111 protein-coding genes and 1 riboswitch (2 of these 112 running past the window's edge) are annotated in these 112,122 nt (G+C 58.1%); of the genes, 62 read left to right on the top strand and 49 right to left on the bottom strand.

Annotated elements, in window-relative coordinates; all coding sequences use genetic code 11:
* The 5 genes from eno to ERE07_RS06245 form a co-directional block, all read left to right on the top strand.
* Window positions 1-1,090: the 3' portion of a phosphopyruvate hydratase gene (gene eno, locus ERE07_RS06265; protein WP_245153499.1), read on the top strand. It extends 209 nt beyond the left edge of the window; only the last 1,090 of its 1,299 coding nucleotides appear in the window; its start codon lies off the left edge, out of view; the stop codon is at window positions 1,088-1,090.
* 50 nt (window positions 1,091-1,140) lie between these two features.
* On the top strand, window positions 1,141-2,064 hold the full coding sequence (locus ERE07_RS06260; protein WP_130007958.1) for a fumarylacetoacetate hydrolase family protein: 924 nt from the start codon (window positions 1,141-1,143) through the stop codon (window positions 2,062-2,064).
* 12 nt (window positions 2,065-2,076) lie between these two features.
* Entirely contained in the window at window positions 2,077-2,391 is a 315-nt protein-coding gene (locus ERE07_RS06255; protein ID WP_130007957.1) for an NIPSNAP family protein, read from the top strand.
* A gap of 11 nt (window positions 2,392-2,402) precedes the next feature.
* Window positions 2,403-2,786, top strand: coding sequence for a nuclear transport factor 2 family protein (locus tag ERE07_RS06250; protein ID WP_167670753.1), 384 nt, complete (start codon window positions 2,403-2,405; stop codon window positions 2,784-2,786).
* Window positions 2,787-2,855: 69 nt separating this feature from the next.
* Entirely contained in the window at window positions 2,856-3,791 is a 936-nt protein-coding gene (locus ERE07_RS06245) for a LysR family transcriptional regulator (protein ID WP_130007955.1), read from the top strand.
* 510 nt (window positions 3,792-4,301) lie between these two features.
* Here the strand turns inward: ERE07_RS06245 and ERE07_RS06235 are convergent.
* Window positions 4,302-4,568, bottom strand: coding sequence for a hypothetical protein (locus ERE07_RS06235; protein ID WP_245153497.1), 267 nt, complete (start codon window positions 4,566-4,568; stop codon window positions 4,302-4,304).
* A 16-nt stretch (window positions 4,569-4,584) separates the two neighbouring features.
* A complete protein-coding gene (locus ERE07_RS06230) occupies window positions 4,585-5,079 on the bottom strand; it encodes a CinA family protein (RefSeq protein ID WP_130007953.1) in 495 nt (164 codons plus the stop codon).
* 342 nt (window positions 5,080-5,421) lie between these two features.
* On the opposite strand from ERE07_RS06230, the gene pdxR reads away from it, so the two are divergent.
* The 10 genes from pdxR (at window position 5,422) to ERE07_RS06180 (ending at window position 15,288) form a co-directional block, all read left to right on the top strand.
* On the top strand, window positions 5,422-6,882 hold the full coding sequence (gene pdxR, locus ERE07_RS06225; RefSeq protein ID WP_167670751.1) for a MocR-like pyridoxine biosynthesis transcription factor PdxR: 1,461 nt from the start codon (window positions 5,422-5,424) through the stop codon (window positions 6,880-6,882).
* A gap of 123 nt (window positions 6,883-7,005) precedes the next feature.
* Window positions 7,006-8,742 carry a multiheme c-type cytochrome gene (locus ERE07_RS06220; protein WP_130007951.1) on the top strand — a complete coding sequence of 579 codons (1,737 nt, stop codon included), beginning with the start codon at window positions 7,006-7,008 and terminating at the stop codon, window positions 8,740-8,742.
* 82 nt (window positions 8,743-8,824) lie between these two features.
* Window positions 8,825-9,850 (top strand): hydroxylamine oxidation protein HaoB, encoded by a 1,026-nt coding sequence (gene haoB / locus ERE07_RS06215; protein WP_130007950.1) that lies wholly within the window; start codon window positions 8,825-8,827, stop codon window positions 9,848-9,850.
* Between the two features lie 4 nt (window positions 9,851-9,854).
* Entirely contained in the window at window positions 9,855-10,598 is a 744-nt protein-coding gene (gene ccmC / locus ERE07_RS06210; protein ID WP_130007949.1) for a heme ABC transporter permease CcmC, read from the top strand.
* Window positions 10,595-10,795 (top strand): heme exporter protein CcmD, encoded by a 201-nt coding sequence (gene ccmD / locus ERE07_RS06205; protein ID WP_245153494.1) that lies wholly within the window; start codon window positions 10,595-10,597, stop codon window positions 10,793-10,795. Before ccmC ends, ccmD begins: the two co-directional genes overlap by 4 nt.
* Window positions 10,773-11,216, top strand: coding sequence for a cytochrome c maturation protein CcmE (gene ccmE, locus ERE07_RS06200; protein WP_130008297.1), 444 nt, complete (start codon window positions 10,773-10,775; stop codon window positions 11,214-11,216). Before ccmD ends, ccmE begins: the two co-directional genes overlap by 23 nt.
* Window positions 11,213-13,243, top strand: coding sequence for a heme lyase CcmF/NrfE family subunit (locus tag ERE07_RS06195; protein WP_130007948.1), 2,031 nt, complete (start codon window positions 11,213-11,215; stop codon window positions 13,241-13,243). The genes ccmE and ERE07_RS06195 overlap by 4 nt, the downstream gene beginning before the upstream one ends.
* On the top strand, window positions 13,240-13,767 hold the full coding sequence (locus tag ERE07_RS06190; protein WP_130007947.1) for a DsbE family thiol:disulfide interchange protein: 528 nt from the start codon (window positions 13,240-13,242) through the stop codon (window positions 13,765-13,767). The genes ERE07_RS06195 and ERE07_RS06190 overlap by 4 nt, the downstream gene beginning before the upstream one ends.
* Complete coding sequence (locus ERE07_RS06185) at window positions 13,760-14,206, top strand: cytochrome c-type biogenesis protein (protein WP_130007946.1); 447 nt, start codon at window positions 13,760-13,762, stop codon at window positions 14,204-14,206. Before ERE07_RS06190 ends, ERE07_RS06185 begins: the two co-directional genes overlap by 8 nt.
* Window positions 14,203-15,288: a tetratricopeptide repeat protein gene (locus ERE07_RS06180; protein WP_130007945.1), complete on the top strand. Its 1,086-nt coding sequence runs from the start codon at window positions 14,203-14,205 to the stop codon at window positions 15,286-15,288. The genes ERE07_RS06185 and ERE07_RS06180 overlap by 4 nt, the downstream gene beginning before the upstream one ends.
* Window positions 15,289-15,294: 6 nt before the next feature.
* On the opposite strand, the gene ccmB is transcribed toward ERE07_RS06180, so the two are convergent.
* Window positions 15,295-15,975 carry a heme exporter protein CcmB gene (gene ccmB, locus ERE07_RS06175; RefSeq protein ID WP_425330957.1) on the bottom strand — a complete coding sequence of 227 codons (681 nt, stop codon included), beginning with the start codon at window positions 15,973-15,975 and terminating at the stop codon, window positions 15,295-15,297.
* Window positions 15,972-16,685 carry a cytochrome c biogenesis heme-transporting ATPase CcmA gene (ccmA, locus tag ERE07_RS06170; protein WP_130007944.1) on the bottom strand — a complete coding sequence of 238 codons (714 nt, stop codon included), beginning with the start codon at window positions 16,683-16,685 and terminating at the stop codon, window positions 15,972-15,974. Before ccmA ends, ccmB begins: the two co-directional genes overlap by 4 nt.
* Window positions 16,686-17,042: 357 nt before the next feature.
* Between ccmA and ERE07_RS06165 the strand changes: the two genes are divergently transcribed.
* Window positions 17,043-17,537 (top strand): DUF421 domain-containing protein, encoded by a 495-nt coding sequence (locus ERE07_RS06165; protein WP_130007943.1) that lies wholly within the window; start codon window positions 17,043-17,045, stop codon window positions 17,535-17,537.
* Window positions 17,538-17,649: 112 nt separating this feature from the next.
* Here the strand turns inward: ERE07_RS06165 and ERE07_RS06160 are convergent, their stop codons facing one another.
* The 7 genes from ERE07_RS06160 to ERE07_RS06130 all read right to left on the bottom strand — a co-directional run bounded on the left by ERE07_RS06160 (window position 17,650) and on the right by ERE07_RS06130 (window position 28,331).
* Window positions 17,650-18,909 (bottom strand): MFS transporter, encoded by a 1,260-nt coding sequence (locus tag ERE07_RS06160; RefSeq protein WP_130007942.1) that lies wholly within the window; start codon window positions 18,907-18,909, stop codon window positions 17,650-17,652.
* The gene (locus ERE07_RS06155) at window positions 18,896-20,395 is read right to left on the bottom strand and encodes an MFS transporter (protein WP_130007941.1); all 1,500 of its coding nucleotides are present in this window, start codon (window positions 20,393-20,395) and stop codon (window positions 18,896-18,898) included. The genes ERE07_RS06160 and ERE07_RS06155 overlap by 14 nt, the downstream gene beginning before the upstream one ends.
* Window positions 20,396-20,485: 90 nt before the next feature.
* Window positions 20,486-22,483, bottom strand: a complete 1,998-nt coding sequence (locus ERE07_RS06150) for a DUF8189 domain-containing protein (RefSeq protein WP_130007940.1) — start codon at window positions 22,481-22,483, stop codon at window positions 20,486-20,488.
* Window positions 22,484-22,561: 78 nt separating this feature from the next.
* Complete coding sequence (locus ERE07_RS06145) at window positions 22,562-23,689, bottom strand: alpha-hydroxy acid oxidase (RefSeq protein ID WP_130007939.1); 1,128 nt, start codon at window positions 23,687-23,689, stop codon at window positions 22,562-22,564.
* Window positions 23,690-23,738: 49 nt separating this feature from the next.
* Window positions 23,739-24,419, bottom strand: coding sequence for a Fe2+-dependent dioxygenase (locus ERE07_RS06140; RefSeq protein ID WP_130007938.1), 681 nt, complete (start codon window positions 24,417-24,419; stop codon window positions 23,739-23,741).
* Between the two features lie 62 nt (window positions 24,420-24,481).
* Complete coding sequence (locus tag ERE07_RS06135; RefSeq protein ID WP_130007937.1) at window positions 24,482-26,746, bottom strand: TonB-dependent receptor; 2,265 nt, start codon at window positions 26,744-26,746, stop codon at window positions 24,482-24,484.
* Window positions 26,747-26,975: 229 nt separating this feature from the next.
* Window positions 26,976-28,331 (bottom strand): MFS transporter, encoded by a 1,356-nt coding sequence (locus ERE07_RS06130; protein ID WP_130007936.1) that lies wholly within the window; start codon window positions 28,329-28,331, stop codon window positions 26,976-26,978.
* A 206-nt stretch (window positions 28,332-28,537) separates the two neighbouring features.
* Here ERE07_RS06130 and cyoA point away from each other — a divergent pair, with 206 nt between their 5' ends.
* The 7 genes from cyoA to ERE07_RS06095 all read left to right on the top strand — a co-directional run bounded on the left by cyoA (window position 28,538) and on the right by ERE07_RS06095 (window position 35,544).
* Complete coding sequence (gene cyoA, locus ERE07_RS06125; RefSeq protein WP_130007935.1) at window positions 28,538-29,629, top strand: ubiquinol oxidase subunit II; 1,092 nt, start codon at window positions 28,538-28,540, stop codon at window positions 29,627-29,629.
* Window positions 29,630-29,715: 86 nt separating this feature from the next.
* Window positions 29,716-31,707 carry a cytochrome o ubiquinol oxidase subunit I gene (cyoB, locus tag ERE07_RS06120; RefSeq protein ID WP_130007934.1) on the top strand — a complete coding sequence of 664 codons (1,992 nt, stop codon included), beginning with the start codon at window positions 29,716-29,718 and terminating at the stop codon, window positions 31,705-31,707.
* Complete coding sequence (gene cyoC / locus ERE07_RS06115; RefSeq protein ID WP_130007933.1) at window positions 31,700-32,338, top strand: cytochrome o ubiquinol oxidase subunit III; 639 nt, start codon at window positions 31,700-31,702, stop codon at window positions 32,336-32,338. The genes cyoB and cyoC overlap by 8 nt, the downstream gene beginning before the upstream one ends.
* Window positions 32,338-32,727: a cytochrome o ubiquinol oxidase subunit IV gene (cyoD, locus tag ERE07_RS06110; RefSeq protein WP_130007932.1), complete on the top strand. Its 390-nt coding sequence runs from the start codon at window positions 32,338-32,340 to the stop codon at window positions 32,725-32,727. Before cyoC ends, cyoD begins: the two co-directional genes overlap by 1 nt.
* Before the next feature lie 25 nt (window positions 32,728-32,752).
* Entirely contained in the window at window positions 32,753-33,589 is an 837-nt protein-coding gene (locus ERE07_RS06105) for an SURF1 family protein (RefSeq protein ID WP_130007931.1), read from the top strand.
* Window positions 33,570-34,913 carry an ATP-binding protein gene (locus ERE07_RS06100; protein ID WP_130007930.1) on the top strand — a complete coding sequence of 448 codons (1,344 nt, stop codon included), beginning with the start codon at window positions 33,570-33,572 and terminating at the stop codon, window positions 34,911-34,913. Before ERE07_RS06105 ends, ERE07_RS06100 begins: the two co-directional genes overlap by 20 nt.
* A 43-nt stretch (window positions 34,914-34,956) precedes the next feature.
* Complete coding sequence (locus ERE07_RS06095; RefSeq protein ID WP_130008295.1) at window positions 34,957-35,544, top strand: response regulator transcription factor; 588 nt, start codon at window positions 34,957-34,959, stop codon at window positions 35,542-35,544.
* A gap of 43 nt (window positions 35,545-35,587) precedes the next feature.
* On the opposite strand, the gene ERE07_RS06090 is transcribed toward ERE07_RS06095, so the two are convergent.
* The 6 genes from ERE07_RS06090 to ERE07_RS06065 form a co-directional block, all read right to left on the bottom strand.
* Window positions 35,588-36,856 (bottom strand): D-amino acid dehydrogenase, encoded by a 1,269-nt coding sequence (locus ERE07_RS06090; protein ID WP_130007929.1) that lies wholly within the window; start codon window positions 36,854-36,856, stop codon window positions 35,588-35,590.
* Between the two features lie 157 nt (window positions 36,857-37,013).
* Window positions 37,014-37,949 carry a LysR family transcriptional regulator gene (locus tag ERE07_RS06085; RefSeq protein WP_130008294.1) on the bottom strand — a complete coding sequence of 312 codons (936 nt, stop codon included), beginning with the start codon at window positions 37,947-37,949 and terminating at the stop codon, window positions 37,014-37,016.
* A 150-nt stretch (window positions 37,950-38,099) separates the two neighbouring features.
* Window positions 38,100-39,170 carry a bifunctional DNA-binding transcriptional regulator/O6-methylguanine-DNA methyltransferase Ada gene (ada, locus tag ERE07_RS06080; RefSeq protein WP_130007928.1) on the bottom strand — a complete coding sequence of 357 codons (1,071 nt, stop codon included), beginning with the start codon at window positions 39,168-39,170 and terminating at the stop codon, window positions 38,100-38,102.
* Window positions 39,171-39,335: 165 nt separating this feature from the next.
* Window positions 39,336-39,983 carry a DNA oxidative demethylase AlkB gene (gene alkB, locus ERE07_RS06075; RefSeq protein WP_130007927.1) on the bottom strand — a complete coding sequence of 216 codons (648 nt, stop codon included), beginning with the start codon at window positions 39,981-39,983 and terminating at the stop codon, window positions 39,336-39,338.
* 64 nt (window positions 39,984-40,047) lie between these two features.
* Entirely contained in the window at window positions 40,048-40,665 is a 618-nt protein-coding gene (locus ERE07_RS06070) for a nitroreductase family protein (RefSeq protein WP_130007926.1), read from the bottom strand.
* A gap of 16 nt (window positions 40,666-40,681) precedes the next feature.
* On the bottom strand, window positions 40,682-41,551 hold the full coding sequence (locus tag ERE07_RS06065; RefSeq protein WP_130007925.1) for an EamA family transporter: 870 nt from the start codon (window positions 41,549-41,551) through the stop codon (window positions 40,682-40,684).
* A 180-nt stretch (window positions 41,552-41,731) separates the two neighbouring features.
* Here ERE07_RS06065 and ERE07_RS06060 point away from each other — a divergent pair, with 180 nt between their 5' ends.
* On the top strand, window positions 41,732-42,277 hold the full coding sequence (locus tag ERE07_RS06060; RefSeq protein ID WP_130007924.1) for a MarR family winged helix-turn-helix transcriptional regulator: 546 nt from the start codon (window positions 41,732-41,734) through the stop codon (window positions 42,275-42,277).
* On the opposite strand, the gene ERE07_RS06055 is transcribed toward ERE07_RS06060, so the two are convergent.
* Window positions 42,274-44,172 carry a potassium transporter Kup gene (locus tag ERE07_RS06055; protein ID WP_130007923.1) on the bottom strand — a complete coding sequence of 633 codons (1,899 nt, stop codon included), beginning with the start codon at window positions 44,170-44,172 and terminating at the stop codon, window positions 42,274-42,276. The two genes, ERE07_RS06060 and ERE07_RS06055, sit on opposite strands and share 4 nt — an antisense overlap.
* A gap of 222 nt (window positions 44,173-44,394) precedes the next feature.
* Here ERE07_RS06055 and ERE07_RS06050 point away from each other — a divergent pair, with 222 nt between their 5' ends.
* The 3 genes from ERE07_RS06050 (at window position 44,395) to ERE07_RS06040 (ending at window position 46,864) form a co-directional block, all read left to right on the top strand.
* The gene (locus ERE07_RS06050; RefSeq protein WP_130007922.1) at window positions 44,395-45,246 is read left to right on the top strand and encodes a M90 family metallopeptidase; all 852 of its coding nucleotides are present in this window, start codon (window positions 44,395-44,397) and stop codon (window positions 45,244-45,246) included.
* 86 nt (window positions 45,247-45,332) lie between these two features.
* Window positions 45,333-45,501, top strand: a riboswitch (FMN riboswitch).
* 98 nt (window positions 45,502-45,599) lie between these two features.
* Window positions 45,600-46,112: a 6,7-dimethyl-8-ribityllumazine synthase gene (locus ERE07_RS06045; RefSeq protein ID WP_130007921.1), complete on the top strand. Its 513-nt coding sequence runs from the start codon at window positions 45,600-45,602 to the stop codon at window positions 46,110-46,112.
* A 5-nt stretch (window positions 46,113-46,117) separates the two neighbouring features.
* A complete protein-coding gene (locus ERE07_RS06040; protein WP_130007920.1) occupies window positions 46,118-46,864 on the top strand; it encodes a riboflavin synthase subunit alpha in 747 nt (248 codons plus the stop codon).
* A gap of 18 nt (window positions 46,865-46,882) precedes the next feature.
* Here the strand turns inward: ERE07_RS06040 and ERE07_RS06035 are convergent, their stop codons facing one another.
* On the bottom strand, window positions 46,883-47,359 hold the full coding sequence (locus ERE07_RS06035; protein WP_130007919.1) for a YbaK/EbsC family protein: 477 nt from the start codon (window positions 47,357-47,359) through the stop codon (window positions 46,883-46,885).
* Window positions 47,360-47,375: 16 nt separating this feature from the next.
* Window positions 47,376-47,588 carry a hypothetical protein gene (locus tag ERE07_RS06030; protein WP_130007918.1) on the bottom strand — a complete coding sequence of 71 codons (213 nt, stop codon included), beginning with the start codon at window positions 47,586-47,588 and terminating at the stop codon, window positions 47,376-47,378.
* Window positions 47,589-47,650: 62 nt separating this feature from the next.
* Between ERE07_RS06030 and ERE07_RS06025 the strand changes: the two genes are divergently transcribed.
* Entirely contained in the window at window positions 47,651-49,120 is a 1,470-nt protein-coding gene (locus ERE07_RS06025) for a M20 family metallopeptidase (RefSeq protein WP_130007917.1), read from the top strand.
* Window positions 49,121-49,268: 148 nt separating this feature from the next.
* On the opposite strand, the gene ERE07_RS06020 is transcribed toward ERE07_RS06025, so the two are convergent.
* Together ERE07_RS06020 and ERE07_RS06015 are read right to left on the bottom strand one after the other, a co-directional pair.
* Window positions 49,269-49,694, bottom strand: coding sequence for an organic hydroperoxide resistance protein (locus ERE07_RS06020; protein ID WP_130007916.1), 426 nt, complete (start codon window positions 49,692-49,694; stop codon window positions 49,269-49,271).
* 188 nt (window positions 49,695-49,882) lie between these two features.
* Window positions 49,883-50,371 (bottom strand): MarR family winged helix-turn-helix transcriptional regulator, encoded by a 489-nt coding sequence (locus tag ERE07_RS06015; protein WP_130007915.1) that lies wholly within the window; start codon window positions 50,369-50,371, stop codon window positions 49,883-49,885.
* A 222-nt stretch (window positions 50,372-50,593) separates the two neighbouring features.
* Here ERE07_RS06015 and ERE07_RS06010 point away from each other — a divergent pair, with 222 nt between their 5' ends.
* Entirely contained in the window at window positions 50,594-51,967 is a 1,374-nt protein-coding gene (locus tag ERE07_RS06010) for an L-serine ammonia-lyase (RefSeq protein WP_130007914.1), read from the top strand.
* Between the two features lie 94 nt (window positions 51,968-52,061).
* Here the strand turns inward: ERE07_RS06010 and ERE07_RS06005 are convergent, their stop codons facing one another.
* Entirely contained in the window at window positions 52,062-52,931 is an 870-nt protein-coding gene (locus tag ERE07_RS06005; RefSeq protein ID WP_130007913.1) for a LysR substrate-binding domain-containing protein, read from the bottom strand.
* A 141-nt stretch (window positions 52,932-53,072) separates the two neighbouring features.
* Between ERE07_RS06005 and ERE07_RS06000 the strand changes: the two genes are divergently transcribed.
* Genes ERE07_RS06000 through ERE07_RS05970 form a run of 7 tightly spaced genes read left to right on the top strand, consistent with a single transcriptional unit; the run spans window position 53,073 to window position 59,501 of the window.
* Window positions 53,073-53,666: a cysteine dioxygenase family protein gene (locus tag ERE07_RS06000; protein ID WP_130007912.1), complete on the top strand. Its 594-nt coding sequence runs from the start codon at window positions 53,073-53,075 to the stop codon at window positions 53,664-53,666.
* Window positions 53,666-54,829, top strand: a complete 1,164-nt coding sequence (gene metC / locus ERE07_RS05995) for a cystathionine beta-lyase (protein ID WP_130007911.1) — start codon at window positions 53,666-53,668, stop codon at window positions 54,827-54,829. Before ERE07_RS06000 ends, metC (ERE07_RS05995) begins: the two co-directional genes overlap by 1 nt.
* A 30-nt stretch (window positions 54,830-54,859) precedes the next feature.
* On the top strand, window positions 54,860-56,464 hold the full coding sequence (locus tag ERE07_RS05990) for a rhodanese-like domain-containing protein (RefSeq protein ID WP_130007910.1): 1,605 nt from the start codon (window positions 54,860-54,862) through the stop codon (window positions 56,462-56,464).
* Between the two features lie 20 nt (window positions 56,465-56,484).
* Window positions 56,485-57,324 carry an ABC transporter substrate-binding protein gene (locus tag ERE07_RS05985; protein WP_245153486.1) on the top strand — a complete coding sequence of 280 codons (840 nt, stop codon included), beginning with the start codon at window positions 56,485-56,487 and terminating at the stop codon, window positions 57,322-57,324.
* Window positions 57,325-57,365: 41 nt separating this feature from the next.
* On the top strand, window positions 57,366-58,061 hold the full coding sequence (locus tag ERE07_RS05980; RefSeq protein ID WP_130007908.1) for an amino acid ABC transporter permease: 696 nt from the start codon (window positions 57,366-57,368) through the stop codon (window positions 58,059-58,061).
* 2 nt (window positions 58,062-58,063) lie between these two features.
* Window positions 58,064-58,759 (top strand): amino acid ABC transporter permease, encoded by a 696-nt coding sequence (locus tag ERE07_RS05975; protein ID WP_130007907.1) that lies wholly within the window; start codon window positions 58,064-58,066, stop codon window positions 58,757-58,759.
* 16 nt (window positions 58,760-58,775) lie between these two features.
* Window positions 58,776-59,501 carry an amino acid ABC transporter ATP-binding protein gene (locus ERE07_RS05970; protein WP_130007906.1) on the top strand — a complete coding sequence of 242 codons (726 nt, stop codon included), beginning with the start codon at window positions 58,776-58,778 and terminating at the stop codon, window positions 59,499-59,501.
* 240 nt (window positions 59,502-59,741) lie between these two features.
* On the opposite strand, the gene thiC is transcribed toward ERE07_RS05970, so the two are convergent.
* From thiC to nhaA, 3 genes are all read right to left on the bottom strand, one after another.
* Window positions 59,742-61,655, bottom strand: coding sequence for a phosphomethylpyrimidine synthase ThiC (gene thiC / locus ERE07_RS05965; protein ID WP_130007905.1), 1,914 nt, complete (start codon window positions 61,653-61,655; stop codon window positions 59,742-59,744).
* 279 nt (window positions 61,656-61,934) lie between these two features.
* On the bottom strand, window positions 61,935-63,320 hold the full coding sequence (gene dbpA / locus ERE07_RS05960; protein ID WP_130007904.1) for an ATP-dependent RNA helicase DbpA: 1,386 nt from the start codon (window positions 63,318-63,320) through the stop codon (window positions 61,935-61,937).
* Window positions 63,321-63,339: 19 nt separating this feature from the next.
* Window positions 63,340-64,713: a Na+/H+ antiporter NhaA gene (gene nhaA / locus ERE07_RS05955; protein WP_130007903.1), complete on the bottom strand. Its 1,374-nt coding sequence runs from the start codon at window positions 64,711-64,713 to the stop codon at window positions 63,340-63,342.
* Between the two features lie 136 nt (window positions 64,714-64,849).
* Here nhaA and metC (ERE07_RS05950) point away from each other — a divergent pair, with 136 nt between their 5' ends.
* Both metC (ERE07_RS05950) and speB read left to right on the top strand, forming a co-directional pair.
* A complete protein-coding gene (metC, locus tag ERE07_RS05950; protein WP_130007902.1) occupies window positions 64,850-66,022 on the top strand; it encodes a cystathionine beta-lyase in 1,173 nt (390 codons plus the stop codon).
* A 43-nt stretch (window positions 66,023-66,065) separates the two neighbouring features.
* Window positions 66,066-67,124: an agmatinase gene (speB, locus tag ERE07_RS05945; RefSeq protein WP_130007901.1), complete on the top strand. Its 1,059-nt coding sequence runs from the start codon at window positions 66,066-66,068 to the stop codon at window positions 67,122-67,124.
* Between the two features lie 75 nt (window positions 67,125-67,199).
* On the opposite strand, the gene ERE07_RS21620 is transcribed toward speB, so the two are convergent.
* Window positions 67,200-67,373 (bottom strand): hypothetical protein, encoded by a 174-nt coding sequence (locus tag ERE07_RS21620; protein ID WP_167670748.1) that lies wholly within the window; start codon window positions 67,371-67,373, stop codon window positions 67,200-67,202.
* A gap of 42 nt (window positions 67,374-67,415) precedes the next feature.
* Window positions 67,416-68,612, bottom strand: coding sequence for an MFS transporter (locus ERE07_RS05940; RefSeq protein ID WP_130007900.1), 1,197 nt, complete (start codon window positions 68,610-68,612; stop codon window positions 67,416-67,418).
* Between the two features lie 165 nt (window positions 68,613-68,777).
* On the opposite strand from ERE07_RS05940, the gene ERE07_RS05935 reads away from it, so the two are divergent.
* Both ERE07_RS05935 and ERE07_RS05930 read left to right on the top strand, forming a co-directional pair.
* Window positions 68,778-69,548: a sulfite exporter TauE/SafE family protein gene (locus ERE07_RS05935; protein ID WP_130007899.1), complete on the top strand. Its 771-nt coding sequence runs from the start codon at window positions 68,778-68,780 to the stop codon at window positions 69,546-69,548.
* Window positions 69,549-69,647: 99 nt separating this feature from the next.
* Entirely contained in the window at window positions 69,648-70,856 is a 1,209-nt protein-coding gene (locus ERE07_RS05930; RefSeq protein WP_130007898.1) for an MFS transporter, read from the top strand.
* Window positions 70,857-70,948: 92 nt separating this feature from the next.
* Here the strand turns inward: ERE07_RS05930 and ERE07_RS05925 are convergent, their stop codons facing one another.
* Window positions 70,949-71,230, bottom strand: a complete 282-nt coding sequence (locus tag ERE07_RS05925; RefSeq protein WP_130007897.1) for a peptidylprolyl isomerase — start codon at window positions 71,228-71,230, stop codon at window positions 70,949-70,951.
* Between the two features lie 98 nt (window positions 71,231-71,328).
* The gene (locus ERE07_RS05920; RefSeq protein ID WP_130007896.1) at window positions 71,329-71,769 is read right to left on the bottom strand and encodes a MarR family winged helix-turn-helix transcriptional regulator; all 441 of its coding nucleotides are present in this window, start codon (window positions 71,767-71,769) and stop codon (window positions 71,329-71,331) included.
* A 97-nt stretch (window positions 71,770-71,866) separates the two neighbouring features.
* Here ERE07_RS05920 and ERE07_RS05915 point away from each other — a divergent pair, with 97 nt between their 5' ends.
* Window positions 71,867-72,220 (top strand): DUF1428 domain-containing protein, encoded by a 354-nt coding sequence (locus ERE07_RS05915; RefSeq protein WP_130007895.1) that lies wholly within the window; start codon window positions 71,867-71,869, stop codon window positions 72,218-72,220.
* Window positions 72,221-72,224: 4 nt separating this feature from the next.
* Window positions 72,225-72,701 carry a VOC family protein gene (locus ERE07_RS05910; RefSeq protein WP_130007894.1) on the top strand — a complete coding sequence of 159 codons (477 nt, stop codon included), beginning with the start codon at window positions 72,225-72,227 and terminating at the stop codon, window positions 72,699-72,701.
* Between the two features lie 14 nt (window positions 72,702-72,715).
* Here the strand turns inward: ERE07_RS05910 and ERE07_RS05905 are convergent, their stop codons facing one another.
* Entirely contained in the window at window positions 72,716-75,112 is a 2,397-nt protein-coding gene (locus ERE07_RS05905) for a catalase (protein WP_130007893.1), read from the bottom strand.
* Between the two features lie 216 nt (window positions 75,113-75,328).
* Between ERE07_RS05905 and ERE07_RS05900 the strand changes: the two genes are divergently transcribed.
* Both ERE07_RS05900 and ERE07_RS05895 read left to right on the top strand, forming a co-directional pair.
* Window positions 75,329-75,937 (top strand): TetR/AcrR family transcriptional regulator, encoded by a 609-nt coding sequence (locus ERE07_RS05900; RefSeq protein ID WP_130007892.1) that lies wholly within the window; start codon window positions 75,329-75,331, stop codon window positions 75,935-75,937.
* A complete protein-coding gene (locus tag ERE07_RS05895) occupies window positions 75,934-77,076 on the top strand; it encodes a YbfB/YjiJ family MFS transporter (RefSeq protein WP_130007891.1) in 1,143 nt (380 codons plus the stop codon). Before ERE07_RS05900 ends, ERE07_RS05895 begins: the two co-directional genes overlap by 4 nt.
* Before the next feature lie 83 nt (window positions 77,077-77,159).
* Here the strand turns inward: ERE07_RS05895 and ERE07_RS05890 are convergent, their stop codons facing one another.
* Together ERE07_RS05890 and ERE07_RS21615 are read right to left on the bottom strand one after the other, a co-directional pair.
* The gene (locus ERE07_RS05890; RefSeq protein ID WP_130007890.1) at window positions 77,160-77,735 is read right to left on the bottom strand and encodes an NUDIX domain-containing protein; all 576 of its coding nucleotides are present in this window, start codon (window positions 77,733-77,735) and stop codon (window positions 77,160-77,162) included.
* A 202-nt stretch (window positions 77,736-77,937) separates the two neighbouring features.
* Window positions 77,938-78,114 (bottom strand): hypothetical protein, encoded by a 177-nt coding sequence (locus ERE07_RS21615; protein ID WP_167670746.1) that lies wholly within the window; start codon window positions 78,112-78,114, stop codon window positions 77,938-77,940.
* Between the two features lie 151 nt (window positions 78,115-78,265).
* Between ERE07_RS21615 and ERE07_RS05885 the strand changes: the two genes are divergently transcribed.
* On the top strand, window positions 78,266-78,868 hold the full coding sequence (locus ERE07_RS05885) for a hypothetical protein (RefSeq protein ID WP_130007889.1): 603 nt from the start codon (window positions 78,266-78,268) through the stop codon (window positions 78,866-78,868).
* Between the two features lie 7 nt (window positions 78,869-78,875).
* Here the strand turns inward: ERE07_RS05885 and ERE07_RS05880 are convergent, their stop codons facing one another.
* The gene (locus tag ERE07_RS05880; RefSeq protein ID WP_130007888.1) at window positions 78,876-79,298 is read right to left on the bottom strand and encodes a LysR substrate-binding domain-containing protein; all 423 of its coding nucleotides are present in this window, start codon (window positions 79,296-79,298) and stop codon (window positions 78,876-78,878) included.
* Window positions 79,299-79,313: 15 nt separating this feature from the next.
* Here ERE07_RS05880 and ERE07_RS05875 point away from each other — a divergent pair, with 15 nt between their 5' ends.
* A complete protein-coding gene (locus tag ERE07_RS05875) occupies window positions 79,314-79,925 on the top strand; it encodes an FMN-dependent NADH-azoreductase (RefSeq protein ID WP_130007887.1) in 612 nt (203 codons plus the stop codon).
* 66 nt (window positions 79,926-79,991) lie between these two features.
* Here the strand turns inward: ERE07_RS05875 and ERE07_RS05870 are convergent, their stop codons facing one another.
* Complete coding sequence (locus ERE07_RS05870) at window positions 79,992-80,933, bottom strand: LysR substrate-binding domain-containing protein (RefSeq protein ID WP_130007886.1); 942 nt, start codon at window positions 80,931-80,933, stop codon at window positions 79,992-79,994.
* A gap of 122 nt (window positions 80,934-81,055) precedes the next feature.
* Between ERE07_RS05870 and ERE07_RS05865 the strand changes: the two genes are divergently transcribed.
* The 10 genes from ERE07_RS05865 to ERE07_RS05820 all read left to right on the top strand — a co-directional run bounded on the left by ERE07_RS05865 (window position 81,056) and on the right by ERE07_RS05820 (window position 90,852).
* A complete protein-coding gene (locus tag ERE07_RS05865; protein ID WP_130007885.1) occupies window positions 81,056-82,102 on the top strand; it encodes an ABC transporter substrate-binding protein in 1,047 nt (348 codons plus the stop codon).
* A gap of 30 nt (window positions 82,103-82,132) precedes the next feature.
* Complete coding sequence (locus ERE07_RS05860) at window positions 82,133-83,209, top strand: ABC transporter ATP-binding protein (protein WP_130007884.1); 1,077 nt, start codon at window positions 82,133-82,135, stop codon at window positions 83,207-83,209.
* Between the two features lie 97 nt (window positions 83,210-83,306).
* Window positions 83,307-84,653, top strand: a complete 1,347-nt coding sequence (locus ERE07_RS05855) for an acyclic terpene utilization AtuA family protein (RefSeq protein ID WP_130007883.1) — start codon at window positions 83,307-83,309, stop codon at window positions 84,651-84,653.
* Window position 84,654: 1 nt separating this feature from the next.
* Window positions 84,655-84,984 carry a DUF4387 domain-containing protein gene (locus tag ERE07_RS05850; protein WP_130007882.1) on the top strand — a complete coding sequence of 110 codons (330 nt, stop codon included), beginning with the start codon at window positions 84,655-84,657 and terminating at the stop codon, window positions 84,982-84,984.
* A 3-nt stretch (window positions 84,985-84,987) separates the two neighbouring features.
* Window positions 84,988-85,845, top strand: coding sequence for an ABC transporter permease (locus ERE07_RS05845; RefSeq protein ID WP_130007881.1), 858 nt, complete (start codon window positions 84,988-84,990; stop codon window positions 85,843-85,845).
* Window positions 85,842-86,642 carry an ABC transporter permease gene (locus ERE07_RS05840; protein WP_130007880.1) on the top strand — a complete coding sequence of 267 codons (801 nt, stop codon included), beginning with the start codon at window positions 85,842-85,844 and terminating at the stop codon, window positions 86,640-86,642. The genes ERE07_RS05845 and ERE07_RS05840 overlap by 4 nt, the downstream gene beginning before the upstream one ends.
* Window positions 86,643-86,762: 120 nt before the next feature.
* Window positions 86,763-87,977 (top strand): CaiB/BaiF CoA transferase family protein, encoded by a 1,215-nt coding sequence (locus tag ERE07_RS05835; RefSeq protein WP_167670745.1) that lies wholly within the window; start codon window positions 86,763-86,765, stop codon window positions 87,975-87,977.
* On the top strand, window positions 87,974-89,152 hold the full coding sequence (locus ERE07_RS05830) for a thiolase family protein (protein WP_130007878.1): 1,179 nt from the start codon (window positions 87,974-87,976) through the stop codon (window positions 89,150-89,152). The genes ERE07_RS05835 and ERE07_RS05830 overlap by 4 nt, the downstream gene beginning before the upstream one ends.
* 35 nt (window positions 89,153-89,187) lie before the next feature.
* A complete protein-coding gene (locus ERE07_RS05825; protein WP_130007877.1) occupies window positions 89,188-89,568 on the top strand; it encodes a Zn-ribbon domain-containing OB-fold protein in 381 nt (126 codons plus the stop codon).
* A gap of 63 nt (window positions 89,569-89,631) precedes the next feature.
* Window positions 89,632-90,852, top strand: a complete 1,221-nt coding sequence (locus ERE07_RS05820) for an MFS transporter (protein ID WP_130007876.1) — start codon at window positions 89,632-89,634, stop codon at window positions 90,850-90,852.
* Here ERE07_RS05820 and ERE07_RS05815 read toward each other — a convergent pair.
* From ERE07_RS05815 to ERE07_RS05790, 6 genes are all read right to left on the bottom strand, one after another.
* Complete coding sequence (locus ERE07_RS05815; RefSeq protein ID WP_130007875.1) at window positions 90,849-91,760, bottom strand: DUF6999 family protein; 912 nt, start codon at window positions 91,758-91,760, stop codon at window positions 90,849-90,851. The two genes, ERE07_RS05820 and ERE07_RS05815, sit on opposite strands and share 4 nt — an antisense overlap.
* 3 nt (window positions 91,761-91,763) lie before the next feature.
* Entirely contained in the window at window positions 91,764-93,695 is a 1,932-nt protein-coding gene (locus tag ERE07_RS05810) for an iron-containing redox enzyme family protein (protein ID WP_130007874.1), read from the bottom strand.
* 15 nt (window positions 93,696-93,710) lie between these two features.
* Window positions 93,711-94,664 (bottom strand): fatty acid desaturase, encoded by a 954-nt coding sequence (locus ERE07_RS05805; protein WP_130007873.1) that lies wholly within the window; start codon window positions 94,662-94,664, stop codon window positions 93,711-93,713.
* Window positions 94,661-95,452, bottom strand: coding sequence for a sterol desaturase family protein (locus ERE07_RS05800; RefSeq protein ID WP_130007872.1), 792 nt, complete (start codon window positions 95,450-95,452; stop codon window positions 94,661-94,663). Before ERE07_RS05800 ends, ERE07_RS05805 begins: the two co-directional genes overlap by 4 nt.
* A gap of 144 nt (window positions 95,453-95,596) precedes the next feature.
* Complete coding sequence (locus ERE07_RS05795) at window positions 95,597-95,800, bottom strand: hypothetical protein (RefSeq protein WP_130007871.1); 204 nt, start codon at window positions 95,798-95,800, stop codon at window positions 95,597-95,599.
* A gap of 220 nt (window positions 95,801-96,020) precedes the next feature.
* Window positions 96,021-97,175 carry an acyl-CoA dehydrogenase family protein gene (locus ERE07_RS05790; protein WP_130007870.1) on the bottom strand — a complete coding sequence of 385 codons (1,155 nt, stop codon included), beginning with the start codon at window positions 97,173-97,175 and terminating at the stop codon, window positions 96,021-96,023.
* Between the two features lie 363 nt (window positions 97,176-97,538).
* Here ERE07_RS05790 and ERE07_RS05785 point away from each other — a divergent pair, with 363 nt between their 5' ends.
* Both ERE07_RS05785 and ERE07_RS05775 read left to right on the top strand, forming a co-directional pair.
* On the top strand, window positions 97,539-98,093 hold the full coding sequence (locus ERE07_RS05785; protein WP_130007869.1) for a DUF2478 domain-containing protein: 555 nt from the start codon (window positions 97,539-97,541) through the stop codon (window positions 98,091-98,093).
* 300 nt (window positions 98,094-98,393) lie between these two features.
* Window positions 98,394-98,771, top strand: a complete 378-nt coding sequence (locus ERE07_RS05775; RefSeq protein WP_130007868.1) for a COG4315 family predicted lipoprotein — start codon at window positions 98,394-98,396, stop codon at window positions 98,769-98,771.
* Window positions 98,772-98,813: 42 nt separating this feature from the next.
* Here ERE07_RS05775 and ERE07_RS05770 read toward each other — a convergent pair whose 3' ends face one another.
* From ERE07_RS05770 to ERE07_RS05755, 4 genes are read right to left on the bottom strand one after another with little or no spacing between them, the layout of a single operon-like run.
* Window positions 98,814-100,175, bottom strand: a complete 1,362-nt coding sequence (locus ERE07_RS05770) for an aspartate aminotransferase family protein (protein WP_130007867.1) — start codon at window positions 100,173-100,175, stop codon at window positions 98,814-98,816.
* A 35-nt stretch (window positions 100,176-100,210) separates the two neighbouring features.
* On the bottom strand, window positions 100,211-101,203 hold the full coding sequence (locus ERE07_RS05765) for a Bug family tripartite tricarboxylate transporter substrate binding protein (protein ID WP_130007866.1): 993 nt from the start codon (window positions 101,201-101,203) through the stop codon (window positions 100,211-100,213).
* Window positions 101,204-101,243: 40 nt separating this feature from the next.
* Window positions 101,244-102,839 (bottom strand): gamma-glutamyltransferase family protein, encoded by a 1,596-nt coding sequence (locus tag ERE07_RS05760; RefSeq protein WP_209021099.1) that lies wholly within the window; start codon window positions 102,837-102,839, stop codon window positions 101,244-101,246.
* A 36-nt stretch (window positions 102,840-102,875) separates the two neighbouring features.
* Complete coding sequence (locus ERE07_RS05755; protein ID WP_130007865.1) at window positions 102,876-103,844, bottom strand: Bug family tripartite tricarboxylate transporter substrate binding protein; 969 nt, start codon at window positions 103,842-103,844, stop codon at window positions 102,876-102,878.
* Window positions 103,845-104,001: 157 nt separating this feature from the next.
* On the opposite strand from ERE07_RS05755, the gene ERE07_RS05750 reads away from it, so the two are divergent.
* Window positions 104,002-104,847 carry an IclR family transcriptional regulator gene (locus tag ERE07_RS05750; protein ID WP_130007864.1) on the top strand — a complete coding sequence of 282 codons (846 nt, stop codon included), beginning with the start codon at window positions 104,002-104,004 and terminating at the stop codon, window positions 104,845-104,847.
* A 53-nt stretch (window positions 104,848-104,900) separates the two neighbouring features.
* Window positions 104,901-105,602, top strand: coding sequence for a class I SAM-dependent methyltransferase (locus ERE07_RS05745; protein WP_130007863.1), 702 nt, complete (start codon window positions 104,901-104,903; stop codon window positions 105,600-105,602).
* 56 nt (window positions 105,603-105,658) lie between these two features.
* Here ERE07_RS05745 and ERE07_RS05740 read toward each other — a convergent pair whose 3' ends face one another.
* Window positions 105,659-106,114 carry a YaiI/YqxD family protein gene (locus tag ERE07_RS05740; RefSeq protein WP_130007862.1) on the bottom strand — a complete coding sequence of 152 codons (456 nt, stop codon included), beginning with the start codon at window positions 106,112-106,114 and terminating at the stop codon, window positions 105,659-105,661.
* 5 nt (window positions 106,115-106,119) lie between these two features.
* Window positions 106,120-107,037, bottom strand: coding sequence for a pyridoxal-phosphate dependent enzyme (locus ERE07_RS05735; protein WP_130007861.1), 918 nt, complete (start codon window positions 107,035-107,037; stop codon window positions 106,120-106,122).
* Between the two features lie 144 nt (window positions 107,038-107,181).
* Between ERE07_RS05735 and ERE07_RS05730 the strand changes: the two genes are divergently transcribed.
* Both ERE07_RS05730 and ERE07_RS05725 read left to right on the top strand, forming a co-directional pair.
* A complete protein-coding gene (locus ERE07_RS05730) occupies window positions 107,182-108,651 on the top strand; it encodes a phytoene desaturase family protein (RefSeq protein WP_130007860.1) in 1,470 nt (489 codons plus the stop codon).
* 70 nt (window positions 108,652-108,721) lie between these two features.
* A complete protein-coding gene (locus ERE07_RS05725) occupies window positions 108,722-109,714 on the top strand; it encodes a D-2-hydroxyacid dehydrogenase family protein (RefSeq protein WP_130007859.1) in 993 nt (330 codons plus the stop codon).
* Here ERE07_RS05725 and ERE07_RS05720 read toward each other — a convergent pair.
* Together ERE07_RS05720 and gltS are read right to left on the bottom strand one after the other, a co-directional pair.
* Entirely contained in the window at window positions 109,692-111,242 is a 1,551-nt protein-coding gene (locus ERE07_RS05720; RefSeq protein ID WP_130007858.1) for a TAXI family TRAP transporter solute-binding subunit, read from the bottom strand. The genes ERE07_RS05725 and ERE07_RS05720 overlap by 23 nt on opposite strands.
* Before the next feature lie 2 nt (window positions 111,243-111,244).
* Window positions 111,245-112,122 carry the 3' portion of a sodium/glutamate symporter gene (gene gltS / locus ERE07_RS05715; protein WP_130007857.1) on the bottom strand. It continues 313 nt past the right edge of the window, so the window shows 878 of its 1,191 coding nt (coding positions 314-1,191); its start codon lies beyond the right edge, outside the window; the stop codon is at window positions 111,245-111,247.

Raw genomic sequence — 112,122 nt, 5'->3', positions numbered from 1 at the left:
AGGTCGCGGCGTATCCAAAGCCGTTGGCAATATTAACGGTGAGATTGCAGAGCTTCTCAAGGGGCGGTGCTCGACGTCGCAGAAAGAGCTGGATGATGCACTCCGAGCCCTTGACGGCTCGGAAAACCTTTCACGGCTCGGAGCGAACGCGATCATTGCTACGTCGCTCGCGATCTGTCGGGCAGCCTCAATACATGAGCGGTTGCCGCTGCATCGTTACATTGCGCAGTTGATCGGCACGACACGGATCTCGATGCCAATGCCCATGGCCAATATTCTCAGCGGAGGCGCGCATGCCCGCCGAAGCATGGACTTTCAGGATTTTCTGGCTGTTCCTGTTGGCGCCAAGAACTATGCTGACGCGCTAAACATGCTTACCAATGTGCGCGCGGCGGCAAGCGAACTGTTAGCCGAAGACGGTATCACAACCTTGCTGGCGGACGAGGGGGGGCTCAGTCCTGGCTATTCGTCCGCTGAACAGGCGTTTCAGCTAATGATGCGCGCATTTGAACGAGCAAAGCTGCGTCCAGGTCACGACATTGCCATCGCGGTTGACGTCGCTGCAAGCGAGTTCTACCACGAAGGGAAATATCAGTTGCTGGGAGAGCGGCGCACACTCGATGGCGAAGAGATGGTGGACTTCCTTGGAGACTTCATACGTCGATATCCGTTGATTTCGATTGAAGATGCATTTGATCAAGATGACTGGTCTTCGTGGGCAGCGTTCACGAAACGCTTTCCCAATGTGCAGATCGTCGGAGACGACTTGTTCGTAACCAACCCCGAGCGTATCTCGCATGGCATCAATGTGAGGGCGGCCAACGCCGCACTGATCAAGGTGAATCAGAACGGCACGCTATCCGGTACCTTCAAAGCGATGAAGCGTGCTCAAGTGGGCGGCTATGCGACCGTCGTGTCCGCGCGATCGGGGGAGACGGAGGATTCGTTTATCGCAGACTTGGCAGTGGGATCGAATGCAGGTCAGATCAAGATCGGCTCCGTTCGCAACTCCGAACGCTTAGGAAAATACAACCAGCTGACACGAATTTCGGAACACGACGACCTGCAACTGGCGTGTCCATTTCTTTAGCGTGTCGCCCTATGACTGGTCGCCTTCGCTACTACGGAACCTGATGACTTATGACTACTCCATACACACTTGCCACTTTCCGCTATCAGAACAGGCCTACTCCTGTGATCGAGGTTAATCGACACTACTGGCCAATCTCAGCTGTAGCGCCGGATTTGCTCCCTCCGGATTCCGCTCGTGGTCTGATGCATCTCTTTGACGACTGGGAGCAGTCCAGCAAGCATCTCACCAGCCTCGCTTCACGTCTTTCGTCTGGGAGCGTGGCCGGCGAGATTTCTGCGCCGCCATCCGCCGACGACATTCTTGCGCCGCTGCTATATCCGAACAAACTGATCATGATGGGTGCCAACTATCTGGATCATATGCAACAGGATGCAGGTGTTGAAGATTTCGAGAAGGCTTCAAAGATCCCCTGTCTGTTCATGAAGCCGCCGACCACAGCGATTGTGGGTAGCGGCGCTTCGGTACTCTATCCAGTGCAAACGAAACAGTTCGATTGGGAACTGGAACTTGCCGCTGTCATTGGCAAGCGAGCGACCCGACTCACTATCGAGAACGCAATGTCGTGCATTGCGGGCTACACGATCGGCATCGACTTATCTGCGCGCGACTGGCAGTTTCATGAAAAACACCTGGTCAAATTTGACCTGTTCGGCGGGAAAGCCTTTGACTCAAGCAACCCACTCGGTCCGTGCATTGTCCCTGCAGATCAAGTCAATGCTGAAGATCTGGAAATGACACTTAAGGTGAATGGAGAGGTGAAGCAACATGCGCGGACTAGTCTGATGATCTGGAACATTGCGGAGCAACTCGTTGCCATCACCGAGCACGTGACGCTCGAGCCCGGCGACATCATCATGACTGGTACACCAAGTGGTGTCGGCCTGGCGACGGGACAGTATCTGAAGCCTGGCGATCGATTGGACGCCGAAATCGAAGGGATTGGCCATCTGGCCATCCAGGTGCGGGACTAAAAGGAGATGACAATGATTGTTGAACTACGAACTTACACCATAAAGCCAGGCGGAGTGCCTGCCTATCTGGATGTCTACATGCGGGAAGCGATGGAGGTACAGAAGAAACATCTTCCGCATATGGTTGGATACTTTTCGACTGACATCGGTCCTCTTAACCAGATTGTGCATATGTGGGGTTATGCCGACCTGAACGAGCGTGCACGCTGTCGCGATGCGCTGTATGCGGACCCAGCTTGGCAAGTGGCTGTAAAGAAACTTCTTGAACTGATCGATGTCATGGAAACCAAGATTCTCGTGCCGACCATTTTCTCGCCAATTAAATGATGGAGTTGGATATGAGCTCACTACAACCGGCCAACCTGAAAGCCCTGGAGGATGAGCGGTGCCGGGCGATGATTAGAGCCGATATGGCTGTGCTTGATCGACTGTTCAGCGACAAGCTGGTTTGGACGCACTCGTCGGGTCACGTAGACAGTAAACAGGAACTGCTGGCCAGAATTGAAGGTGGTACTTCGCAGTACCTCTGTATTTGTCGCGAAGACGAGAAGTATGTCATCTCGGCCGATGCCGCAGTCGCGTCGGGGATTGTCAATCAACAGGTCCGTCTAGGCGGGATCGAACATTCGCTTCAGAGTCGATATACGAATGTCTGGATTCGTGAAGGGGCAGTTTGGCGTGTTGTGGCGTGGCAGTCGACCAAAGCATCTACCGACGCCTGAAGACTAACTGACCGTTCTCCTGAGAATTGCAGTACGCGGATCTTGGTTGCTATCACAACAGGAATAAGTATGGAGCCATCTCTCAATGATATCGCGCTCTTTGTCGAGGTTGCCAAGAGCCGGAACTTTACGCGCGCCGCCTCGGCGCTGGACATGCCCGCGTCTACGCTTTCGCGTCGAATCAGCCAGTTGGAACAGCATATCGGCATACGTCTGCTTCATCGGAGCACCCGCAAGGTTGAGCTTACCGAAGCGGGCGCCGTTTACTTTGAGCGCTGCCAGCACATTGTCACCGAAGCCCGCATCGCGCATGAACAACTGACCGAGACAGCCCAGCAACCCAAAGGAAAGTTGCGAATATCCATGCCTTCCAGCTTTGCCCTTACTTATATGCCGCAGGCTATCCAGGAATTTGGGCTGCGGTATCCCGAAATTCGGTGTGAGTACGACCTGGGCATCCAGGCCATCGATCTGCTGGCCGATCCTTTCGATGTTGTCATCCGTCTGGGCAAGCAGCCTGACTCAAGCGTGGTCTCGCGCCTGCTTACTTATGCGCGGCTTGGTTTGTATGCATCTACTGATTATTTGGACAGGCACGGGACGCCACTGTGTCCAGCGGACCTAGCCCAACACGAATGCCTGCGTTCCTCTGCTGATAAGGAGGGCTCTGTTTGGCATCTGAGAGCGGGGTCGCGTGAAGAGGTGGTGACGGTCTCCAGTCAAGTTGTCGTAAACAATGTGGCCATGCTGAGCCGTTTGGCAACACTGGGTGTCGGTATCGTAACGCTTTCAACTCACGCGCTAGCGCGCGCGGACGATGAGAAATGCCTGGTCCGCATTCTGCCCGATTGGGAATTCGAGTCCATTCCTCTGATCGCGATGTTCCCGTCGCGTCTGATGCCGACCAAAACCCGTGTCTTCCTTGATTTCTTGGTGGACAAGCTGGCACACGGCAAACCTCCAGGCTTATCTCGGCGTTCTGCATCGCTGGCACTTAGTGGTTAAGTGACCGAGCCAGGTACTCCTTGGAACCGTCTTCGTACCGGTTGTGGCATGCTCGCATAGCTCCTTTAGTATTTGGACGAACTTCTCCTCTGCATCCATCGGTGTATCGCGAACGCGACGTATCTCGGCCATTTTTGCGCCGACAGGCGTCGCCAGCGATGGAAGGATCCAGTTGATGGCTGCCAATGCTTGCACCAACTGATCGGTGGTCGCCTGCCTGATGGCGATGATAATGTTGTGACGCTCATAGCGCTGCGTGATGGGTAAATGTGATGCGTGTGGAAATGAATATGACAAAGCATTCCAACTAACTATATCGGAGAGAACTTATACATTTGACAGTTTTGAATGTGCTATCCGAATGGTTGCACCGCAATGTGCACATTGCGGTGTGCCAATAATTGGCCATGGACTGGAGAATAGCGGGCAGATGTTCTGTTGCGCTCATTGCGCGGCGCGAGCGGGGGTGACCGAACTGCGTGACCGTTCAGGGTAGCGAAAATCACCGTTTCAGGCTGGCCCATCTATGCCCGGCGACTGTTGAGGATCAAGTCCAGGCATGGGGTTGGGAATGCTATCAGGAGGGTAAGGTTTCGACGGATCGCGTTCACGTTGGGATTTCTCGTCATCGTTCTCCGTAGGTGTATCGGGTGCGCGTTTATCTGGCTGAGTACTCACCGATGTGCTGCGGGCGGTCATCAACTTCTTGGATGATCTATCGCCGATGTTGATAGATAACTTGCTTGAAGATTGGGGTGAGTATAGAAAATTTTGCATAAATATCTCCTTAACTTTATCTCGCACGAGGATTTTCCTTGTGCAAACGAATCAGTTGCTGCAGCGCAAAATCGGCACTGGCTTCGCGAATTTCATTTCTTGTGCCTTCAAATTTTTTGGTTTTTGAGAAGACCAATAAAGCTGCGCCGGACTTCTTGAATACCCAAGCAAAGCATTGTGTGCCTTCCGGAGGCCCATCAGGCATCGGCTCGGTCGTTCCTGTGTTGGCGATGGCGACATTTGCTCTGCTATGGGCAAGGGCTCCAATTGCCATTTCTGTGGAAACCTCTTCGCTTGTCAGGCCAAATGTCTTTATGGTGTCGGCATTTACGTCTAAACAGCTTAGCTTGGCTGAAGGTGAATAGGTGACAAATGCGCAATCGAGTATTTCTCCCGCCCCATGTGCATCTACTAGTCGCGCAGCAATAAGGCCGGCAGTGCAAGACTCGGCAGTAACCAGAAGAAGGTTATGTTCGCGCATATATCGGGCGATGGATTCAATCTTGTTCATATTTGCTACCGGCCTCGTCTTTCGACTCTGACGTATGCCGATAGCAAGGCATGTGCCTGCTGGCTGGAGGGGTTAGCGTTGATACCTATCGCACCATCATGTGGCGTCTCGCACGTATAGGCGGCTTTTTTTTTCAATCTGATATGGGGCGGGGCTGAGGCGGCCGTCCTCGTCGAATATTTACCCCGAAGCACGCGAACCGTGACCGCCACGCTGCGGCTCAAAATACCTCAAACTATTGACCGCCCTGAACCACTTAAGCGCCAAGCAAGGGGCTTGAGTATCCGCTCACATTCCCGCAATATAAAGTAAATAATGAAAATTACCGGAAGAGGGGGAATCATGCAACTACCGTTGTGTCTGGACATGAGCCGTCGCCGGAACTTGCAACGCCAATTGTTCGAGCAGATCCGGGAATTGATTATCGACGGCCGTCTGAAGCCAGGCGTGCAGTTGCCGGCCAGTCGTGTGCTGGCGCAGGATCTAGGCGTATCACGTAATACTGTGATCCAAGCTTATGGTGTCCTCGTGGCAGAGGGTTATCTCGAAATGCGGCCGCCAGTCGGCACATTTGTTGCGGCGATTGCGCTGCCGCATGCTGCGTCGCCACATCAGGAAGCGATGCCTCTGCCACCGCCGTCGCCACCTCGTCTGCTCCTTCACTATAAAGGAAAGCCGCATGTGGTGATGTCTCCATATCCTCAGCCCGTGGCGTTTGATTTTTGGGTGGGGCGACCTGATGCGCGCCTGTTTCCTATTTTGAATTGGGCACGCAGCATAAAGAAACGATTGCGCTATCTGCAAGATGGTAATAGCGGCTATGGGGACCCTGCCGGTCTGTGGGACTTGCGCAAGGCGATTGCTGATTATGTCGGTGTGGCGCGCGGCGTGCAGGCCGAGCCCTGTGATGTGCTGGTTGTGAACGGCATCCAGGAGGGGCTAAGCCTGATGGCCCAATTGTTTATCGGAGAAGGCACCGGTGTCGTGGTAGAGAACCCCTGTTATATGGGGGCGGCCAACGTTTTTGCCAGCCGTGGCGCGCGTCTGCTGCCGGTGTCGGTGGATACCCATGGCCTATGCGTGGACGAATTGCCCGAATCCGCGACGCTGGCCTATTTGACCCCGTCGCACCAATATCCGACGGGCGCCACGCTGTCCATGGCGCGCCGCGAACGACTGCTCGAATGGGCACAGTCCTGTAATACCTACATCCTTGAAGACGACTACGACAGTGACTTTTACTACGACCAAGCGCCGCTGCCGGCGCTCAAGAGTCAGGATGAAAGTGGTCATGTAATCTACATGGGGACCTTTTCCAAGAGTCTTGGCGCAGGGCTGCGGATCGGATATCTGGTTCTGCCCCGGCACTTGTTCGAGCATGTGCTGACCGCGAAATGCCTGTTGAACAATAGCACTGTCTGGTTGATTCAGGCGCTACTGGCCGATTTTCTGGCTACGGGCGCGTATCGGCAGCATTTGCATCAGATTCGCATGTTATATGCCGCTCGGCGCAGCCTTCTGGCCTGTACGCTCTTGCAAGAGATCGGCGGAGAGGTAACGGGCATACAAAGCGGTATGCATCTGGTATGGCATGTACCGCCTTCTTTGCCTGAAGCCAGCGAGCTGGAACAGCTGGCCCGTGCCCAGTCTGTGGGCGTATATAGCTTCCCCACAGGGAACGCGCAGGTGTTTGGCCGTTCGGCGGAACGCCGTTATGCCCGCGCATTAATGATGGGATACGCCGCCTTGCAGGAGTCTGAAATACAGGAGGGCGTGAGGCGTCTGTCGCGGCTGGTCGGTTGACATCCGCGCGCCGGCGGCGCCCATGGACCCATCAAATGGTGCACGCATGGACCTTGAGCTTATTGCGTCCCGTCCTAAACTAGGCAGGAATACGATAAGACCCTGACAAAGGGGGGGACAACCATGTTGAATCATTTGCTTGGCCGCATACTCGCTGTGGTGGTGGCGATGCTGCTGGCTGCGCCAGTCTCGGCGACAATTTGGGAGTCCGTGCCTGACGAGCAGCTCACGGCACTGGAGTTGAAACGGGATGCAAGCCCCAAGGAGCTGTACGATGCCCTATCGGCACGCTACCTGGCCGAACTCAACAAGGGCAAACTCGCCCAGTGGTGGGAGCCGATTCCCATGGATCAATACCTGGCGCCCACTTTGTTCTACACGCCGCCGAACATTGATATGGAGGTTAGCCGCAGCCAGTGCGTGGACTGTCACAAGGCGGTCACCCACGGCTGGGTAAAGTCCTGGGAAAAAAGCGTGCACGCCAATCTCGATGAAATTCGCAATCTGGATGAAAACGATGTGCGCGCATACAAAAAGGGCATCATTGCAGAGGTTGAAGGCAATCTGCGTTCGCTGAATCTGTTGGCAGAAGGCAAGCAGTTGGGCAATGTGGGCTGTATTGACTGCCACATGGGCGTAGGCATGGAAAAGGGCAATCACAAGGACGACCTGCGCTTGCCGGATCGTACGGCCTGTGGCTCCTGTCACCTGCGACAGTTTGCCGAAGCTGAGTCGGAGCGCGATACGTTGGTCTGGCCTCAGGATCAGTGGGCGCCTGGCCATCCTTCACATACCGTGGACTACATTGCGAACGTCGAAACCGCTACCTGGGCCGCGCTGCAGCAGCGTGAAGTGGCAGCGAGCTGCACCATGTGCCACACCAACCAGACCAAGTGTGACAACTGTCACACGCGTCACGAGTTTTCTCTGGTCGAGGCGCGCAAGCCGCAAGCCTGTGCCACCTGTCACAACGGCGTGGATCACAACGAGTACGAGAACTTCATGATGTCCAAACATGGCACGGTCTATCAGACGCTGGGCCATACTTGGGACTGGAATGCGCGTTTGGCCGATGCTTTCGAAGTGGGTGGACAGACCGCACCCACCTGTCAGACCTGTCACTTCGAATACAAGGGCGAATTCACTCATAACGTTGTCCGCAAAGTGCGCTGGGGTTTTCTGCCATTCCAAAGCATCGTCGACAATCTCGACGACCCATGGTTTGAGAGTCGCAAGCAAGCCTGGCAATCGACGTGCTCGCAATGTCACTCGCCACGTTTCGCCAAAACCTATCTGGACATGATGGACAGTGGCATCAAGGAAGGCACTGCGCTGGTCGAGTCCACCCGCAAGGTGGTTCAGAAGCTTTACGATGATCAGTTGCTTGTCGGGCAGAAGACCAATCGGCCAGCGTTGCCGGAACCCGAAGTAGACGAGCCCGGTGCCTTCTCCTCGCTGTTTTTCGCACAGGGTAACAGCGCCACGATCGTCGACCGGACTTTTGCAGAAATGTGGGAGCAGCACGTGGCGCAATACATGAAGGGTCTGGAGCACGTCAATCCGGGTGGCTGGACCTATTCGTCGGGCTGGTCCGATTTGATCAAGGACCAGATCATCATCAATGAGCACGATACACAGTTGCGTGCCCAGGCGGCGCTCGAAGAGCGTGTGAGCAAGCTTGAGGGACAGACAGCGGGCAAGAAGGCGGCCTTCCTGCCGTCGGCGCCAGGCAATATTCAGGTGGCTGGCATCACACTCGACACGCGCTACACCAGCGGCAGTCTGGCCATGCTGGGAGGCGGGCTTCTGCTGGGTGGCATGGTGTCGATACGCCGCTCCAGCAAGCGCAAAAAGGAATAGGTTTCCTCAAGACGGGCGGTCTCGTCCGAGGCATATCACCTCGACGGGATCGCTCAAGGAGGCGTGTATCTTAGGAGGAACCATGGCGGTGTTTGCTAAAGGGGCGAAGGTAGGAGCGCCCGGTGTGTTGGCGATTGCCGTAGGCCTGCTCTTGCTGCTGGTATCCGCTTGGCTGTGGTTCCAGATTACAGCGGCGGGGCCTCCCTATCATTATGTAATGGACGAGACTGGCCAAGATGCTGTCGAAACCGTGCATAGTACGACTGGCGCGCTGCCGCTTCGCACTGGAAAAGTGATGGCGGCAAGCCAGGGCGAAGTTCTCGCGCATTTTGCCACTGCCAGTTCCACGAGCGGCCCTGTACTGATGCGTTGGCAGCCCACCGTGGATGATCCTTTCCTGCATCTGCAGCCAGCGCTCAGTGAGGTGACTGCACTGGCGGAGGTGTTGGACCGCCATGTCGCAGCCGATACGCCGGTTCTGGCGTGGTGGGATGTGTCGCGTCAACTGCGGGTGCTGTCTGATCGAGTGCCGCTGGTCTTTGATGCGCCCTTGGGCGGGCCGTTGTTTGTGCCAACCGCCTGGCGCGCGTGGCAAAGTCAGGTCGAGCATCTTGAGGCTTCATTCTGGGGCGCACCCGAAGGCGTCAATGCTCAGACTCGCTTCAATCGCTTCGCGCAGGCCTTGCTGATGGAGGAAGAAGCGGGAATGACGGCTTTGCGTGATCTCGTTCAAGGCCGGAAAGCGGTTCTGGTGCTGCATGTGCGCGACATTATTCAACTGGGCCACATGTGGCCGAACCGCATCGGCGTGGCATTCCGCGATTTTCCCCCGGCGGGTGATGTTCATGGCACCGTGCGCAGCGTGCGTCATTGGCTCTCCGAACATGATTATTCCGCTTACGCGTTGATGGGAACACAGGGGCAGCCGGTGCGGGCAATCGCCTTGATGGACGTGGAATCAGGCATGGGTCTGGCGACGCGGTTGCTGCCTTTCATTGGCAATGCGCAATATGACGTACCGGGCGCGACACTGGTCTATCAGGTTGGTGGGTTCTCGGTGTACGAAATTGCGCCGGCACATGGAGATTTCGCAACGGAGCGGGAGTAGGCTTATGGCGGCAAGGCGGATCAACTGGTACGTATATGCAGCGCCCCGGCGGTTCTATTATCTGGCTGGACGTCTGATTCCGTGGTTTGGAACGTTGGCTGTGGTGCTTGGCGTGGCCGGCCTGGCAGTAGGCCTGGTGTGGGCGCCAACCGATGCTCAGCAAGGCGATGCCTATCGCATCATCTTTGTTCATGTCCCCGTTGCGTGGATGTCGATGATCATCTATGTGGCCATGGCTTTGTGGGCCGGCGTCTGTCTGGTTTTCAATGCGCGATTGGCGGCGATGCTGGCTCTGGCCTTGGCGCCGACGGGCGCCTTGATGACGTTTCTCGCTCTATGGACCGGGGCTTTGTGGGGGCGGCCCACTTGGGGCGCTTGGTGGGTGTGGGATGCGCGCCTCACGTCGGAGTTGGTGCTGCTGTTTTTATACGCGGGTTTTCTGGCCTTGCACGCGGCGATAGATGATGTCCGCCGCGCCGACCGAGCGGCCGCGCTGTTGGCCTTGGTTGGTGTCGTCAATGTACCCATTATCTATTTCTCAGTTGTTTGGTGGAACACCCTGCATCAGGGCGCTTCGGTCAGCCTGAGCCGTGCGCCAAGTATGGCGGCCAGCATGCTGAGCGGCATGTTGCTTTGTACGCTGGCGCTGTGGTGTTACTGCATTGCAGTCGTGCTGGCGCGCGCCCGGACATTGATACTCGAGCGCGAAGATGAAAGCGCCTGGGTCAGGCAGACGGAGGCCGCATGATGAACTGGTCAAGTTGGGGATCATTCTGGGCCATGGGCGGCTATGCCGTTTATGTATGGGGTTCGTTTGCCGTTGTTGCATTGACGCTGGCGGTCGAACTCTGTCAGCTTGCGTATCGACGCCGGCGCCTGCGACAACGATTGCGTTGGGGCAGGGCAGCCTTGGAGGTTCATGATGCGTGCCCGAACGAAACGTAGCCTGATACTGCTGGGAGGGCTGGCCGCGCTTGGCCTGGCGAGTGTCCTGGTGCTCAACGCGTTCCAAAGTAATTTGGTGTTTTACTTCAGTCCGAGCCAGGTTGCGGCTAATACCGTTCCTCCTGGGCAGCGGTTCCGCCTGGGAGGCATCGTCGAAGAAGGCAGCGTGCAGCGCCCGGCGCAATCATTGTTAATCCATTTTGCAGTCACCGACGGCGCGCGCACGGTGAAAGTTCAATACCAGGGCCTGTTGCCTGACATGTTTCGCGAAGGCAAGGGTGTGGTGGCGCAGGGCGTGATCAATGCCCAGGGTGTCTTCCACGCAGATCAGGTGCTCGCCAAGCATGATGAAAACTACATGCCGCCGGAGGCTGCGCAAGCACTGGAGGATGCGCGTCTGGCCAAGGGAGGGCCGCAATGATTCCTGAGATTGGCCACTTTGCCCTGATTCTGGCGCTATTGCTGACGAGCGTGCAGGTGGTGCTCCCGATGTGGGGCGTCGTAGCAGGACGGCCTGCCTGGGTTGCGCTGGCCCGTCCTGCCGCAGCGGGACAGACGCTGTTCATCATCCTTGCCTTCGCCTGTTTGATTGTTTCCTTCCTGGTCAACGATTTTTCAGTGATTTACGTCATACAGCATTCGAATACGGCTCTGCCCTGGGGCTATCGGTTGGCTGCGGTGTGGGGCGGTCACGAGGGTTCAATCCTGCTTTGGCTGCTTATTCTGTCCTTATGGACGCTGGCTGTGTCTCTATTCTCGCGCCATCTTGAAGCAGACATGCTGGCGCGCGTTCTGGGAGTGATGGGGCTGATCAGCATCGGCTTTCTGGTCTTCATTCTGTTCACCTCCAACCCATTCGACCGCGTCTTTCCCGCAGCGGCCAATGGCCATGACCTCAACCCTCAGTTGCAGGATCCGGGGTTGATCGTGCATCCCCCGTTGCTGTACATGGGGTATGTTGGCATGGCAGTGCCCTTCGGCTTTGCTATGGCAGCACTGCTGGCAGGCAGGCTGGATACCGCATGGGCGCGCTGGACGCGGCCATGGGCAACTGCCGCATGGTGCTTTCTGACACTCGGCATCGCCCTGGGCAGTGCCTGGGCTTATTATGAGCTGGGCTGGGGAGGGTGGTGGTTCTGGGATCCAGTGGAAAATGCGTCGCTTATGCCTTGGCTGGTTGTGACTGCCTTACTGCACTCCCTGGCCGTGACCGAAAAACGAGACACTTTCAAGATGTGGACGGTGCTGCTGGCCATCATTGCCTTCTCGCTGTCTCTGCTAGGCACATTCCTGGTTCGTTCGGGGGTACTGACGTCGGTGCATGCCTTCGCAACGGATCCGAAGCGTGGCATTTTCATATTGCTGTTTCTGGCGATTGTCGTGGGTGGATCGTTTCTGCTGTTTGCGCTGCGGGCCGCTCAGGTCGGCATTGGCGGACGCTTTGCGGCGATTTCACGGGAATCCCTGCTGCTTGGCAACAATGTTCTGCTGATGGTTGCCGCCGCGTCGGTGATGCTCGGGACGCTGTATCCCTTGATCATTGATGCGCTGGGTATGGGCAAACTGTCGGTGGGTCCGCCATACTTCAATGCGGTCTTCGTGCCGCTGATTGCCCCCGCGCTGTTCTTGATGGGAGTCGGACCAATAGCGCATTGGCAAAAAGCTGATCCGGGCCGGCTGACACGCCGCTTGCGTTGGGCGCTGGGTGTCAGCCTGGTGGCGGCGCTTGTTGCGCCGTTTTGCTTCGGCGATTGGGCAGCCTTGACCAGCTTTGGTTATTTTCTTGGTTTCTGGATATTTGCCAGTGCGTTGGTCAATTTGCTCGGCCGACTGAGGATGCGGCCGTTGCGGGAGGCCATTAAGGTGCTGCGGGTGCAGCCTGGCAGTTATTACGGCATGTTGATCGCGCACGTTGGCATGGGCGTGGTGGTCATCGGCATAACGACTGTGAACAGCTACGAGGAGGAGCGTGATGTAATCATGCGCCCGTCTGAAATAGCATCCATTGCCGGGTATACATTCCGGCTGGATTCGATTGCTCAGCGTCAGGGGCCCAACTACGTTACGGATCGCGCCGTTATTTCAGCGTTTCAAGACGGTCGGCGAATTACGGTGCTTATGCCGGAGCGGCGGATATACACTGCAGCGCAATCGAGCAGCCCGATGACCGAGGCGGCCATCAATACGAGATTGACGCGTGATCTGTATGTGGCGCTGGGCGATCCCATGGGTGACGGATCGTGGATTGTGCGGCTCTACTTCAAGCCCTTCGTGGCCTGGATATGGGGCGGCGGGATTCTGATGGCGCTGGGTGGTGGGCTAGCCGTGATGGATCGCCGCTACCGGCGGCGCAGCACCATTCGTAGCGACACCGACTCAATAGCGTCTCGCGCGCAAGCCTACCCGACAACCCAGTTGGATCTCGGCAATCAAGGAGGTCAGGCATGAAAACGCGCGTTTGGTTGCCGCTGGCGATTTTCTTTGTATTGATCGGGTTTCTGGGTGTTGGTCTGAGACTGGATCCGCGTCTTCTTCCTTCGCCGCTGATTGACAAGCCTGCGCCCCAGTTCACTCTGCCTTCAGTGCATGTGCTGGATCGTCAGTTTTCGTCCGGCAGCCTCGAGGGGCAAGTATGGGTTTTGAATGTCTGGGCTTCCTGGTGTGTTGCCTGCCGTCAGGAGCATGATGTGCTGATGGATTTTGCCGCTCGGCAGGCGGTACCGGTGTACGGACTGAACTACAAGGATCAGAGGGCGGACGCGCTGCGTTGGCTCAATGAGCGTGGTGATCCGTATCAGGATTCTCTTTTCGACCTGGATGGCCGTATCGGTGTCGATTTCGGCGTATACGGCGTGCCTGAAACTTTTGTGATTGATGACCTGGGACGCATTCGCTACAAGCATGCGGGGCCGCTGACACCGGAGCTCGTACACGATGTGATTCTGCCTTTGATCGGAAGTCTGAATGACTAGAACGGCGATATGGCTCATGCTGTCTCTTGCCCTGTTTGTGGGGCTGTCGGCGGCGCTGGCTCGGGAAGCGCGGCCACTGGTCGATGATCCGGCACTGGAGGCGCGTGTCATGGAACTGGCCGACGATTTGCGCTGTCTGGTTTGTCAGAACGAGACGCTCGCCGCATCTCACGCGGAGTTGGCGATTGATCTGCGCAACCAGATCCGCGAGCGGCTGGCTGCGGGCGACAGCCGTGAGCATGTCATTGATTTTCTCGTGGCACGTTATGGCGATTTCATTCTCTATCGACCACCTTTTCAGCCCAATACCTGGGCGTTGTGGGTTGGCCCTTTTGTGCTATTGATCCTTGCCTTGTGGGTGATGGCACGGGTGATTTGGCAGCGCCGGGCCATTGATTCAGAGGTTCGCCTCTTGAGTGAAAAGGAGGAGCTGCCATGATTCTCTTTCTATACTTGGCGGGCGCCACCGCGCTGGCGCTGTCTTTTTTACTGGTGCCGCTGTTGCGGCCTACCGTCATCGCCGACGCGCGCGTACCGACGACGCACTGGCGCACAGCATTGACTGTTGCACTGGCAATACCCCTGTTGGCATTCACGCTCTATGTCGGCAGCGGGCGGCCGTTTGATTGGCTGGGCGCAGGGATCGCAACGCCTCATGCGCAAATGGGCGATCTGGCGCGTATGAACGCCATGACGGATGAGCTGGCGCGGCGGCTGCAAGCACAGCCAGAGAGTCTGGAAAACTGGCTGTTGCTGGCACGATCCTACCAGGGCACTGGCCGAAGCGCGGAGGCGCTGAAAGCTTATGCGCAGGCCGCCTCGCTGGCACCCGACGATTCCGATCTGCTGGTGGAGTACGCGAATGCCCTGAGTCGACAGCAAGGCCGTAGCCTTGCTGGCCAGCCCACGGAGCTGATCGAACGCGCGCTGGCGCTGGCCCCGGATAATCTGAACGCGCTGGCGCTTGCCGGCGCGGCGGCGCTGCAGCGTGGAGAGGCTCAGGTGGCTCAGGCGTACTGGCTGCGTCTGCGCGAACGTATCCCAGCGGGCTCGGAGGACTATGCCCGAATCGAAGCGCTGCTTGCGCGGATCGATAATGGGGAGCGCTCTGTTCCGACAGCCGCACCTGCACCCGTTAATGCTGCCGCCACAAAACATGCCGCTACATCACCCGCGTCGATTGACGGCGTAGTGAGAGTGAGCCCGGAGCTGAGCGGGCGAATCGCTCCGGGCGATTCGCTTTTCATCCTCGCGCGAGTCGCTGAAGGCTCGTCATTGCCGATTGCAGTCGTGCGCAAGCAGGCGGCAGATTGGCCCGTGTCTTTCATTCTGGATGATGGTTCGGCGATGATGCAGGATCGGGCGTTATCAGCGTTTGAGACTGTCGAGCTCCTCGCGCGCGTCTCCCATACCGGCAACCCGGCTCCGCAGGCGGGTGATATTGAGGGTTCGCTTAAATCGGTGGCGGTGGGTGCCACCGGCGTGGAACTGGTGCTGGATCGAGTTGTGTCCGATCCTTGATCCGAGTCAGTCAAGTGAGATTCTTAGGGCGGCGGCACATGCCCAGGGCGCCAGAAAGAGCGCTAGCGCGAGAATCGCGCCCAGGATCGCGCAGTGGCCGCCAATCGGCATACCCTGCAGGCTGTCGCTGACACCTGACGTGCCAAAGATAAGGATGGGGATATATAGCGGAATGATTAGGAGCGCCAGCAACGTGGCGGCGCCTCGGACGCCCACAGTGAGCGCCGCGCCCATGGCGCCTAGCAGGCTCAAGATCGGTGTGCCAAGCAGTAGCATGACCGCCAGCACGCCGATGCTCGACGCCGGCAAATCAAACTGCAGCGCGATGAGTGGCGCGGCAAGCATCAGGGGTACGGCAGTACTGATCCAATGGGCTGTGATCTTGCTCAACAGCAGCAGCGGTAGGGGTATCCCAGCCAGCAGCAATTGCTCAAGTGTGCCGTCTGCGAAGTCATCGGAGAACAACCGGGAAAGCGTCAGCATCACAGCGAGTAGCGCTGCTACCCAGATTACCCCGGGAGCGATGGCGCGTAGTAGCGATGGGTCTGGATTCAACGCAAGTGGAAACAGGCTGGTGACCATGATGAAGAACATTAACGCGCCCACACTGTCGGCCCGCCGCCGCCAGGCCAGACGCAGGTCGCGCTGGAGGATACATGCCATGCCGCGCAGTTCAATGTGCATCATAAAGCGATCACCTGGTGAGGCCGCTGTTCCAGGCCTGTTTCGTCGTGACTGGTGAGGATGACGATGCCTCCCTCACTCAGGTGGCATTCGACCATTTCCTTGAGCCACACGCGTGCTGCGGCATCCAGGGCGGTAAAGGGTTCGTCCAGAATCCAGAGTGTGGGCGCCGGCCGGCAGGCCAGGCGGGCCAGTGCAAGTCGTCGACGCTGGCCTTGCGACAGAAACCGGACAGGAGCATCGCGATAGGCAAGCAGCCCTGCAGATGCCAAGGCCTCCTCGGCGGCGTTCGCCGTAGCCGAGGCGCCTTGAAGCGTGAGCGCGATCATCAGGTTTTCGTGAGCGCTGAGTTCTGCTTTGCTGGCTGGCGCGTGACCAATGTAGATGATCTGTCGGGAGAATTCCTCGCCAAGCCGGTGAATATCCTGGCCCGACCAGCGGATCTGGCCGGCATCGGCGCGAGACAGACCGCAGAGCATGCGCAGCAGACTGGTTTTGCCTGTGCCATTAGCGCCCCGAATGCGCAACAACCCACCCGGCTGCAACTGAACGTTCAGGCCGTCGAACAAGCATTTCGTTCCACGCATGCAGCGCACTTCAGATAGTTCGAATATGTCGAAATCCTCCGCAGGTTTTCTTATCGTACCTGGTGCGAAAAGTGTAGTCAGTCTGGAGGTGGCAGGCAAGGTGTAGTCATTATTGGCTAGTCGCATTATCGGCTGTGTGGTCTATTCGTCTTGCTACAGTTCGGAATCGGGTGTTTCACACCACAGCTTGGGCGATAGGCTGGTGTTTGGGGAAATCCGTGGGTGCGCTGACGCTTTGAATTCGACCAGGGTGGAACGCGTCATATCTCTACTCAATGCGGCCAACCTCAAAACCGAGCGGACACTGGCCATTTGTCAGGCGGTTTGGGAAAAACAGCTGGGCAATGGCTGCTTCAACCCATATAAGTATGCTTACAGGGTGCCTTGATAGTCTGTTGCCCCGAGTGCTCATTGATACTTATTTCATGTTCAGCGGGCACGTTGATTGCTCATGCATTGTCTTCCACTGCGCGGAGTACGACGATGCAAATCGATTGGGCCGGAATGTTTGAGTTTTCCATGTCTCCCTGGGAACTGGTGTTGCGGGGAACGATGATGTATTGGTTCATTTTCATATTGTTGCGTCTTGGCGGCCGGCGCGATCTTGGATCCTTCGGAGCCGCCGATGTGCTGCTTCTGGTCCTGATTGCGGATGCTGCGCAGAACGCCATGGCCGCGCAATACAACAGCGTGTCAGAGGGCGCAGTGCTGGTTGCTACCCTGGTGTTCTGGAGTGTATTCGCGGATCGCGTCGCCTATTTCATACCGGCAACGCGACCCTTCTTTGAACCGGGGCGGGTGCTGTTGATCAAGGACGGCCAAATGCAGCGGCGCGGGATGCGTCGTGAATATGTCAGCCGAGATGAACTGCTGGAAGAACTGCGTATTCAGGGCGTCGACGATATTTCCAAGGTGCGCAGAGCCTATATGGAATCAACGGGAAATGTGAGTATTCTAAGAATGAAGGACGCAAAGTAAGACGTCTGGTTCGCTATCCGAGGGCGTGCTGATTATTAGCATCTTTTGCTTGTTATGCGCATGCCTCCGATAAATGAGAAGAAATCGCTACCGGGTTGCAACAGTAATCCTATTATGCTGTTTGCCTATCACGCGGCAGGGCCACCAGTACGAGTAAACTGCACAGGCCTGCGACGCCGAAAGCGAAATCGTAGCGTCCCCAAACTGCGACAAACGCAGCGAATGCGGTTGGCACGAGCATGTTGGTCATGTTCACCAGAATGCTGGACCCCGCCGAGGTTTCCGAGATCAAGTCGGGGGGCGAACGACGAGCGACCTCCGCTATTTGCACGCCGTTCCAGCTCGCTGCAGAGCAGCCTGCTACAAACGCCAGCAGAACAAGCGTCCATACCGGCCACTGCGGGCTGCTCAATCCAAGCAGCAGGGTGGTGGCTGCCGACAGGATGGCTGCCACCGACAGCGATGCCGTGGCCGAGTGCAGTCGATCAGACAACCATCCCAAGGCAATGCGTCCGATGACGCCGCCCGCCTGCATGACAGCAAATACAACGCCAGCTCTTCCAAGCGAAAATCCCAGTTCGTCTATCAGGTAGATAACCGTGAAAGTGAACCAGCAACTTTGCGACACGGCAAACAGGCTTCCGACGATAGACATCCTCAACAGGCCGCTGTTGTGCATCAGCGATTGCAGCGGCACTTTGAAGGTGTGCAGCGACTGTCGGGTTGGCATGGAAAAACGCCAGCCATCAACGGCGCTTGGCTCGTCTACTTGCTTGCTCATTCGCCAGGTCAGCAGCGTGGGCAGAATCACTAACAGGGCACAGGCGAAGAGCGTCGCGCGCCATCCAGCCAGAAGCACCATGGGGGGAATCACCAGGCCTGCGATCACGCCGCCCAGCGGTACGCCAGCCTGTTTTATGGAAAATATGAGATTGCGTTTGCCGGGTGGCGAAAACCGTTGCAGTACTTCGCTGCCGGCCGGGTTGGCGGTACCATTGCTTAATCCCATCACAAAACATGCGGCCAAAGCGATACTCAAGCTCGAGTGCAGAAAGAACGCCATGCTGGCCGCGCCCAGAAACAGACTGAGCTGCAGCGTTCGCATCCCACCGATTTGTTTGAGCAGCGCTGAGCCGCCCATCAAAATGGCAAGGCCGCCAAGCGAGTTCATGGCCGTCAGATAGCCAATAGAGCTGCCACTCCATCCAAATTCTCCGGACACCGCTGGCGCAATAATGGGAATGAATCGACTCAGAAAAGCCGCGGTGGTTTGCAGAATAAAGATCGCCACAATGGGTACAAGCCAGGCAGGCGTTGTTTTTACCCTTGAATGTGTCTTGAGCTTTGTGCTGTGTTCCTCATCCACGCTCATGTTTCCTCTTACGGTCGCGCTCGTCCTTGAAGGCAAAACCAAGCGCTACGAGCACCACAAGCCCTATTGTTCCAAATCCTATCGACACTGCGATGGGCCAGGAAAATGTTTCCAGCGAAGCGAAAACGGCGGCGGTGATAATAGCGATGCCGACCGAGGTGCCGATGCGCTGTCCTGTCTGCATAATGGCGCCGGAGCTGCCGGCATACGCCAAGGGCACATCTTCCAAAGTCAAAGTCTGGTTGGGGCTGATGACCGATCCCTGCGCCAGGCCAATGAAGGTTAGCGTCAACAACAGCCACCAGATGCTCAAATAGCCCGCTTCGTGCAAAAGCACGACGGCGGAGCTTAGAGCCAGGCCCAAAAGGGCAAGCAGCAAGCCTCCAATGACCACCTTGCGACCGTATCGGCTGACTCTTCGCCCCGCCCAATGCGCCGCGTACGCGGCAAACAGCGCCGCCGGTACGCCAAACAGGCCTGATTCAAGCGCCGTTTTACCGTTTCCGTCCTGAAGATACAGCGCAACCAACACCCAGACACTGGTCATCCCCAGGAAGTACAGCGACATGATGATGGTGCCATTGGCGAAGCTAGGCGTGGCGAACACATTCAGATCGACCATGGGGCTGTGGCCCAGTCGCGCATAGCGTCGTTCCCATTGGACCCACAACCAGGAAAGAACAATGCCCAGCGGCAGCAGCAGCCAGGTGAGGGGCGAACTGCGAAACTCAACGAAAGGGAACAAAATGGCGAGCACGGCAAGTCCCAACAGCGCGGCGCCGACCGGGTCTAACGATCGAAGGCCGCGTTTTGAGGCGCCCGGACTGTTCGATGCGGGGGGCGGGGGGCGTTTGAATAATGGCTTTGGCAGCCACATCAGTCCGAGAATAATGGTGAGAATTCCGATGGGCACATTCACCAGAAAGGTCAGACGCCATCCGATGTGCAGGCCTCCAAGTTCGATCAGGAATCCACCCAATACAGGTCCGATTGCAACGGAAAAGCCGACCGTGGTGCCGAAATAGCCGAACGCCCGCCCACGCTCCGCGCCCCGAAAGAATTGCTGGATGATACCCACGCCTTGTGGGTTCAAAAGCCCTGAGCCAATGCCTTGCGCGAGACGGGCGGCATTGAGCCAGGCGGCATCTGGCGCAAAACCGGCGGCAACGGATGACAGGGTGAAGATGCCCACACCAACAAGGAAGATGCCGCCTCTGCCCATGAGATCCCCGGCACGGCCGGCGGCCACGAGGACCACGCCGAACGTCAGCGCATAGCCCGACAATACCCACTGAACATCCGACTGCGACGCGTCAAGCGCATGCTGAATGGAAGGCAGGGCGACATTGACAATACTCACGCCAATCAAGGACATGAATATGGCAATCAACAACACCACCAATATGCGCCAGCGTATAGCGTTCAGATCGGCGTCCGTGTTCGTCCGCGCTTGCGCGCCGCGGCGGTGTTTCGATAAAAACTTCATGAAGGCCTGTGGGTATATAAAAAAGATCGATGAAATGGTCAACGCCCTCTACATCATACCCACAGCAGTATACGGTGACGCGAGCCGACGCTACTTGAGTGCCGGATCTCTGCCTGCTACCGCTATCCCCGGTGCGGCAGCCGCGAGCGGCGCGAAGGAACTTCCTCCTCCTTGGGGCGGCGCGGCGACGCTAAGGGTTGATGTCCAGATGTTCTGGCGGCGCTCCAGAATCTGATAAATCTGAGGCTTGCCGGCATTGCGCGCAACGATATACAGGGCGCCATTGATGACGCGCAGGGCCGGCGACGAGGAAATATTGGCGGCGATTTTTTGCGCATGCGCATCCTCAAACAACCATAGCGCACCGCCTTGGCGTTCCAATGCGGCTGCGATGATTGCGCCATGTTCATTCAAGTCGACGGCTGGTTTGCCGACGAATTCAATGCCCAGATCGGCGGCTTCGTTCCATAGAACGGCTGACGGATGGCTTGCAAGGTCTTGGGTGTTCCTGGCTTGGGTCATTCGCAGCAAATGGTTGTTTGTCCGGTTGCGCAGATAGACGACGATGGGGCCGCGCGGATCGCGTATTGCCGCCAATCCACCATCTGTGGGCGGTACGTGGATTTCAGTCCATGCAGACCAAAGGCCAGTGTCCTCGTCATTGGTTTGCTGGACAAATAAGAGCTTGCCCGTGGTTGTGGCTGCAAAGATCACCAGACGATTGGCGGCGTCAGTGGTTATGGCAAGGTCCCCGGTGGGCTGATGCAATGGAGGTAATGGGCGCCAGGGAGCCCAGTTGTTTTCCGTCCCGGTGGGCGCTGTCCAGTAAAGCAAGCCATCGTTGGCAAGTGCCACTGCCGCGGTCCTGCCCTGGGCGGTGGCGGTAGGAATGCGTGAACACCTCGCGCCTGGTATGGATCGCCATCCTCGCCAGGTTTCGTCAAGATTTTGCTTGTTGACCCAGATTCCCCCTATTGCATCGCGGACAAAGAATCCCACCGTGGTATCCGGATACGTAAACGAGGCGAGGGGATCGGCGGTACGGCCGCCCAGCGAGCGCCAATCCTGGGCGCGGCTGTTCCAGACATTGGCCGCGTCATTGTCTTCGCCGGTGGCCAGGATCAGCATACCGCCTTTACGATCGGCAAAAAGCGAGGGTGTGGTGTCTCCGCGTGACACATAGTAAGCGCGGCCTACCCATGAGGCGGCCGGGCCGGCCGGTTCTTTGCAGTTCAACGGGCCTGAACAATAGTGGACATCTTTCCAGGCATAGCGACGAAACGCCTCGGTTTTCCTGTTTATTTCCTGTTTGTCGAGATTGGCTTGCCGCTCCTGGGTGGGATACCCGATGTAGCCGACTTCCGCGTAATTGCCGTGGGCTATCTTGATGGCGTCGCGGACCAGTCTGGCGCTGGCGATGTGATCGGGGTGGCCGTGGCCTGCGCAGCGCCAGCACAGCTTGGTATAGGGGATGTCGATCGTGTCGTCCATGTGGCGTATGGTGGTGGGGCGGTATCCTTCGATGAGGCTGGCTAGCGTGGCCACAAGATCCGCGCGGCCGTATGTTTCATGGGAGGCGCCCAGGGTGTCCGCCGTATAGCCAGCGATTGACTCGGCTCGGCTCAACGGTGTGAGGCTTCCCCAACCTTTGCCCAGCCAAGGGTCTTTCAGGCGCATGGCCAGAAGCTGTATTTTCGAGTTTCCCGTGAGCGTAAAGCGGGCAAGGTGATAGGCGCCGACCGCGGCGGTATCTTCGGTCCAGAGGTCAGGCACATTCGCCAGATAGGCATAGGCGGCGCGTACGCCGCGCTCCCGTCCGCGCATGTAGTCTTCGCCTCTTCCGCGATCGCTCGCAGTCAGGTAGACGGTCAGAACGCATCCGCCATCATTGATGTTGGCGGCGATGTCGGGATTCATGAACAGCAGGTCATCGTCCAGATGGGCAACAAATACCAGGTCTTTGTTGTTGCACTGCTGGACCGACGGATTGGTGGTTGTTGCGTGGACCGTGCCAGAAATAATGATGCCCACGCAACAAAGCCATGCCAACCTTGTGACGGTCGTGAGGCAGGCCAGGATGGGGCTCATGATGGGTGGTCGATGTGTTGTTGTTGTAGTCCGATCGCGAGTATACCTACGTCCCTGACAGACCAGATCTAGGTGTTTCTACCGTGAGTCATGGCCGAGCGCTGCGTTCCAAAGCACGCCTTCGTCGACCTCTTTCAGCGTTGCGCATCCTGTCAGGGCCATGGCGACTTCTAGTTCCGCCCGCAGAATCTGAATGAGATGGGCGACACCTTGCGCGCCGGCAACCGCCAAGGCATGGAGTACGGGTCTGCCTATCATCACGGCCTGCGCGCCGAGCGCAAGGGCCTTGAGGATGTCGGTGCCACGGCGGATGCCACCGTCCAGCAGAATGGGGATGCGACCGTCCAGCGCCGCCGCAATCGCCGGCAGCGCGGAAATTGTGGCGGGAACAGTATCCAGGCAGCGACCTCCGTGATTGGAGACGACAATGCCGTCGATTCTGCTATCAGCCGCCCGGACAGCATCATCGGGATCCATAATGCCCTTGAGCCATAGTGGCAGGTCAACCTGTTCGCGCAGCCACAGAATATCGTCCCAGGTAGGTGCGCTGTCCAGCAGGCCGGTCGAGAAGAGCGGACTGCCGCCGGGCGACGCTGGATGGCTGGGCAGTGCGGGCAAACCGTCAAGATGAACGGGGCGCACATGCGCGGGCAGGCTGAATTCCGCTCGCTGTTCCGCATTGCGTATGCCATTGACGGGCGCATCCACCGTCAACATCAATGCGCGCGCGCCGGCAGCCTGGGCGCGGCGGGCAAGCGCGAGCGTGTCTTCGCGCCTAGCCTGTGGATACAGTTGAAACCACAGCTGCGGAGGGTGGGCGCTCTGGGCGAGCTCTTCGATCTGCGTGCCTGACTGCGCGCTGACGACCATGGGTGTGTGCGTTGCGGCGGCAGCCAGCGCGGTTGCCCGCTCTCCATCGGGATGCGCCAGCGCGTGATAGGCGGTAGGCGCAATGAGAATAGGGTGATCGCAGCCTATGCCGTTCAGTGTCAGCTGGGTGTGCGCATTATGCATCGGGCGCAGGACGCGGCTGCGCAGCCGCAGGCGGGAAAACGCGACAAGGTTATCGTGTGCCGTGAGACCATCTGCGCTTGCGCTATTCAGATATGCCCAGGCGCTTGCGTCGAGGTGCTCACGAGCAAAGGCTTCGTAATCGGCTGCGCTGGCGATCTGGGCAGGGATGAGCGTGAGTGGCGGTTTGGACATGGATGCAGTTTACCGGCAAGCGCCACATCTGTGCGACGGGAGCTGCACGCTAGAGCTCTGACCACATCCGCAACAGGTTGTGGTACACGCCGGTAAGCCGCGACAACGCGTCGGGAGCGCCGCCGCTGAGCGTAAGTTCTTGAATGGCAATATCCTGCTCGAACAGCAAAGCGCGCTGTTCGTCGCTGCGCACCAGGCTTTGGGTCCAGAAAAAAGAGGCATAGCGTGTGCCGCGTGTCACCGGCGTTACGCGATGCAGGCTCGTGCCAGGGTAAAGAATGGCGTGGCCGGCCGGCAGCTTGACCCGCTGTTCGCCATAAGTGTCCTGGATGATGAGTTCACCGCCGTCGTATTCCTCGGGTTCGCTGAGAAATACAGTGGTGGACACGTCCGTCCGGATGCGTTGGTTCGTGCCCGGCACCAGGAAGATGGCGTTGTCCACGTGGGCGTCGTATTGCCCGCCGCCCTGGTAGCGATTGAATCGCGGCGGCAGTATGCGCAGAGGCAGGGCGGCAGACATATACAGCGGATCGGCGGTCAGTGCCTGCAGAATCTGGTTGCCGATTTGTTCGGCCAGCGGATGATCCAGCGGCAGTTGTTGATTGTCCTTGGCTCGTGCGGCAAGATGGCCAGCCGTGGATTTGCCGTCCGCCCATTCGGCGCCTTCGAGCGCGGCACGTATCTCGCGGACCTGATCCGCATTGAGCAGATTGGGTACTGCCAGCATCATGGTGAAGTGCTCCCTTGGATTGGGTGCGCGCCTCTTTGCGCGGCGCGCACCGCGGGCAGGGGCTAGTAGCTCAGTTGCGCACTCAGGATGAACTGGCGACCAGGGCCGAAGTCGGCGTGGTGGTTGCCATTGTTGTGCGTATAGTAAACCCTGTCGGTCAGGTTCAAGGCGTTCAGCTGCAGGCTCAGGTTCTTGTTGAACTGGTAGGCCGCCATGGCATCAAAGCGCCAGTGAGCGGGAATATAGGTGCCGTTGGCGCCGCCCCCCGCCGTGCCGGTGCCCGACCCGCCATACATCTTGCCCACATAGTAGGCGCCGGCGCCCACGGTGAGCGGCGGCAGTACCTTGTACGTGCTCCACAGGCTGAAGCTATGGCGAGGCGTGTTGCTCAGCGGATCGCCGACATTCACGTTGTTGTAGGCGCCGCTCACCAGCTCGCTGTCCATGTAGGCATAGCCCCCATAAACAGCCCACAGGGGTGTTATCTGACCCGCAATCCCAAGCTCCAGGCCTTTGACGCGTGTCTTGCCTGCCTGGGCAAAGATGCCGTCATCGACCTCAATCTGCGCATCGCGCCGTTCGTTCTGGAAGATGGCGGCCGTCAGGCTGAGGCGGTCGTTGAGCACATTCCATTTGGTGCCCAGTTCCAGCGTGCTGCTTTTTTCGGGCTTCAGGTCGTTCATATTGGTGGCCAGGCCTTCCTGGTCGCCGCCGCTCATGCTTGGCGGCGTAGACGCGGTCGCGTAGCTCAGGTAAATGCTGCCGTTTTGCGCGGGTTTGTAGACCAGGCCGAGCTGGTAGTTGAACATCGTCCAGCTGCCGTCGGTAGACTCCGCCACTTGAGCGCCGCGCGGCAGAAACTTGCCCGAAATGTCGTAATGATCCAGTCGCACGCCCGCATTGACTTGAAACTGATCGTTGATCTCTATGCTGTCAAAGAAGTACGCCGCCTTGGTGGTGGACTTGGCGTCCAGGCTGAGCGGGCCGCGTGTGATCGAGCCTGACCAGGGGACGCTCGGATCGGGGTTATAGAGCGGCGTGCAATCTTGCTTGCCCGCAAAGACAGCGGGGCAGGACGATCCGTTTACCGTGTCGATGAGGTAGCTGGCGTTGCGGGTTTTCTCGCGCGATAGCTCAATGCCGGTGTTGAAGCTGTGCTTGAGCGAACCGGTATCGAACTTGCCATACAGTTCGGTAACGTTGGCGAGCATATTGCTTTTCTGCCAGCGGGATTTGGTGCCGCGCAGCAGCCAGTACTGGTTGGTGGGGGCATCGTAAGCGACCTGGCCGTCCCCAGGGTTCGTCACAATGTAATCATTGAGCGTTTCACCATAGCGCGTCGCATTGCGCAGGGTCAGGCGGTCAGAGAAATCATGTTCCAGTTCAATCGTGGCGATATCCGCCCGGGTTTTGCGGTAGTCGCGATCGTAAACACCGTAGAACGTGTCACGGTCCACGTCGAGTATGCCGTTGTCAGTCTGATAGGGGAAGTGGCGGGTGTTGGTTTCACGAATCACCGGCACTCCATAGTCCGCCATGCCGTCTGTTTCGTAGTGGTAATAGCTGATGGTCGCCCGCGTGGGGGTTCCAAGACCAAAGGAGAGGGTCGGCGCAATGCCGAAATTCTTGTAGTCCACGGCATCCCGGCCCGCCACGTCGCCTCGTGCGCCCAGCACGTTCAGGCGGAAAGCGCTGGTATCGTTAAACTGCCAGTTGCCATCGGCGGTTGCGCGCAGATAACGGTCTGTGCCCACACCGAGCGTGCCGCTCGCTGCGTTGCCCAGATGCGCATGTTTGCTGGACAGATTAATGCTGCCGCCGCCGGTGCCGCGCCCCCCCAATGCGGAGTCGGCGCCTCGCACGATCTCTACGCTTTCTACTGCAAAAATATCGCGGGTCTGGCCGCCCGGGTCCCGGATGCCATCCACATAAATATTGCTGCCCGAGGTCATGCCGCGAATGACCGGTCGGTCGGCAAGCGGTTGACCGCCTTCGCCGGCGCCAAAGGTAATGCCCGGTGCATTACGCAAGACGTCTTCCAGGGAGGTTGCCGAAGTATCCTGAATGACACCTTGCGGAATGATCTGGACCGACTTTGGGGTGTTGACGAGGGGCGCCGTGAACTTTGCCTGGGAGGCTTCTGTGGCTTGGTAGTCGTGCTCTTGATGTCCGGTGACTGTGACGGGACTGAGTGTTGAAGGCCTTGGGGAAGGGGTGGTTGCGGATTGCGCTTGAGCTGGGGTTGAAAGAAATGCGCCAGGCGCGGCAAGCGCCAAGGCCAGCGAAGACCCGAGCAAGGCCCGGGACGGCAGGGAAGGGGATGGCAAGGCTAACTCCTCAATAGTTTCTAAAAATAAGAATAATTCGCATTATATTTATAGAAACTTAAAGGAAGCTGAATTAAAGCTGAATGCCGCGCGAATGTTGCGGCCCATCCACATTTGTGAAAGGGGCTTGAATATTCTGGAAAACGAGCCACCCATAGCGCAGACCTGTAGGCAGATGTGCGCTATGGGTGGCGTTGCGACCCGTTCGCCCGCTGAGCTGTGCGCCGAGTCAGCGTCTGGTCTGGGCAGGCCGGATCCGACGATTGATGCGTAGTGCCAGCAGCGTGCAGGCCGAGCCGGACAGTAGATACAGGCTCAGCGCGGCAAGACCAAAATGTGCCGAGAGGCCCAGGGCGACCAATGGCGCGAATGCGGCACCAATCAGCCACGCCAGGTCTGCGGTAAGCGCCGCGCCAGTGTATCTGCAGTGTGGCAGAAAGTTGGCCGTGGCGGTGCCGGACGCTTGTCCGTACGAAAGTCCCAGCAGGGCAAAGCCGACCAAAATAAAGGCATCCTGGCCGACGACTCCGGCCGACAACAGCCACGGCGAGGCGATGGCGAAGACGCCAATCAGAATGGCCAGCAGCCCCAGCGTGGTGCGACGGCCCAGGCGGTCGGCAATGGCGCCCGAGGCCAGCATGGACGGGATCGCGATGGCCGCGCCCACCAACTGAATGATCAGCACATCGGCAATGGCCTGGCTATGGTGGATGGCGATCCAGGACAATGGAAAAATCGTGACCAGGTGGAACAGGGCGTAGCTGGCGAGCGAGGCAAAGGCGCCGATGAACAGGTTATACCCTTGTGTGCGCACCATCTCCAGCGTGCCGATAGGGTTGAGTTCGCGATCCTCGAGCATTTGGGTATATTCGCTGGCGAGCACCAGGCGCAGGCGGGCGAACAGTCCAACGACATTGATGGCAAAGGCAACATAGAAAGGGAAGCGCCAGCCCCATTCCAGGAAGTCGGCCTCCGACAACGTGGTATGCAAGTACAGAAAGAGCGCCGCCGCAACCAGAAACCCCAGGGGGGCGGACAACTGGCCCAGCATGGAATACCAGCCCCGCTTGTTGGCGGGGGCATTCAGCGCGAGCAGTGAGGGCAGCCCGTCCCAGGAGCCTCCATAGGCCACGCCCTGAAGGCTGCGAAAGATGGCGAGCAGCAGGATGGCGAGCCCGCCCGACGTGGCATGGGCGGGCAGAAAGGCGATACCCGCGGTGGCGGTGCCCAGCAGGAACAGGGCAATCGTGAGCTTGACGCCACGGCCCCAATGGCGCTGTATCGTCATGAACAGGGCGGTGCCAAAGGGGCGGAATATAAATGCCAGGGCAAAGATGGCAAAAGAATACATCGTGCCGGTCAAGGCATCCGCAAACGGAAAAAACACATGCGGGAAGACCAGCACGGAGGCGATACCGTAGGTAAAAAAATCGAAGAATTCCGAGGTGCGGCCAATAATGACCCCGACAGCAATATCGCCGGGTGTTACGGATTCATGGCCTTCGGCGGCGCGGGCGGCGCGCTGGCGGTCATCATGTAGTGCCCGGGAGCCCGGGGTTGGATAATGCAAGGCCTGTTCATTCATGGCGGATGGTCCTTCGTGCAGCAAAAAGCCAAATAATCGATATGACACCTGAAGCGTCGCATTCCCGCTGCTGAGACGCTATTGGACAAAACCCTTGTCTCTTCGGCTTGACGCAAATAGGACAAAATGTCCAATTCCCTCGCGGAAACTTCGAATTTATAGTACTCGCTTCCCAGTTTGGCTATGCTGATTCCGGTTTTGCGGCAATGATTCGTATCAAGTATTTAAAGTTTTTCCTCCTGCCCGCCGTTGCCTTTCTCTTGACTGGATGTAACGCTGTACTGCTTAGCCCCTCCGGAGACATCGCAGTCCAGCAGCGAAATCTGATCTATCTGGCAACCGCCCTGATGTTGATCGTGATTGTTCCGGTCATCATCGCAACGGTTGTGTTTGCGTGGCGGTATCGCGCCTCCAATACCAGCGCCAGGTATGAACCCGACTGGCATCATTCCACCAAGCTCGAGCTGGTGATCTGGTCCGTGCCGCTGATGATCATCATTGCGCTTGGCAGCGTAACCTGGGTCAGCACGCACTTGCTGGATCCTTACCGTCCGCTCGATCGTCTCGATGCCAAGCGCGCGATTCCCGCAGAAACCCGTCCGCTGACGGTAGAGGTCGTCGCGCTCGACTGGAAATGGCTGTTCATCTATCCAGAGTATGGCATCGCTACCGTCAATGAGCTGGCCGCGCCGGTAGATCGCCCGATCTCCTTCAAGATCACAGCCTCTTCGGTCATGAACTCCTTCTTCGTGCCTGCGCTCGCCGGCCAGATCTACGCCATGGCTGGCATGCAGACAATGCTGCACGCGGTCATCAACAAGCCCGGCGTGTACGAAGGCATGTCCGCCAACTACAGCGGGGCAGGCTTCTCGGGCATGAACTTCAAGTTCCATGGTCTGGACGACGCGGCCTTCGACCAATGGATCGAGTCCAATCGCGCCGCTGCCGATGTGCTCGACCGCGGCGCTTATCTCGCGCTCGAACGGCCGAGCCAGAACGATCCCGTGCGCCGCTTTGGCAGCGTCGATCCGGAACTGTACGACGCCATTCTCAATCGCTGCGTCGCGCCTGGCACCGTCTGCATGCGCGATGTCATGAAGATGGACGCCCAACGTGGCTCGCGCAAGGCTGGCGAGATGCATCATTCCGGCATGCAAGGCATGCCAGCGCCCGCGCAGGCTGGTATCAACCTGCCGTTCGAGGGCGACTATATCGGCGATTTATGTTCCTTCAGCGAGGCTCAGGCGGTCGCGCGACTGCTGCCCCAGGCCCGCAGAACGGCGCTGGCTCAGCCGTGATCCGTTAGGGCAGAGCGCGCCCCGGCTGCGCTCTGCCCCGCTGTTTTCCAATCCTTGCCGTCATGGCAATACCCGATGTAATACTTATGGACCTGCAAAAACTGGTATTCGGTCGCCTTACCTGGGAAGCGATTCCCTTGCATGAACCGATTCTGGTGGCGACATTCGCTGCCGTGGTGCTGGGTGGCATTGCGCTGCTGTATGTGCTTTTCCGCTATCGCTTGTGGGGTTACCTGTGGCGTGACTGGATCACCAGCATCGACCACAAGAAAATAGGCATCATGTACATGATTCTTGGGATCGTCATGCTGCTGCGCGGGTTTTCCGATGCCATCATGATGCGCATACAGCAGGCCATTGCCTTTGGCGATGCCACAGGGTATCTGCCGCCTCATCACTACGACCAGATCTTCACCGCCCACGGCGTGATCATGATCTTCTTTGTCGCCATGCCATTCGTAACGGGCTTGATGAACTACATCGTGCCGCTGCAGATCGGCGCTCGCGACGTTGCTTTCCCTTTCCTGAACAATTTCAGTTTCTGGATGACTACCAGCGGTGCGGTGCTGGTCATGGTGTCGCTCTTCGTTGGCGAGTTTGCAAAAACCGGATGGTTGGCCTATCCGCCTTTGTCAGGGCTGGAATTCAGTCCGGATGTGGGGGTGGATTACTACATCTGGGCGCTGCAGATAGCCGGGGTGGGTACCTTGCTGTCGGGGATCAACCTCGTGGTAACCATCATCAAAATGCGCGCGCCGGGCATGAGCATGATGAAAATGCCTGTCTTCAGCTGGACAGCCTTGTGCACCAACGTACTCATCATTATCAGTTTTCCGGTGCTGACTGCCACGCTGGCCTTGCTGGGCATGGATCGTTATGTGGGCACCCAGTTCTTCACGAACGACCTGGGCGGCAACCCCATGATGTACGTGAACCTGATCTGGATCTGGGGTCATCCCGAAGTCTATATTCTGATCCTGCCGCTGTTCGGCGTTTTCTCTGAAGTGGTGGCCACCTACTGCGGCAAGCGCCTGTTCGGCTATACCTCCATGGTCTACGCCACCGTTGTCATTACGGTGCTGTCGTACCTGGTCTGGCTGCACCACTTCTTCACGATGGGTTCGGGGGCCAGCGTCAACTCGTTCTTCGGCATTACCACGATGATTATCTCCATCCCCACCGGGGCCAAGATATTCAACTGGCTGTTCACGATGTACCGGGGCCGCATTCGCTTCGAGCTGCCCATGATGTGGACGGTCGCCTTCATGATTACCTTCGTGATCGGCGGCATGACGGGCGTGCTGTTGGCCGTTCCCCCCGCTGACTTCGTACTGCACAACAGCCTGTTCCTGATTGCCCACTTTCATAACGTGATCATTGGCGGCGTGCTGTTTGGCCTGTTTGCGGCCATCAACTACTGGTATCCCAAGGCGTTTGGCTATCGGCTCGATCGTTTCTGGGGCTTGTGCTCGTTCTGGTGCTGGGTGGTGGGCTTCTGGGTGGCCTTCATGCCGTTGTATATCCTGGGCCTGATGGGCATTACGCGCCGGGTCAGCCATTTCGACGACACATCCTTGCAGATATGGTTCCAGATTGCGGCGTTTGGTGCTTTCCTGATCGCATTGGGTATTGCGTCCTTCCTGATCCAGCTGTATGTCAGCTATCGCAAGCGCGAAGCGCTGCGCGATGTCACGGGCGACCCCTGGAATGGCCGCACGCTGGAATGGTCGACATCGTCTCCCCCGCCTGACTACAACTTTGCATTTACACCGCGCGTGCACAGCGGCGATGCATGGTGGCACATGAAGCAAATGGGCTTCAAACGACCAGAAACCGGCTTTGTGGCGGTACACATGCCCAAGAACACCGGCGCCGGTTTCATTATCTCGGCGCTGAGCACAGTCTGCGGCTTTGCCCTGGTCTGGCACATGTGGCCGTTGGTCGTCGCTGCCTTCTTCGCGATCGTTGCCTATTCCATCTACCACACCTTCAACTACAAGCGCGATTTCCACATCCCAGCGGATGAAGTCGCCCAGGTTGAAACCGCGCGCACCCTGCAGCTTGCCAATCATGTCTGATACCACCGCCATCCGTCATCCGGGCGTCGCCAGCCAGTCCGCCGCGCCCGAGTTCCTGGTCAAGGAAGATCACCATCCGCAGAACGGAACCCTGCTTGGGTTCTGGATCTACCTGATGAGCGATTGCCTCATTTTTGCCTGCCTGTTCGCTGTGTACGGTGTGCAGGGCCGCAGCTATGCGGGCGGCCCGACGGGTGCCGAGCTGTTCGACTTGCCGTTGGTGGCGCTCAATACCGCCATGCTGCTGATGTCGTCGATCACCTACGGCTTTGCCATGCTTGAGATGCAACGCAAGCGCGTGGGCGGCACGATTGCGTGGTTGATCGTTACCGGCCTGTTCGGCCTGGCTTTTCTGGGCCTGGAGCTTTATGAGTTCGCGCACCTGATCCATATCGGCGCCGGCCCCCAGCGCAGCGCCTTCCTGTCTGCCTTCTTCACCTTGGTCGGCACCCACGGCCTGCATGTCACCTTTGGCATCATCTGGCTGGTAACCCTGCTGTTCCAACTCAAGCGCCACGGGTTGATCCCAGAAAACCGTCGCCGCCTGATGTGCCTGTCGATGTTCTGGCACTTTCTGGATGTGATCTGGATAGGCGTGTTTACCTTTGTATATCTGATGGGGGTGCTGTAATGAGCGCGAACCATAACAGTCAACAACATTCGCATCACGACGATCAAGACGGCGGCCATGCACCCAGCACCTTCAAGGGCTACATGACAGGTTTCATCCTGTCGGTCATCCTCACCGTGATCCCATTCTGGCTGGTCATGGGCGATGTGCTCAAGGCGCCGGACACCACCGCGCTGGTCATTCTGGCTATCGGTGCCGTGCAGATGATTGTGCACATGATTTACTTCCTGCACATGAGCCCGCGCTCGGAAGGCGGCTGGACCATGCTCGCGTTGATCTTTACCATCATCATCGTCGCGATCGCCATGGCTGGTTCCTTGTGGGTGATGTACCATCTGAATACGAACATGATGCCGGACATGATCCACGACATGCGCAATATGCCGTGATGCACCGGCAAGGTTGGCCAGGTTGATGCCGCACTCTTTGCCTGAAGCTTCTTCCACGCCCCCGACGACGCGGTTTCATCCCCGTCGTGGGGGCGTCTTGCTTATCTGGGCGGTATTGGCCGCGGTGGCTTTTAGCGGATTTATTGCGCTGGGCAATTGGCAGCTCAGGCGGCTGGCCTGGAAGCACGAACTGATCGCCCGCGTGACGCAGCGCACTCATGCGCCTGCGGTGCCGGTGCCCGACCAGGCTCATTGGCCCGCCGTGAGTGTCGCGCAAGATGAATATCGCAAGGTCACACTCCATGGCACGTTTTTGCACCAGGACGAAACCTTGGTGCAGGCCAGCACCGAATTGGGCGCAGGATTCTGGGTGCTCACGCCCCTGAAGCAGGTCGACGGCAGCTACGTGCTGGTCAATCGCGGGTTTGTCTCACCCGCGCATCGGGATCCGGCATCGCGCGGTCAGCCGGCGCCGCAAGGTGAGGTGAACATTACCGGCCTGTTGAGGCTCCCCGAACCGGGTGGAGCGTTTCTGCGGCACAATAAGCCTTCCGAAGGGCGGTGGTATTCGCGCGACGTGCAGGCGATCGCTGCATTGCATGGGCTCGCGCCCACCGCGCCATTTTTTGTGGATCAGTCTGCGCCGCCCGGCACGCTTGCGCCGGGGCCGACCAGTGCAATGCCAACTGTCTGGCCGGTACCGGGCCTGACGGTTGTGTCGTTTCGCGACAATCATCTGGTCTACGCAATAACCTGGTATGTGCTGGCGCTGATGGTTGCCGGCGCGGCGGTATTTGTCGGCCGCCTCGAATACCTTCAACGGCGTTGTCCTGGGGTAAATCATGAACACAAAAACCGCTGATGTGATCGCATCCGGTATCGACATCGACATCGACGAAAGCACATCCAGCGATGATGGCACTGGCCGGCAGAATCTTCGGCAACTCATCCAGTTGCGCTGGATTGCCGTGCTGGGCCAGGTCATCACCATTCTCATTACCCAGGTAAGCTTCGACATCCCGCTGCCACTAACCTACATGCTGACAGTGGTTGCCGGGTTGATCCTGTTCAACCTGTGCAGTTTGCTGCGTCTCAGAATCCCGGCTGCGGTACGCCAGACCGAACTATTCCTGGTGCTGCTGGTTGATGTCATCGCACTCACCTTTCAGCTATACCTGAGCGGGGGCACTACCAACCCGTTTATTTTTCTTTTTCTGCTGCAGGTTGCCTTGGCGGCGGTGCTGCTCAAGCCGCTTTCCACGTGGATCGTGGTGCTGTTGACAGCCTGTGCGTTTGCCGGACTTGGCCTGGTCAGCCGTGCTTTGCATATTCCCATCAATCCACACGAAGGGCTTGCCAGCCCTTTTGTGCTGGGAATGCTGATCTGCTTTGTGCTGAACGCCATTTTGCTTGTGATATTCATTACGCGCATCACGCATAATCTGCGCTCGCGCGATGCGCGGCTGGCGACGATGCGCCAGCGCGCTGTCGAAGAAGAGCACATTGTGCGCATGGGCCTGCTGGCGTCCGGCGCGGCGCACGAGCTGGGCACCCCCTTGGCTACGCTGGATATCATCCTGGGCGATTGGGCGCATATCGAGCCGTTTCGCGACAATCCCGAGTTGGCGCAAGAAGTTCAGGAAATGCAGGCTCAGGTAAAACGCTGCAAGGCGATTGTCAGTGGCATTCTGATGTCGGCTGGCGAAGCGCGCGGCGAGGCGCTGGTAGAAATTTCGGTGCGCGTGTTTCTGGATACGCTGGTAACGCAGTGGCGCAGCTCGCGTCAGGCGTCGCGTATGATGTACGAAAACTATTTTGCGGGCGATGTCCGCATCATTTCAGATTTGGCGCTCAAGCAGATGATCTGCAACGTGCTGGATAATGCGTTGGAGGCTTCACCGCGTGGCCAGCGTCTTGAAGTCACGCGAGAGCAAGAAAACCTGGTCCTGTCGATCACTGACGTGGGGCCCGGCTTCACGCCCACCATGCTGCAACGGTTGGGCAAGCCTTATCAGTCCAGCAAAGGTCGTCCGGGTGGTGGCCTGGGGCTATTCCTTTCTCTCAATGTTGCGCGTACCCTTGGAGGTAGTCTTGTGGCCAGCAATCTGCCGTCGGGCGGTGCCTGCGTCACGATTCGCCTGCCCTTGTCCGCGCTCACCCGTGAGGAAACACGCAATGATGTCTGAATCCGAGGAAACCAATCCTAAGAATGACGTTCATGATGCTCAGATGCCTGCGGCGGACAGCCCCGGAAAAGGTGCGGCTGGCGCCCGCAAATCGGCAGGGGTAGAGCGTCTGCTGCTGGTGATCGAGGATGACGCCGCGCTATCCAGGACGATGGTGCGCTCCTTCGAGCGGCGCGGCTATCGCGTCATCAGTGCCAGCAGTGTTGAGGGTATGCGGGCCCTGTTGGAAGAGCAGACGCCAGGGTTTGCGGTGGTCGATCTCAAGCTGCAGGGCGAAGCGTCTGGCCTGGTTTGCGTGCAGGAACTGCATGAGCACGATCCGGACATGCTGATCGTGGTGCTCACAGGGTTTGCCAGCATCGCTACGGCAGTAGAAGCCATCAAGCTTGGGGCCTGCCATTACCTGGCCAAGCCATCCAATACCGACGACATAGAACGCGCGTTCCAACTTACGCAGGGCAACACGGATGTTCAGTTAGCCAAGCGCCAGGCCTCGATCAAGACATTGGAGTGGGAGCGCATCCACGAGATGCTGGTCTCCACGGACTTCAACATCTCCGAAGCGGCCCGGCGTCTGGGCATGCATCGGCGCACGCTGGCCCGTAAGCTGGGCAAACAGCAGGTAAGGTAACTGGCGGGGCGCTCACGCGCCGCAATGCGTCGTCGGTTTTGGGCTAGTGCGGTGCGAAGGGCGCCGGCGCAATGGGACTGCTCCGTCCCGACACCATGGATTCAAGCAGCACGGCGCTGCCGCACGAAAGCGTGAAGCCGAGTGCGCCATGCCCGATGTTCAGCCAGAGATTATCGGCGGCTTTGCTGCGGCCAATGATGGGCTTGCCTTCGGGGGTGGCGGGCCGTTCCCCTGCCCACACGCCGGCCTGCTGCAATGGCAGCCCGGGAAACGTATCGTTCACCTGCTGCTTGAGTAACGCAATGCGTCGCTGGTTGATGGCCGGGCCGCGTCCGCCCATGTCGACCATGGCCGCAATGCGCAGTACATCGCCGATAGGCGCATACACGATGCGGCGTTCATAATCCGTAATGCTGATGGAAGGCGCCTTCGGCGGTGGGGCGTTGGCGGATGGGCTGCTCAGCGGGACGCTCAGGCTATAGCCTCTCAAGCCGTACAGCATGGCGTCGTCGCCCAGGCTGCGCAGCAGTTGGCGGCTGTGCAGTCCGGCCGCCAGCACGAATTGGTCTGCCTGAATGGCTTCGCCATTATCCAGTTCAGCAGCGATGATGCGGCCGTGCTCGCGGCGCAGCCGCGCCACGCGGGCGTTCATGCGCAAGCTGGCCCCGCTCTGCTGTTCAAGGGCGTTGAACAGGCCTTGGGTGAATAAATGGCAGTCGCCGACTTCTTCACCGGGGGTATAGATGGCGCCCGCCAGCCGGTCGCCCAGTCCATCCAGTGCGGGCTCCAGATCTGTGCATTGCTGTCTGCTGAGTATGACTTGCTGCGAACCCTGGCTGGCCTGATAGGCAACGAGCTTGCGAGCCTTGTCCAGCAGTGCGGCGCTTCGGTAAGCGATCAGTTTGCCATTGGTTTGGTGATGGAAGTCGACAGGTGTGTCTGCCATCCATTGGTGCAAGGTGTCGCGACTGAGATACGAGAGCGTGAGCATTGCCGCAGTCGTTTCACGGACAGTCTCAGCCCTGCAGGCGCGCAGAAACCGAAGGCACCAGCGCCATTGCTGGGGATCAAGCGCCGGTCGAAAGCGCAGCGGGGATCCGCCGTCCAGCAGCCATTTGGGTAAATGAGGAAAGACGCCTGGGTCGGCCAGTGGCGCAACATAGCTGTAGCTGAGCTGTCCGCCATTGGCCAGGCTTGTGCCCAGACCAGCACCGGCGCTGGCGTCCAGCAAGGTAACGCGGGCGCCCTGGCGGGCAAATTGCCAGGCGGTTGTCGTGCCAATGACGCCTGCGCCGATGATGCATACGTGCATGATTCCAGTGCTCAGAAAGTAACAAGAACGATTCTGGCATGGAGGGGCGGCGCTGGCTAATAGCTATCGCGAGGGCATGTATTCCAATTGGATATGGGCATGAACCAGGCCGGCAGCCTGCTTTCTGAATAACCGGCAGCCGCAGGCACGCGAGGCGTCAAGAGGCAGTGTGGGTGGGGTAGCCCTGGCTGGACAGTACGTGGCAGTGATACTGCAGCTGCTCAATAAAGAAGGTTTCGATGTCTCGCCGGGCCACTGAGCCGTGAGCCAGCACGCTGATGGGTACACGTATGGCCGGTGACAAGGGCCGCAGCATCATGCCGGCGCGCAGCATGCTGCGCGCTGTCAGGGCATCGACCACGGTGCAGCCGCATCCTGCCAGCGCGAGGGCGCAGGCAACATAGTGTGTTTGAACCTGTATTCTTGCTTGCAGTGTCTGGCCAGCGTCGGCCATGGCGGCTTCGAGCAGGGCGCCGGTGTGATCGTGCATGTCGAGCACAATCAGGTCCTGGGCGGGCAGGTCTTGGAGGCGTATGGGTGTTGACGCCGTGTCGTGCGGATCAGCGTCGGATTGTGTTGGCGCGGGGCCGAGAAAGACCAGTTCCGTGTGTCCGATGACAGTGCGCTCCAGACCCGGGTGTTCCGCGGCGTCAAAAGTGATGGCCAGGTCAAGCTCGCGTACTTGTAGGTGTTCGACCAGTTCGGCGCTGTGATAGGTATGGATATCAAACACGATGCCCGGCCGGTGCGTCCGGGTCGCATGGACGGTTTGTGGCAAGAGCCCCAGCCCCAGTGCCGGTGCGCACCCTATGCGCAGATGGCCTTGTGGATGCAGCTTGAGGTTGTCCGCCAGGCGCCGGACAGCCGTCATGTCCTGTTTGACGCGGGCAATATGCGGGGTGAGCGCTTCAAGTTCAGGCGTAGGATGCAGGCGCCCCTTGACCCGCACGAAGAGCGCGTATCCCAGGTGCGTCTCGGCGTGGGCGAGCACCTTGCTGGCGGCAGGCTGAGAAATATGCAGCAGCGCGGCTGCCTGGGTAAGTGAACCGGTGCGCAGGATGGCATCTATCAGTTCTATGTGGCGCAGGCGCATGTCAAATCCCGAGGCGAAAAAGCGAATGGCCATGGACGGGCGGTGCCGGATGGGGCGGGCGCCGTCCGCCCATGGCCATGATTATGGCATGCTGGCCTGATCCGGTGGCATCGGACGCGCAGTGTCGGGGCTGTCCGCGCGCGAAAGACCTTAGCCTTCTTCGCGCTGCTGTGACTCACGCTGCAGCAATTGCTTCTTGCGGTCTATGCCCCAGCGGTAGCCGGTTAAATCCCCGTCGCGGCGTATCACGCGGTGGCAAGGTATGGCCACCGCAATACGGTTGGCGGCGCAGGCGCTGGCCACGGCGCGCACCGCAGCAGGGGATCCGATGCGCTGCGCCAGCTCGCTGTAGGTTACCGTGGTGCCGGCCGGAATCTCGCACAGCGCGCGCCAGACTCTTTCCTGGAAAGCTGTGCCGCGAATGTCCAGCGGCAGGTTCAGCCCCAGGGCAGGCGTTTCGATAAACCCGACAACCTGGGCGACCAGTTGCTCGAAGGCTGCGTCGCCACCGAGCAGTTCAGCCTTGGGAAATTGATCCTGCAGCTTGCGGACCAGCTCGTCGGGGTCGTCGCCCAGCGTGATGGCGCACACGCCGCGCTCGCTTTGCGCCACCAGCAGCGCACCCAGAGAACATTGCGCCACGGCAAACCGTATCTGCGTTTGCTCGCCACCGGAACGGTAACGCCCAGGGGGCATGCCCAGCAGCTTGCTGGAGTGTTCGTAAAAGCGACTGCTGGAATTAAAGCCGGCATCGTAGACCGCCTGAGTGACGCTGGGCGCATCTGCCAGGCTGCCGCGCAGTTTGCGGGCGCGTTGCGCGTCTCCATAGGACTTTGGCGTCAGGCCAGTTTCAGCCTTGAAGAGGCGATGGAAATGAAAAGAGCTCATGCCGGCCTGTCTGGCCAACTCGTCCAGTGACGGCGGCGTGTCCGAGGTTTCTATCAGGCGGCAAGCCAGGGCCACCAGTGCGCCGCGGCGGATTGCGCTGGCGGATCGATCTATGCCCAGCCGGTGGCTGGGACGATAGCCCGCGGCTTGCGCGGCGGCCTCATCGGGAAAGAACTCCACGTTCTCACGCTTGGGCAGGCGTACACAGCAACTGGGGCGGCCATAGATGCCCGTGGTGCGCACGGCGTAGACGAAGGCATTGTCGGCTTCGGGATCGCGTGCCTGCATGGCCTGCCAGCGGGCATCGTCGTCGGCGTAGGATAAAGTGGACATGATGTTTGACTGCAAGTATACGGGGGCGGGGTGTGCCATGGCGGGTCCTCCAATGTCGATACCTGTACTGTAGGACGCCCGGGCGGGACAGGCATCACGTTTCTTGCGCCTGCCTGTCTATGCACTTTTTTCTTTACGATAACCTGATCAGGGGTGAATTTGTCGTTAGATCACCTTGCGAAAGGTAAAGTTGATGCGCTGGCTGCCCAGCAGCGGATGCGGTGCATCCTGTACTGGCATGACGCCGTGATAACGCATGCGGTCCTCACCGCCCCAGACGACAACATCACCATGCTTGAGCGGCACCCGCACGGTTTTGTCACTGCGCTCCAACCCCCCAAACAGAAAGACGGCGGACATGCCCAACGACACAGACACGATGGGCGCGCTCAAGTCACGTTCGTTCTTGTCTTGATGCAAAGTGAGCCGGGCGCCGGGCAGGTATTGATTGACCAGGCAGGCGTCGGGGGCAAAGCCATCGAAACCCGCGGTCGCTGCTGCGTTTGCCGCCAACTCGCGAAAGACGTCAGGCATGGATGGCCACGGGCGCCCGGTGTGCGGGTTGATTTCGGTATAGCAGTACCCCTGCTCGTCGGACGTCCATCCCAGGCGACCGCAATTGCTCAATGCCACAGACATGACATGTCCGCCAGGCGTCACAAGATGATGGAAAGGCGCCTCGGTTTGGATATGGTCTATGGCCGGCAGCAAACGCGCCTCGTACGGCAGCGCGAATCCGTGCAGCAGGAAAGCGTGGCGCCCGAGCGCGGTGCGTTCGCCCGCGTCGCCAAAGGGAAAGAGTTCTAGCGTCATGGAAAAGGTCGCGGTTTGTAAGGGCCAATATACACCGTGTCAACGCGGCCTTACCGGCGCAAGGCTAGACGTACTGCATGACATCCTGAGCGGGACGGCGCGGCTTCTGCGGCCAGTTCCCTGCAGCGGGATAGCCGACCGTGATCAACATGACGGGTACCTCGGCCTCAGACAGACCGAACGCACCAGACAGCGCAAGGGGATCGAACCCGCTCATCGAGCCCGAACCCAGCCCCATGCCTTCCGCCGCCAGTATCAGCGTCATGGCGGCCAATGATGCCGATCGGAATGCTTCATCCCGTTGCAGGACGGGATTGCCGTCGTGCGAACGGGCGGCCGCAGCGACCCAGGCATCAGAGACCGACGGGGCAATGATCCCCGCGTCGACGGCGGGTCGCAACGCAAGCGGCAACTGGCGGTGCGCCTCGAGCAGGCCGCAGACAATAAAGGTAACCGGCGCAGTTTCGACCTTCTGCTGGCCATAGGCGACCGTCTTGAGGCGTTGTTTTGCTTCAGCCGACTGGACAACGATGAATTTCCAGTTCTGCAGGTTGTAGGCAGAGGGGGCCAGGGTGGCGAGCCTGACCAGCTCTTTGATCTGTGCTTCGCTGACCGGTCTGTCGGGATCATAGTAGTTGAGGGAAACGCGAGATTCGATAAGCGTTCTGATCGTGCTCTCCATGATGGGGCTCCTGAATTCAAGTATGTTGAGATGAGATGGTATGCGCGGGCTTCGGTGCGCAAGCCCATTGCACGGTGAATACGCTGGCCAGCACGACTACCAATCCCGCCATCGAAAGGCTGTTCATGGACTGGCCAAGCAAAAGCCAGCCCAAGGCAACGGCGGTGAGCGGACTGATCAGGCCCAGCGAGGAAACCGCGACAGGCGACAAGCGTTTGAGGCCGCGGAACCATAAGGCATAGGACAGCAGTGCGCCAGCCAGAGAAAGATAGGCATAGGCGCTGATCTGCAGACCGCTGAGCTGAGGCAATGGGGGATCTGCCAGCAGTGCGAAAGGGGCAAGCATGAGGCCGCCAAGCAGCAGTTGCCAGCCTGTCAGGGCGAACACCGGCAGGGACGTGCGCCATCGCCGCGTGTAATACGTGCCGGTGGCCATGGAGGCCGCGCCTGCAGCCGCGGCAATCACGCCTGTTGTATCCCATACCATCGAAGGTGAGAACAGGAGCGCTGCCATGCCGGGCACGCCCAGTATGCCCGCCGCCAATGCCAGTTTGGCGGGCCGCTGGCGTTCCACGCTCCAGGCCAGCAGCATCACAACCAGAGGTTGCAGCGCGCCGACGACAGCGGCCAGCCCGCCTGGAAGCCGGTAGGCGGCCATGAACAGCAGCGCCTGGAAGCCGCCGATATTCAGCGCGGACAGCGCCAACAGGCGCAGCCAGTCCTGGCGTTGTGGCGCGACGCGAAGCACGCAAAGCAGAATCAGCCCCGCTGGCAGTACCCGAAAAAGCGCGGCGGTAAAAGGCCGGTCAGGCGGCAACAATTCCGACGTAACGATATAGGTTGATCCCCAGATGGCCGGGGCAAGCGCGGTAAGCAAAGTATCCATGGCGAAACGCTCACAAGCGTATTGAGATGAATCTCAGTTGAAATATTAATTATCTTGATATCAAGATAAAATGAAGTCTACCGCCAATATGTCTTGATATCAAGATATATTTATCTCCGTCATAATGGCGCCAGTCACCAAGCGTGTGCTCGCTGGTCTGTGTCCACAAAGGAGTGGTGAATGAAACAAAAGCCGGAAGCTGGCCGCCAAACAGCGGCTGATGGTCGCCAGGCAGATGCCGTCAGCGCCATACTGGAACAGTGGCGCCGCGAGCGGCCTGACCTGGATGTATTCGCGATGGGCGTGATAGGCCGTATCAAGCGCTTGTCTGTCATGGTGCAGGGCAGGCTGGACACGGTTTTTGCCCAATATGGATTGATACGGGGCGAGTTCGACGTGCTGGCCACACTGAGGCGCTCCGGCGAACCTTTTTGCCTCGCCCCCACAGCGCTGTTTGCCGCATTGATGGTCACCTCGGGCACCATGACGCACAGATTGCAGCGGCTGGAAGCACGCGGGCTTATCGAGCGTTTGCCCAGCGCCGATGATGCGCGCAGCCTGTTGGTGCGTTTGACGGCATCGGGGCGCGAGCTGATAGACAGGGCGGTTGAAACCCATGTGCAGAACGAGCAGCGCATTCTTGCTGTCTGCGATCGAGAAGACCTCGAGTTGCTGGACCAGCAGTTGAGCCGATTGCTGGCCGCGCTGGAAGTGCGACAGGGCTAGATTTCGACCTGCGCGCCCAGTTCGATGACGCGATTGCTGGGCAGGCGAAAGTAATCTGATGCCGAACGCGCATTGCGGGCCAGGGTGGCATACAGCACCTGACGCCAGTGCGCCATGCCTCCTCCCATCGCCGCGATGACGGTCTGGCGCGCAATGAAGAAGGACGTATCCAGCATTTCGAACTCAAGGCCAAGAGGTTTGCACAAAGCCAATGCGCGCGGAATATCACGCTCTTCCTGAAAGCCAAAGTACATGCCCATTTGATAGCAGCCATGGCCCAGGTCGGTCACGGCAACCCGTTGCGATGAATCGATATAGGGCACATCGGCATTGTGGACGGTCAGGAAAATCGTGCGCTCGTGCAATATCTTGTTGTGCGAAAGATTGTGAAGCAGGGCGTGGGGTACGCCGTCGCCTTCGGATCTGAAGAAAATGGCGGTGCCGGGCACACGCGTCATCTGATCGTGGCTGAACAGCGATGCCAGGAATTCATCGAGCGGAATCCTGTGCCGTTCAAGGTTGTCGGCGACCAGCCTGCGACCCGTGCGCCAGGTCAGCATCAGCACCATGATCAATGCGCCTAGCAGCAAGGGGAACCAGCCGCCACTGGCGACCTTGAGCAAATTGGCGCTCAGAAGGGCAATGTCGATCACCATGAAGATGGCGGTTGCGGCGACGCATATCAGCAGAGGCAGGTTCCACTTGTAGCGGATGACGAAAAAGGTCAGGAAGGTGGTGGCCAGCATGGTGGTGGTCACCGCGATACCATAAGCGGACGCAAGATTGCCCGAAGAGCCAAAGCCGATGACCACCAGCACGACCAGCAGCAACTGCAGCCAGTTGATGAACGGAATGTAGATCTGCCCCATCTGCCGATCGGAGGTGTAGCGCACTTTGAGCCTGGGCAGGTAGCCCAGCGCAATGGCTTGCTGCACGATAGAGAAGGTGCCCGAGATGGTGGCCTGCGACGCGATGATGGTGGCCATGGTGGCCAGCGCCACGAGTGGATACACGCTCCAGTTGCCCAGTTGATGGAAGAAGGGGTTGGCAAGGGTGGCGGGATCGCCCAGCAGTACGGCGCCTTGCCCAAGATAATTGATGCTCAGCGCCGGAAACACCACACAGAGCCAGGCCATGCGTATGGGCTTTGCGCCGAAATGCCCCATATCCGCGTACAGGGCTTCTGCGCCGGTCAGGGCAAGTACGATGGCGCCTAGCGCCACAAAGGCCAGCCAGCCCGCATCCACCATGAAGCGCAGGGCGTAAAAGGGGTTTAGCGCGTGCAGAATGACCGGATGATGAAAGATATTGATCAGCCCCATGATGGCGAGGGCGGAGAACCACAGCAGCATGATCGGGCCGAACCATCTGCCAATATAAGCGGTGCCTTTGCGCTGGAAGGCGTACAGCGCGATCAGAATGGTGACGGTAAGCGGAACGACGTATTGCGTGAAGGCAGGCGTGGCAACGCTCAACCCCTCCATGGCGCTGAGCACCGAAATGGATGGCGTGATGATGCCATCGCCAAAAAACAGAGCAGTGCCGATCAGGCCGATGACGGTAAGCGCGTAGCGTATGCGGGATCGGGGTTTGAAAGGCGACAGCGCCAGCGCGAGCAGCGCCATGATGCCCCCTTCGCCACCGTTGTTGGCGCGCGTGACGAGCAGAACATACTTTAGCGTGACAACCAGCATCAAGCCCCAGAATATGAGCGATACGATACCCAGGATGTTGTCGTGATTGAGCGCCAACCCGTGCTCGGGCGCGAAGGCTTCTTTCATTGTGTACAGCGGGCTGGTGCCAATGTCGCCGTACACGACACCGAGGGCAGCGAACGCGAGTACTTTCGGATTTTGCTCAGTTTGATGACTGCTCAAGGACTTCTCCGCAGCCATCAGTGGGCTGCAATGTGGAAGAGAGATTCTATAAATTTTTGCACCGCACAATCAACCTGAATTTGTTATAAATTTCTTACAAATTGCTGAAATTCCGGGCCTGTCACCTGGACATGGCTTCTTGAGGGCAGCACTTGAAAGACGTCTCGTGTGGCTGTGGCTGTTGCGACGCAACAGAACGGCCGTGTTAGCATGCGAGGCAAGTTCCTGCGTGAGGACGCTATGCTGAGATGGTTGGCCGGCCGGGGAGCATCGCAGCGTCATATCGAGCGCGAGCTGGCACGTATCACCGATGATATTTGGCGGGCAACGATAAGCCGCCATGTTTTTCTCGCTGGCTTGTCGCCGCGCGAGCAGGAGGCATTGCGCCACCGTGTTGCCTGGCTGTTGGCCAGCAAGGATTTCAGCGGGGCCGGCGGCCTGGATATTACTAGTGACATCATGTTGTCCGTCGCCGTGCAGGCCGCTTTGCCGATACTGGAGCTCGATCCCGCGCTGTACGAAGGCTGGAGTGAAATCATTCTCTATCCGGGGGGCTTTGTCATTCCGCGCACCGATATGGACGAGAGCGGCGTGGTGCACGAGTACCTGCAGGAGGCCTCTGGCGAAGCCTGGGAGGGCGGCCCTGTGATTCTGTCATGGGAAGACAGCGAAGCATTGCCGGGGCTGCGCGCCAACGTGGTCATTCACGAGTTTGCCCATAAGCTTGATCTGTATGCCGGCGATGCCGACGGCATACCCTATCTGGGGGGTCACCGCGATATCCGGCCCCGCGACTGGGGGCAGATCATGCAGGCCTCATTCGACGAGTTCAACGAAGAGCTGGCCTTGGTCGAGGAATCCATTCCGGCGAATGTCGACCCCGAGTCCGACGCCGCCGCTCCCTGGTACGACAGCTTGCCCTTGGATCCCTATGCCGCGACCGATCACGCCGAATTCTTTGCAGTCAGCTCCGAAGCGTTTTTTGTCGACCCCGCGCCGCTTTCTCACGGTTTGCCGCAATGGTATGAATTGCTTCAGCGTTATTACAGGCAGGATCCTTTGCGGCGGCTAGCGCAAGCCGCCGTGGCATGAGTGAGGCGGCTGCGGTCTACGGGCCCTGCCCGGCTCGGCGTGTGATATATTTTGCTGCACGGGCCCCTCACAGAGCCAGGCCCGTCAAACGTTCTCAGGGCGGGGCGAAATTCCCCACCGGCGGTGATGGCATGCAATATGCCCAGCCCGCGAGCGCTTGCCGCCACGCCTGTACAAAGGGATTGTCGGCAGGGTCAGCAGATCCGGTGTGAATCCGGAGCCGACGGTCATAGTCCGGATAAAGCGAGAGCGGGATGCAATGCTGCGTGGGTTCGTCCGCGTTTGCAGGTTGTCCTGTCTATCAAAATATCAAAAGCCCTGTTTTTTGTGGTTCTCAAAAACAGGAGTCGTTCATGTTGTCCTCTTCTACTTCCTCAAATTCGCCTTCCGCAGCGTTCTCCGCTCGTCAGCGCATTGCGTTTATTCAGTCCGGCTGGCATCACGATATCGTTGATCAATGCAGGCAGGCCTTTATTGCCGAAATCAGTGTATTGGGCCATGCGGAATCCGATATTGATTTTTTTGATGTGGCCGGCGCATTCGAGCTTCCGCTGCATGCCAAGATGCTTGCGCGCAGCGGCAAGTATGCGGCCGTTGTGGCGGCGGGCCTGGTTGTCGACGGTGGCATTTATCGTCATGAGTTCGTGGCCGATGCGGTCATATCGGGACTGATGCAAGTGCAGCTGGAAACCGACGTGCCGGTATTATCCGCGGTGCTGACGCCGCATCATTTTCATGCGGGCGAAGAACATCATCAATTTTTTTACCGGCATTTTCAGGTAAAAGGGGTTGAGGCTGCCCGGGCCTGCGCGTCGACCATTCAAGGCCTGCGCAAGCTGGCCAGCCTGCTTCAGTCCAGCGAGTAATCAGTATGTTTACAGGAATCATTCAGGCGGTGGCAACCATTGCGTCCGTGCATGACCGCGAAGGTCTGCGTACGTTCGCGATTGAGTTTCCAGAAGGTTTTTGCGAGGGCCTGGCCATAGGCGCCAGCGTGTCCGTGGATGGCGTTTGCCTTACCGTGACTGAGCTACAGTCGCCGACACGAGCCAGCTTCGATGTAATGCTGCAAAGCTTGAATCTGACGACACTGGGCAGCTATCCGCCCGGCGCCGCGGTGAATGTGGAGCGTGCGGCAAGAGATGGCGCCGAGATCGGGGGGCATCCCTTGTCGGGCCACGTTGACTTTTCGGCGGCGCTCGAGCATGTGCGCATCCTGGACAACAACAAGGTATTGCGCATCCATATCCCGCGCGCTTTTCGCAAGTACATCTTTGCAAAGGGTTATATCGCGGTCAATGGAGCAAGCCTGACGGTGTCAGAGGTCAATAAGCAGGACGGTTGGTTCGAAGTCTGGCTAATTCCCGAAACGCGTCGCGCAACGGTATTCGAACACAAAATGGCAGGGGATCGCCTCAATATCGAGATCGAGCGCAGTACGCAGGTGATGGTCGATACGGTACGCGACGCAGTGCAGGAATCACTGGGTCGGTTGCAGCCCGCAATCGAAGCCTTGCTGAAGGAAAAAGGCTTGTCGCTGGATGATTTGATGGCGCTGCCGGCCACGACGCAAGCAGAACAGGGCGGGGCGCAGCAGGCGCCTGCTGCAAAGCGGTGAACCTTGGCAGATGGGTGTTCAGGCTTCGGTCTGAGCGAGCTGCGAAACGTCTATCCACTGTGCGCCCACCAGCCCGACCAAACGGTCGGGGGCGATGCGGATGGTGGAATTCATGGATCCTGCAGCGGGCATGACGATATCGTAATCCTTGAGCGAGACATCGCAGTAAACCGGCAGGTCAGTGGCGAGCCCGAAAGGGCACACGCCGCCGACAGGGTGGCCGGTCAGCGCGAGCACGCTGTCTGTGTCGAGCATTTTGACCTTGTTGCCGAATGCGGCTTTGAGCTTCTTGTTATCCAGTCTGGCATCGCCTCGCGTGACCACCAGCACGACCTGCTCACGCGTGCGCAGAGAAAGCGTTTTGGCAATTTGACCGGGCTCCACGCCGTGAACCGCCGCAGCGAGGGCCACGGTCGCAGTGCTTTCGCTGGTTTCGATAATGGTGATGTCGGGTGCGTGCTGTTGCAAAAATTGCTGTACGGATTCGATACTCATGGTGTAACGCTTTATATCAGCCCAGATTGTCCTGGGCCCATGCTTCGCATGCGATGGCCAGATCCATCAGCTGCTTGATGATTTGTTCCTGGGATTTGCCCGCGTCCTGCTCGGCATCCACATACGCCGCAAGGCTCTGGTCGGTAGGAAACCAGTCTTTTTCAGGCTGTAGTTCCAGACCGTTAATGTTCTTGATGTTGCCGTTGGGCAAGATATACCATGTTGTCATTGAACGTTTGTACCACAGGCCGGGGATCCGTTGATGCCGGCTTTTTGCCAAGGAGTTTTTCCATGAACGCCCGTTTGCCCGATGATGCGCTGCCGCCAGAACTCGATCCCCAAGCCATGCAGGCCTTTGTCGATGAAAAATGGGATAGGGAAATCATTCCTGCGCTGGTGGATTACATCGCCGTTCCTGCCAAAAGCCCCGCTTTTGATCCCGACTGGGAAAAGCATCAGTATCTCGAGCGTGTCATACGCGATGCGGCGCAGTGGGTTCAGGCGCAGAAGGTAAGCGGTCTCAAACTCGACATTGTGCGCCTGCCTGGCCGCACGCCCGTCATTTTCTTCGATGCGCCTGCCACACGCCAGGATAACGGCGATACGGTGCTCATGTATGGCCACCTGGATAAACAACCGGAGTTCTCGGGCTGGCGTACCGGCCTGGGGCCCTGGACACCCAAGTACGAAGACGGCAAGCTCTACGGCCGCGGCGGGGCTGATGACGGTTATGCGGTCTATGCCTCGCTCACGGCCATCCTGGCGCTGGACAAGCAGGGCATACCGCGCCCGCGGTGCGTCGGGTTGATCGAAACCTGTGAAGAATCCGGCAGCTATGATCTGCTGCCCTACGTAGACGCGCTGCGCGAGCGCATGGGCAACGTGGCCCTGGTGGTCTGCCTGGATTCTGGCGCAGGCAACTACGATCAGCTCTGGATGACGACCTCTTTGCGCGGCATGATCAGTGGCACGCTGGAGGTACAAGTGCTGGATGAGGGCGTGCACTCCGGTGACTCCAGCGGCGTGGTGCCTTCCAGTTTTCGCATTCTTCGCCATGTGCTGGACCGCCTCGAAGACAGTAAAACGGGCCGTTTGCTGCCCGAAAGCTTTCACTGCGAAATCCCGGCCGATCGTATCGAGCAGGCGCAGGCTACTGCCCGCATTCTGGGCGACGAAGTCTGGAAACGCATGCCCTGGAGTTGCGGGGCGGATGGCGGCTTTGTACTGCCCATGACCACAAACCCGGAACAGGCGCTGATCAACCGCACCTGGCGGCCAACGCTATCGGTTACCGGCGCAGAGGGTTTGCCGCCCTTGGGCAGTGCGGGCAACGTCTTGCGCCCCCGCACGGCCTTCAAGCTGTCGTTGCGCTTGCCTCCGCTCATTGATGCGGGTGCGGCATCGGAGGAGCTCAAGCAGCTCCTGGAAGAGGATGCCCCATATAACGCCAGGGTGGTGTTCAAGCCCGATGCCGGCGTCGCCACGGGCTGGAACGCGCCCGCCTCTTCGGCATGGCTGGAGCAGGCGCTGGATGTGGCCTCCCGGCAGCATTATGGGGCGCCGTGTGGCTATATTGGCCAAGGCGGCACGATTCCTTTGATGACTTTGCTGCAAGAAGGGTTTCCCCGGTCTCAGTTCATGGTGTGCGGTGTGTTGGGGCCCAAGTCCAATGCGCATGGTCCCAACGAATTCCTCCATGTGCCTTACGGAAAAAAACTCACGGCGGCGGTGGCCCAGACGATTGCGGCAATGCCGATTTGAATCGAAGATAAAGCCAAGTCGGCAAGCGGCTGCATGATGTGGGAAACCATGGCATGGGCTCACTTGAGGCAGCGGTTGAAACAACAACGCCAGCCAGGCGGCCTGAAGGGCACGCTTGGCTGGCGCGGTTATTCACGGCATTCCCGGCTTAGACCAGCGTCAGCGTAACGTCGATATTGCCGCGTGTGGCGTTGGAATAGGGGCACACTATGTGAGCCTTGTCGACCAGGGCTTGCGCCTGGTCGCGGTCCACGCCGGGTACGGAGATCTTCAGCTCCACTTCTATACCGAAACCAGTCGGAATCGGGCCTATGCCTACAGTGCCCTGGATGTTGGTGTCGGCCGGCAGTGCGACTTTTTCGCGTGCAGCGACGAACTTGAGTGCGCCCAGGAAGCACGCAGAATATCCCGCCGCAAACAATTGTTCAGGATTGGTACCGTCGCCGCCGGCGCCGCCCAGCTCTTTAGGGGTTGCCAGCTTGATGTCCAGTACGCCGTCGGATGACACCGCCCGGCCGTCGCGGCCCCCTGTGGCAGTGGCTTGTGCGCGGTAAGCAACTTTTTCGATAGACATGGAAAATCTCCTGTTGGGTTGGTAGAAATTGCGTCGGCGGCTTTTGCGTCGAGCTCCGGGCCACCGAGAACCGGTATATAAGATACTATTTAATCGTGTGCTATATAAGTTATTTGACTGTGCATGCTGTGCATGGAGGTATATACGCTGATTTTTCCTGGTGAGGCGCTAAGGCTAAAGAAAGTGATTCATGCCGCGTCCTCGAGTGTGTGTTCCGCGAGGTTGGCTCTCAGGGCTTCCAGCGCTGTCTTGAGAGCGGATATCTGGCCAGGCGTGCAGTGTGCAGTGCACAAAACCGTTTCGGGCACGGATCTTGCCTTGGCTTTTAATGCTTTGCCTTCTCGTGTAAGCGATACCACGACCTGACGCTCGTCTGCCTCTGAACGGGTGCGGTCTAGCAGGCCAGCGGATTCCAGCCGTTTGAGCATGGGGGTAAGCGTGGCAGAATCCAGGAACAGACGCTGACCGATATCCGACACGGTGAGGCGGTCTTGCTCCCATAGCACCAGCATCACGAGGTACTGGGGATAGGTAAGCCCCAGCGCGCCTAAAAGCTTGCGGTATACCTTGTTCATTGCCAGTGTGGTGGAATACAGCGCGAAGCATAGCTGCTGGTCCAGCAACAGGCTGGGGGCGCCTGGCGGTGATCGATCTGAAGGGCTGCTTGCGTGTTTCATAAGTGCAATATTAAATAGTGTACGATTTAAATTCAAGTCCTTTCAGTGAAATTTTTTTGGATGCCGGGATTTTCCTGCCGGTTTGAACTGGATCGCCAGCGTTCGTGTTGCGTTGATTAGAACCAAGTCGTTGTTTCAGTGGTAGATGACAACAATGTTTTCAGTCGTAATCCTGCTGTATGCTGAGCAGGTTTACTCCTTATTCATCCGAGGATACCGTTCATGCAAATCAGTACGCTGGACCTGTTCAAGATAGGTATTGGCCCATCGAGCTCCCACACGGTTGGTCCGATGCGGGCTGCGTTCAAGTTTGCATCCAGCCTGGATGCGTCCGGCCTTCTGGATGCAACCGAGGCGATCACGGTGGGGCTATATGGCTCGCTTGGCGCGACAGGGCTGGGGCACAGCACGGATAAAGGTGTCGTGCTGGGTTTGATGGGGCAGGCGCCCGACACGATAGATCCTGACACGATCGATGGCATGATGGCCGCGCTGTTGCGGGACAAAAGGCTGGCGTTGATGGGAAAGCGGGAGATTGCCTTCGTGCTGGACAGGGATGTAGTTTTCCTGCCCGAAAAAACGATGCCAGGGCATCCCAATGGCCTGCAGTTCGAAGCACGCGACAACAGCGGCGCCGTGTTGCGCCAGGCGGGTTATCTGTCCGTCGGCGGAGGGTTTGTCATCAATGCGGATGAGGCCGGCGCCGAAGAGGTGTCCTGCGCTCCCGCCGCGGTCTACCCATTCAATAGCGCGGATGAACTGTTGGCGCTGTGCGCCCGGCATCAACTGTCGATTGCGCAGTTGATGATGGCCAACGAGAACGGCCTGCGCCCCGAGTCACAGACGCGGGCCGCGTTGATGCGCATCTGGGAAGTAATGCGCGCCTGTGTGCAACGGGGCATGAAACACGAGGGAGTGCTGCCTGGCCCCCTGGGCGTTCGGCGACGCGCACCCGCGCTTTTCACGGAGCTGCAGCGTCGTGCGAATACCGCTGCCGACACGTTGTCGGGGATGGATTGGCTGACGCTCTACGCGATGGCCGTTAACGAAGAAAACGCGGCGGGCGGCCGGGTGGTGACAGCCCCTACGAATGGCGCCGCGGGAATATTGCCTGCGGTGCTGCATTATCACCAGCATTGCAATCCCGATCTGGACGCGCAATCCGTCATTGATTTTTTTCTGACTGCGGGCGCTATCGGTTCCCTCTACAAGATGAATGCGTCCATTTCAGGCGCGGCGGTGGGCTGTCAGGGAGAAGTAGGGGTGGCATGTTCCATGGCGGCTGGCGCGCTGTGCGCCATTATGGGTGGCACCGCCGCGCAGGTGGAGAACGCGGCTGAGATCGGCATGGAGCACAATCTTGGCCTGACTTGCGATCCTGTTGGCGGGCTGGTGCAGATTCCCTGTATTGAGCGCAATGCGATGGGGGCGGTCAAGGCGGTGAATGCGGCAAGATTGGCGCTGCGTGGCGATGGCGCGCATCACGTGTCCCTGGACGCCGTCATCCGGACCATGCGCCAGACGGGGGCGGATATGGATACCAAATACAAGGAAACGTCCCGGGGTGGCTTGGCAGTGAACATCATCGAGTGCTGAAGGCTGGTCGTGCCGCAGGGCAGGGCGCGAGAGGGCAGCGGGTTGAGGCGGGCATCAGTACATGGCCGGCTAACATTGGCTTGAAGGTTCGCGCTTAGGCGGCCTCAGGCTCCATCTGCTCGAAATGTTGCTTGAGCATTTGATAGATGTGCAGCGTCAGCGGGCTGATCGTGTCTTTGCGCGTCCATAGCATATAGGTCATTGGCGGCAGGGGCGGCAGGCCATCGGCTTCGCCCAGAACACGCATGTCCGCGCCGAGAAACTCCACACTTCGCGCCGTGACGCCCAGCCCTGCGCGCACGGCCGCCTTGATGCCCACCAATGTCGGCGCCAGATAATTGATATGCCAGGTGAGCCGTGTCTGCTCTAGCGCTTGCAGCGCTATCTGGCGAAAAATGCTGCGCTCGTCCGCCAGGATCAGCGGTAGCGGCGCGCGCTTGTTGTAAACATAGTCGGCAGCGCATATCCAGGCTGTCGGCGATGTACGCAGGGCAAAGCCATTGAGTCCGGAATCCCTGCGCGTGGAGATGGTGAGATCAATATCGCCGGATTCCAGGGCATCCATCAGAAAGGGGCTGCGATCCACGCGAATTTCCAGTCGCACCTTGGGGGCATAGCGGGCGATGTGAGTCAATACCGGGGGAAGAATGGTGTCTGCCACATCAAGTGGTGCGCCAAAGCGTATCTGGCCTTCCATCTGCTTTTGTCCCACCGTGCGCAGCGCCTCGTCGTTGATCGCCAGCAGCCTGCGCCCATAGTCGGCTAGCTGCTGACCTTGGGGTGTCAGCACGCGGCGCCTGCCTTTCTTCTGAAACAAGGGGCAACCCAACTGGATCTCCAGGCGCTGCATTTGCTGCGTAATGGCTGACTGCGTCCTGTATAAAGCGTCTGCGGCACCCGAAAATGTATTAGTTTGTTCAATGGTTACAAGGGTGCGGAGAAGATCAAGATCAAGGTTTTTCATAGGGAAATCCCTTATAAAAAGGGCTTTGTTAATCGGCTCTACATAGACAATAGATTAGCATTACTTATGTGTTGCTTAGCACAATTAATTTGTGCCGACCAGCATGACAACCTATATTTCCGTCAGCCACAGGAGATTTACATGAATCAAGTGAATGAAAAGCAGGCAGCCGTTTCCGGCTTTATCGATATCGCCAAGCAACAGACATCTGGCGACGTAACGCGCGAAAATCTGGACGTTGTGCTGAAAGCACTGATTGATATCGCTTCGCAAAAGAACTGGTGGTCCAGTGACGACTATCCGGCCCCAGAAGGCGATGAACTTCAGGCCCGTTATCTCATCCACGAAGAGCCGGACAGCACGTTTGCGCTCTATTTGAATGTAATGCGTCCAGGCAAAAAGATCGTGCCGCACAATCACACAACCTGGGCCTGTATCGCTGCCGTGGAGGGTACAGAAAGCAACTATCTGTATGAGCGCACCGATGACGGCAGCAAACCTGGGCATGCCACACTGGTGCAAACCGGTGAGAAAGAGGTTGGTCCCGGCGAAGGCATTGCGCTGCTGGCGGACGATATCCATGCCGTCCGAATCGAAGACGAAGGCGGCATCCGCCATCTGCACATGTATGGCCTGGCACTGGAAAAGCTTCACGAGCGCATGGCCTACGATCTGGAAAACAATACTTGCAAGGTCATGTCTGTGGGCGTACAGACGCGCCGGAGCGGAAACTGATGAATGCGCCATCCAGGGCGACGATGCTGGCCAGGCTTGGCCGCCCTGCATCAGGTTGGGCCAACACACCCATCGTCAAGGGGAGTACCTATCTGTTCGAGAATGTGGCGCAGTGGCGCAGTACGCGCGCGCGCCGCGAACAGGAAAGAGTATTGTCCTATGGCGCACGCGGCAACGAAACGGTTTATGCCCTTGAAGACGCCATCACTGAACTGGAAGCAGGGTACCGTACCAAGCTGTTCCCCACAGGGCTGGCTGCCATTGCCGCCACGCTGCTTGCTTGCCTCAAGTGCGGTGACCATGTCTTGATTTCGGAAGGCGTGTACGAGCCGGTCAAGCGTTTGTGTGCGACACAGCTTGTCAACTATGGCATTACCTACAGCTTTTTTGCTGCTGACGATGCCGACTGGCAGCGTCATCTGCGCCCCGAGACGCGCATGGTCTACGCGGAGTCTCCGAGCTCCCTGCTGTACGACATGCTGGATCTTCCCGCCATGTCGCAGGTGTGTCGTGCCAGGGGAATACTGCTGTGCGCGGACAATACCTGGGGCTCGTGCCTGAACTATCAGCCACTGGCGCTTGGGTGCGATATCTCGATACTTGCTGCCACCAAGTATCTTGGCGGACATTCGGACGTAATGATGGGGTCTGTCACCACCAACGAGGCCAACTTTCCGGCACTGGAGAACGCCAGTATCAATCTTGGCCAGACCGTTTCCGCCGAGGACGCATTCCTGGTGCTGCGCGGGCTGCGTACTTTGCAGTTGCGTTTGGAGCGCCACGCAGAAAGTGCTCTGGCGATTGCGGCGTGGCTGAACGAGCAGGAAGCTGTCCGTACGGTATGGCACCCTGCCTTGCCGGGCGATCAAGGCTATGCCTTGTGGCAGCGCGACGCGCATGGCAGCAACGGTTTATTGACCATCGAATTTGACCCTGCGCTCAGTGCCGAGTGTATCGAGCAGGGCATAGACCGGATGCAGCTGTTTGGCATTGGCTCCTCCTGGGGTGGCTTTGAAAGCCTGGTGCTGCCCGTTGACCCGGCGCGTACGCGTCTGGCGGCGCAGCCCACTGCGCCAGGCTATCTGCTGCGTCTTCATATTGGCCTCGAGGGGCAGGAAGACCTCAAGCAAGATTTGGGCCGATTGCTCGGCGCCCTGAGTTGAACGATCAATTTAAATCATTAAGACTGCAACATGACTTCTTTTACCCTGCGGTATGTGGACGCGCATCAACTGAAAACCTGGATTCACGATAGTGATGAACTGGCATTGCTCGATGTTCGGGAGCATGGCCAATATGGCGAGAGCCATCTTTTCTTTGCGGTGCCCTTGCCCTACAGCGCGCTGGAACTGAACATTCTGCGCATGGTGCCGCGCAAGGTTACGCGTGTGGTTCTCTATGGCGACAAACAGACAGCCGCGGCCACGCAGGCCGCCGCATCCGTGCTCCATGATATGGGCTACGAAAACGTATTTGTGCTGAAGGGCGGCATAGAGGCATGGACCGCAGCCGGTTACGTCACTTTCGCGGGCGTGAATCTGCCGAGCAAGACCTTTGGCGAGATTGCCGAGCATGTGTACAACACGCCCAGCGTATCGGCTGACAAACTGTATGCGATGCTGAACGACAAAAGCAGCAAGGTCGTGGTGCTGGATGGCCGGCCCATACCTGAATACAAGAAAATGAATATTCCCGGCTCGTACTGCTGCCCCAATGGCGAGCTCGCCCTGCGTGTGCAGGAGCTCGTGCCCGATCCCGACACGACGATTGTCGTGAACTGTGCGGGTCGCACACGCAGCATCATTGGCGCGCAGACACTGATTCATCTGGACGTGCCGAACAAGGTTTACGCTTTGGAGAACGGCACACAGGGATGGTATCTGCACGACTATCCGCTGGAACACGGCTCCGATCGCCTGTATCCCGAGCAGATCAGCGAGTCCTCGAAAGCCGCTCTGCGTGAGCGTTCCGCGCGCCTGATCGAGAAATTCAAAATCGAATTGGTCGGAGCAGAACAAGTGCGAGAATGGATAGCGCAGGATGAGCGAACGGTTTTTCTGTGCGATGTGCGTACTGACGAAGAGTATCAGCAGAATGATTTGCCGAGCCGGGTTCAGCATACGCCTGGCGGTCAGTTGGTTCAGGCGACGGACCAGTACCTGGGCGTACGCAAGTCCAAGGTGGTGCTGTGTGATGTGGACGGCATTCGAGCCCCTGTCGTTGCCAGCTGGCTCAAACAACTGGGCTGGGACGTTTGCCTGCTGACCGAAACCGAAAAACTTGGTGACTTGCCCGAGCTGCCGGTGCACACCCCACGGTTGGCACATACCAATGTGCTGCCCAGTGAAGCGCTGGCCAGTTTTGTGAAGGACCATCCTCATGCCGTCGTGCTGGATGCAAGACCGAGTACAGCGTACCGCAAGCTCTGTCTGGAACAGTCAGCCTGGACGATACGCCCTATATTGCCTGCACAAATGGAAGGCCAGACCGATAAGCCTGTTCTGTTGCTGGGTTGCAGCCTGGGCAACCTGACGTTGTTGGCGCAGGACCTGGAACAGATGGGCTGCGAAGCCGTATATGCATGCGTTGTCGACATGGATTCCCTCAGGGCCAGTGGCTTGCCGCTGGTGGCAGACGAGGACATTCTGCCCGACGAAGCATGTATTGATTATCTGTTTTTTGTGCATGACCGCCATGATGGCAACAAAGAGGCAGCACGCAAATATCTGGAATGGGAAACCAACCTTGTTTCCCAGATAGACGAGCAGGAACGCAACACGTTTTCAATTGGATTTTGAACAAAACAGGAGACATAACTGTGGCACGTCAACTTAAAACAACAGTCATTCTTGGTACCCTGGCGCTCGCGGTCAGCTGGGCGGGTACGGCGTCGGCCAACAGGCTGGACGACATCAAGCAGCGCGGAACCCTCATCTGCGGAACCCAGAATGCCAGCTCGCCTTATGGCTTTCAGGACCCCAAGACACGTGAGTATGTCGGCTACGACGTTGACATGTGCCATGCCATTGCCAAGCAGCTTGGCGTAGCGGTGCAGCACAAGCCGCTATCCACAGAGGCGCGCATTCCAGAGGTCAAGATGGGACGCGTAGACATCGTGGCCGGGTCTGTCGCCTGGCTTCCCAAGCGCGCCGAAGAAGTCGACTTCAGCCTGCAGTATCTGCAAGGCCACATCAAGGTGCTGGTCAAGAAGGATTCGGGCATCAAGACGCTGGCGGATCTTGCCGGCAAGAAGGTGTGCGCGTCTTCGGGCTCAAGTTCGGCAGCGATCGCTCAGAAGGTGCTGACGGGCGCCGACGTTCTGACATTCCAGAATATCTCGCAATGCTATCTCGGACTGCAGAACGACAAAGTTGTCGGCATGACCGCCGGAGAGCTTGTCCTGCGCAGGTTTGCCAACGACTCCCAGAAAACCGATGCGCCTGCGGAGTTGGTTGAAGAGCCAACCTATACCGAGCACATCGGTATCATCATGAACAAGGGCGAGCCTGAGCTCAAGAAAGCCGTCGATGACGCCATCGTCGCGCTGGATCAGTCCGGTGAGTTGACGAAAATCTTCGACAAGTGGATGGGGCCAGAGTCTATCTATAAGTTGACCCGCAACTTCAAGGTGGAGCCGGTCGACGCGTCTTCCAATTAAATCCTGAACAGGAAGGGGCGCGCTGTCGCCCCGAGCGACCCATGGATATCTCTCTTTCTATGCTCTCCGACCCGGAGGTCATGGGCATGCTGGCAAAGGGCGTGGCGGTCACGCTGCGTCTGTTTGTCGGGGCCTTTGTCTGTGGGTTTGTCATTGCATTGCTGCTGTCGGCCCTCAATTTGATTCCCTCGCGCCTTGTGCGCGCGGTGATCGCACTTTACGTCGAATACCATCGCAATGTGCCGACCGTGGTACAGATCATGGTGTGGTATTTCGGGATGCCCGAAATCCTGCCCAAGGCGCTGCGCTTATGGATCAATCAGGGCAACACGGAGTTCTCGTTTGCGCTCATTGCGCTGTCACTGAACGTCAGCGCTTATTACTACGAAGATATACGTTCCGGCATCAAGGCGATTGCCGGCACACAGGTTGAGGCGGCCCGTTCTGTGGGATTGGGCGCCATGCAGGCCCTGCGATATGTGGTGCTTCCGCAGGCGGTGCGCTTTGCTGTGCCGCCCATCATTAACCGCTCACTTATCCTGTTCAAGGATACCAGCCTGGCGATGGTGATCGGCGTTACTGAATTGACATATCAGGTAAAGAAGATCGAGAACGCTACGTTCCAGACCTTTCAGATATTTGTGATCTCCACCTTTATCTATCTGGTGATTTCCCTGACCATCGCGGCGTTGGGCGCCCAGGTGGCGCGCAAGTACCCTGCCAGTTTCAAGAGCTGACCATGTTAGAGTTTCTGAACACTTATGGATTGATGTTCCTGGTGGGCTCGTGGCCCAACGGGCCGGTAGGCGGGTTTGCCGGCACGCTGATTCTGGCTGCGCTGGGGCTGGCGGGCGCGTTTCCGTTTGCGCTGCTGGTTGGTGTTGCTCGCACCAGCGACTTCAAGCCTGTCAAGATCGCCTCTGCCGTGTGGGTCTATACCTTCCGGTCTATCCCGCTGATCATGATTATTTTCTGGGCGTATTTCCTGCTGCCGGAGCTCATCGGCACGGAGGTGCCGCCGTTTTCCACGGCCTTGTGCGCCATCATCGTTTATGAATCGGCGTTTCTGGCGGAGATTATCCGGGCTGGGCTTGAGTCTCTGCCCAAAGGACAGGTCGAAGCATCGCGCGCCATCGGGCTGGGTTACTTCAGAACGTTGCTGTTCATACAGTTGCCACAGGCACTGAGCAATATGATTCCTTCCCTGCTCAACCAGTTCGTGTCCACGATTAAAGCGACTTCGATTGCATACATTATTGGTGTGCAGGAAGCGGCGTTTTCCGCACAGCAGATTAACAGTATCGAGCTGACAGGAACACTGCGCACCTACATGATTCTTGCCTTGTTCTACTTCTTGCTTTGCGCATTGCTGTCCAGGCTGGCAAAAGTGCTGGAAGTGCATCTGACCAACAAGCGCCTGGGCATCATGGCCTGACCCACAGGAGAGACAAATGATTCAGTTTGAGAACGTCAACAAGTGGTACAAGAAGTACCATGCCCTGAACAACATCTGCGGCGAAGTGAAGAAGGGTGAGGTGCTGGTTGTCTGCGGCCCGTCGGGGTCAGGAAAATCCACCATGATCCGCACCATCAACAAGCTGGAAGAGATCCAGAGCGGCACGATACGGATACAGGGACAAAGCATTACCGACAGCAAGGTCGATATCAATCGGCTCAGGGCTGGCATAGGCTTTGTGTTTCAGCAATTCAACCTGTTCCCCCACTTGTCGGTCAAGGAGAACATTGCCTTGTCTCCCATCAAGGTGGGAGGTTTGTCGCGCAAGGAGGCTTACGATCTGGCCGAGGCGCTGCTCCACAAGGTGGGCCTGAGCGCCAAGCTGAACGAAATGCCTGCCAATCTGTCAGGGGGGCAGCAGCAGCGCGTGGCGATTGCGCGCGCCCTGGCGCAAAAGCCGCCGGTCATTCTGTTCGACGAGCCTACCAGTGCATTGGATCCGGAAATGGTTGGTGAGGTGCTAAGCGTGATGAAGGCATTGGCGGCGGAAGGCATGACCATGGTGTGCGTCACCCACGAAATGAATTTTGCCCGTGAGGTGGCGGACCGCATTTGGTTTATGGACCAGGGCGAAATTCTGGAAGACAGCAGGCCAGATGAGTTCTTCCGCAGTCCTAAGCACGATCGTACGAAAAAGTTCCTGGCTGATATTCTGCACTGAGCACTGAGCACTGAGCACTGAGCACCAGGCACCAGGCACCAGGCACCAGGCACCAGGCACCAGGCACCAGGCACCAGGCACCAGGCACCAGGCACCAGGCACCAGGCACCAGGCACCAGGCACCAGGCACCACGTACAGGTACACAGGTACAGGTACACAGGCACCGGGCGACCGAGTGCCGAATGCTCCGTGCTGCTGCCGGCGCCAGGGGCGTATGCCGATGGCGCCGGGCCAGCCGTTCAGGCCTCGTGATAAATACGCGCGCCTTTCTTCAGGAACTCAATGGATTTTTCCTGCATGCCGCGCTGTAGTGCGTCTTCTTCCTGCAGCCCCTTGTTCTGCGCATACTCTCGCACATCCTGCGTGATCTTCATGCTGCAGAAATGCGGCCCGCACATCGAGCAAAAGTGCGCCACCTTCATGGAATCCTTGGGCAGGGTTTCGTCATGGAAAGCGCGCGCGGTATCAGGATCGAGCCCAAGATTGAACTGATCTTCCCAGCGGAACTCAAAGCGTGCCTTGGACAAGGCGTTATCCCGTATTGCCGCGCCCGGATGGCCTTTGGCCAGATCGGCAGCATGCGCGGCAATTTTGTAGGTGATGATACCGTCCTTGACGTCCTGCTTGTTGGGCAGGCCAAGGTGCTCCTTGGGCGTGACATAGCACAGCATGGCGGTGCCATACCAGCCGATCAGCGCAGCGCCTATCCCGGAAGTGATGTGGTCGTAGCCCGGCGCAATGTCGGTGGTCAGCGGGCCCAGGGTGTAAAAGGGCGCTTCATGACAGTGCTCGAGCTGGAGATCCATGTTCTCCTTGATCAGATGCATGGGCACATGCCCCGGCCCTTCAATCATGACCTGCACGTCGTGCTTCCAGGCAACCTGCGTAAGCTCGCCCAGCGTTTTCAGCTCTGCGAACTGGGCTTCGTCGTTGGCGTCGTAACCTGAGCCTGGGCGCAGGCCATCGCCCAGCGAGAAACTGACGTCGTAGGCCTTCATGATGTCGCAGATATCGTCGAAACGCTCATACAAAAAGCTTTCACGGTGATGCGCCAGGCACCATTTGGCCATGATGGAGCCGCCGCGAGAAACAATACCCGTCATGCGGTCTGCCGTCATGGGTATAAACGGCAGCCGCACGCCCGCATGAATGGTGAAGTAATCCACGCCCTGTTCCGCCTGTTCGATGAGCGTGTCGCGAAAGATTTCCCAGGTCAGTTCCTCGGCTTTGCCGTCTACTTTTTCCAGTGCCTGGTAGATGGGCACGGTGCCAATCGGCACCGGCGAGTTGCGCAGTATCCATTCGCGGGTTTCGTGAATATTCTTGCCGGTCGATAAATCCATGACGGTGTCGCCGCCCCAGCGTATCGCCCAGGTCATTTTCTCGACTTCGTCGCTGATGTTGGAGCCCAGCGCGGAGTTGCCGATGTTGGCATTGATTTTGACCAAAAAATTGCGGCCGATGGCCATGGGTTCGATTTCGGGGTGATTGATATTGGCCGGAATGATGGCCCGCCCGCGGGCCACTTCGTCGCGCACAAATTCCGGTGTAATGGATCCGGGGATGGCTGCGCCGAACGATTGCCCCGGGTGCTGGCGCAACAGGCGTCTGGCCTGTTTTTCGCCATCGGGTCCGCTTCGGTGCAGCGTCTCGATGTACTCCTCGCGCCGCAGGTTTTCGCGCAGCGCGACGAACTCCATTTCGGGCGTGATGATGCCGCGGCGTGCATAGTGCATCTGCGTGACATTACAGCCCGGCTGTGCCCGGCGCGGCGGCCGCACGCGCGGAAAACGCATGCTGTCCAGGCGGCTGTCCTGCTGGCGCAATCGGCCGTACTCGCTGGTGATGTCTCCAAGTATTTCGGTGTCGCCGCGCTCGGCGAACCAGGCTTCACGCACCGGCGCGAGGCCTTTGCGCAAATCTATGGTGGCTGCGGGATCGGTGTAGGGGCCACTGGTGTCATACACCGTCAGCGGTGGGTTCTTCTCGCCGCCAAACATGGTGGGGGTGTCATCTTGTGAGATTTCACGAAAAGGTACGCGGATGTCAGGCCGGGACCCCGTCAGATAGACTTTACGCGAGCAGGGAAGGGGAGTGATGGCAGCCGTGTCAACGGTGGCCTTATTGGCGGAAAAAGCGGGATTGGACTTCAAGGCGTGCTCCAAAAAAATACATGGAGCCGATTGGGAATTGTCTCGTGACTATAGGAAAGATGACGCAAGGTCGAGAGACGACGCAAGGTCAGTAGAGGAACGAGCACGCTCCCAGCATCGGCGTTATCCGTACTGGTACGAAGGGTTTTATCTCAACCTGCCGGACCATGAGCCCGGCAAGTACCCCTGCGTGCTGCGTAGTATAAGTGATAAACCCATCCATGCCCACATGCATAGGAAACTGCTGTTTTCTACGCATGTCGTCTGCATGCCCTCCTGTTAGTCCCCCAACAGTTTCATGCGCTGCGGCTTGCCTTTGATCAGCGTACGGCTCAGGCGCGGGTAAACCGAACGCGCGATGCTGCGGTCCAGTGCGACGTAGCTGACCTGATCGGTGATGGCGATCTTGCCGACTTGTTCGCGCGTGAGGCCACCATCGCCGGTGAGCGCGCCAAGCAAATCACCTGGACGCAGCTTGGCTTTTTTACCACCGAGCACCAGCAGCGTAACCATTGGGGCCTGCCTCGGCCGCCCCTTGGAGGCCTTGAGGGTGTGGATATCGGACCAACGCAGCGGTTCGCCCAGGTACTTTTCGATCTGCGAGGCAGGGTAGCTTTCCTGGGGCGAGCATAAGCTCAACGCCAGGCCTTTTTCCTGCATGCGGCCGGTGCGACCGATGCGGTGCACATGCACTTGAGGATCGCGGGTGAGTTCGACATTGATGACGGCCGCCAGCGATGGAATGTCCAACCCCCTGGCCGCGACGTCGGTGGCGACCAGCACATTGCAGCTTTGGTTGGCGAACTGCGCCAGCACGTCGTCGCGGTCGCGCTGATCCATGTCGCCGTGCAGGGCCAGGGCGCTGAACCCCTCGTTGCGCAGGTACACCGCCAGATCGGCGCATTGCGCCTTGGTGTTGCAGAACGCCAGCGTGGATTCGGGCTGGAAGTGATTGAGCAGGCGCGCGGCGGCCTCGAAGCGGCGCTCGTCGTCGATCTCGTAGAAATGCTGTTCGATCTGGCTGTCGTCGTGCAGGGTTTCTACTTTGACCTGCACGGGATTATTCAGGAAGCGGTCGGCGTCGTCGCGGATGCTGTCGGGGTAGGTGGCCGAGAACAGCAGCGTTTGGCGGTCGTCGGGACAGACGTTGACGATGTCGACCACATCGGGGAAGAAACCCATGTCCACCATGCGGTCTGCCTCGTCCAGCACCAGGGTATGCAGCCCGGAAAGGTCCAGGGTCTGGCGCTCGAGATGGTCGATCAGGCGGCCGGGAGTGCCGACAATAATATGCGCGCCATGCGCCAGCGATTCGACCTGAGGCCGCGCGGACGCACCACCCGTGAGCGTGAGCACCTTGATGTTGCCATCGGCTCTTGCCAGGCGGCGCAGCTCCACGGCCACTTGCTCCGACAGTTCGCGCGTAGGACAGATGACCAGCGCCTGAACGGCGAAACGCGCAGGGTTCAGCCGGTGCAGGATGCCCAGCCCGAACGCCGCGGTTTTGCCGCTGCCTGTTTTGGCCTGGGCGATCAGGTCGCGGCCTTCGAGAATAATCGGTAGGCTTTGCGACTGGATAGGCGTCATTTCCAGATAACCCAGTTGCGCCAGGTTATCCAGCTGGGCGGGGGATAGCGGAAGTGAAGAAAACGAATGTGTGGTCACAATAATTGCCGGTGGCGGATCAAAGAGCCAGTCTATCAGGTATGGCGTTCGCACCTTGCCGCGTCTTGTAGTACACCCCCCATGCCAAGCCCAGCACGGCTGCTGCGCAAGACGCGATGAGCACGCCGAGCTTGGCCGCGCCGAGCAGGCTTGCATTATTGAAAGCAAGCGTTGCGATGAAGATCGACATGGTGAAGCCTATGCCCGCCAGCAGGCCCACCAGTGTCAGGCCGGACCAATTGACGCCGGGGGGCAGGCTGCAGAGCCCCAGCCTGACGGCAATCCAGCTAGCGGCAAGCAACCCCAACGGTTTGCCGACGACCAGCGCAACAATGATGCCCAGCATGATCCCCTGTGCGCTGCTTGAGCTGAGATCGAATCCTTCGAGCGTGACACCCGCGTTGGCCAGCGCAAAGATGGGCATCACGCCATAGGCAACCCAGGGGTGCAGGGCCATTTGTACACGGGTGACGGGTGGAAGGAATTCTCGCTGAGCGATTCTGAGCGTCTTGAGCGGCTTGCCCGCATGATGCGGATCGCTGCCAAGTGCTGAGTCGTCGAGTTTGTCGACGGCGCGCCGGGCAAGCTCCACCGGATGAGCGGGAAGGTAGCGGGGAAGCACGGGCGTCATGAGCCCGAGGACGACGCCTGCGAGCGTGGGATGCGCCCCCGTCTGGAGCAGACCTGCCCACAGGATGGCGCCGGGAAGGATATACGCCCAGGCGGAACCTATGCCCATGCGTTGCAGCATGAGCACGGCAGCGATGCCGGCGCCGGCAACCAGGAGGCCGGTGTAGTCGAGCCCGCCCGAATAGAACAGGGCGATGATGAGCACGGCGGCGATGTCGTCGATGATGGCGACCGCCAGCAGAAAGATCCGGAGGCTGCCCGGTATGGACCGCCCCAGCAAGGCCAGCACGCCCACTGCAAATGCAATATCCGTGGCGGTGGGCACCGCCCAGCCATGGCGCAGGATGGGATCAGCGCCATTGAAGGCGAAGTAGACGAGCGCGGGCACAGCGACGCCGCCCAATGCCGCTGCCAGCGGTAGCGAAGCCAGCTTCAGATTGGACAATGCGCCTTCGTGGATTTCCCGGCGGATTTCCATGCCCACGACGAGAAAGAAAACCGTCATCAGGGCATCGTTAACCCAGAAGTGCAGGGAGTGCGAGACCACATGGGATCCTATGCCGAATGACAGCGTGGTATGCCAGAGATCGTGATAGCTGTTTGAGGCGGGAGAATTGGCCCAGATGAGCGCAGCCGCGGCAGCGAGCAGCAGTGTAATGCCGCTGACTGCTTCGATATGGAGAATACGTTCGATGACCGAAAAGGCGCGTTCGGCATATCGCTGTGGGCGCGGCTTGGTTTGCCGCGTAGCAGGTGTCGTCATGGTCGTGGCGTCTCCGCGCGGCGGCCCGACCTGCGCTGAAACCTGCCCTGCGGCCGCACCATGCAACCGTGACACCCGGCGCGTAGTATAGACTATCGATGTCATATGCGACCAACAGGTATTCAGGTTAAATCACATGTCCAGTAAACAGAACAGCTGTTTCAATGTTGCCACCCAGTTAACCCGGCTGGGGCGCGATCCTGGTGAGCAACATGGTTTTGTCAACGCACCCTTATATAAGGGATCGACGGTCATCTACCAAACCATGGATGATCTCGAGCATCGCCGCAGTCGTTTCACGTATGGCACCGCGGGCACGCCCACGATTGCCAATCTGGAGAACGCGTGGACGCAACTGGCGGGTGCGGCGGGCACCGTATTGTCGCCGTCGGGATTGGGGGCGGTAACTTTGTCCCTGTTCAGCACGACCAAGTCGGGCGATCATATTCTGATGCCGGATTCGGTCTATCGTCCCACCCGCAATTTCTGCAATGGCATGCTGGCGCGCTACGGCGTGACAACCACCTATTACGATCCGATGATAGGCAGCGGCATCGAGGCGCTGGTGCAACCGAATACGTCCACGATTTTTCTCGAAGCGCCTGGCTCCCAAACGCTGGAGGTACAGGATGTGCCAGCGATTGTCGCGGTGGCGCGCCAGCACGGCATCAAGACGATTATCGACAATACCTGGGCAACACCGATTTTTTTCCGGGCGCACGATCATGGGGTGGACGTGTCTGTGGAGGCCGGTACCAAGTACCTGGGGGGCCATTCCGACCTCCTGTTGGGCCTGGTGTCCGCCAATGCCGAAAGCTGGCCCGCACTGCGTGCCACCTACGATGCCATGGCCATGCTTCCGGGCGCGGACGACTGCGTGCTGGCGCTGCGTGGCATGAGAACCCTGCACATGCGGCTTAAAGAAGCGGAGCGCAGGGGGCTGGACATGGCAAGCTGGCTGCAGGCCCGGCCCGAGGTCAGCCGCGTGCTGCATCCCGCGTTCGAAAGCTGCCCGGGGCATGAATTCTGGAAGCGCGATTTCACCGGATCTTCCGGGCTGTTCTCCATTGTGCTCAAGCCAGGTTACACCAGGGAAGGCCTGGCCCGCATGCTCGATCACATGGCGGTTTTCGGCATGGGCTTTTCCTGGGGTGGGTACGAAAGCCTGATCATTCCTTTTGACTGCGCCCAGTATCGTACGGCAACCTCCTGGAAGCCCGAGGGATTGGCCTTGCGTCTGCAAATAGGCCTTGAAGACATCGACGACTTGAAACACGATTTGGATCAGGGCTTTGCCAGACTGAAATAGCAAAACGCAGGGCCCGGCGGTAAACAAGGAGGCGGCGACAACCATGGATTACGACCAGAAAAAACTGGCAAGCCTGCGGGCCCGCTTTGCGGGCGAAAACGAAGCAGTCATCCACGATACGCATTTTTCTTCCGTGGCGGCGCATATCATCGATGAGCACGGAACGCGCGCGGCGCCTTATGCGGGTATGCCCACGCTGCTTGATGCCGCCCTCCACCAGATGGACTGGACCCGTCCCGACTTCGGCGATTTGCAGGCCTGTCTGATCGGTGTACCCATGGATTTGGGGATTACCAACCGTAATGGCTGTCGCTTTGGTCCGCGCGCACTGCGTGTCATTGAGCGTGTGGGCCCCTACAACCATGTGCTTAAATGCGTGCCCACCAGGCAATTGCGCGTTGCCGACATCGGCGATGTTCCCTTTCGCAGCCGCTTCAGCCTCGACCAATCCCATCGCGACATTGAGTCTGCATATGATGCCATACATGCCGCCGGCGTGATTCCGTTGTCGGTGGGTGGAGATCACTCCATCACGCTGCCCATACTGCGCTCCCTGGGCCGCGACCGTCCGCTGGCGCTCGTGCATATTGACGCGCATTGCGATACCGGCGGACCATTCGATGGCACGCGTTTTCATCATGGCGGTCCATTTCGGCAGGCCGTGCTGGACGGGGTGCTTGATCCGGACAAAACCATACAGATAGGCATTCGCGGATCCGCGGAGTACCTGTGGGAGTTTTCCTACGAATCAGGCATGACAGTCATTCATGCGGAAGAAATCAATGCCATGGGCATGGCCGCGGTGGTCGCCAAGGCACGCGAGGTCGTTGGCGACAGTCCGGTGTATGTATCCTTCGACATTGACAGCCTGGACCCCGCTTTTGCGCCGGGCACGGGAACGCCTGAAGTTGGCGGCCTGACAACCCGTGAGGCCCTGGATTTGGTGCGCGGCCTGGCGGGTATAAACATTGTCGGCGGGGATGTCGTGGAAGTCTCGCCGCCTTACGATGCGACGACGAACACTGCCCACGCGGGGGCCCAAATTCTGTTTGAAATACTTAGCCTGATGTGCTTGCGGCTTGCGCGCGGCGACAAGGCTTGAAACGGCAAGGCGCCATGTAGTAGAGATGGGTGCGCTTCGCCTGCGCGCCACGGTTGGTGAGGCCCGGGTGCGGCCTCAGAATCCGCAGAGTGCCGCCAGGTTTGCCCATTGCACGCGCATATCGGGCGTGAGATACCCGACAAATGCCAGCGCAATCACCAGCGTCAATGCAATCCAGCCAATGACGCGCCAGCTTCTGCGTGGCTTGCGCTGCGCCGTTTGACTTACGGAATGTGAGGGCTTATCCATGATGAACGCCTGATGGGCCACGTAGACTTTGTCATCATTACATCATGCCGGCCTGGGGCTGGCCAGCACCTGTTCTTTGACAGGCAGGCACAGGGCAGCGGCCACCACCGACAGCACCACACCCGCCACCCATACTGACGTATAGCTGCCGGTTGTCTGGTAGGCGTAGCCGCCCAGCCATACACCGCCAAAGCTTCCGATCTGATGACCAAGGAAAGCGATGCCCGACAGGGTTGCCGCATAACGCAGCCCATAGATATGGCCTATAAGACCTTGGGTGAGCGGAACAGTGCCCAGCCAGAACAAGCCCATCCAGGCGGCAAACACATAGACCACTGCAGGCGTCAAAGGCATGGCCAGCAGAAAAATCATGCCGAAGGCGCGCAGGAAGTATACCCAGGCCAGCAAGGTTTTCTTGCTGATCCGGCCGCCCAATTTGCCCGCATAATAAGACCCTGCAATATTGAATAGCCCGATGAGCGCAATGGCCGTGGCGCCGTGCGTGGCGGTCAGGCCGCCATCTGTAAGAAAAGCGGGCAGATGCAGGGTGATGAAGGCCGTGTGAAACCCGCAGACAGCATAGCTCCAGAACAGAAAGTGAAAGGAACGGTCTGCCAGCGCCTGCTTGACCGCAGCGGCCAAAGAGTGGCCGCCTGCGTGGGCGTCGGGCCGTCCTTTCAGAAAGTAGGCGAGCGGTATGCCGCTGGCAATCATCAGCGACAGCATCCACAAGGCACCGGTCCAATCCATGGTGGAAATCAGTAGCTGGCCTGTCGGCACGATGGCGAACTGGCCGAGCGAGCCGCCCGCGCTGGCGATGCCCATGGCGGTGCTGCGGTAGGCGGGCGGCACCGACCGCGCCACTACAGGAAGGATCACTGGAAAGGTGGTGCCAGCCTGGCCCAGGCCAACCAACACGCCTGCCGTCATATAAAGCGTAAGCTCGGAGTGCGCGTAATACATGCCTATCATGCCGAGCATGTACAGCAACGCCCCCAGCGCGATCGTGCGCCCGGCGCCGTAGCGGTCCGCCAGCATGCCCATGAAGATGGAACCAACGCCCCAGACAATATTCTGTATGGCGAATGCCATCGAGAAGGTGTCGCGGCCCCAGCCTTGCGCTACGCCCATGGGCTGCATGAAAAGGCCAAAGGTTGCGCGCACGCCAAGCGCCAGCAATACGATAAGCGCACCGATGAACAGGGTGCGCATGGAGAAGGCGTTGGATTGGGCGGACATTGGTGGCTCTGCTAAAGGCGGGTAGGGCAACCCGTTTTCTGGAAAACGAATAGTAGCAGTTAGACAGTGCAGGAAGTTAGAGTATTTTCATTAAAAACGAGACAAAAAGTTCCGTTTTCTGTATAATGGAATGTTGAAAAACTCACGATCAGCTCGTTACTCTGTATGATTCCCGGCATCACTGTGCTTGTTCCTTTCATCCTGATCGTTGTTGCCGGGGTCTATTTCCAGACCGTGACGGGCTTCGGCCTGTCCATGATCGTCATGGGAATGGCGGGCGGCATGGGTGTGGCTTCGGTGGCCACGCTTGCATCGGTGGTCAGCATTGTGGCGCTGGTCAATAGTGCGGTCGCCTTGCGGGGCACGCATCATCATATCAATTGGCGGCTCATTGGCTACATGGTGGCAGGTGTGCTCCCTGCAAGCGTGCTTGGCGTTATCGTGCTGGATTTTCTCAGCGATTCCGCCGCCGATATCATCCAGTTGCTCCTGGGGCTGGTCATTGCGTACGGGGGCATTAATTTTGCCTGGCGGCCCAAGCCGCTTACCTCCCTCTCAGGTCGCGCCAGCTTTGTGTATTACGGCTTTCTGGGCGGTTTGATTGGCGGCATGTTCGGGATACCGGGCCCGCCCCTGATCTTTCATCTCTATCGGCAACCGATGACCCTGCCCCAGATACGCGGGCTGCTCATTTTTATCAACGCGGTTGTGGCCTTGGCGCGTACGCTGTTTGTTGGGGCCCAGGGACAGCTCGGCATGGATGTCATCGTACTGAGCGCCGTGTGCCTGCCCATGGTCGCGATCGCGACCGTGCTGGGTAAACGCTTTCCACCGCCCCTGTCCGCGGATGCAATGCGGCGTCTTGCGTTCGCCGTGCTCGTGATCATGGGGATGGCGCTGATGCTCCCCGTGCTGCTGGGCTACTGGAATCGTTAAGCGCGGGGCAGCTAAAATACGACTTTGTACGCCCGTCCCGCTATTTCAGCCTGCCTCGCAAAAGGCCGCGCGGGCGGCATCACGGATTACCTCTTGCTCATGTCTTCTCCCCGTTCACGCCCCCAGGCCGCACAGCGATCGCCTGGTCTCATTCTGTTCGCCCTGGCGATAGGTGCTTTTGCCATCGGTACGACCGAATTCGCAACGATGAGCCTGCTGCCTTATTTCGCCAAAGACCTGAATATCGACGCGCCCACCGCAGGCCATGTGATCAGCGCGTATGCATTGGGCGTGGTCGTTGGCGCGCCCATACTGACCGTGCTGGCGGCACGCCTGCCGCGCCGCACGCTGCTGATCTGGTTGATGACCATGTTCGCGGTGTTCAACGGGCTGAGTGCATTCGCGCCTACCTACGAGTGGATGTTGCTGCTGCGTTTCCTCAGCGGCCTGCCGCATGGCGCCTACTTTGGCATCGCATCGCTTGTCGGCGTGTCATTGGTGCCCCTTAACAAGCGTAATCAGGCGGTAGGCCGGATATTTCTCGGATTGACGGTCGCCACCGTCGTGGGTGTGCCGTTTGCGAACTGGCTCGGCCATGCGGTGGGCTGGCGCTGGGGATTCGGGCTGGTGGCCTTTACCGGGGCGCTCACTGTGGCGCTGGTCGCCTGGCTGGCCCCCGCGACACCAGCGGAAAAAGGCGCGAGCCCGTTGCGTGAGCTTGGCGCCTTAAAGCACGCGCAAGTCTGGCTGACGCTGTCTATCGGCGCCATCGGATTCGGGGGCTTGTTCGCCGTGTATACCTATCTGGCCGATACACTCATGGCGGTTACGCTGGTGTCCCCCGCCATGGTGCCTGTTGTGCTGGGGGTTTTCGGGGCAGGCATGACTGTAGGCAACATCATCGTGCCGTGGTTCGCAGACCGGGCTCTGATGCCCACGGCGGCTGGATTACTACTCTGGAGCGCTGTCATGCTGGCGTTGTTCAGCCTGACGGCGGGCAGCGCATGGGCCATCAGCATCAATGTGTTTTTCATTGGCTTTGGCGGAGCGCTGGGCACAGTCCTGCAAACGCGCTTGATGGATGTCGCAAAGAACGCACAGGGCTTAGCTGCGGCGTTGAATCATTCGGCGTTTAACTTTGCCAATGCCTTGGGTCCCTGGCTGGGCGGGCTGGCCATTGCACATGGCTACGGCTGGACATCACCGGGATGGGTGGGCAGCCTGCTGGCGTTGGGCGGCCTGGTATTGCTGTTGCTGTCAGTGTGGCTGGACCGGATGCGTGGCCCACTGCGGGCGCAGCGGGCCTGATGCCATGATCATCCCGATCGGGCGGCTGTGCTGGCCGCGATCAACAGGAATGCGCGCAGCGCCGTCATGTGGCCGCGACGCCGCGCAACGAATTAATCCTGGCGGTCAGTGACTTCGAGCAGGTGATAGCCAAACTGCGTCTTGACTGGGCCTTGCACAACGCCAACCGGCGCGCTGAAGACGACTTCGTCGAACTCCCGAACCATCTGGCCACGGCCAAAGGTGCCAAGGTTGCCGCCGTCGCGGCTGGACGGGCAGCTAGAGTTTTCTTTGGCAACTTGCGCAAAATCAGCGCCGCCTTCGATGGCGGCCTTCAGTTCGCTGCACTTGGCTTCGGTGTCTACGAGGATATGACGGGCGGTGGCTTGAGCCATGGGTTTTACTCCTTCAAAAATAGTTTTGACAGAGTAACTTAATCTGGCCCCGGCGTGTTCCGTTGCGACGGCTGGCTCGCCCACCCGCGGGTAAGCGTTTATGACAAGGCCCGCAACCCTTGCCGCATGGTTTCGGGGAGCAGGTCGCCCAGTGCGGCTTCGATTTCGGCATGGGTGCGGCGCCAGATTGGCAGCGCTGCGGCGAGCACACTGTGACCTTGCTCGGTCAGCTTGAGGCGGCGGCTGCGGCGATCTGCCGGGTCTGCCTCGATGGTGAGCAGGCCGTCTCGCTCCAGCGGCTTGAGCGCGGCGGTAAGCGTGGTTCGATCCATAGCCAGTAATTGGGCGGTAGGCATCATGGCGGGCGGCGAAGGCCGGTTCAGTGACATCAGCAGCGAGAACTGGCCATTGGTTAGCCCTACAGGTCGCAGCGCGTCGTCAAAACGACGGGCCAGCGCCCGGGCAGCGCGTTGCACGTGCAGGCAAAGGCAGGTGTCGCGTACTTCTAGTGTTGTTTCGAAAGGAATTGTATTTGACATGATATGACTATTATGTTGATATAAACGTAAATGTCAAATAGCCGTAGGGCAAGGCTGAAAGCACTCGCGGCGATTATTCACCCACAGGAGGCAGGCAATGAGTTATATCGAGGGATTTGTGGCGGCAGTGCCGTCGGGCAACAAGCAGGCATATAGCGACCATGTCACGGAAGCGGCGGGATTGCTGAAGGAGTTTGGCGCCACGCGTGTCGTGGAGTGCTGGGGCGACGATGTGCCGGATGGAACGGTCACTGATTTCAAGCGTGCTGTTCAGGCGAAAGAAGACGAAGTCGTCGTGTTCAGCTGGCTGGAGTTTCCTTCCAGGGAAGTGCGCGATGATGCGTTCGAGAAGATGATGTCAGATCCACGTATGCAGGCCATGGGCGAGCGCATGCCATTCGATGGCAAGCGCATGATTTTTGGCGGATTCGTGCCTCTTCTGGATGAGTAAAGCGATGGCAACCATTACACAGAACCTCTGGTTCGCCAAGGATATGGATGAGGCCGTCGCGTTCTACACCTCGCTGATTCCTGGCTCATCGATAACGTGGCGCATGGCTTTGCCGGCGGAAACGCCCAGCGGGCCGCCGGGCAGTGTGCGGCTGACTGCGTTCACGCTGGGTGATCAACGTTACCTGGCCATGGAAGCCGGCCCGCTCGACGACTTCAATCACAGTTTTTCCATTTCGGTTGAATGCGAGGATCAAGCGGAAGTGGATCGATTGTGGGAAGCGCTGGGCGAGGGAGGGGCGTACGAGGAATGCGGCTGGCTGCGCGATCGCTGGGGGTTATCCTGGCAGATCGTGCCCCGGCGACTGAACGAACTGATGCGCGATCCCGATGAGGACAAGGTCAAGCGAGTGGTTGAAGCGATGCTGACGATGGTCAAGCTGGATGTCGCGGGCCTGGAAGCCGCAGCCCGCGACAAGTAACAATCCCTACTCATTCAGACCATGGGAGGATCGGTTTCCCGTTCGAAATGGCGATGTTTCGCCAGCGCATCGATAAATTGAGTTATTCGCTGTTTGTCCAGCTTGGGCACCACGATCAACCCCGCATCGGGTTCGTCCGCGGGGATGCCGGCTGCCTCGAGTAATGCGCTGGCAGTCCCGCTGACCAGAATGGTCTTGCAATGCCGATACTGGTCTTGCGCAAACTCTTTGGCGAGTCCATCAACAGCGGGGGCATCAGCGGCCGTTGCGCCATCTGGCGCCAGAAACCCATCGAACAATACAGCGGGCTGGTTTTCCAGAGACGCGTCAGCATCAATCAGCGAACCATCCGAGGCCTTGAAAGGGCCGATGCGTGGCCCCACCAGTCTGACGACCGCGCCTTCGTCCTGAAGCGCTTGCGCTGCGCCTCGAACCTGATCCCCATCAACACCGTCGGCCACCAAGATAGCAACCTTGCGCGTACGTATGCCGACGCTGCCCGGCCTGGCCGTAAGGGACAGTGATGGCGACGCTGTGATCTCCGGCGCCTGAGGGTCGGCGAGCGCCAGCGGCATCGGCTCTGGCAGCGGCATCCCCAATCCCTGTGCAATGTCTGCCGCCAGGCTTTCCGAGACATTGCGCAGCATGGAGACGGTGCGTTCCCGTATCGCTGGCACAGTGACTTTGCTCAGTTCGAAACGATAGGCATTGGCAATATGCTTTTGTTCAATCTCGGTCTGGCTGTCGTAGAACAATTTTGCCTGCGCGTAATGCTCGGCAAACTTTTCCGGCTTGCCTCGTACCTCGTCTTGCTCCACCGGTTCAGGAAACGAGACGAAGCCGGCCGTTCCGGCCTGGAATGGACAGCCGCCCGCCAATGAGTTGGGTTCATACGATACGCGCCCGCGATGAATGGCTTGCCGGTGCATGCCGTCGCGCTGATTATTGTGAACAGGCGCGAGCGGTGCGTTGATGGGCAGCTCGTGGAAGTTGGGCCCGCCAAGGCGGGTGATCTGTGTATCGATATAGGAATGGATTCGGCCCGCCAGCAAGGGGTCATTGCTGAAATCCACGCCCGGCACCACGTGGGCAGAACAGAAAGCGACCTGTTCGGTTTCAGCAAAGAAATTGTCCGGATTGCGATTGAGCACCATGCGGCCTATGGGCTGCACCGGCACCAGCTCTTCGGGAATCAGTTTGGTGGAGTCGAGCACATCGAAACTGAAGCGCTCTGCCTCTTCCTCGCTGAACGTCTGTATGCCTAGCTCCCATTCGGGATACTCGCCCGCATCAATGGATTCCCACAGATCCCGTCGGTTAAAGTCTGGATCCGCACCGGCAATCTTCACGGCCTCGTCCCACACCAGGGAGTGAGTGCCCTGCGTTGGATTCCAATGGAATTTAACGAATGTGGATTCGCCGTCCTTGTTGACGAAACGAAAAGTATGTACACCGAAGCCCTGCATCATGCGAAAGCTGCGTGGAATGGCGCGGTCGGACATCAGCCACATGAGCATATGGGTTGATTCCGGCATCAGTGACACAAAATCCCAGAACGTGTCGTGAGCGGAGGCCGCCTGCGGCATGCCATGGTGCGGTTCCGGCTTGACCGCATGCACAAGGTCAGGGAACTTCATCGCATCCTGGATAAAGAATACAGGCATATTATTGCCGACCAGATCCCAGTTGCCTTCATCGGTATAAAACTTGACCGCAAACCCCCGCACGTCGCGGGCCGTATCCTTGGATCCGCGCTCGCCCGCCACCGTTGAAAAACGTACAAAGACGGGTGTGATCTTTCCTTTCTCGCTGAAAAGAGAAGCCTGAGTCAGCGAGCTTAATGGCTTGTAACACTCAAAATACCCATGCGCCGCCGAGCCGCGCGCGTGAACCACACGTTCTGGAATGCGTTCGTGGTCGAAGTGGGTAATTTTTTCACGAAGGATGAAGTCCTTCAGCAGGGCCGGGCCGCGCAATCCGGCCTTGAGCGAGTTCTGATTGTCAGATACCTTGACACCCTGATTGGTGGTGAGCGCCTGCCCGCCTGCATCAGCACGCACTCGACCCAATGAACCGCCTGCGGCGTTTTCGCCCGTGACCGCAGGGCCACCGACCTTGTCGCTGTCGTTGGTCTCGGACAGCGTGCTGCCGGTAGTCTGTTCGGAAGGCGGCTCGACCTTCGCCCCCTGTGGTGGAGACAAGGCATTGTCATGACCATATTCGCTTTTCTTGGTCGGATTGTGAGGCATTGCAGCGGCCATTGCGCCGACCTCTGCGGCTTTGTTCACAGAAGGGTGCTTGCTGTCCGGATTGGGTGGCAGGGCGGGGCCGCTGTCGGTATTGGTAAACGCACTGTCGACAGAAGTCTGTCGTGCGTTGCGCCGCGGTGTACCATTCTTGGAAGTTGCCATGCTGTATTCCCCTTGGGTCAAGATAGAGCGTCGTCGCGGTGCATATACAGAAGCCGTCGCAGTGACGATCGCCGAAGACTCAGGGTTACAGCAAGCCTTATGCCTGTCTGCCTGAAAGCGAAGCAAATAACAAAAAACGTATGTTTCTGTTTTAATTATACAGACTGGTATGTATAATTAATCCACACCCGGCTTTCGTTTGCAAGGAATGTTCTCATGGCGCGCCCAATCGGTTCAACCTCATCTGCGCGGTTGCGCATCCTGTCCTGCGCGTCTGAACTGTTCTATCGCAAGGGCGTCAATCATGTGGGGGTGAATGAAATCATTGATGCCAGCGGCGTGGCCAAGATGACGCTTTATCACCATTTCAAATCCAAGAACGACATCATCACCGCTGTGCTCGATGCGCGCAGGCAGCAGCGCAGCGAGGGTCTCCAGGCAGCAATGGCCCGGGCCCGCACGCCGCGGCGCCAGATACTGGCAGCCTTCGACTATCTCGACGATATCATTGGCGATCCGGCGTTTCGCGGCTGCGCCTTTATCAATACCACGGTCGAACTGGCCGAGCCTTCGCATCCCGCGTCGCGCATATCCACACAGCACAAGCAACACATGATCGACGAATTCGAACGTGTTGCGGCGCAGGCCGGGTGGCGCAACCCCAGGTTATTTGCTTTGCAGTGCCAGTTGTTGTGGGATGGCGCAACGGCTGCTGCACAAGTCAATTATGACAATGCGCCTGTGCGGGCCGCACGCAGCGCCGTCGAAACGTTAATGGAATCCGTGCAGCCCGAGAAAATGCAGTCGGCTGGGGGGCGATCATGAGGCCGACGGCTGTTGCCTGGGCTTTGTCCGGCGGCTCGGCGGTTGCCGTGGGCTTTGCGCGCTTTGGCTACGCGCTGATTCTGCCTGCGATGCAAACCGATCTGCAGTTGAACTACGCGCAGGCGGGCTGGCTCAATACCGTGAACTCGCTGGGTTATCTGCTGGGCGCCTTGCTTGTCATTTATTTTGTAGCCGGCTTGGGAAACCGCCGGTTGTTTATGTGGGGCATGGTTCTCACGACGCTGTCGGTGCTTGCATGCGGGCTGACACGCGACTTTCTTTGGTTGAGCGTATTCCGGTTCTTGGCCGGTTTTGGTGGGGCGGGCACGTTTATTTGCGGCGGCGTGCTTGCGGGCGTGATCGGCACGCGCGCCATCGTCGTGTTTTTTAGCGGGGGTGGCCTGGGCATGCTGCTGACGGGTGCAGTGCTGCCATGGCTGTTCGAGCTGCAAGGGCCGGCTTCCTGGCCTGTAGCCTGGCTGGCAACCGGCATCATCTGTATACCGCTTTCGATTGCAGCCATCAGCGCCGCTCGGACCATTGCCGAGCCTTCTTCCGCGCAGTCCAGCGCACGCTGGCCCTGGCGCAAGTGTATGCCTGTACTGGTGTCGTATTTTATTTTCGGCTTAGGCTATATCGCCTATATGACTTTCATGGTGGCCTGGGTCAAGCATCACGCCGCGGACAACACGCGGCTGGCCATCACCACCTCCGTGATGTGGGGGGTGTTGGGCGTCATGACATTGCTGGCGCCGCTGCTCTGGGCGCGTCTGTTCGACGGACGGCAGGATGGCAGACCCATGGGTTCTGCGCTGATTGTATTGACGATGGGGGCGGCCCTGCCGTTAATCCTGCCTGATCTCGTCGGCATCTGGCTTTCGGCGATGTTGGTGGGTGGCAGCGTTTTCATGGTGCCGTCGGCCGTCACCGGTTTTGTCAAAAGCAATCTGGCGCGCCCAGCCTGGGGCAATGCCATGGCGATCGCCACCAGCCTATTTGCAATGGGGCAGACGATAGGGCCCGCCGCCTGTGGGTGGATCAGCGATAGAGCCGGATCCCTGTCCGTTGGTCTGGCCGTATCAGCAGCGATGCTGCTCCTGTCGGGCGCACTGGCATTGCTGCAGAAACCGGTGGCGTAAGGCCGTGCCGTGTGGCGTTGTGCTGGTTGGCGCCCCCACCAGCAATGCGTGCCCGCCGTTTGGTTGGCTGCCTGGCGTGTGGCTTACTGCCAGTCCAGCTGCCAGGCCCCTGATTGCACATTTTGCAGCCACAGCGTGCAGGTAAGCGTTTTGGCGTCTGTCACGTCGCCTTGCCGGCATGCTGCGAGCAGATCATCGATTGCCATGCTTTGCACCTCAAGGAACTCGTCTTTGTCGAGTTGCGGCGCGCCGGCGACCATCTGCCTTGCAAAAAAAATATGAATGATCTCAGTGGAATAGGCGATCGCCAAGTGCAGCGCGCCCGCATGGGCCCATTGGCCGGCTGTATAGCCTGTTTCTTCCAGTAGTTCGCGTTTGGCACAGACCAAGGGATCTTCGCCCGGATCAAGCTTGCCTGCCGGGAATTCTGTCATCACTCTGCCTACCGGGTAGCGAAACTGCCGCTCCAGCAGCACATGCTGGTCATCCAGCAATGGAATAATGACCACCGCGCCCGGATGCACGATGTATTCCCGGCTTGCGATGCCGCCATCAGGCAGGCGCACCATGTCGCGGCGGGCTTTGAGAAAGCTGCCGTTACAGAGGGTTTGACTGTCAATCAGGGTTTCGATCAGGTGTGTATCGGGTGCATCAGCCATGTTGTCAGGCGAGTGGTTGCGGGTAACCGCATTCTAGCCTGTGCTTTTGGCGTGCAATGATCGTAAGGGGGGTTGGCAGCTTTGTGCGCGTTGTTGTGCCATGCGCATTTGAAGCGGAATGACGTATTGTTTGACCTTCCAGTTGCGATACGGTGTTGCAGTCTTGTTTGGGGCAAGCATTCGATACTCCCGATAACCTGCATTAATCAATGGGCAGCGCCCAGGTATAAACAAACTCTGCCGAGGCTGCGGCAAGAGCGGCAAAAAACAAAAGGGAAAAAATGACGATGATGGCGTGAAGGACAGTGCCAACATGATAAGTGACATCTGATTCGGCCAAAGGCCGTGGATTGTGTTGCTCGATCAGGTCTGAAAGCATATTCTTTATCCTCTACCTCAATCTGCGCGGCGTCAATACTGACAAACCATAATGCCACGAAAAGGTTTCAGTTATGCGACATACGGTTGGTGCCGGGCATAAGTGCCAACGATATACTCCAGCCAGCACATCGCCGGAGGAGGACCTGAACATGGAGCCCGTACTGCTGCCGCATGCATCGGCAACCGAAGCCTTTACGCATATCCGCATCATCATCGGCATGGTGCTTGGCCTGTGCATATCGCGCTTGTTGATCGGGGTGGCCGGCCTGCTTCAGCATCGTAAGCCTGGCATTATCTATCCTACACATCTCTGCTGGGTAGCCTTCGCGCTGCTGTCGGTTGTGCATTTCTGGTGGTTTGAATTCAATCTGCGGACTTTGCCGGTTTGGACCTTCCAGATCTACGTTTTTGTGATTTTCTATGCAGGCCTCTACTTCCTGCTCAGCGCCATGCTGTTCCCTGGCGATATGGAAGAGTATGCCGGGTATCGCGATTACTTCATGTCTCGCAGAGCGTGGTTTTTTGGGTTCATGGTGCTCATCTACCTCGCCGATATTGTCGATACGCTGATCAAAGGCTGGGATCACTATGCGGTGTATGGCATCGAATATCCTTTGCAGGTGACGGCGTTCATTGTTCTGAGCCTGGTTGGGATCTGGACGCGCAGCGCAGGGTTCCATCGTGCATTTGCGATACTGGCACTGGTCTACCAGGTCACCTATACCGTCAGGCATTTTTATGTGCTGACCTGAGCGCTGGTCAATCCGTAGTGCTGCTCAGCAGCCACGATTCAACAATGGTTGCCTGGGCGGGCTGGCGTTCATGCTCGGGACGCACCACGTAATAGGACAGGCCATCGAGATGTGTGTGAGCACATACCTGCAACAAGCCGAGGCTTAGCTCGTCATGCACCAGAACCTGGCTCAGCAGGGCAACGCCTTGGCCTGCGACCGCAGCCTGGATGGCGTGACTCTCTTCAGAATAGCGAATGCCTGTTTCGGTACCGGGCATCGCAATGCCAGCCGCCTTGGCCCATGCTGACCATGTCAGATCAATGGGCATGGGCTGCTCCCAATCAAAGTGAATAAGCGGCCAGTCCAGTGTCGAGCCTGGTGCTCCTACCTTCAGCGCGGGGCTGGCTACGGGGATAAAACGGTCTTTCAGCAAAAGTGTGGACTGCATCCCCGGGTAGCTGCCATGACCATAGCGGATGGCAATACCCGGTTACGTTACCGCGATATTGGCGCGATGCCGCCCGCACCCGTAACAGGGGCCTGGATACACGCTGCGTTCACTCCTGCTGAGCGGCGGGAACCCTGGATGAATGAAGTATTGAAGGAAAGCGATGAGCTTGTCGATGAGCTTTTGTCGGCCGATATCATTGTCGCGGGTGTGCCGATGTATAACTTCGGGCCGCCAGCCCAGTTCAAGGCCTACATCGATAACATTGTGCGGGTTGGCCGTACGTTCGGGTTTGACCGCTCGCGTTCCGGCGCACCTTATTGGCCATTGGTGGACAGCGGCAAACGTCTTGTTATTCTGTCTTCCAGGGGTGATTATGGCTACGGGCCTGGCGAGCATGCGGCGGGGCAGAACCATGTTGAATCGTCTGTCAAGACGGCATTCGCCTACATTGGCATTACGGATGTGCACGGCGCCGCCGTGGAGTTCGACGAATTTGCAGATCAACGGCTCAAGGATTCTATTGCGCAGGCAGAAATTGCGGTTGATGGTCTTGCCAAAAAATTACTGGTCAGGTCGGAAAGCCTGCAGAATGTTGATGCTTATTCATCCACAGCTGTACAGTAGTTTCCCTTCATACCGGGCATCCCCGACAGGTATTGGTAAATGAGAGGGATCAGCATTCTGTGCGGGTCAATCGGGGATCTCGTAATCATAGGGGATAAATGACAAGCCACTAGCGGTGAGTGTCGTGCGTATTTCTTCATCAAAGAACTTTGTGAATGAGCGTGTGATTAAAGACGTTGGCTGAAACGTTGGAAAAAGAAGCCACATGTCAAACAGCACAGGCGGATCAATTTTTTTGATGATTATTTGGCCCTCACTGAAACCCAGGGCACTGAACGGATCAACAATGGAGATCCCGGCCCTTTCGACCACAAACTGGCATGCAGCTTCGGACATCTGCGCCTCGGCAACGATTCTTCGGCGCCGTTCCCGCCCGCGAAAATATTCTTCTACGAGAAATTGCGTCCGATCTTCGGTGGTCAATGCAATAAAGGGTTGTCCGTCAAAATCACTGGGAACAATTACTTCCTTGCCTGCAAGCGGGTGGCCAGGGGGCAATGCGCAAACACCTTCCACCTGCATTATCTTTACCAGGCGAATGCCAGGCCTATCTTTGGCCAGAAGGCCAATACCGATATCGCTGCGTTGTGCTGTCACCCATTCAATCAGGAAACGCGAGCCGCTACTCGTCATCAGTGGACGTACGTTGGGGTGCGACTGAATGAAACGGGTCACGATGCCCGGCAATATCCGCGTACATAATGCGGGGAATGCGGCAATGTTCAGCGTTCCGAATCGCTGTTCGCGAATTTCTCGAACCTTCAGCTGAATGTCTTCCGAGCTGATGATCATGCGCTGCACTTCATTGAACAGCAGTTGCCCTTCGGCTGTAACCGTCAATCTGTTGCCCTGTCGCTGAAACAGTTTGAAGCCGCATTTCCGCTCAAGTTCGGCAATTAGCTTGCTAACTGCGGGCTGAGAAATATGCAGCGTGATAGCTGCGCGGGTGATGCTCCCATTTTCCATGACAGCCTGGAAAGCTTCGAGTTGCCGTATTTGCCACATCATAACCTCACAGAATGGAAGCCTTAAGTATTCTCAATTGAAGTATAGGTAGCGTTTTGATCTAATTCAATTCATACGAAGCAATAAAACAAAATATCCCAGCAAGGGCTAACTAGGAGTGAGACATGGCTACAGTTAAACGATGGGCAGTCTTGAGTGCTTCAGCAACAGCGCTGGTCTTGACCGGCGTGTCGGTAACCCAGGCGGCGACGATCACCGTTGCGACATATGGCGGAGAATGGGGAGATGCCATCCGGGATTGCCTGACAGAGCCATATACCAAGGCTACGGGTAACGCAGTCACCCCGGAGCCTGGTGTGGCAGGCGTCACACTGGCCAAGCTTAAGCAGCAGGCGGGCAATCCAACCATTGATGTTGCCTGGCTGGATGGTGGCGTATCGGAGCTTGCGGGGCAGGCCGATGTACTCGAGCCTCTGGATCCAACAGCTATCCCCAATCTTGAGAAGGTTATTCCTGAAGGCATATACAAACGGCCGGATGCAAGCATCTACGCGGTCAGCACCGGATTCTACGCGCTGGGGCTGGTTTACAACACAAAGGAAACAAAGACGGCGCCCACATCATGGAACGATTTATGGAGTCCTGAGTACGCGGGCGTGGTCACTATCCCGAGTCCATCCAATGCCATGGGCGTCCCGTTTGTGTATGCGATTAACCAGGAGCAAGGCGGAACGTCGGCGGATTTCACGCCGGGTTTCGAGAAACTGAAGACCCTGGAGGTTTATAGCTACTTTCCATCGTCCGGCAACGCCACGAACAGCTTTCAGTCTGGTGAGGTGATCATTGGCGCTCATTATGCATCGGCTGCCTGGGCCATGAAAGACAAAGGCTTACCTGTCGCTTACGTTGTGCCCAAGGAAGGCGCCCTTGGTGGAGATATTAGGTTGCACATCACCAAAGGCACGAAGCATTTGAAGGAAGCGCAGGAGTTCGTCAATTTCGTTCTGGAGCCCAAGCAGGCCGCCTGCATGAGCGATCGCCTGTACATCGGACCGGCCACCGTTGGCGCTGAGCTGAGTCCAGAAGCACAAAAGCGTATGCCCTGGGGTGAAGCAGGCTCGATCAAGAACCTGTTGATTACAGACTGGGATGACGTCAACGCCAAACGCAGCGCCATCAATGACCAGTGGAACAAAACGCTGGCTCGATGAGTGATGTCCTTTTTGAAAGGAACAGCCGCAATGACAAGAATGCGCGAACTGATAAGGTTGGATAACGTTGTCAAGCGTTATGGCGATCTGACCGTTCTGGACAGAGTCTCCCTGAGCGTATATGAAGGCGAGTTTCTGGCGCTCCTGGGGCCCAGTGGTTGCGGCAAGACCTCTTTGCTGGGGACTATTGCCGGATTCCTGGTGCCGGATGAAGGAACGTTGACAATAGACGGGCGTTCAGTACTGGCGGATCCTCCGAACCTACGGCCTGTAAATACGGTTTTTCAGAACTACGCCCTGTTTCCCCATCTGACGGTGTTTGAGAACGTGGCATTCGGCCCGCGTCGCCATGGCGTGCGAAAGCAAGAGATCACGGCCAGCGTGAACGAGTCATTGGCACTGGTCAGTATGGAAAAAATGGCCCATCGCTACCCCTCGGAACTTTCGGGAGGGCAACAACAACGTGTGGCGCTGGCGCGGGCAGTGGTGAACAGGCCCAAAGTCCTGTTGCTTGATGAGCCGATGGCTGCGCTCGATCTGAAGCTGCGAAAACGAATGCAGATTGAGCTCAAACGATTGCAGGAAAGGCTGGGAATCACATTCATCATTGTGACGCATGATCAGGAAGAAGCCTTGGTCATGGCCGACAGGATTGCTGTCATGTCCAACGGCGTCATCGAACAGGTGGGCACAGGAGAAGAGATATACGCGAGTCCTAACAGCAGATTCGTCGCTGATTTTGTCGGTGAGGCGAACCTGATCGATTGCGATGTAGACGGAAAAGGATATCTGCGCAGCGCGAAGTCGGACATTGCATTGCCGTACTCGGTATCAGACTCAGGTGTATCAAAGGCGACGCTGATGTTGCGCCCTGAGTCTATCCACTTGGGAAGCTCAGGTGACACCCCGGGTTACGTCAGTGCATCGGGCAAGGTGAGAGAAGTGATATACGCCGGTTCTCTCAGCCGTATCTATCTCTGCAGTGAAATCGTCGATGAACTGGTAGTTACCCGGAATGCCTCTCAGGCAGGGTGGGTTGCGCCGTCTCCAGGCGAAATTGTGAGCATCAATTGGCGGCAGGAAGACGCACGCGTACTGCCCTGCTAGCGGTTCTGTAGCATTTAAATGCCTGTACGGTTCTCCAGCGATGGGGCACGGAAGGGGCGACCTTAGGTATGCGCAACTGCGCAAAGGAATAGCATTCATGTCCACAATCAAAGTGCTCACCCCCACTTGCACCCTGGGGTACGGATTCTGTGACGAGGCGCTCAGGCGCGGAATGAAATGGCAACCCGATGTGATCGCGGTGGACGCGGGTTCAACGGATCCTGGTCCGTATTACTTGGGTTCAGGCAAAACGCTGGTATCGAGCTTTGCAATAAAACGGGAGCTCAAGCAACTGCTGCAAGCGGCGCGCCAAGCCGGAATCCCCATTATTGTGGGCAGTGCAGGAGGTGCCGGGGCACGTCAGCATGTGGATGCCACGGTAGCGCTTGTTCGCGAAGCGGCGCGCGAGTGCGGATTGAGCTTTAAGTTGGCCTGGATATATTCAGATATTTCGGGCGAGGCTGTGGCTCAGGCCATATCGCAAGGAAACATCCGGGACTTTGAGGCAGGTTTTCAACTTGATGTCGAAGCCGCCTTGAACAGCACTGCAATGGTTGCCCAAATGGGCCATGAACCGATTGTGGCGGCCCTCGAGCAAGGCGCGGACGTCATTATTGCTGGTAGGGCTTGCGATGACTCGGTCATCGCAGCGTTTCCAGTATGGAAGGGCGCCCAACCAGGATTGGCCATTCACATGGGGAAAATCTTGGAGTGTGGCGCCTTCTCGGCCGAGCCGCATGGAACGGACGTGATGCTTGGTGCCATTGACGAGTCCGGCTTCACGCTTGAGCCGGGAAGCGAACACAGGAGAGCTTCGCTCATCTCTGTCGCTGCTCACACCCTGTACGAACGAGAAAATCCGTTCGATCAGGCGGGGCCAGGGCACAGATTGGATCTTTCCCACTGCACATTCGAGCAGATTTCGGATAGGGAAGTGCGGGTTGGTGGTTCACAGTTCATTGAGGCTGATGACTATTGGATCAAGCTGGAGGGGGCTCGCATGGTGGGGTATCGCTCCATCTGTATCGCGGGGATACGCTGCCCAAGCATGATCAGGCAGATTGATGCGCTGCTCGAGGACACCAGGGCCAAGGCCTTGGAGTACTTCGATTCTCCAACCCTGAAGATAGAGTTTCATGTATATGGTCGCGACGGAGTTATGCGCGAACTTGAGCCAGAACCAGAGAAAACCGGAAAAGAGTTGGGCCTGGTCATCGAGGCAGTTGATCAGACTCAGGCGTCGGCGAATGCTGTCGCTCACTTTTTGAGCGGAACGCTGCTGCACTGTAGTTTTCCCGGGCAATTCAACACTGCGGGGAATCTGGCCTTTCCGTATTCTCCGTCCGAAATTGATGCTGGCCCTGTGTATGAGTTTTCGGCATATCACCTGATGAAAGTGCAGTCGGCAACGGAACACTTCAAAACGCATTTCGAGGAGGTTTAACGTGGAAACCATTGGACTTTCTTCTATCGCCTCCGTTATTCGCAGCAAGAATGCTGGGCCCTTTCTTTTGACATTCGATGTTCTGTTCGAGTCTTTCGACAAATATTGCCAGGTATGGGAAGGCGGAAGCTTTACACGGGACAACATCTCTGTGCTTTTTGGTGTTTCGCCCGAAGCGGTCACCTCTATATTCGCCGTGCCGCGCGGTCAGGCCATCAAGCTGACGTTGCGCCGCCCCTTGGCGCAGGGAAAGCCCGGCGAGAGCGACATGTACGGATGTCAGCAGCACGCTCCGCTCCTGGATTTTCAGGTAAAGCTGAAAAAGGCCTGAACAATGGAACTGGACCGGCGCTCAGCGCTACTTCTATTGACGATACCGCTGCTCTTTCTGGTGGCGTTCTTCGCCGTGCCATTTTTCGTGGTGGCATTGGAGAGTCTGCGCACTAGCGACGGAGCCTGGAGTCTGGCTCAGTATGCAAAGCTGGTGTCCAGTTGGTTCTATCTTGATGTCTTATGGTTTACCTTCAGAATCGCTTTGTGGGTAACGCTGGCTTCATTTCTGATCGGCTACCCTCTGGCCTACTACATGACGCGCGTCGTCAAGCGACGGTGGATAAAGCGCTTGCTCTACATTGTTGTTATCACGCCGCTGTTCACCAGCAACATTGTGCGCTCGTTCGGCTGGATGATCTTGCTAGGCAGACGTGGGCTGGTCAACGATAGTTTGATGGCGCTGGGGCTGACTGAATATCCTTTGCAGCTGCTGAGCAACGAGTTAAGCATCGTCATAGGGATGACATACATAATGACACCGTTTATGGTGCTCACCATATCAGCGGTGCTGCAGAATATCGATATCACTCTGGAAACGGCAGCGCGTGACCTTGGCGCCAATCCCCTGGTTACCTTTTTCAAAGTCACGTTCCCACTTAGCTTACCTGGCGTTATAGCTGGCACCCTCATTGTGTTCACGCTGACGGTTAGCGCTTATGTGACGCCTAGCATCCTCAGCGGCGGAAAGAAAACAGTGATGTCCATGCTGATTTTTCAGCAGTATGCGGCAATCTTCGACTTCCAGTTCGGTGCAGCGTTATCTGTGGCGTTGTTGTTCACCACGCTTGTATTGATATCGCTCTATCGCGTATTCGGCAAACCCCGCTCGCGCAAGTCGGTCAAGGAGGCAGCAGCATGAGTCATTCTGTTCCCCTTGGCCGCTGGTTGTTGCATGGGTTTTGTCTGCTTGCGGTCGCGTTCCTGTTGATGCCTCTTATCGTCATCGTGGCGGTATCTTTTACAACGACTGAATATCTGGCCTTTCCTCCGGAAGGGTTCACGCTACGGTGGTATCGACAGTTTCTCCTGGACAAGTCATATATTGATTCGATTCTCCTGAGCGCAGGGCTGTCCGTCAGCGCAACCTTTACCGCCATGGTGCTGGGCATTCCCGTCGCACTGGTGCTTTCCCGGACAACAACGAGGTTCAATGGGATTGTCACCGGCCTATTTCTGTCTCCGCTCGTTTTGCCCACTATCGTCATTGGCGCGGCGTTGCTTCAGTTTGCCTCCCAACTGGGCATGGCCCGCACGTGGACGGCCCTTTACATTGGACACACAGTTCTGGTTATCCCCTATCTGGTGCGAACCACCCTTGCGTCACTGAGTCGATTCGATGTAAGCCTCGAACGGGCATCGCTAGATCTGGGGGCGTCGCGATTCAAGACTTTTTTTCTGGTCACGTTCCCCTTGGTGAAATCAGGCATCGTGGCGGGCGCGCTATTTGGTCTGATTATTTCGTGGGTGAATGTCGAGCTGAGTATTTTCAACTCGACCTCTGCGTTACTCCCCCTCCCGGTAAAGCTTTTCAACTACGTTCAGTACTCCATCGATCCGATGATTGCAGCGGTGTCCGCCTCGACCATCTATGTGGCGGTGATTGTGGTGTTGGTCATCGATTGGACAATTGGCATCGATAGGGTCAATTCCAGCTAAGCGCCCAGGTGCGGTTCGCACTTGGTAGTCAGCTCAACCAGAACGATGCATTGGACACGCAGCTTAATTGTCACTGCGTTGGCGTTGCATCGTCCCAAATTTTTCGCAAAAGGACATTCTATGCAAAGCACAGCCACGCACAGCCAGACTAATGCGCCGCTCAAGGACATCAAAGTTCTAGAACTCGGGTCCATGCTGGCAGGTCCGTTCGTGGGTACCATGTTGGCGGATTTTGGCGCCACGGTTATCAAGTTGGAAAAGCCAGGCAAGCCGGACGCATTGCGTGAGTGGCCGCCCCACAAAGGTGAGGTGCCTTTGTGGTGGAAAAGCATGGCCAGGAATAAGCACCTCATTACGCTGGATATCTCGCGCGCCGAAGGGCGCGATATTGCGCTGGAATTATTAGCCTCCACAGACATCGTCATCGAGAACTTCAAACCCGGCACGCTGGAACGTTGGGGGCTGGGGCCTGATGAGCTGGCGGAACGCTTTCCACATATCGTCTGGGTTCGCGTCAGTGGCTACGGACAAACGGGGCCGCTATCAGCGCGCGGGGGTTATGCCACCATCGCAGAAGGATTCAGTGGGCTTGCGTCCTTTTCGGGTTTTCCACAGACCGGTCCTGCGGTGTCGTCGTTTCCGATGGGTGATTATCTTGCCGGGATATTCGGTGCGTTTGGCGCGCTGGCCGCCCATCACCACCGAGAGAAAACGGGTCAGGGCCAGGTGGTGGATGTAAGCCTGTTCGAGCCGCTTTTTCGGATTGTTGAATCTGTCGTGCTGCGCTACGACCAGACGCAAATGAAAAAACCACTGCTCGGAAATCAGATGGAGGAGGATGTGCCGCGCAATGTCTACGTTACTGCCGATAAGGGTTATGTGGCCGTGAGCTGTGGTTCGCAGCGCATCTTTGAGAATCTTCTTGCTGCCATGGACCGCAAGGATTTGCTGGGAGATGCTCGTTTTGAAACGATGGCGCGTCGGGTTGAAAACCGAAATGTCATCGACCAGATCGTTGCGGACTGGGTCGCGCAACGGCAGCTGGATGACGTGATGGCTGCCTTTGACACGCATGGTGTCGTCGCCGGCCCCATCATGGACATTCAGGCTATTTTCGACAACGCCCATTATGCGGCGAGGCAGGCCATTTCAACCGTGGACGATCCCGACCTCGGTATGTTGCGCATGCCGGCGCCTGTACCCAAGCTCAGTGTGACCCCAGCGGAAATTCGATGGGCTGGCAAGAAAACTGGCGCGGATAACGAGGCAGTTTTCGCTCAAATCAATTTGTCGCCGGAGCGTTTGGCGCACCTTAAGGAAACTGGAGTCATATGATGAGCCAGGAAACCACTACAGCGACCTCTCAACCTGAAATAGGTATCGTTGGATTTGGACAGTCCGCCTACAGCAAGAAGACGGACCGAACGCTGATTTCCTTGCTTGCCGATGCGAGCAGGGCTGCGCTGAACAGCTCGGGACTCAAGAAGAGCGATATCGATGGCATATCCGTGTGCTCATTTGTGTTGCCACCAGACAATGCCGTAACCCTGGCCGAGCAGTTCGGATTACCAGTGGGATGGGCGTATTACGGCACCGCCGGCGGCGCTGGCCCCGTGGCAGCCGTGCTCAACGCGGTGCGGGCCATAGAGGCAGGCCACGCTACCACGGTCTTGTGCCTGGCAGGGGACAACTACGACATCGACGGCCATTACAAGCTCATGGATCAGTTCCATCTTGCCTTGCACAACTATGCAACGCCAAATGGCTTCGGTGGTGCGAATGGGTTATTTGGAATCGTACAGCGCAAGCATATGGAAACCTACGGCACGCAATCCAGACAACTGGGCAAGATCTCCGTCGGCCAGCGTTATAGCGCGCAGCGGAATCCGAACGCGCTGTTGCGAGGGCCTATGACGCTGGATGATTATTTGTCCGCCCGCATCATCGCCGATCCCATCAGGCTTTACGATTGCGTGCTGCCTTGCGCGGGGGCCGAAGCGGTTATTGTCACCGCCCTGGATCGCGTCGAGCCATCGCGTCGGATCCGAATTTTGGCCGGCTATGAGCAGCACAACTATCCAGTAGGGGAAATAGCGCCATTGGAGGGTGGGTGGAAGTGCTTTACGGACAGGCTTTTTTCTGATGCTCAGCGCAGCCATGATCAACTGGATTTTGTGCAGGCTTATGACGACTACCCCATCATGGTGGCGATTCAACTCGAAGACTTGGGTTTCTGCAATAAGGGCGAAGTGGGTGCCTTTCTGGAAAAGCACGAATTTTCATTTAACGGAAGCTTTCCCCTGAACACGAATGGCGGGCAGCTCTCATGCGGGCAGGCCGGTGCAGCCGGTGGAATGATCGGCCTGGTGGAGGCGGTGCGCCAACTTCGACACGAAGCCGGTGACTTCCAGGTTGAGACGGCACGTTGTGGGTTGGTGTCTGGATATGGCATGGTTGGCTACGGCCATGGCTTATCCAGCAGCGCAATCATTCTGGAGAATGAACAGTGAATATATCTGACAACAGAGCATACCCGCAGCCAGTGGTGGATCGCGACAACCGAACTTATCTGGAAGGGTGGAAGAACGGCTCGCTCATGCTTCAGCAATGTGCAGGCTGCCATGCGATGATTTTCTATCCCCGGCCCATGTGCCCGCACTGTTGGAGCGATTCGCTCTCCTGGATCAAAGCCAGCGGGCGCGGCAGGGTTGTTTCCTACAGTATGATCCATCGCCCCAATCATCCATCGTTCAATGACGAAACGCCGATTGCATTGGCAGAAATCGTGCTGGAGGAGGGGCCTACGTTGCTCGCGCGCGTATTGTCGCAAGATGTGAAGAGTGGAATGGCCGTCGAACTGGCAAATGATCCTGAATCTGTAGCGCGTTATCCTCTACCGATTTTCAGGCCTCGCCTGAGCGAATGACTGATGGGGGCCAGGAGGTCATTACCGCGCTTGCGATAAGGGTTAGGCGCGGTGGAGGAATACATGCAAAACGCAGGTGCGCAAGGATGTGGACGCTTTGTCGCTGCTATTTTGCTGACTGGCGTCAACCTGCGCCCAGCGATTATCAGCGTATCGCCTTTGTTGCCTGTCATACAGAGCGACTTGGGCTTGACGGCTGGCGCTGCCGGGTTGCTGACTTCACTCCCTGTCTTGTTACTCGCCCTGTCTTCCCCGGCTGCTTTACTGTTGGCCGCCTGGAATATTGAGAGTCCGCGAGTAATAGCATGGTCGCTGATAGGCTTGGCTGGCGGCATTGCTATCCGCTCGCAATCGCTGTCGCCGGATTACGGGGTTGGGGCGCTGTGGGTCGGCACTGTTGTGATCGGTCTCAGCATCGGCATCGCGAATGCGACGCTACCCGGCCTGGTACGTCAAATGCCTCAGCCGGCGAGATCTGTGGGCACTGCCGTGTTGAGCTTTGCCTTGTGTCTAGGGGGTGTGCTGGCTGCAGGTGTCACGGAGCCGTTGCGCACGCTGATGGAAGGTCAATGGGCGCTGGCATTCTCGGTATGGGTGCTGCCTGCCGCCTTGTGCGCGCTGTGCTGGTGGAGGCTGCCTGGAGCTATCCCTGTCGCCGCAACACAAGACAATGCGTCACAGTCGCAGTTCACAGTCCCTCGTTTTAGCCTTTCGCTTTGGTGTCATCCGCTATCGCTCTCGCTTTGCGCAAATCCTGGCATGCAATCGCTGCTATCGCACAGCACGGCAGCATGGTTGCCCACCATCCTGGTGGGGCGAGGTATGGGGGATGTATCCGCAGGAGCCGTTCTTTCGGTTGCCATGGGGGCGCAGCTCATCACTTCCCTGGGTGGTGTATGGCTGGCTGGACGCAGCGACACCCAGCGTGTGCCGATCATCGCGATGTATCTGTTAGCTCTTATTGGCTTTGCCGGCTTGGTGGACGGCGACATGGGGTGGACGTGGTGGTATGCCGTTTTGCTGGGTCTGGGGCAGGGCGGCACCTTCAGCATTGGGCTATTGATGATAGTACTGCGCAGCCCTAATTCAGCGATTACGCTTCAGCTTGCGGTGATGTCGCAGTTATTCGGTTATACGATTGCGTCGATTGGTCCTTGGCTTCTTGGGGTGCTTCGAGATTACTTCGGCTCGTGGGCCTTTGCCAGTGGGTTTGTGCTGATTGCGACGGCTTTGGGTATGGCGGCGGCGTGGCATGCCAGTGGGCATCGGCAGTTTTCTTCCTAGTTGCTGGTAGCGCCGCCAGCCATGCCATCCGCATGATTCATAAGCGTGATTGCCCGCTTTTCCATCAACAGGCAGTGCAGCATCTCCGACGACAAACCATGCAACACCAGCCGGTGCCCGGCCCGCAGTGTTGAGAGTGGCACAAGGGGGTGACTGTTGTTGACCAGGATCAGATGCTGCGGCGCCTGAAGAATCTGCGCCGCATAGATCCCGATCGTCTCGTCCAGTTGCAGTGAGTTTGCGGCACGCCAGAAATCATTGTCGGTCAGAAAAAGCTGGTAAAGCGGTGTGAACAGCTCGATCGCGCTTTGCAAATCCAGTACATTTGTCCAACTGTGAGGCATCGCGGCAAGATCCACATCAGGCGCCTTGACCATCGAAAAGTCGATCTCGGCTGGCGGCTTGATTTCCTCTCCGGCTTCTCGCAGCGCCTGGTTCAGGCGAATCACGAAGCTATACAGGTTGATATCGTGCTGGACGAACAGATTATCTCTAAGCTCATCGATATTGCGTGGCTGCAGCGGGTGTGTCACAACAGGTGTCGGACAATTGGCGCTGATGAACGCCAGAATCTGCGACCCCAGATGGAAGTGCCTAAGGATGAGCCAATTGGCTTCTGGCCGCACAAAGCGCTTGAGCCCCCACACCAGTATGCGATGCAGCAAGCCAGAGTTTGACCAGCGTTTTGGCAGGAAAGTCTTGATGACCTGGATCAGAATAATGAGCAGCCGGGCAATGGGGCGCAGAAAGGGCAGCAGGTATTGCCGTGCGCGAGACCCCGAGTCGCGTAGCCAGGCTGCCTTGACCTCATCGGGCAGGGGTGTGCTGCGATCCAGATACATGGCCAGCCAGGGATCAGGGTCGTTGGGGTCGAAATGGTCAATGTTGAAGTCGGGCGGGTTTTTCATCCGTTAGTGCTCTTTTACATGCTGGAACTGCATCAGGTACAGGGCGGCCGTTCGTCTTGCTGTGTTGACGATATTGCGTTCGGCAATCCCGGCGTCGTCGCACGCCAGGGCCAAGCCTACCGCACTTAGCCAGCGCGCCAGATGGTGCTCGTCGTTATGGCCATGATATTCAAGAAAACGGAATGCGTCTGGCGGCAGTGACAGACTGGCTTTGAGCAAGGGCAGGAGAGCAGGTACGATGCGTTGGCCTGTGCCTTCGATAATATAGATGGCGCCCAGCAGGCCAATGGGATCACGCGTAGCCGCGAGCGCGTGCAGGTAAGCGTTCAGCGCTTCGCCGCCAGGGTTACGCCGGAACGCATCAATATCGTTGATTGAACCGCCCGCACGCTGGTAGTCGCTGAAAAGAATCTTGAAATCATCCTGTTCTTCGCCCGCATGCGTGTTAATGAGGCTGGCAAGCGGCGCGTAGGTGTCGGATAGCGATGCCGTGGCTTCGCGCATCCACTTGGCGCCTTCGCGCACCTGCGGAATCCAGTTTGCCATCCAGCGCTGGTAATCGACAACACTGAACTTGTGCTCACGCAGATCGCGCAGTAATGGTGTGCGCCATACACGCGACCGATAATCGTGCCAAATGGCTGCGAGCTCGGTGAGCAATGGACCCAAGCCTTCGGGCGCTTGATCCGGATCATGAGGCGGGGCGATTGCACCCGCATCCATAGACTGGGTGGATAGGGGCGGCAGACCTCGCGCTGTGACCTGTTGTGTTGCCGAATCGAGCCTTGATTCAACTGCTGGCGTGTCCGCTTCCGCCTCAAACAACATATAAGAAGTCGTAAAACGGCCAGACTCAGGGACGTAGCATAGGATTTGATCGCCTGGCGCCAGCGCGCGGGTTTCAAGGAACTCCGCAAGCATGATGAGAATGGACGCAGCGCCCGTGTTGCCCCGCCAGGCCAGATTGCTGAACCAACGTTCCCGAGGAATGGCAAGTCCTGCGTTGCTCATCAGTGCATCTACGACGGGAATGAATTTTTCTGACGAGTAATGGCACAAGAAGTGACTGATGCGTTCGGGATCAACCCATTTGTCGCGCACAAGACCGACATACTCATGAATGCCTATATCAAACAAATGCGGCAGCAGCCGGATATCCTGGCGCAGTGAGAGGGCGCCGTCCATCTCCGCCGATGCCCAGGATGGGTAGTCCAGATGCGTCTGCCCGCCATTTTCCCTCATGCCAAGTTGCATGCAGACGGGGTAATCACCGGAGAAAGAACGCTGGTGTACCCATTTGAGCCGTAGTTGCAGCCCCGGCGCAATACCGCCGCCGGCGTCGCGCCTGCCTAACAGCGCAGCGCCAGCGCCGTCCGACAACATCCAGCGCAGAAAATGTGAGTTGAAATCGGTGTTGTAATCCCGAGCGGCGAAACGGGAACGCTTGAACAGCCGGGAGGGCATCTCGCTGGCTACGGCCACGCCCAGGGAGTGGGCGCCCAACTCAATGCTTTGAGCGACCGATTGAATGGCGCCGACACCCGCGGCGCAAATGCCATGGACGGAGAGGGTTTCCAGTGGGGGTGCAGACATCCAGCCCTGGACCATATTTGAAAAACCTGGCATCAGGGTGTCACCGCCCGAAGTTCCGCTTGCAAGCAAGGACACATCGGCGAGATCGATCTGTGCACGCCGCAGGCAATGCTGTATGGCTTGTGCAGCCAACTCGGCATTGGACATGGTTGTATTGCCTTCGGCATCAATTGCGTAATGACGCTGGCGTATTCCGTTTTCGGACAGCACGCGGTGTTTGATACGGCGGGACACGCGATTAAGCGGGGCAATATACGCATCCATCTGCTCGTTGTCCACGGGCTCTCCTGGCATGAAGTAACCGGTGCTTTTCAGATAGACATGTTCAAAGGCTGTAGGCATAGAGGGCGAGCTTGATTACAAAGTGGAAGCAATATTGCCCCGCTTGCGGGCTGGTTCAGGGGCCGGCATGAGCGGTGCGCTGCGATAGCGCGGAAAGAAAGTTCCCAGTACGAATACTCGAAACATGTAAGGAAGCAACCCGCGCTCATTCAATGTCGGCGTCACGCGATCTCGATAATGCTGCTGGTGCAGGCGCGTCAGAGTGGACCAGTGTGCACGCGAGTGCTGATGGTGTGCGGTATGCAGGCCAATATTAAAGAGTAGCGGGTTGACGAGTCCTTCAAAATTGCGTGCAAAATCATAGCTCGGCGCGCCACGCCGGCTGTCTTGGCGGCCATCGGCATGGGCATGCTGCAGGTAGTTGGTGGCCAGCAGCCAGTGCAGCCCGTGAAGCTGCGGCAAAATCACGAAGAGCATGCCTTTCTTGATATCAATGAGCAAGACGGTTACCCATAGCCCGAGCCAGAGTGCATACTGCAGCAGACAGTAGCGCCACACGGCAGGGCGATGCCGACGCAATCGACCGGCCCACGCAAAGATCGACGGATACAGTACGCCGATGGCCTGAAACGGGTGCAATAGATAACCAGATAGGGTATTGGTGTCGCCTTCGTCAAATTGATAGGTGCGGGCGATATCGTTTTCGCCATGTTTATGGCGATGGTGATTGGCAACATGTGTAGGCCAGAACACGCAGGCTGGATGACCCTGGCAAAGCGTGATCATGACGTCGGTGATCCGGTTTGCCCAGCGACCGTGCCACATTCGCAGATGAGTGTGGTTGTGATGAATGACACCTACACCCAAGGTAAGAAAAAGCAGCAAGGCGTACAGGGGCAAGGAAAATCCATGATTCCATTGCCAGAGGATCAGGGCGGGAAAGGCCAGCAGATACGCAATGCTTTGGCCGTCTCGGCGGTGACGAAGGCGGGGCGTGCGTCGAATCCACCGGGCCAGCCGCCTGCTCATGTGTTGTGCCGCCCGGCGACATCAACCGTAGACTGTCTGCACAGATAACGGGCTATCGTCGGTCGCGCCGCATCTGCCTGCAGTCGCGTGCCGAACAGCCTGTCCATGAAAGTGAACTGAAAGCCGTAGTTGCCTTGATAACAGGCATGATGCAGATGATGCCTGCGACTGGCGGCAAACCAATGGCTGTACGAAACATTGGGGAAAAAATCATAATTCGCATGGCCGACGCAATTGAAAAACAGGCTGAACAGAGGCACCGACAACAGAGACCAGAAACTGAAATCGTGGACAACCATGGGCAGCAATATCACGTTGCCCAGCATCAAAGCCTCGACGGGATGGAAGGCATAGGTGGAAAACGGTGTTGTGACGACCGATCTGTGGTGCGGCAGATGAAACCGGCGCAACCACGATGTATGGAGCAGGCGATGATTAATCCAGAAGTGCATGTCATTCCAGACGAGCAGCACGAGGATCTCGACGGCAATGCGCCCTGCGCTTGGGTTGGGAGCGAGCGTTGCCCAGCCCAACTGCACCAGCCCCCACGGAAAGATCATCCCTGTGCCAAATATAAGAATGGAGACCGACGACAGCAGGAGTTCGCGTCTGAGTTGCCCCGGCATGAGGGGCCTTGGATCAAGCGGGCGGCCGACACCACAGGCCGGCAAAATATGGCGTGTCAGCAGCCAGGTAAGGCCGCCAAACACAAAATAAATGCCGCCAAAGAAAAGCAGGCCATAAAGGACGACTTGTCCCGCGGATAACGACGCAAACGCCTCTGCCATATATAGATTGCTGATTGATCTTCGCGAGAAGATACTAGCATGGATGTTATCTGCCCCTGGAGCTGCCGCCGTAGCTGGCGCGCACAAAAAAGCCTCGGTGGATGACCGAGGCTGCGTTGCGGTTGCCGCTGGATGGCTGGGGGTTTAGCGCTTGTCGTGATCGAAGGGTGCGCGAACGCGTGCTTCGGCGAGTGCGCCTAGATAGCCGGCCATGCTGCGGTCGAATCTGTTGAGCAATTGCCAGGCGCGTTGCGCAAACGCTGCGCGATTGATTTTGGGCGTGCCCGTGGAATGGCTGATTTGGATATTGCCTGCGGTTGCCAGTTTGCCACACATTACGTTTGCCATGTTCAGGACCCTCGCTGGTCAATGGATGATCGATATAGGCATTATAGGGTAAACCCTGATTTATAGCTAGGGTTTACCCTAGGCGATGTGTTGAAAATACATCACATCGCCAGCCCGGGCCGGCAGAATGCGAATGCCTGGGCTGAGCAGGGCGCTCATCCGACGCGTTGGGAGGCTGCGACGTGCGTTGCTGGCTGGTTATGACGATGCCGGCCGTTTATTACCGCTGTGCGTCTTTGATCATATTGCGTGCAATGACGATTTGCTGGATTTGCGTGGTGCCTTCATAAATCCGAAACAGCCGGACATCGCGATAGAAGCGTTCGATGGCATAGTCGGATACATAACCGGCGCCGCCGTGGATCTGTACGCAACGATCAGCGACCCGCCCACACATTTCCGTGGCAAACATCTTGCTGCAAGATGCTTCGGTGGATACGTTTTCGCCCGCATCGCGCTTGCGGGCGGCGTCGATCACCATGCAGCGAGCGGCGTAGATTTCTGCCTTGCTGTCAGCCAGCATGGCCTGGATCAATTGAAAGTCGGCAATCGGCTGCCCAAACTGCTGACGTTCCATCGCGTAGCGCAGCGTGTCCGCCAGCATGCGCTCAGCGACGCCCACGCTCACGGCTGCGATATGCAGACGGCCTTTGTCCAGTACTTTCATGGCCGTTTTGAAGCCTATGCCCTCTCGTCCACCGATCAGATTCTCGGCGGGCACCCTGCAGTTCTCGAAGACGACATCACAGGTATGGGCGCCGCGCTGTCCCATTTTCTTGTCGATTTTGCCCAATGATATTCCGGGGCTGCCGGCTTCGACCACAAAGGCGGAAATCCCGCTTCCGCCTTTCTTGGCGGGGTCAGTGCGTGCCATGACTGTAAAAATACTGGCTTCCGGCGCATTGGTAATGAATCGCTTTGTGCCATTGATGACATAGTGGTCGCCATCGCGTACCGCCGACGCACGCAGCGATGCGGCGTCGGAGCCCGATCCTGGCTCGGTCAACGCAAACGAACCAATGATTTCACCCGATGCCAGACGCGGCAGATACTTTTCTTTTTGCTCCGGGGTGCCATCGATGACAATGCCCTGCGAGCCAATCCCATTGTTTGTGCCGATCAAAGAGCGAAATGCCGGCGATGCTTTGGCTATCTCGAATGCAAACAGCACTTCCTCTTCCATGGTGAGGTCCAAACCGCCGTACTCTTCCGGAATCGACAGGCCGAACAGCCCAAGTTCGCGCATCTGCGCGACGATCCGCTCGGGAATCGTGTCTGTTTCCGCGACTTCCTCTTCGACTGGTACCAGTTGCTCACGTACAAAGCGAGATACCGAGTGCAAAAGAATGTTGAGGGTTTCCTGGTCTCTTATCATGTGTGTCCTTTTCGGTGGGGCCTGGCTTGGCCGCACCCCGTGTGTTCTTCCAAATCCCAGGCAAGTGGTCGCAGCCGGGGGCCTAAATCGTTGTCCGGCTTGTCGTGCGACAGCAGGTGGCCCGCCCCGCGCGCCAAGGGGCGGGTGCGGTGGCTGCGCTATTCTGTCACGGGTGAATCCGCTGTGCAAATATTTCGGAACATCCGACCGCAGTGCGGAACAGTTTTGAGCATAAATGCCTGCCGGGCATGTGGCTGAACTGGCCTCCCCTTGAGGGCATCGAACAAAAACCTGGGCGGAAGGCAGGGTGAATATAATCATCACTGAGCAATTTGAAAGAATGTGGAACACGCCGGAGAGCAAATGATGAATCTGCCCCAAATGCCTGTCGCGGCCATGGTGCACGAACACGGGGACGCAGCCGATGAGCTCATGCGTTCGCTGGCTGCTGATCTGCAGGCGCAGGGCTTTCGGGTGCGTGGCTTGGTCATGGTGCCGCCCCCCCAGCGTAGCCCTGAGCACACCAAACGCCGCTTGCGAGATCTGCATTCTGGCCGGGAAATCCAGATCTTCCAGGACCTGGGCCGCGGCTCCACCTCGTGTTGCCTGGATGTCGCCATGCTGGCTCAGGCCACGGCATGTCTTCGTCAGGCGTGTGCGGAAGGCGCTGATCTGGTGATGGTCAGCCGCTATGGAAAACAGGAGGTCGCCGGCGACGGATTTGCGAGCGAACTGCTTGATCTCATGTCCACCGGCATTCCCGTGCTTACCATTTTGTCCCATGAGTTTCTTGACGACTGGCGCCGGTTCACGGGGGGGATGGCGGTAGAGCTGCCGGTTGACGAAAAACGCCTCAAAGCGTGGGCGGCCGGCATTAAGCCTGACGATTGTCGGAAGTCACTGGCGCCAGTCGGATGAAGATCCGCCAGGTTCTGGCTCGGCTGGCGCATGAGCAGATCGTCACGCTTGTGCCGAATCGCGGCGCCTATGTGGCCAGGCCGACCGTGGAAGACGCGCGCGAAATGTTTGAAACCCGGCGGCTTATCGAGCCTCCGCTGGTTGGTAAACTACGCCGGCAGGCGAGTCCAGAAAATATTGCACTTTTGCGCAGGATGGCAAGCCCAGTGCGTCGTTGGCGAGTCAGTCATCGCAGGTATAGAATTTGCTGCTAGTTACCCTTCACCCATTCGTCGGCCATCGTGGCCAAGGAGTATTGCCATGAACACCCGCAATTTAACCACCTTATGCTTTGCCGCCTCGCTTCTGTTCGCAGGCGGCGCTTATGCCCAGGCGCCTGCCGCAGGGCAGGATGGGGTGCTGGTCGACAAGGCTGGCATGACTGTCTATACGTTTGACAAAGATACGGCCAATAACGGCACAAGCGCTTGCGCCGACCAGTGTGCCAAAGCCTGGCCGCCTGTGGTGGCCGACAGCAGCGCCAAGCCCGAAGGCGAATACAGCGTGATCATGCGTACCGATGGCACCCAGCAATGGGCGTTTCGAGGCATGCCGCTGTATACCTTTGCAAAAGATACACAGCCAGGCGAGAAAAAGGGCGATAACTTCAAGGATATCTGGCACGTCGTGACCCCTTGAGGGATCCGGCCGGATAGCCGGATCGCAAGCTATCCCTGGCTGTCAAAGCGTTTTGCCGACCTCTTCCAGTGTGTCGACAAAACGCCCCACCATATCGCGCACTTGATCTTCGGTGATGATCAGGGGCGGGCAAAATGCCACGCTGTCCTGAACGCCACGAACGATGAGGCCATGTTGGTGCGCTCGCTCGTAAATGGCCGCGCCCGCTTTGCCCAGCGGGTCGAAAGGGCGACGGCTTGCTTTGTCCGCAACCAGTTCCACAGCGGCAATGAGGCCAACCCCGCGGACTTCGCCCACCAAGGGGTGGTCGCCCAGGGCGCGCAGGGATGACTGCAGCACCTCACCTGTGCGGGCCGCATTCTCGACCAATCCTCTTTCTTCGATAATCTTGATGTTTTCGAGAGCAACCGCAGTGGTCACAGGATGGCCACTGGTGGTGTAGCCATGGCCAAAGGTGCCGAGTTCGCCGCTATGCCGGGAGATCACATCGTGCACCTTTTTGTTCAGCAGGATGGCGGCCAGCGGCAGATACGATGAGGTGATCTGCTTGGACAGCACCATGATATCTGGCTGAATGTCGAACTTTTGCGAGCCGAATAAAGTGCCCAGGCGGCCAAATCCGGTAATGACTTCGTCCGCAACGATCAGCACGTCGTACTTGCGGCATACCGCCTGGATTTTGTCCCAGTAAGAAGCGGGCGGCACGATGACGCCACCCGCCCCCATGACAGGCTCACCGATAAAGGCAGCGATGGTATCCGGCCCCTCGCGCAGTATCAATGCCTCGAGGTCTTCCGCCATGCGCGTTGCAAAAGCCTCTTCGGTCTCGCCGGGAAGGCCTTCGCGATAGAAGTGAGGGCAGGTCGTGTGCTTCATCTGCGGTAGCGGCAGATCGAATCCCTTATGGTTGGGCGCGAGGCCCGTCAGGCTTGCGGCGGCCACGGTCACGCCGTGATAACCTTTGTTGCGGGCGATGATCTTCTTTTTCTGGCTGCGACCCAGCGCATTGTTGTAGTACCAGATCATCTTGATGACGGTATCGTTCGCTTCGGAGCCAGAGTTTGTAAAGAAGGCATGGCTCATGCTGCCATCGGTGAGCTGGACAAGTTTTTCAGCCAGCTCGATGGAGGGCGTGTGAGTCTTGTGCGTGAACGTGTGATAGAAGGGAAGCTTTTGCATCTGGCGGTGCGCTGCCTCGACCAACCTGGATTCGTTAAAACCCACGGCGACGCTCCACAGCCCCGCCATGCCCTCTATGTATTGCTTGCCCTGATCGTCGTATACGTAGATGCCTTCGCCGCGCTCAATGATGCGTGGGCCGATCTGCTGGTGCTTGACCGCATTCGTGTACGGATGCAGATGGTAGTTGATATCGCGCGTTTGGGTGGAGCTAAGTGTCGTCATGATAGCCTTCATTGTGACGGGTTCTGAGAATTACGTTATTGTCGCTGGATGTTGCGGTCCTGAATCAGCTTACTCCAGCGCGCCCTTTCTTTGGCCTCGAATGCGCTCAGTTCCGAACCGGTCAGGGTGCCGGCCTCTGCGCCCAACGATACAAATTTGGCCTGTACTTCAGGGGAGGCAAGAGCCTGTTTAGCGGCAGCCGTAAGTTTGTCCAGGATGTCGGGCGGGGTGCCTGTGGGCGCATACAAGGCAAACCAAGCCGTGACATCCACATTTTTCAGGCCGCTTTCGGCCACGGTCGGAATATTCGGTACCGAGGGAGAGCGCTCCGCCGAGGTGATTGCGATGCCTCTTATCTTGGAGCCATCCTTGATCTGGGCAAGCGTGCTGGGCAGGTTGTCGAGCAGGATATCGACCTGGCCGCCGATCAGCGCCGGCAGGGATTGAGACGCACCTTTGTATGGGATATGCAGCATATCGATGCCGGCTTCTTGCTCGAGATAGGCGCCAGTCAGGTGGACCGACGAGCCCACGCCCGGCGAGGCATAGCTCAGTTTTTTGTCTTTCGCGGATTTGGCGGCGGCAATCAGATCGTCCATGGTCTTGATCTCGGACTGGGCATTGACGGCGATCACGTTGGGCGTGGTCAGGACCAATGCAATGGGCGCAAAATCTTTCTCCGGATCGAACGGCATGTCTGGATACAGAAACTGATTGATGGACTGTGTGCCTATGGTGCCCATGCCCAAGGTGTAGCCGTCGGGTTTGGCCCGGGCAAGCTGGCCCATTCCGATACTGCCACCCGCACCAGCCCGATTCTCCACGACGACGCTCTGGCCCAATACCCCTTCCATTGCATGCGCGATCGTCCTTGCTGCAATATCAGTGGTGCCCGCCGGTGGATACGGAACAATGAGCGTGATGGCGTGTTCAGGAAATGAGGCTGCCTGAGCGCCTGTGCTGAGGGCCAGCGCGGCGATGCCCAGGCTCACGCTGCGGATAAACGGCTTATGAAAAGATGTGTGCATTGCTGGTGTCTCCATTGTTTTTGAATAGTGTGCCAGGCAATCAGTATCCGACGGCCTGACCGTCGCGCCGCGGGTCGGATGCTGCGACATACCCACCATGCGCCTGCCGCAAAATCACCTGCGCCGCCCCGAAGTCCAGGCTGTCCGCAGCCTGTGGTTCAGTGCGATGGCCCAGATCATTCAGCGCCGTGACAACAGCTTGCGGTGTATGTGCTTCCAGCATCACTCTGGGCCCTGACTCGACACGAAAGCGTGGCGCGTTCACGGCTGTCTGTGGGTTGTTCCCCAGGTCGACCAGCTGCTGCATCATCTGCACATGGCCCTGCGCCTGCATATTGCCGCCCATCACGCCAAAACTGGCAAACGGCCGGCCCTGGCGGGTAATGAAAGCCGGAATGATGGTGTGCATCGGCCGTTTGCCTGGCCCGACCTGGTTCCGATGGCCCGGAACCAGTGAAAAACTGCGGCCACGGTTATGCAGTGCGATGCCTGTATCGGGTACAACCACGCCAGAACCAAAGCCATGGTAGTTGGATTGGATAAAGGACACCATCATGCCGTTGCTGTCCGCAGCCGTCAGATAAACTGTTCCTCCCTGCGTGGGTACGCCAGCAATGGGTGTGCCTGCATTGCTCGCGTCGATCAGGGCTGCACGCCGCCGCAAGTAGTCGGCATCCAGCAATTGTTGCGTTAATTCCCCCATGCTCACCGGGTCACCCACATGTTCGTGCAAATCGGAAAAGGCCAGTTTCACGGCTTCGATAGGCAAATGAAACAGATCCATAGGCTGGCCCTGTCGCGGCGGATCAAAGGTATCCAGCATGCCCAGCGCCATCAGGGCTGCAATGCCTTGTCCGTTGGGCGGTATTTCGTGCAAGGTGTATTCGCCGCGATAACTCATCGAAATCGGCTCCACCCAGTCGCAGCGATGCGCGGCAAGGTCGGCCTTGGTCAGCGCGCCGCCAGTGCGCGCTGAAAAATCGGCAATTCTGTCGGCCAGCTCGCCTTCGTAGAAATCGCGGCCGTCACTGCTGGCGATGCGTTCCAGAGTGCGTGCCTGGGCTTCGAACCGCCATATATCACCGGGTTCTGGGGCCGAACCCTGGGGCAGGAAGGCTTCTGCATAGCCCGGCTGGTCCTTGAGCTTGGGGGCCTGGGCAGCCCACTGGCGCGCGATGACTGGCGATACGGCATAGCCATTTTGCGCGTAGGCAATGGCGGGTTCGAATAAATCCGCAAACGGTAATTTTCCGAATCGTTGTGAAAGCGCCGCCCATCCCGCGATCTGTCCTGGCACGGTCACTGTATTCCAGCCAATGTCGGGCATCGCGTCCATGCCGGCGAATCGCTCTGGCGTCCAGCCCTGCGGTGCGCGTCCGGATGCATTCAGGCCGTGCAATGTTCCGTTGTCCCATATCAACGCGAACGCGTCGCCGCCCAGACCGTTCATCACAGGCTCGACGACCGTCAATGCGATAGCTGCCGCAAGCGCAGCATCGACGGCATTGCCGCCTGCCAGCAGCATGCGCAGGCCGGCCTGCGCGGCCAGCGGCTGGCTGGTGCTGACGACATTGGCGGCCAGGATCGGCATCCGTTGGCTGAGGTGAGGGAATTCCCAGAATGAGTTGTGTGACATGATGGCGACTCGTTGTGTAAAAAGGTTAAGCGTGGATTACTGGACGACGATATTGGCGCGCTCTACCAGTGCGCCGATAATCGGAATTTCCGTCTTGATCTGGCTTTCTAAGGCGTCAGGCGTGCCGTCCGCGGGTGCAATACCCATGGTCAACATGCGTTCACGCACGGATTCATTATTCAGCGCGGCCTTCAGTGCCTTATTCAAGGTAGCCGTCACCGTGGCCGGGGTGCCGGGGGGCGCCACCAACGTGAACCAGGCGGTGATGTCAAAACCGGCGTAACCTTCTTCGTCCAGGGTAGGCAGGTCGGGCAGCGTCGACAGTCGGTTTTTGCTGGTGATGGCCAGGACATCCACTTTGTCGGCATTGACTTGTGGCATCCCTGTGCTGACCATGTCAAAGAAGAGATCCACATCGCCATTCACAACTTGCGGCAAGGCCTGGGTAGAACCTTTGAACGGCACATGCAGCAGTTTGATATCGGCGAGCTGCTGAAAGTATTCAGCGGCCAGGTGGGAAGACGTGCCTGCACCAAACGATGCGATGCTCAGCGTGTCGGGCGCCTTCCTGGCCTGGGCCACGACATCTTCCACAGATTTGAAATCATGTTTCTTGGCCGATAGCAGAATCATCGGGCCTATGCCTATCATTCCTATGGGTTCGAACGCATCGGGATCATAAGGCAGCGATTTGAACAGAAAGCGATTGGTGACCAGCGTGGAGTTGGTGGCCAACAGGATGGTATAGCCATCAGGCGTTGCGCGCGCTGCATGCGACGCACCAATCGTTGTTGCTGCACCGGCGCGGTTTTCGACAATCATCGACTGCCCCAGCGTCTTGCTCATTTCTTCCGTCAGCACGCGGGTGAGCGCGTCTGTAGCGCCGCCAGCGGGGAAGGGGGTCACCACCGTAATCGCACGGTCAGGAAAATCCGCAGCACCTGCCACGCCAACAAGGCTACATAACAAGGCGGCTGCCAGAAAACGGGTACCTGCTCTGAACATGGTTGTCTCCTCAGTGTGTATGAAGGGCCTTCAACAAAAAAAGCTGGAAAAGACTTTTGAATTCCGTATAATGGAATTCAATTCCTATATTATGGATTCAATATAGAACTGCCCGGCTTTAAATGCAAACGCTTCCTGCTATTCACCTGGAACCCGTATGAAAAAAGATCCCTTGCCGGTCGGCCGGCGGCCCGCACGGCGCAAACGTCAACCTGGCTTTGCCGACAAATCATCCCCCGACTTTGTCGAGGCGTTGGCGCGCGGGCTAAGTGTTATGCGCTGCTTTCAACCCGGGGTGCCGGCACTTGGCAATCTGGAGCTTGCCGAGCGAACGGGCCTGGCCAAGTCCACGGTCAGCCGCATCGTCTATACGCTGACCACGCTCGGCTACTTGCGTTATCACCACGATACGGGTCAATACTCTCCCGACTACGGTGTGCTTGCCCTGGGGTTCGGCTGTCTGGCCAACCTCGAGGTCCGCCAACTCGCGCGTCCGCTGATGGAGCAACTGGCCAAATCTACGGGGGCAGCGGTGGCGCTGGGGGCGTTCGATGGCGAGTCCATGACCTATGTCGAAGCCGTGCATGGGTCCGCGGCGCTTTATCTGAGGCTGCCGGTTGGTTACCGGGTAGGCATGAACAGCACCATGGGGCGGGCCTATCTTGCCAGCCTGCCTGCCGCGGAACGCGAGCGGTTGCTTGAAACGTTATCACTGCCGCGTGGTATGTCACGCATCATGAACCAGGCATGCAAAGACTTCGCACTTAGCGGCTGCTGTTATGGCATTGGCGATTGGCAGCCAGGAATCAACGCGGTGGCTGCCCCGTTCGCAACACCCACGGGCGAGAATGTCTTTGTATTGAGTTGCGGCGGGCCCGACAGCATTCTGTCGGAACCTCGATTGCGTGGCGAAATCACCAAAAGCCTGAACACAATCGTAAATGCGCTGGCGCCATCGCAAACGCGGGACCAGGCCGGTGATTGGCCCAAAAGCAATATTTAAGGCACACTATCCCTATCGCCTGGTGATTCAAGGCCCATCCATCAGGAACTACTATGACCGGTTATCAAACCGGCCAGGCCTCCATTGCCATAGAAGGCGCGGATGATCTGATTATCCGGTCGTTGCTCGACCGCCAGCAATATCACGATCCCGCCGGTGCGGCCCTGCGTCTTGGCATCTGTTCGGCTTCCTGGCCCCTGTTCGGCCTGGTGTGGCCGTCGGGCATACAACTGGCCATACAGCTTGCCAATCGTCCTGTCTGCAAGAGAGAACGGATACTGGAAATCGGCTGTGGCCTGGGGCTGGCCAGCCTGGTCGGTCATCGACGCGGCGCAAATATCACTGCCAGCGATTGCCATCCTTTGGCTGAAAAATTCCTTGACCATAACGCAGAGCTCAATGGCCTGTCGCCGCTGGCCTATTTTCATGGTCAGTGGGGCCCCAAAGCGGCACGAAAGGCGCCGCTGGATGGCACCGCGATACTCTCCGGTCAGTACGATCTTATTGTGGGCAGTGATTTGTTGTACGAACGAGGCATGCCTGAAGCACTGGCCGATTTCATTGACGATCACGCAACGCCGAGCGCAGAGGTCTGGATCATTGATCCGAATCGCGGCAATCGTCCAGCTTTCAATCGCCACATGGCAGCGTTTGGCTTCAGCTTGGTGAGCGATACCCGGCTGGACCATCAGGTGACTTCGGGAGAAGCCTTGGGTGAAGGATATAAAGGCCGCTTGCTGGTGTACGAGCGCTGAATAATGTCAGGCCCGGCGAGCGTGCGCCGCATAGGCATTCTGCCTGAGGGCGATTGCTATCCTACCGTCTTGCGTTTCGCCAGCAGCTTGTCCAGTTGATTGGCAAACGCCCGGCGGTCAGCCTGACTGAACGACTTGGGCCCGCCGGTATCGACACCGCTGCTGCGAAGTTCTTCCATCATGTCGCGCAGCGCAAGCCGTTCGCGTATCGTGTCGGCTGAATACAGTTCACCGCGTGGGTTCAGCGCCAGCGCGCCCTTGGCCAGAACCTCCGCTGCCAAGGGTATGTCGGCAGTGATGACCAGATCCTGCGCGTTCGCTTGCGCTACGATAAACGCATCGGCCACATCAAAGCCACGCGGCACCTGGCGTGCCGACACAAAGCGCGAGGGCGGCGTACGCAGCATTTGGTTTGCGACCAGCGTCACGGGAATCTGCCAGCGCTCCGCTGCGCGGTACAGAATGTCCTTGATCACGGCGGGGCACGCGTCGGCGTCTACCCATATCTGCATGGCACTCAATGCGTTTCAGTCCAGGACATAACCTGTTCAACCGATGCCGTCACGCCGCCACATACGATCACCAGTATGTTTTCATAGTCGTTCAACAAGTGGCTGGCCTCATACACCAGCGCCAGACTCGCACCGCACGCGGGTTCAATCAGAACACGATGGTCGTCAATAAAGCGACGGCAAGCCTGAACCGCCTGCCGGTCTGTCACGACAGCAGGGCTGACAGGGTGGCTCATCGCCAGCGAAAATGCCTGCTCGCAGACCTGCTTGGCGCCCAACGAGGTGGCCACGCCCGTGATGGTGGGCAGCGTCACCCTGTCTCGCTGCTCGACAGCGCGAGCCAGCGACGCCGTCCCGTCGGTCTCGACAGTGATCACCGGCATATCTGCCCAACCATTGCGTTGCAGCCCCTCCATCACGCCTGCGAACAACCCGCCGCCGCCTACAGACAGCACGATGGCATCCGGCCGCATAGCCTCAGCCGCAACCTCGTCGATGATACTGGCATGGCCCTGCCAGAGCAGAGGATCATCAAAAGGATGGATGAAGGCATCGCTGTCGTTGAGGAGGGAGAGCGCATGGGTATTGGCTTCGGCCCAGGTAGCGCCCTGTACGACGAGCGTTGCCTGCTGCTCCCGGATCAGCGCGCAGGCGCGTTCCGAGGTGGACTCCGGGACGACAACGACCACAGGAAGGCCCAGCTTTCGTCCCGCATAGGCGACAGCAATGCCCGCATTGCCCCCCGACGAGGACACGAAACGCGTTTTTCCCTGACGGGCGTACTCTTCGCAGGCCAGCCCCACGCCGCGTATCTTGAAAGAGCCGGAGGGCTGCAGGGCATCCATCTTTAGCCAAATGTGTTTTCGGGTGATTGCGCTCAGGGGGAGGGACTCAAGCAGCGGGGTATTGATGTGCAGAGGCATAAGGTGAATTGTTGTTGAAATAAGCGTAATGTCAGGGACACAGATTAACGCGATTCGGATAGCCTTGAAAACAATTCGTCCTGTTACGCTAAAGGCTTTCCATTATCTTCAGGAATCGCCACACATCTTTTATCGGGATCCAGCATGAAGACAGCCCCCATTATCGTTATTGGTGCAGGCCTGTCCGGGCTTTCGGCGGCGGTGCGCCTGAGCAATAAAGGGTATCCGGTGGCCGTTCTCGAGGCAGGCGGCCACGTCGGCGGTTGCTGCTCAACCCAAGACGCCGATGGTTTCCGTTTCAACAATGGCGCTGTGTACGGCGCAACACCCTCTCTGCTGCGTCGCGCTTTCCGGTTGCTGGATATGGATCTGGATGCGTGCGTTGCGATGCGTCCAATTGCTGTGCCGCAAGTCAGCATTATGGATAGCGGAACCCGAGTGTTCACCACAACCGTGGAAGAGTCGTGGGTCGAGGGTGATAACGCCGCGGTCAGAACCGCGCAGTACCGGGCCGAGCTCCATCGCTTATATCAGGCTTGGCGGCCTGTTTACCGGCGCCTCGTCGATCAGGTGTTGCCTTACGATTTTTCCCTGTCCAGAACGCTCATGCAGCTGTGGCGCTATCTGCCCAGGCTGTCGGGTAGCGTTTCGCGTGTGCTGGAGAAGCAGTTCTCAGATATCGAGGTGCGCGCCGCAGTAGGGGCTATTACGCTGTATACAGGCCTGGCGCCGCAGAAGACGCCTGCCACCCAGATCGTAGGCCTTCTGGCCTTGCTGGACGAAGGGTTTTTCCTGCCCGAGGGCGGCATGGGCAGCATTCCGCAGGCCATTTGCCGCAAGCTGGAAAGCAACGGTGTTGACGTCCGGCTCAATGCCAGGGTAGAGCGCATCATGTTCCGGCATGGCCGGCTTCAGGGGGTATTGCTCGCTGATGGCTCCGTGCTTGCGGCTTCCGCCGTGATTGCGACCAACTCTGCTGTTGATGTCGTTAAACACATGTTGGATCCAGATCTTGTGCCGTCCACACTGCGGCGCCGGCAGCAACGCGCACCGCTTTCGCACCGGGCCATCTCCGTCCAGTTGGGTATAGAGAGGGGACAGTCGTGCTCGGTGGAGGCCTTTGCCGTTAATCATGTCCCGCTGCTGGATGAGCAGTACCGCTTTCATATACCAGCCAAACACGCTGTGCGCTGGTTTAGCTACACAAACCCGACCAGTGTCCTGCCTGGCTTGGCGCCGGAAGGCTGCTCCGTGGTCGAGATGTTTGTACCCGCGCCTTTGGGAGCGGCTGCTGCGCAGCTCAGCACAGAGCAGGCGTGGGAGGTCGCGCAGCGATACATTTCGGTATTGCAGGACCAGTTATCCGGACGCATAATCTGCCAGCGGATGCTCACGCCAACCGACTACGCGCATAAGCTGAATCTGTACGAAGGCGCGTTGTATGGATTGTCTCCCGCCGCAAAACCCACGGATTACTTTCCCCGCCGCACCGGCATTCCCGGCCTGTATCTTGCCGGGCAGACGACGTACCCGGGCTATGGCGTACCCACCGCCATGTTGTCAGGGCTGCACGCAGCCAACGCGATCATCAAGGAAAAAGAGAGTGCTTTTTGAGCAGAACCGCGCATAGCATTGCTTGAAAAGAGGTATACATACGATAAGGCCAACTACACAGGATACGCTGATGTCTCGACCCGCCGTTGCCATTCTTGACGACTACCAGAACAACGCTTTCGACTTGACCGACTGGAGCAATATCCGGTCCTCCGCTGATATCACCGTATTCAGCCAGCCCTGGAAAAGCGAAGACGATCTCGTTGAGCAGCTTCAGCCTTTTACGATTATTTCGTTGATGCGCGAGCGCACGGCGCTGCCGGCCCGTGTGCTGGATCGCTTACCCAATCTAAAGCTCATTTCCATGACTGGCGGGCGCACCAGCACGCTGGATCTGGATGCCTGCACCAGGCGTGGAGTATGGGTGTCCTACACCGGTTCTTCGCCGTCCCATGCGGCTGCGGAGCTGGCGCTCGGGCTCATGTTTGCCTGCGCGCGAGCGTTACCGCAGGCACACGCCAATATGCGCGGTGGACAATGGCAGGAAGGCCTGCCTATGGGCATGCAGCTCGAGGGCAGGCGTCTGGGCGTGGTCGGTCTGGGTAAACTCGGTACCTATGTTGCGCGCGTTGGACTGGCGCTGGGCATGGATGTGGTTGCCTGGAGCCAGAACCTTACGGCCGACGCCGCACGCGAAAAAGGCGTACGTCGCGTTGAAAAGCATGAGTTGTTTGCGGATGCTGATGTAGTGTCTGTGCATCTGACGCTGTCGGACCGCACCCGGCATGTTATTGACCGGGTTGCGCTGTCCGCCATGAAAAAGGGCGCGATCTTCATCAACACGTCTCGTGGACCACTGGTCGACGAGGCGGCCTTGATCGATGTGCTGAAAGCTGGCCAGATCATGGCCGGTCTGGATGTCTACGACATTGAGCCACTGCCTGAAGACCATCCGTTGCGCATGCTGCCCAATGTAATCCTGGCGCCGCATCTTGGCTATGTGGTCTCGAATGCGCTTGCGCACTTTCTGCAGGAAAGCGCGCAAAACATTCTGACCTTTCTTGAGGGTGGCGTGCCACCGCTCAAGAATCCGGATGTCCTCAATCCATCAACTGCACGGTAGGCGAGGCGCTCACCCTGTCGGTGTTGGGTGGTCCATTCTCGCCTTCTTCTGTGTGTTCACGGGCTGGCGCCAATCGTTCCAGCGCTTTGGCTGCTGCCGCATGCATGGGAATCGAAAGCCCCATTGTCGCGGTCGCTAAAGAAATCTGCGCACCCTGAGCGCTGCCCAAGGACGGGTAGTCATGCCCCTTCTCGAAAATGCGGCGCGTCAGCGAGGCGAGCTCTGCGTCCGAGAATGCGGTGTCTGTGAGCAAGAGGGCGGCGGTAGCAATCGTGGGTACATCCTGTTTCTGACCAGGATACGTACCCTGAGCGATGCTATATGCAAAATAGCCTTGCCTGGCGTCAACCAGACGGGATACCGCAGCTTCTGACAGCGGCAGCAAGCGCAAGGGCATGTCGGTGAGCGAGTCGCGCACGCTGTCCGCGGGTGTTCCAATCACTTGAATCACCGCATCTGTCTGGTTTTTCTGCAGCGCAAGCAATGCGCCGCTGATGCTGAACTCCTGCGGCTGTATGTCTTCGAGCGCTATCCCATGCGCCCAAAGTACCCTGAGCGCGGTGGTGCGCGAGGCCGAGCCTATTTCGCCGATCGCCACACGCTTGCCTTTCAGGTCGGCCATCTTGTTCAGCGAGTCTGTGGCGCGAACCAGTACGTGGATAGGTTCCGGATACAGGCTGGTTACGCCGCGCAGCGCGATGTAGGGCCCTTGCCCCTTGAATGCCCCGGTTCCCTCATAGGCATCCAGCGCGGCGTCGCCTTGTGCCAGGGCCAGCGACACCTTGCCGGACCGCAGGAGCCTGAGATTTTCTTCGCCGCCTCGCGTTATCAACGGAACCGCCCGTGAGCCGCGGCCACTGAACAGGGCCCGCGCGACACGCAGGTATTGGCCATGCTCTGCCCCTGCTGCGATGGCATAGCCATCCGACACCCTTGCCAGTCGCGCACGAATGCTCGCCTGTGCGGCAGCAAGCTCCTCTTCGATCGCGGCATGCTGCTCTGGAGAGGTGTCCCTGGGAAACGCGTCGACAACCTTGCGCAGGGCCGCAAGCATCGCGCCAGTTCGTTCAGGCGATGCAGGGACAACGCCCGGTGCGACAGGAGGCTGGTACCCAGCGGGCAGCACAGCAACCCATTTATCGGCTTCTTGTCTATAGAGAACAGTGCCATGCGCGCGGATGAGGTCATTGGCTTTATTGCCGCCAGATGTAATTCCTTCGATGCCCTTAGGGCCCGCGCCCAGCGCGGAAACCAACCCTGATACGCCTGGCGCGTTCCAGGCGCCGAAGTCGATGTCGCGCGTAAGGCGCAGCGTTGCATCAAAGTAGACGATGCGTCGCTTTTCGCCTGCCGGCGCTTTGGTGTCCGCCTGCGAGCCGCGCCGCTCCAGGCCTGCAAGCTCGACGACATCGCCAGGCAGCGCCAGCTCCAGCCGTTGGCCCACATCGGCACGAACCGTGTCGACATCAGGACCATAGCTGCAGCCTACAAGCAATACGAGAAACAAGCAGGAAATAAATACTCTCATCGTCAACCTCCGATGAAAGGCAGGGCCAGCATGCCTGTTAGCACGAAGGCGTTCATGATGTCTACAAAGAATGCGCCAGCCAACGGCACAATCAGATAGCTGGTTGGCGCGGGCCCGTGCTTGGCGGTAATCGCCTGCATGTTCGCCATTGCGGTGGCGGTTGAGCCCATATTGAACCCGATAAAGGCGGCCGATGTGACGGCCGCTTCGTAATCCTTGCCCATGAAGCGAAAGCAGACGAATACGACATACAGGAACGACGCCGCGATCTGAACCAGAATAATGACCATGAACGGCCCGGCAGAAAGCGCCACCTCCACCAGATTCAGCGTCATCATGGTCATGACCAGAAACAGCGAGAGACAGACATTGGCGATCAGGTCGGCTGCCCGATCATCAAAGCGCAGCCCTGCAAAGGGTAGTAGATTGCGAAGCGCGATGCCTATCAGCATGCACCACAGAAATGCGGGAATCGTAATGGCACTGCCTGAGAATTGGTCGGCAAGCCATTGCCCAGCAAGGAGGGCGGCAAAAATCCCCGCGAGTGTGCCGAGCACGGCGGTTGTGCTGATAGGCGCTGGTGTCTCGGCAAATTCATGAGATGCTGCGGATGCCTCTGCGGACGACCGCAGTTTGTGGCGATTGATGAGAAGCTGTGCGATAGGGCCACCAATCAACCCCCCGACAATCAGGCCAACCGTGGCAATCGTCATGCTCAGGTCCATGACCATCTGCAAATTGTTGATCTCCGCGAAACGGTCCGCATATGCTGCGCCGGTACCGTGCCCGCCCACCAGCGTGATGGAACCAGCGACCAGGCCAAAGATTGGATGCAGGTCCAGCAGCCGGGCCACGCCCACCCCGACGGTGTTCTGCACCA

This window comes from Allopusillimonas ginsengisoli, from assembly GCF_004153455.1.
GTDB lineage: Bacteria > Pseudomonadota > Gammaproteobacteria > Burkholderiales > Burkholderiaceae_B > Allopusillimonas > Allopusillimonas ginsengisoli.
Note: the sequence above shows the minus strand (reverse complement) of the source record. Positions and strands in the feature narration are given on the sequence as shown.

What these genes read in the sequence shown, in the direction of transcription:
- ERE07_RS06260 (WP_130007958.1), top strand. Translation starts at nt 1,141, where the DNA reads ATGACTACTCCATACACACTTGCCACTTTCCGCTATCAGAACAGGCCT.
- ERE07_RS06255 (WP_130007957.1), top strand. Translation starts at nt 2,077, where the DNA reads ATGATTGTTGAACTACGAACTTACACCATAAAGCCAGGCGGAGTGCCT.
- ERE07_RS06250 (WP_167670753.1), top strand. Translation starts at nt 2,403, where the DNA reads ATGAGCTCACTACAACCGGCCAACCTGAAAGCCCTGGAGGATGAGCGG.
- ERE07_RS06245 (WP_130007955.1), top strand. Translation starts at nt 2,856, where the DNA reads ATGGAGCCATCTCTCAATGATATCGCGCTCTTTGTCGAGGTTGCCAAG.
- ERE07_RS06235 (WP_245153497.1), bottom strand. Translation starts at nt 4,568, where the DNA reads ATGCAAAATTTTCTATACTCACCCCAATCTTCAAGCAAGTTATCTATC.
- ERE07_RS06230 (WP_130007953.1), bottom strand. Translation starts at nt 5,079, where the DNA reads ATGAACAAGATTGAATCCATCGCCCGATATATGCGCGAACATAACCTT.
- pdxR (WP_167670751.1), top strand. Translation starts at nt 5,422, where the DNA reads ATGCAACTACCGTTGTGTCTGGACATGAGCCGTCGCCGGAACTTGCAA.
- ERE07_RS06220 (WP_130007951.1), top strand. Translation starts at nt 7,006, where the DNA reads ATGTTGAATCATTTGCTTGGCCGCATACTCGCTGTGGTGGTGGCGATG.
- haoB (WP_130007950.1), top strand. Translation starts at nt 8,825, where the DNA reads ATGGCGGTGTTTGCTAAAGGGGCGAAGGTAGGAGCGCCCGGTGTGTTG.
- ccmC (WP_130007949.1), top strand. Translation starts at nt 9,855, where the DNA reads ATGGCGGCAAGGCGGATCAACTGGTACGTATATGCAGCGCCCCGGCGG.
- ccmD (WP_245153494.1), top strand. Translation starts at nt 10,595, where the DNA reads ATGATGAACTGGTCAAGTTGGGGATCATTCTGGGCCATGGGCGGCTAT.
- ccmE (WP_130008297.1), top strand. Translation starts at nt 10,773, where the DNA reads ATGCGTGCCCGAACGAAACGTAGCCTGATACTGCTGGGAGGGCTGGCC.
- ERE07_RS06195 (WP_130007948.1), top strand. Translation starts at nt 11,213, where the DNA reads ATGATTCCTGAGATTGGCCACTTTGCCCTGATTCTGGCGCTATTGCTG.
- ERE07_RS06190 (WP_130007947.1), top strand. Translation starts at nt 13,240, where the DNA reads ATGAAAACGCGCGTTTGGTTGCCGCTGGCGATTTTCTTTGTATTGATC.
- ERE07_RS06185 (WP_130007946.1), top strand. Translation starts at nt 13,760, where the DNA reads ATGACTAGAACGGCGATATGGCTCATGCTGTCTCTTGCCCTGTTTGTG.
- ERE07_RS06180 (WP_130007945.1), top strand. Translation starts at nt 14,203, where the DNA reads ATGATTCTCTTTCTATACTTGGCGGGCGCCACCGCGCTGGCGCTGTCT.
- ccmB (WP_425330957.1), bottom strand. Translation starts at nt 15,975, where the DNA reads ATGATGCACATTGAACTGCGCGGCATGGCATGTATCCTCCAGCGCGAC.
- ccmA (WP_130007944.1), bottom strand. Translation starts at nt 16,685, where the DNA reads ATGCGACTAGCCAATAATGACTACACCTTGCCTGCCACCTCCAGACTG.
- ERE07_RS06165 (WP_130007943.1), top strand. Translation starts at nt 17,043, where the DNA reads ATGCAAATCGATTGGGCCGGAATGTTTGAGTTTTCCATGTCTCCCTGG.
- ERE07_RS06160 (WP_130007942.1), bottom strand. Translation starts at nt 18,909, where the DNA reads ATGAGCGTGGATGAGGAACACAGCACAAAGCTCAAGACACATTCAAGG.
- ERE07_RS06155 (WP_130007941.1), bottom strand. Translation starts at nt 20,395, where the DNA reads ATGAAGTTTTTATCGAAACACCGCCGCGGCGCGCAAGCGCGGACGAAC.
- ERE07_RS06150 (WP_130007940.1), bottom strand. Translation starts at nt 22,483, where the DNA reads ATGAGCCCCATCCTGGCCTGCCTCACGACCGTCACAAGGTTGGCATGG.
- ERE07_RS06145 (WP_130007939.1), bottom strand. Translation starts at nt 23,689, where the DNA reads ATGTCCAAACCGCCACTCACGCTCATCCCTGCCCAGATCGCCAGCGCA.
- ERE07_RS06140 (WP_130007938.1), bottom strand. Translation starts at nt 24,419, where the DNA reads ATGATGCTGGCAGTACCCAATCTGCTCAATGCGGATCAGGTCCGCGAG.
- ERE07_RS06130 (WP_130007936.1), bottom strand. Translation starts at nt 28,331, where the DNA reads ATGAATGAACAGGCCTTGCATTATCCAACCCCGGGCTCCCGGGCACTA.
- cyoA (WP_130007935.1), top strand. Translation starts at nt 28,538, where the DNA reads ATGATTCGTATCAAGTATTTAAAGTTTTTCCTCCTGCCCGCCGTTGCC.
- cyoB (WP_130007934.1), top strand. Translation starts at nt 29,716, where the DNA reads ATGGACCTGCAAAAACTGGTATTCGGTCGCCTTACCTGGGAAGCGATT.
- cyoC (WP_130007933.1), top strand. Translation starts at nt 31,700, where the DNA reads ATGTCTGATACCACCGCCATCCGTCATCCGGGCGTCGCCAGCCAGTCC.
- cyoD (WP_130007932.1), top strand. Translation starts at nt 32,338, where the DNA reads ATGAGCGCGAACCATAACAGTCAACAACATTCGCATCACGACGATCAA.
- ERE07_RS06105 (WP_130007931.1), top strand. Translation starts at nt 32,753, where the DNA reads ATGCCGCACTCTTTGCCTGAAGCTTCTTCCACGCCCCCGACGACGCGG.
- ERE07_RS06100 (WP_130007930.1), top strand. Translation starts at nt 33,570, where the DNA reads ATGAACACAAAAACCGCTGATGTGATCGCATCCGGTATCGACATCGAC.
- ERE07_RS06095 (WP_130008295.1), top strand. Translation starts at nt 34,957, where the DNA reads ATGCCTGCGGCGGACAGCCCCGGAAAAGGTGCGGCTGGCGCCCGCAAA.
- ERE07_RS06090 (WP_130007929.1), bottom strand. Translation starts at nt 36,856, where the DNA reads ATGCACGTATGCATCATCGGCGCAGGCGTCATTGGCACGACAACCGCC.
- ERE07_RS06085 (WP_130008294.1), bottom strand. Translation starts at nt 37,949, where the DNA reads ATGCGCCTGCGCCACATAGAACTGATAGATGCCATCCTGCGCACCGGT.
- ada (WP_130007928.1), bottom strand. Translation starts at nt 39,170, where the DNA reads ATGTCCACTTTATCCTACGCCGACGACGATGCCCGCTGGCAGGCCATG.
- alkB (WP_130007927.1), bottom strand. Translation starts at nt 39,983, where the DNA reads ATGACGCTAGAACTCTTTCCCTTTGGCGACGCGGGCGAACGCACCGCG.
- ERE07_RS06070 (WP_130007926.1), bottom strand. Translation starts at nt 40,665, where the DNA reads ATGGAGAGCACGATCAGAACGCTTATCGAATCTCGCGTTTCCCTCAAC.
- ERE07_RS06065 (WP_130007925.1), bottom strand. Translation starts at nt 41,551, where the DNA reads ATGGATACTTTGCTTACCGCGCTTGCCCCGGCCATCTGGGGATCAACC.
- ERE07_RS06060 (WP_130007924.1), top strand. Translation starts at nt 41,732, where the DNA reads ATGAAACAAAAGCCGGAAGCTGGCCGCCAAACAGCGGCTGATGGTCGC.
- ERE07_RS06055 (WP_130007923.1), bottom strand. Translation starts at nt 44,172, where the DNA reads ATGGCTGCGGAGAAGTCCTTGAGCAGTCATCAAACTGAGCAAAATCCG.
- ERE07_RS06050 (WP_130007922.1), top strand. Translation starts at nt 44,395, where the DNA reads ATGCTGAGATGGTTGGCCGGCCGGGGAGCATCGCAGCGTCATATCGAG.
- ERE07_RS06045 (WP_130007921.1), top strand. Translation starts at nt 45,600, where the DNA reads ATGTTGTCCTCTTCTACTTCCTCAAATTCGCCTTCCGCAGCGTTCTCC.
- ERE07_RS06040 (WP_130007920.1), top strand. Translation starts at nt 46,118, where the DNA reads ATGTTTACAGGAATCATTCAGGCGGTGGCAACCATTGCGTCCGTGCAT.
- ERE07_RS06035 (WP_130007919.1), bottom strand. Translation starts at nt 47,359, where the DNA reads ATGAGTATCGAATCCGTACAGCAATTTTTGCAACAGCACGCACCCGAC.
- ERE07_RS06030 (WP_130007918.1), bottom strand. Translation starts at nt 47,588, where the DNA reads ATGACAACATGGTATATCTTGCCCAACGGCAACATCAAGAACATTAAC.
- ERE07_RS06025 (WP_130007917.1), top strand. Translation starts at nt 47,651, where the DNA reads ATGAACGCCCGTTTGCCCGATGATGCGCTGCCGCCAGAACTCGATCCC.
- ERE07_RS06020 (WP_130007916.1), bottom strand. Translation starts at nt 49,694, where the DNA reads ATGTCTATCGAAAAAGTTGCTTACCGCGCACAAGCCACTGCCACAGGG.
- ERE07_RS06015 (WP_130007915.1), bottom strand. Translation starts at nt 50,371, where the DNA reads ATGAAACACGCAAGCAGCCCTTCAGATCGATCACCGCCAGGCGCCCCC.
- ERE07_RS06010 (WP_130007914.1), top strand. Translation starts at nt 50,594, where the DNA reads ATGCAAATCAGTACGCTGGACCTGTTCAAGATAGGTATTGGCCCATCG.
- ERE07_RS06005 (WP_130007913.1), bottom strand. Translation starts at nt 52,931, where the DNA reads ATGAAAAACCTTGATCTTGATCTTCTCCGCACCCTTGTAACCATTGAA.
- ERE07_RS06000 (WP_130007912.1), top strand. Translation starts at nt 53,073, where the DNA reads ATGAATCAAGTGAATGAAAAGCAGGCAGCCGTTTCCGGCTTTATCGAT.
- metC (WP_130007911.1), top strand. Translation starts at nt 53,666, where the DNA reads ATGAATGCGCCATCCAGGGCGACGATGCTGGCCAGGCTTGGCCGCCCT.
- ERE07_RS05990 (WP_130007910.1), top strand. Translation starts at nt 54,860, where the DNA reads ATGACTTCTTTTACCCTGCGGTATGTGGACGCGCATCAACTGAAAACC.
- ERE07_RS05980 (WP_130007908.1), top strand. Translation starts at nt 57,366, where the DNA reads ATGGATATCTCTCTTTCTATGCTCTCCGACCCGGAGGTCATGGGCATG.
- ERE07_RS05975 (WP_130007907.1), top strand. Translation starts at nt 58,064, where the DNA reads ATGTTAGAGTTTCTGAACACTTATGGATTGATGTTCCTGGTGGGCTCG.
- ERE07_RS05970 (WP_130007906.1), top strand. Translation starts at nt 58,776, where the DNA reads ATGATTCAGTTTGAGAACGTCAACAAGTGGTACAAGAAGTACCATGCC.
- nhaA (WP_130007903.1), bottom strand. Translation starts at nt 64,713, where the DNA reads ATGACGACACCTGCTACGCGGCAAACCAAGCCGCGCCCACAGCGATAT.
- metC (WP_130007902.1), top strand. Translation starts at nt 64,850, where the DNA reads ATGTCCAGTAAACAGAACAGCTGTTTCAATGTTGCCACCCAGTTAACC.
- speB (WP_130007901.1), top strand. Translation starts at nt 66,066, where the DNA reads ATGGATTACGACCAGAAAAAACTGGCAAGCCTGCGGGCCCGCTTTGCG.
- ERE07_RS21620 (WP_167670748.1), bottom strand. Translation starts at nt 67,373, where the DNA reads ATGGATAAGCCCTCACATTCCGTAAGTCAAACGGCGCAGCGCAAGCCA.
- ERE07_RS05940 (WP_130007900.1), bottom strand. Translation starts at nt 68,612, where the DNA reads ATGTCCGCCCAATCCAACGCCTTCTCCATGCGCACCCTGTTCATCGGT.
- ERE07_RS05935 (WP_130007899.1), top strand. Translation starts at nt 68,778, where the DNA reads ATGATTCCCGGCATCACTGTGCTTGTTCCTTTCATCCTGATCGTTGTT.
- ERE07_RS05930 (WP_130007898.1), top strand. Translation starts at nt 69,648, where the DNA reads ATGTCTTCTCCCCGTTCACGCCCCCAGGCCGCACAGCGATCGCCTGGT.
- ERE07_RS05925 (WP_130007897.1), bottom strand. Translation starts at nt 71,230, where the DNA reads ATGGCTCAAGCCACCGCCCGTCATATCCTCGTAGACACCGAAGCCAAG.
- ERE07_RS05920 (WP_130007896.1), bottom strand. Translation starts at nt 71,769, where the DNA reads ATGTCAAATACAATTCCTTTCGAAACAACACTAGAAGTACGCGACACC.
- ERE07_RS05915 (WP_130007895.1), top strand. Translation starts at nt 71,867, where the DNA reads ATGAGTTATATCGAGGGATTTGTGGCGGCAGTGCCGTCGGGCAACAAG.
- ERE07_RS05910 (WP_130007894.1), top strand. Translation starts at nt 72,225, where the DNA reads ATGGCAACCATTACACAGAACCTCTGGTTCGCCAAGGATATGGATGAG.
- ERE07_RS05905 (WP_130007893.1), bottom strand. Translation starts at nt 75,112, where the DNA reads ATGGCAACTTCCAAGAATGGTACACCGCGGCGCAACGCACGACAGACT.
- ERE07_RS05900 (WP_130007892.1), top strand. Translation starts at nt 75,329, where the DNA reads ATGGCGCGCCCAATCGGTTCAACCTCATCTGCGCGGTTGCGCATCCTG.
- ERE07_RS05895 (WP_130007891.1), top strand. Translation starts at nt 75,934, where the DNA reads ATGAGGCCGACGGCTGTTGCCTGGGCTTTGTCCGGCGGCTCGGCGGTT.
- ERE07_RS05890 (WP_130007890.1), bottom strand. Translation starts at nt 77,735, where the DNA reads ATGGCTGATGCACCCGATACACACCTGATCGAAACCCTGATTGACAGT.
- ERE07_RS21615 (WP_167670746.1), bottom strand. Translation starts at nt 78,114, where the DNA reads ATGCTTTCAGACCTGATCGAGCAACACAATCCACGGCCTTTGGCCGAA.
- ERE07_RS05885 (WP_130007889.1), top strand. Translation starts at nt 78,266, where the DNA reads ATGGAGCCCGTACTGCTGCCGCATGCATCGGCAACCGAAGCCTTTACG.
- ERE07_RS05880 (WP_130007888.1), bottom strand. Translation starts at nt 79,298, where the DNA reads ATGCAGTCCACACTTTTGCTGAAAGACCGTTTTATCCCCGTAGCCAGC.
- ERE07_RS05875 (WP_130007887.1), top strand. Translation starts at nt 79,314, where the DNA reads ATGACCATAGCGGATGGCAATACCCGGTTACGTTACCGCGATATTGGC.
- ERE07_RS05870 (WP_130007886.1), bottom strand. Translation starts at nt 80,933, where the DNA reads ATGATGTGGCAAATACGGCAACTCGAAGCTTTCCAGGCTGTCATGGAA.
- ERE07_RS05865 (WP_130007885.1), top strand. Translation starts at nt 81,056, where the DNA reads ATGGCTACAGTTAAACGATGGGCAGTCTTGAGTGCTTCAGCAACAGCG.
- ERE07_RS05860 (WP_130007884.1), top strand. Translation starts at nt 82,133, where the DNA reads ATGACAAGAATGCGCGAACTGATAAGGTTGGATAACGTTGTCAAGCGT.
- ERE07_RS05855 (WP_130007883.1), top strand. Translation starts at nt 83,307, where the DNA reads ATGTCCACAATCAAAGTGCTCACCCCCACTTGCACCCTGGGGTACGGA.
- ERE07_RS05845 (WP_130007881.1), top strand. Translation starts at nt 84,988, where the DNA reads ATGGAACTGGACCGGCGCTCAGCGCTACTTCTATTGACGATACCGCTG.
- ERE07_RS05840 (WP_130007880.1), top strand. Translation starts at nt 85,842, where the DNA reads ATGAGTCATTCTGTTCCCCTTGGCCGCTGGTTGTTGCATGGGTTTTGT.
- ERE07_RS05835 (WP_167670745.1), top strand. Translation starts at nt 86,763, where the DNA reads ATGCAAAGCACAGCCACGCACAGCCAGACTAATGCGCCGCTCAAGGAC.
- ERE07_RS05830 (WP_130007878.1), top strand. Translation starts at nt 87,974, where the DNA reads ATGATGAGCCAGGAAACCACTACAGCGACCTCTCAACCTGAAATAGGT.
- ERE07_RS05820 (WP_130007876.1), top strand. Translation starts at nt 89,632, where the DNA reads ATGCAAAACGCAGGTGCGCAAGGATGTGGACGCTTTGTCGCTGCTATT.
- ERE07_RS05815 (WP_130007875.1), bottom strand. Translation starts at nt 91,760, where the DNA reads ATGAAAAACCCGCCCGACTTCAACATTGACCATTTCGACCCCAACGAC.
- ERE07_RS05810 (WP_130007874.1), bottom strand. Translation starts at nt 93,695, where the DNA reads ATGCCTACAGCCTTTGAACATGTCTATCTGAAAAGCACCGGTTACTTC.
- ERE07_RS05805 (WP_130007873.1), bottom strand. Translation starts at nt 94,664, where the DNA reads ATGAGCAGGCGGCTGGCCCGGTGGATTCGACGCACGCCCCGCCTTCGT.
- ERE07_RS05800 (WP_130007872.1), bottom strand. Translation starts at nt 95,452, where the DNA reads ATGGCAGAGGCGTTTGCGTCGTTATCCGCGGGACAAGTCGTCCTTTAT.
- ERE07_RS05795 (WP_130007871.1), bottom strand. Translation starts at nt 95,800, where the DNA reads ATGGCAAACGTAATGTGTGGCAAACTGGCAACCGCAGGCAATATCCAA.
- ERE07_RS05790 (WP_130007870.1), bottom strand. Translation starts at nt 97,175, where the DNA reads ATGATAAGAGACCAGGAAACCCTCAACATTCTTTTGCACTCGGTATCT.
- ERE07_RS05785 (WP_130007869.1), top strand. Translation starts at nt 97,539, where the DNA reads ATGATGAATCTGCCCCAAATGCCTGTCGCGGCCATGGTGCACGAACAC.
- ERE07_RS05775 (WP_130007868.1), top strand. Translation starts at nt 98,394, where the DNA reads ATGAACACCCGCAATTTAACCACCTTATGCTTTGCCGCCTCGCTTCTG.
- ERE07_RS05770 (WP_130007867.1), bottom strand. Translation starts at nt 100,175, where the DNA reads ATGACGACACTTAGCTCCACCCAAACGCGCGATATCAACTACCATCTG.
- ERE07_RS05765 (WP_130007866.1), bottom strand. Translation starts at nt 101,203, where the DNA reads ATGCACACATCTTTTCATAAGCCGTTTATCCGCAGCGTGAGCCTGGGC.
- ERE07_RS05760 (WP_209021099.1), bottom strand. Translation starts at nt 102,839, where the DNA reads ATGTCACACAACTCATTCTGGGAATTCCCTCACCTCAGCCAACGGATG.
- ERE07_RS05755 (WP_130007865.1), bottom strand. Translation starts at nt 103,844, where the DNA reads ATGTTCAGAGCAGGTACCCGTTTTCTGGCAGCCGCCTTGTTATGTAGC.
- ERE07_RS05750 (WP_130007864.1), top strand. Translation starts at nt 104,002, where the DNA reads ATGAAAAAAGATCCCTTGCCGGTCGGCCGGCGGCCCGCACGGCGCAAA.
- ERE07_RS05745 (WP_130007863.1), top strand. Translation starts at nt 104,901, where the DNA reads ATGACCGGTTATCAAACCGGCCAGGCCTCCATTGCCATAGAAGGCGCG.
- ERE07_RS05740 (WP_130007862.1), bottom strand. Translation starts at nt 106,114, where the DNA reads ATGCAGATATGGGTAGACGCCGACGCGTGCCCCGCCGTGATCAAGGAC.
- ERE07_RS05735 (WP_130007861.1), bottom strand. Translation starts at nt 107,037, where the DNA reads ATGCCTCTGCACATCAATACCCCGCTGCTTGAGTCCCTCCCCCTGAGC.
- ERE07_RS05730 (WP_130007860.1), top strand. Translation starts at nt 107,182, where the DNA reads ATGAAGACAGCCCCCATTATCGTTATTGGTGCAGGCCTGTCCGGGCTT.
- ERE07_RS05725 (WP_130007859.1), top strand. Translation starts at nt 108,722, where the DNA reads ATGTCTCGACCCGCCGTTGCCATTCTTGACGACTACCAGAACAACGCT.
- ERE07_RS05720 (WP_130007858.1), bottom strand. Translation starts at nt 111,242, where the DNA reads ATGAGAGTATTTATTTCCTGCTTGTTTCTCGTATTGCTTGTAGGCTGC.